At 71.7% G+C, this 112036-nt stretch carries 103 protein-coding genes; 39 read left to right on the forward strand and 64 right to left on the reverse strand.

The window, feature by feature from the left end; genetic code table 11:
- Positions 1–114 precede the first annotated feature (114 nt).
- The 4 genes from ACFUN8_RS06840 to ACFUN8_RS06855 form a co-directional block, all read right to left on the reverse strand.
- On the reverse strand, positions 115–1233 hold the full coding sequence (locus tag ACFUN8_RS06840) for an ADP-ribosylglycohydrolase family protein (protein ID WP_383632536.1): 1119 nt from the start codon (positions 1231–1233) through the stop codon (positions 115–117).
- 129 nt (positions 1234–1362) lie between these two features.
- On the reverse strand, positions 1363–3969 hold the full coding sequence (locus ACFUN8_RS06845; RefSeq protein WP_383632539.1) for a bifunctional FO biosynthesis protein CofGH: 2607 nt from the start codon (positions 3967–3969) through the stop codon (positions 1363–1365).
- Between the two features lie 263 nt (positions 3970–4232).
- Complete coding sequence (locus ACFUN8_RS06850; RefSeq protein WP_382562614.1) at positions 4233–5570, reverse strand: FtsX-like permease family protein; 1338 nt, start codon at positions 5568–5570, stop codon at positions 4233–4235.
- Between the two features lie 3 nt (positions 5571–5573).
- Positions 5574–6407 (reverse strand): ABC transporter ATP-binding protein, encoded by an 834-nt coding sequence (locus ACFUN8_RS06855; RefSeq protein ID WP_383632543.1) that lies wholly within the window; start codon positions 6405–6407, stop codon positions 5574–5576.
- A gap of 402 nt (positions 6408–6809) precedes the next feature.
- Between ACFUN8_RS06855 and ACFUN8_RS06860 the strand changes: the two genes are divergently transcribed.
- The 3 genes from ACFUN8_RS06860 (at position 6810) to ACFUN8_RS06870 (ending at position 9293) form a co-directional block, all read left to right on the forward strand.
- On the forward strand, positions 6810–7457 hold the full coding sequence (locus tag ACFUN8_RS06860; RefSeq protein WP_383632546.1) for a helix-turn-helix domain-containing protein: 648 nt from the start codon (positions 6810–6812) through the stop codon (positions 7455–7457).
- A complete protein-coding gene (locus tag ACFUN8_RS06865) occupies positions 7454–8713 on the forward strand; it encodes an MFS transporter (protein ID WP_383632549.1) in 1260 nt (419 codons plus the stop codon). The genes ACFUN8_RS06860 and ACFUN8_RS06865 overlap by 4 nt, the downstream gene beginning before the upstream one ends.
- A gap of 64 nt (positions 8714–8777) precedes the next feature.
- Entirely contained in the window at positions 8778–9293 is a 516-nt protein-coding gene (locus ACFUN8_RS06870) for a DinB family protein (protein ID WP_383632552.1), read from the forward strand.
- Between the two features lie 4 nt (positions 9294–9297).
- Here the strand turns inward: ACFUN8_RS06870 and ACFUN8_RS06875 are convergent, their stop codons facing one another.
- The 3 genes from ACFUN8_RS06875 to ACFUN8_RS06885 all read right to left on the reverse strand — a co-directional run bounded on the left by ACFUN8_RS06875 (position 9298) and on the right by ACFUN8_RS06885 (position 11100).
- On the reverse strand, positions 9298–9795 hold the full coding sequence (locus tag ACFUN8_RS06875) for a GNAT family N-acetyltransferase (protein WP_383632555.1): 498 nt from the start codon (positions 9793–9795) through the stop codon (positions 9298–9300).
- Between the two features lie 58 nt (positions 9796–9853).
- On the reverse strand, positions 9854–10087 hold the full coding sequence (locus tag ACFUN8_RS06880; RefSeq protein ID WP_383632558.1) for a hypothetical protein: 234 nt from the start codon (positions 10085–10087) through the stop codon (positions 9854–9856).
- A 185-nt stretch (positions 10088–10272) separates the two neighbouring features.
- Complete coding sequence (locus ACFUN8_RS06885; RefSeq protein ID WP_383632561.1) at positions 10273–11100, reverse strand: LLM class F420-dependent oxidoreductase; 828 nt, start codon at positions 11098–11100, stop codon at positions 10273–10275.
- Between the two features lie 264 nt (positions 11101–11364).
- Between ACFUN8_RS06885 and ACFUN8_RS06890 the strand changes: the two genes are divergently transcribed.
- From ACFUN8_RS06890 to ACFUN8_RS06905, 4 genes are all read left to right on the forward strand, one after another.
- Positions 11365–12903, forward strand: a complete 1539-nt coding sequence (locus tag ACFUN8_RS06890) for a CehA/McbA family metallohydrolase (protein WP_383632564.1) — start codon at positions 11365–11367, stop codon at positions 12901–12903.
- A gap of 127 nt (positions 12904–13030) precedes the next feature.
- A complete protein-coding gene (locus ACFUN8_RS06895) occupies positions 13031–14143 on the forward strand; it encodes a hypothetical protein (RefSeq protein WP_383632567.1) in 1113 nt (370 codons plus the stop codon).
- Between the two features lie 238 nt (positions 14144–14381).
- Entirely contained in the window at positions 14382–17495 is a 3114-nt protein-coding gene (locus ACFUN8_RS06900; protein WP_383632570.1) for a BTAD domain-containing putative transcriptional regulator, read from the forward strand.
- 309 nt (positions 17496–17804) lie between these two features.
- Positions 17805–17975, forward strand: coding sequence for a sigma-like protein (locus ACFUN8_RS06905; RefSeq protein WP_383632573.1), 171 nt, complete (start codon positions 17805–17807; stop codon positions 17973–17975).
- A gap of 198 nt (positions 17976–18173) precedes the next feature.
- On the opposite strand, the gene ACFUN8_RS06910 is transcribed toward ACFUN8_RS06905, so the two are convergent.
- The gene (locus tag ACFUN8_RS06910) at positions 18174–18683 is read right to left on the reverse strand and encodes a hypothetical protein (RefSeq protein ID WP_383632576.1); all 510 of its coding nucleotides are present in this window, start codon (positions 18681–18683) and stop codon (positions 18174–18176) included.
- A gap of 198 nt (positions 18684–18881) precedes the next feature.
- Between ACFUN8_RS06910 and ACFUN8_RS06915 the strand changes: the two genes are divergently transcribed.
- Complete coding sequence (locus tag ACFUN8_RS06915) at positions 18882–19583, forward strand: hypothetical protein (RefSeq protein WP_383632579.1); 702 nt, start codon at positions 18882–18884, stop codon at positions 19581–19583.
- Between the two features lie 33 nt (positions 19584–19616).
- On the opposite strand, the gene ACFUN8_RS06920 is transcribed toward ACFUN8_RS06915, so the two are convergent.
- Both ACFUN8_RS06920 and ACFUN8_RS06925 read right to left on the reverse strand, forming a co-directional pair.
- Entirely contained in the window at positions 19617–22076 is a 2460-nt protein-coding gene (locus ACFUN8_RS06920; RefSeq protein WP_383632582.1) for a PQQ-binding-like beta-propeller repeat protein, read from the reverse strand.
- Positions 22077–22298: 222 nt separating this feature from the next.
- Positions 22299–23084 (reverse strand): VOC family protein, encoded by a 786-nt coding sequence (locus ACFUN8_RS06925; protein ID WP_383632585.1) that lies wholly within the window; start codon positions 23082–23084, stop codon positions 22299–22301.
- Between the two features lie 338 nt (positions 23085–23422).
- On the opposite strand from ACFUN8_RS06925, the gene ACFUN8_RS06930 reads away from it, so the two are divergent.
- The gene (locus tag ACFUN8_RS06930; protein ID WP_078076684.1) at positions 23423–24070 is read left to right on the forward strand and encodes a TetR family transcriptional regulator; all 648 of its coding nucleotides are present in this window, start codon (positions 23423–23425) and stop codon (positions 24068–24070) included.
- A 99-nt stretch (positions 24071–24169) separates the two neighbouring features.
- Here ACFUN8_RS06930 and ACFUN8_RS06935 read toward each other — a convergent pair whose 3' ends face one another.
- Complete coding sequence (locus ACFUN8_RS06935) at positions 24170–24748, reverse strand: TetR/AcrR family transcriptional regulator (protein WP_383632589.1); 579 nt, start codon at positions 24746–24748, stop codon at positions 24170–24172.
- Between the two features lie 101 nt (positions 24749–24849).
- Here ACFUN8_RS06935 and ACFUN8_RS06940 point away from each other — a divergent pair, with 101 nt between their 5' ends.
- Entirely contained in the window at positions 24850–25527 is a 678-nt protein-coding gene (locus ACFUN8_RS06940; RefSeq protein ID WP_383632592.1) for a pyridoxal 5'-phosphate synthase, read from the forward strand.
- Positions 25528–25567: 40 nt separating this feature from the next.
- Here the strand turns inward: ACFUN8_RS06940 and ACFUN8_RS06945 are convergent, their stop codons facing one another.
- From ACFUN8_RS06945 to ACFUN8_RS06960, 4 genes are read right to left on the reverse strand one after another with little or no spacing between them, the layout of a single operon-like run.
- Complete coding sequence (locus tag ACFUN8_RS06945; protein ID WP_383632595.1) at positions 25568–26122, reverse strand: cysteine hydrolase family protein; 555 nt, start codon at positions 26120–26122, stop codon at positions 25568–25570.
- Positions 26119–27726, reverse strand: a complete 1608-nt coding sequence (locus ACFUN8_RS06950) for an MFS transporter (protein ID WP_383632814.1) — start codon at positions 27724–27726, stop codon at positions 26119–26121. Before ACFUN8_RS06950 ends, ACFUN8_RS06945 begins: the two co-directional genes overlap by 4 nt.
- An 8-nt stretch (positions 27727–27734) precedes the next feature.
- Positions 27735–28208: a MarR family winged helix-turn-helix transcriptional regulator gene (locus ACFUN8_RS06955; protein ID WP_383632598.1), complete on the reverse strand. Its 474-nt coding sequence runs from the start codon at positions 28206–28208 to the stop codon at positions 27735–27737.
- 51 nt (positions 28209–28259) lie between these two features.
- Positions 28260–28643 carry a winged helix-turn-helix transcriptional regulator gene (locus tag ACFUN8_RS06960; protein ID WP_383632601.1) on the reverse strand — a complete coding sequence of 128 codons (384 nt, stop codon included), beginning with the start codon at positions 28641–28643 and terminating at the stop codon, positions 28260–28262.
- A gap of 121 nt (positions 28644–28764) precedes the next feature.
- On the opposite strand from ACFUN8_RS06960, the gene ACFUN8_RS06965 reads away from it, so the two are divergent.
- Complete coding sequence (locus tag ACFUN8_RS06965; RefSeq protein ID WP_383632604.1) at positions 28765–29172, forward strand: RidA family protein; 408 nt, start codon at positions 28765–28767, stop codon at positions 29170–29172.
- Positions 29173–29294: 122 nt separating this feature from the next.
- A complete protein-coding gene (locus tag ACFUN8_RS06970; protein WP_383632607.1) occupies positions 29295–32648 on the forward strand; it encodes an ATP-binding protein in 3354 nt (1117 codons plus the stop codon).
- Here the strand turns inward: ACFUN8_RS06970 and ACFUN8_RS06975 are convergent.
- Both ACFUN8_RS06975 and ACFUN8_RS06980 read right to left on the reverse strand, forming a co-directional pair.
- Entirely contained in the window at positions 32621–33421 is an 801-nt protein-coding gene (locus ACFUN8_RS06975; RefSeq protein ID WP_383632610.1) for an ABC transporter permease, read from the reverse strand. The genes ACFUN8_RS06970 and ACFUN8_RS06975 overlap by 28 nt on opposite strands.
- The gene (locus ACFUN8_RS06980) at positions 33418–34440 is read right to left on the reverse strand and encodes an ATP-binding cassette domain-containing protein (protein ID WP_383632613.1); all 1023 of its coding nucleotides are present in this window, start codon (positions 34438–34440) and stop codon (positions 33418–33420) included. Before ACFUN8_RS06980 ends, ACFUN8_RS06975 begins: the two co-directional genes overlap by 4 nt.
- Positions 34441–34589: 149 nt before the next feature.
- Here ACFUN8_RS06980 and ACFUN8_RS06985 point away from each other — a divergent pair, with 149 nt between their 5' ends.
- Positions 34590–35831: a flavin-containing monooxygenase gene (locus tag ACFUN8_RS06985; RefSeq protein WP_383632616.1), complete on the forward strand. Its 1242-nt coding sequence runs from the start codon at positions 34590–34592 to the stop codon at positions 35829–35831.
- 19 nt (positions 35832–35850) lie between these two features.
- On the opposite strand, the gene ACFUN8_RS06990 is transcribed toward ACFUN8_RS06985, so the two are convergent.
- Together ACFUN8_RS06990 and ACFUN8_RS06995 are read right to left on the reverse strand one after the other, a co-directional pair.
- Positions 35851–37227, reverse strand: a complete 1377-nt coding sequence (locus ACFUN8_RS06990) for an MFS transporter (RefSeq protein WP_383632619.1) — start codon at positions 37225–37227, stop codon at positions 35851–35853.
- Positions 37228–37318: 91 nt separating this feature from the next.
- The gene (locus tag ACFUN8_RS06995; RefSeq protein ID WP_383632622.1) at positions 37319–38641 is read right to left on the reverse strand and encodes an MFS transporter; all 1323 of its coding nucleotides are present in this window, start codon (positions 38639–38641) and stop codon (positions 37319–37321) included.
- An 89-nt stretch (positions 38642–38730) separates the two neighbouring features.
- On the opposite strand from ACFUN8_RS06995, the gene ACFUN8_RS07000 reads away from it, so the two are divergent.
- Positions 38731–39840: a GlxA family transcriptional regulator gene (locus ACFUN8_RS07000; protein WP_383632625.1), complete on the forward strand. Its 1110-nt coding sequence runs from the start codon at positions 38731–38733 to the stop codon at positions 39838–39840.
- Here ACFUN8_RS07000 and ACFUN8_RS07005 read toward each other — a convergent pair.
- The 3 genes from ACFUN8_RS07005 to ACFUN8_RS07015 all read right to left on the reverse strand — a co-directional run bounded on the left by ACFUN8_RS07005 (position 39827) and on the right by ACFUN8_RS07015 (position 41894).
- Positions 39827–40399: an ATP-binding protein gene (locus tag ACFUN8_RS07005; RefSeq protein WP_383632628.1), complete on the reverse strand. Its 573-nt coding sequence runs from the start codon at positions 40397–40399 to the stop codon at positions 39827–39829. The genes ACFUN8_RS07000 and ACFUN8_RS07005 overlap by 14 nt on opposite strands.
- Before the next feature lie 463 nt (positions 40400–40862).
- Entirely contained in the window at positions 40863–41375 is a 513-nt protein-coding gene (locus ACFUN8_RS07010) for an EF-hand domain-containing protein (RefSeq protein WP_383632631.1), read from the reverse strand.
- 144 nt (positions 41376–41519) lie between these two features.
- The gene (locus tag ACFUN8_RS07015; protein ID WP_383632634.1) at positions 41520–41894 is read right to left on the reverse strand and encodes an STAS domain-containing protein; all 375 of its coding nucleotides are present in this window, start codon (positions 41892–41894) and stop codon (positions 41520–41522) included.
- A 291-nt stretch (positions 41895–42185) separates the two neighbouring features.
- Here ACFUN8_RS07015 and ACFUN8_RS07020 point away from each other — a divergent pair, with 291 nt between their 5' ends.
- Together ACFUN8_RS07020 and ACFUN8_RS07025 are read left to right on the forward strand one after the other, a co-directional pair.
- The gene (locus ACFUN8_RS07020; RefSeq protein WP_383632637.1) at positions 42186–42767 is read left to right on the forward strand and encodes a sigma-70 family RNA polymerase sigma factor; all 582 of its coding nucleotides are present in this window, start codon (positions 42186–42188) and stop codon (positions 42765–42767) included.
- Entirely contained in the window at positions 42764–44314 is a 1551-nt protein-coding gene (locus ACFUN8_RS07025) for a maleylpyruvate isomerase N-terminal domain-containing protein (protein WP_383632640.1), read from the forward strand. The genes ACFUN8_RS07020 and ACFUN8_RS07025 overlap by 4 nt, the downstream gene beginning before the upstream one ends.
- 59 nt (positions 44315–44373) lie before the next feature.
- Here ACFUN8_RS07025 and ACFUN8_RS07030 read toward each other — a convergent pair whose 3' ends face one another.
- From ACFUN8_RS07030 to ACFUN8_RS07040, 3 genes are all read right to left on the reverse strand, one after another.
- Entirely contained in the window at positions 44374–44637 is a 264-nt protein-coding gene (locus tag ACFUN8_RS07030) for a hypothetical protein (protein ID WP_383632643.1), read from the reverse strand.
- Positions 44638–44836: 199 nt separating this feature from the next.
- Positions 44837–45733 carry a formyltetrahydrofolate deformylase gene (purU, locus tag ACFUN8_RS07035; RefSeq protein WP_383632646.1) on the reverse strand — a complete coding sequence of 299 codons (897 nt, stop codon included), beginning with the start codon at positions 45731–45733 and terminating at the stop codon, positions 44837–44839.
- Positions 45734–45820: 87 nt separating this feature from the next.
- Positions 45821–46258, reverse strand: coding sequence for a hypothetical protein (locus ACFUN8_RS07040; protein WP_363242771.1), 438 nt, complete (start codon positions 46256–46258; stop codon positions 45821–45823).
- Between the two features lie 183 nt (positions 46259–46441).
- Between ACFUN8_RS07040 and ACFUN8_RS07045 the strand changes: the two genes are divergently transcribed.
- On the forward strand, positions 46442–47746 hold the full coding sequence (locus ACFUN8_RS07045) for an ABC transporter substrate-binding protein (protein ID WP_383632650.1): 1305 nt from the start codon (positions 46442–46444) through the stop codon (positions 47744–47746).
- A gap of 21 nt (positions 47747–47767) precedes the next feature.
- The gene (locus ACFUN8_RS07050) at positions 47768–48979 is read left to right on the forward strand and encodes a glycosyltransferase (RefSeq protein ID WP_383632653.1); all 1212 of its coding nucleotides are present in this window, start codon (positions 47768–47770) and stop codon (positions 48977–48979) included.
- 49 nt (positions 48980–49028) lie between these two features.
- Here the strand turns inward: ACFUN8_RS07050 and ACFUN8_RS07055 are convergent, their stop codons facing one another.
- The 4 genes from ACFUN8_RS07055 to ACFUN8_RS07070 all read right to left on the reverse strand — a co-directional run bounded on the left by ACFUN8_RS07055 (position 49029) and on the right by ACFUN8_RS07070 (position 54269).
- The gene (locus ACFUN8_RS07055; protein WP_383632655.1) at positions 49029–49763 is read right to left on the reverse strand and encodes an alpha/beta hydrolase; all 735 of its coding nucleotides are present in this window, start codon (positions 49761–49763) and stop codon (positions 49029–49031) included.
- Positions 49764–49906: 143 nt separating this feature from the next.
- Positions 49907–50893, reverse strand: coding sequence for a threonine/serine dehydratase (locus ACFUN8_RS07060; RefSeq protein ID WP_383632657.1), 987 nt, complete (start codon positions 50891–50893; stop codon positions 49907–49909).
- A gap of 12 nt (positions 50894–50905) precedes the next feature.
- Positions 50906–52609 (reverse strand): hypothetical protein, encoded by a 1704-nt coding sequence (locus tag ACFUN8_RS07065; protein ID WP_383632660.1) that lies wholly within the window; start codon positions 52607–52609, stop codon positions 50906–50908.
- 277 nt (positions 52610–52886) lie between these two features.
- A complete protein-coding gene (locus ACFUN8_RS07070; protein WP_383632663.1) occupies positions 52887–54269 on the reverse strand; it encodes a transcriptional regulator in 1383 nt (460 codons plus the stop codon).
- Positions 54270–54587: 318 nt separating this feature from the next.
- Here ACFUN8_RS07070 and ACFUN8_RS07075 point away from each other — a divergent pair, with 318 nt between their 5' ends.
- The 3 genes from ACFUN8_RS07075 (at position 54588) to ACFUN8_RS07085 (ending at position 58001) form a co-directional block, all read left to right on the forward strand.
- Positions 54588–55274 (forward strand): bifunctional DNA primase/polymerase, encoded by a 687-nt coding sequence (locus tag ACFUN8_RS07075; protein ID WP_383632666.1) that lies wholly within the window; start codon positions 54588–54590, stop codon positions 55272–55274.
- Positions 55275–55347: 73 nt separating this feature from the next.
- Entirely contained in the window at positions 55348–56292 is a 945-nt protein-coding gene (locus tag ACFUN8_RS07080; protein ID WP_383632669.1) for an ABC transporter ATP-binding protein, read from the forward strand.
- Positions 56289–58001, forward strand: coding sequence for a transporter (locus tag ACFUN8_RS07085; RefSeq protein WP_383632672.1), 1713 nt, complete (start codon positions 56289–56291; stop codon positions 57999–58001). Before ACFUN8_RS07080 ends, ACFUN8_RS07085 begins: the two co-directional genes overlap by 4 nt.
- Before the next feature lie 965 nt (positions 58002–58966).
- Here the strand turns inward: ACFUN8_RS07085 and ACFUN8_RS07090 are convergent.
- Genes ACFUN8_RS07090 through ACFUN8_RS07105 form a run of 4 tightly spaced genes read right to left on the reverse strand, consistent with a single transcriptional unit; the run spans position 58967 to position 62470 of the window.
- Entirely contained in the window at positions 58967–60184 is a 1218-nt protein-coding gene (locus tag ACFUN8_RS07090) for an ABC transporter permease (protein ID WP_383632675.1), read from the reverse strand.
- On the reverse strand, positions 60181–60915 hold the full coding sequence (locus ACFUN8_RS07095) for an ABC transporter ATP-binding protein (RefSeq protein ID WP_383632678.1): 735 nt from the start codon (positions 60913–60915) through the stop codon (positions 60181–60183). The genes ACFUN8_RS07090 and ACFUN8_RS07095 overlap by 4 nt, the downstream gene beginning before the upstream one ends.
- Positions 60912–61988 (reverse strand): efflux RND transporter periplasmic adaptor subunit, encoded by a 1077-nt coding sequence (locus ACFUN8_RS07100; protein WP_383632681.1) that lies wholly within the window; start codon positions 61986–61988, stop codon positions 60912–60914. Before ACFUN8_RS07100 ends, ACFUN8_RS07095 begins: the two co-directional genes overlap by 4 nt.
- Positions 61967–62470, reverse strand: a complete 504-nt coding sequence (locus tag ACFUN8_RS07105; protein WP_383632684.1) for a hypothetical protein — start codon at positions 62468–62470, stop codon at positions 61967–61969. Before ACFUN8_RS07105 ends, ACFUN8_RS07100 begins: the two co-directional genes overlap by 22 nt.
- Positions 62471–62666: 196 nt before the next feature.
- Here ACFUN8_RS07105 and ACFUN8_RS07110 point away from each other — a divergent pair, with 196 nt between their 5' ends.
- The gene (locus tag ACFUN8_RS07110) at positions 62667–63392 is read left to right on the forward strand and encodes a response regulator transcription factor (protein ID WP_383632687.1); all 726 of its coding nucleotides are present in this window, start codon (positions 62667–62669) and stop codon (positions 63390–63392) included.
- Positions 63389–64567, forward strand: coding sequence for a sensor histidine kinase (locus tag ACFUN8_RS07115; RefSeq protein WP_383632690.1), 1179 nt, complete (start codon positions 63389–63391; stop codon positions 64565–64567). Before ACFUN8_RS07110 ends, ACFUN8_RS07115 begins: the two co-directional genes overlap by 4 nt.
- 15 nt (positions 64568–64582) lie before the next feature.
- Here ACFUN8_RS07115 and ACFUN8_RS07120 read toward each other — a convergent pair whose 3' ends face one another.
- Positions 64583–65491: an aldo/keto reductase gene (locus ACFUN8_RS07120; protein ID WP_383632693.1), complete on the reverse strand. Its 909-nt coding sequence runs from the start codon at positions 65489–65491 to the stop codon at positions 64583–64585.
- An 82-nt stretch (positions 65492–65573) separates the two neighbouring features.
- Between ACFUN8_RS07120 and ACFUN8_RS07125 the strand changes: the two genes are divergently transcribed.
- Positions 65574–66563, forward strand: a complete 990-nt coding sequence (locus ACFUN8_RS07125; protein ID WP_383632817.1) for a DUF5937 family protein — start codon at positions 65574–65576, stop codon at positions 66561–66563.
- A gap of 77 nt (positions 66564–66640) precedes the next feature.
- The gene (locus ACFUN8_RS07130) at positions 66641–67051 is read left to right on the forward strand and encodes a PPOX class F420-dependent oxidoreductase (protein ID WP_383632696.1); all 411 of its coding nucleotides are present in this window, start codon (positions 66641–66643) and stop codon (positions 67049–67051) included.
- A gap of 96 nt (positions 67052–67147) precedes the next feature.
- Here ACFUN8_RS07130 and ACFUN8_RS07135 read toward each other — a convergent pair whose 3' ends face one another.
- Together ACFUN8_RS07135 and ACFUN8_RS07140 are read right to left on the reverse strand one after the other, a co-directional pair.
- Positions 67148–68011: an alpha/beta fold hydrolase gene (locus ACFUN8_RS07135; protein ID WP_383632699.1), complete on the reverse strand. Its 864-nt coding sequence runs from the start codon at positions 68009–68011 to the stop codon at positions 67148–67150.
- A 778-nt stretch (positions 68012–68789) separates the two neighbouring features.
- A complete protein-coding gene (locus tag ACFUN8_RS07140; protein WP_354608723.1) occupies positions 68790–69485 on the reverse strand; it encodes a metal-dependent transcriptional regulator in 696 nt (231 codons plus the stop codon).
- Positions 69486–69739: 254 nt separating this feature from the next.
- Between ACFUN8_RS07140 and ACFUN8_RS07145 the strand changes: the two genes are divergently transcribed.
- Positions 69740–70495, forward strand: a complete 756-nt coding sequence (locus ACFUN8_RS07145) for an SIS domain-containing protein (RefSeq protein ID WP_383632703.1) — start codon at positions 69740–69742, stop codon at positions 70493–70495.
- Positions 70496–70574: 79 nt separating this feature from the next.
- Here the strand turns inward: ACFUN8_RS07145 and ACFUN8_RS07150 are convergent, their stop codons facing one another.
- A complete protein-coding gene (locus ACFUN8_RS07150; protein WP_383632706.1) occupies positions 70575–72080 on the reverse strand; it encodes a PAS domain-containing protein in 1506 nt (501 codons plus the stop codon).
- Between the two features lie 380 nt (positions 72081–72460).
- Entirely contained in the window at positions 72461–73084 is a 624-nt protein-coding gene (gene pdxH, locus ACFUN8_RS07155) for a pyridoxamine 5'-phosphate oxidase (RefSeq protein WP_383632820.1), read from the reverse strand.
- Positions 73085–73356: 272 nt separating this feature from the next.
- Here pdxH and ACFUN8_RS07160 point away from each other — a divergent pair, with 272 nt between their 5' ends.
- A complete protein-coding gene (locus ACFUN8_RS07160; protein WP_383632709.1) occupies positions 73357–74457 on the forward strand; it encodes a citrate synthase 2 in 1101 nt (366 codons plus the stop codon).
- Between the two features lie 39 nt (positions 74458–74496).
- Here ACFUN8_RS07160 and ACFUN8_RS07165 read toward each other — a convergent pair whose 3' ends face one another.
- The 4 genes from ACFUN8_RS07165 to ACFUN8_RS07180 form a co-directional block, all read right to left on the reverse strand.
- Positions 74497–74874 (reverse strand): hypothetical protein, encoded by a 378-nt coding sequence (locus ACFUN8_RS07165; protein WP_383632712.1) that lies wholly within the window; start codon positions 74872–74874, stop codon positions 74497–74499.
- An 11-nt stretch (positions 74875–74885) separates the two neighbouring features.
- Positions 74886–75473: a TetR/AcrR family transcriptional regulator gene (locus ACFUN8_RS07170; RefSeq protein ID WP_383632714.1), complete on the reverse strand. Its 588-nt coding sequence runs from the start codon at positions 75471–75473 to the stop codon at positions 74886–74888.
- Entirely contained in the window at positions 75461–76195 is a 735-nt protein-coding gene (locus tag ACFUN8_RS07175) for an enoyl-CoA hydratase family protein (protein WP_383632717.1), read from the reverse strand. The genes ACFUN8_RS07170 and ACFUN8_RS07175 overlap by 13 nt, the downstream gene beginning before the upstream one ends.
- A gap of 178 nt (positions 76196–76373) precedes the next feature.
- Positions 76374–77471 carry a serine hydrolase domain-containing protein gene (locus tag ACFUN8_RS07180; protein WP_383632719.1) on the reverse strand — a complete coding sequence of 366 codons (1098 nt, stop codon included), beginning with the start codon at positions 77469–77471 and terminating at the stop codon, positions 76374–76376.
- A 344-nt stretch (positions 77472–77815) separates the two neighbouring features.
- On the opposite strand from ACFUN8_RS07180, the gene ACFUN8_RS07185 reads away from it, so the two are divergent.
- Entirely contained in the window at positions 77816–79024 is a 1209-nt protein-coding gene (locus ACFUN8_RS07185) for a methyltransferase domain-containing protein (protein WP_383632722.1), read from the forward strand.
- On the opposite strand, the gene ACFUN8_RS07190 is transcribed toward ACFUN8_RS07185, so the two are convergent.
- Positions 78991–80034 (reverse strand): aldo/keto reductase, encoded by a 1044-nt coding sequence (locus ACFUN8_RS07190; protein ID WP_383632725.1) that lies wholly within the window; start codon positions 80032–80034, stop codon positions 78991–78993. The genes ACFUN8_RS07185 and ACFUN8_RS07190 overlap by 34 nt on opposite strands.
- A gap of 115 nt (positions 80035–80149) precedes the next feature.
- Complete coding sequence (locus tag ACFUN8_RS07195) at positions 80150–80575, reverse strand: VOC family protein (protein ID WP_383632728.1); 426 nt, start codon at positions 80573–80575, stop codon at positions 80150–80152.
- Positions 80576–80705: 130 nt separating this feature from the next.
- Between ACFUN8_RS07195 and ACFUN8_RS07200 the strand changes: the two genes are divergently transcribed.
- A complete protein-coding gene (locus ACFUN8_RS07200; protein WP_383632731.1) occupies positions 80706–81710 on the forward strand; it encodes a helix-turn-helix transcriptional regulator in 1005 nt (334 codons plus the stop codon).
- 45 nt (positions 81711–81755) lie between these two features.
- On the opposite strand, the gene ACFUN8_RS07205 is transcribed toward ACFUN8_RS07200, so the two are convergent.
- From ACFUN8_RS07205 to ACFUN8_RS07225, 5 genes are all read right to left on the reverse strand, one after another.
- Positions 81756–82043, reverse strand: a complete 288-nt coding sequence (locus ACFUN8_RS07205; RefSeq protein WP_383632733.1) for a DUF397 domain-containing protein — start codon at positions 82041–82043, stop codon at positions 81756–81758.
- 22 nt (positions 82044–82065) lie between these two features.
- Positions 82066–82275, reverse strand: a complete 210-nt coding sequence (locus ACFUN8_RS07210; protein ID WP_383632736.1) for a DUF397 domain-containing protein — start codon at positions 82273–82275, stop codon at positions 82066–82068.
- A complete protein-coding gene (locus ACFUN8_RS07215; RefSeq protein ID WP_383632739.1) occupies positions 82257–83099 on the reverse strand; it encodes a helix-turn-helix domain-containing protein in 843 nt (280 codons plus the stop codon). Before ACFUN8_RS07215 ends, ACFUN8_RS07210 begins: the two co-directional genes overlap by 19 nt.
- Before the next feature lie 135 nt (positions 83100–83234).
- Positions 83235–84119, reverse strand: a complete 885-nt coding sequence (locus ACFUN8_RS07220) for a MerR family transcriptional regulator (RefSeq protein WP_383632742.1) — start codon at positions 84117–84119, stop codon at positions 83235–83237.
- Positions 84120–84206: 87 nt separating this feature from the next.
- On the reverse strand, positions 84207–85340 hold the full coding sequence (locus ACFUN8_RS07225; protein WP_383632745.1) for a glutathione-independent formaldehyde dehydrogenase: 1134 nt from the start codon (positions 85338–85340) through the stop codon (positions 84207–84209).
- Between the two features lie 147 nt (positions 85341–85487).
- Between ACFUN8_RS07225 and ACFUN8_RS07230 the strand changes: the two genes are divergently transcribed.
- Positions 85488–85682, forward strand: coding sequence for a hypothetical protein (locus ACFUN8_RS07230; protein ID WP_383632748.1), 195 nt, complete (start codon positions 85488–85490; stop codon positions 85680–85682).
- A gap of 84 nt (positions 85683–85766) precedes the next feature.
- Here ACFUN8_RS07230 and ACFUN8_RS07235 read toward each other — a convergent pair whose 3' ends face one another.
- On the reverse strand, positions 85767–86864 hold the full coding sequence (locus ACFUN8_RS07235; RefSeq protein ID WP_383632751.1) for a hypothetical protein: 1098 nt from the start codon (positions 86862–86864) through the stop codon (positions 85767–85769).
- A 238-nt stretch (positions 86865–87102) separates the two neighbouring features.
- On the opposite strand from ACFUN8_RS07235, the gene ACFUN8_RS07240 reads away from it, so the two are divergent.
- Entirely contained in the window at positions 87103–87384 is a 282-nt protein-coding gene (locus ACFUN8_RS07240; RefSeq protein WP_382562474.1) for a hypothetical protein, read from the forward strand.
- Positions 87385–87401: 17 nt separating this feature from the next.
- Positions 87402–87698 carry a hypothetical protein gene (locus tag ACFUN8_RS07245; protein ID WP_383632754.1) on the forward strand — a complete coding sequence of 99 codons (297 nt, stop codon included), beginning with the start codon at positions 87402–87404 and terminating at the stop codon, positions 87696–87698.
- A gap of 19 nt (positions 87699–87717) precedes the next feature.
- Here the strand turns inward: ACFUN8_RS07245 and ACFUN8_RS07250 are convergent, their stop codons facing one another.
- The 8 genes from ACFUN8_RS07250 to ACFUN8_RS07285 form a co-directional block, all read right to left on the reverse strand.
- Positions 87718–89328 carry a 4-coumarate--CoA ligase family protein gene (locus ACFUN8_RS07250; RefSeq protein WP_383632823.1) on the reverse strand — a complete coding sequence of 537 codons (1611 nt, stop codon included), beginning with the start codon at positions 89326–89328 and terminating at the stop codon, positions 87718–87720.
- 70 nt (positions 89329–89398) lie between these two features.
- Positions 89399–90541, reverse strand: a complete 1143-nt coding sequence (locus ACFUN8_RS07255; protein ID WP_383632757.1) for an acyl-CoA dehydrogenase family protein — start codon at positions 90539–90541, stop codon at positions 89399–89401.
- Positions 90538–92574 (reverse strand): acetyl/propionyl/methylcrotonyl-CoA carboxylase subunit alpha, encoded by a 2037-nt coding sequence (locus tag ACFUN8_RS07260; protein ID WP_383632760.1) that lies wholly within the window; start codon positions 92572–92574, stop codon positions 90538–90540. The genes ACFUN8_RS07255 and ACFUN8_RS07260 overlap by 4 nt, the downstream gene beginning before the upstream one ends.
- A gap of 8 nt (positions 92575–92582) precedes the next feature.
- Entirely contained in the window at positions 92583–94181 is a 1599-nt protein-coding gene (locus ACFUN8_RS07265; protein WP_383632763.1) for an acyl-CoA carboxylase subunit beta, read from the reverse strand.
- Positions 94178–95956 carry an acyclic terpene utilization AtuA family protein gene (locus tag ACFUN8_RS07270; RefSeq protein ID WP_383632766.1) on the reverse strand — a complete coding sequence of 593 codons (1779 nt, stop codon included), beginning with the start codon at positions 95954–95956 and terminating at the stop codon, positions 94178–94180. The genes ACFUN8_RS07265 and ACFUN8_RS07270 overlap by 4 nt, the downstream gene beginning before the upstream one ends.
- Positions 95953–96750, reverse strand: a complete 798-nt coding sequence (locus ACFUN8_RS07275; RefSeq protein WP_383632769.1) for a TIGR03084 family metal-binding protein — start codon at positions 96748–96750, stop codon at positions 95953–95955. The genes ACFUN8_RS07270 and ACFUN8_RS07275 overlap by 4 nt, the downstream gene beginning before the upstream one ends.
- 90 nt (positions 96751–96840) lie before the next feature.
- Positions 96841–97887, reverse strand: a complete 1047-nt coding sequence (locus tag ACFUN8_RS07280; RefSeq protein ID WP_383632772.1) for a DMT family transporter — start codon at positions 97885–97887, stop codon at positions 96841–96843.
- A 72-nt stretch (positions 97888–97959) separates the two neighbouring features.
- On the reverse strand, positions 97960–100812 hold the full coding sequence (locus ACFUN8_RS07285; RefSeq protein WP_383632775.1) for an FAD-binding and (Fe-S)-binding domain-containing protein: 2853 nt from the start codon (positions 100810–100812) through the stop codon (positions 97960–97962).
- Positions 100813–100937: 125 nt separating this feature from the next.
- On the opposite strand from ACFUN8_RS07285, the gene serC reads away from it, so the two are divergent.
- Together serC and ACFUN8_RS07295 are read left to right on the forward strand one after the other, a co-directional pair.
- Positions 100938–102056 (forward strand): phosphoserine transaminase, encoded by a 1119-nt coding sequence (gene serC / locus ACFUN8_RS07290; protein ID WP_383632777.1) that lies wholly within the window; start codon positions 100938–100940, stop codon positions 102054–102056.
- A gap of 303 nt (positions 102057–102359) precedes the next feature.
- Positions 102360–102977, forward strand: coding sequence for a Uma2 family endonuclease (locus ACFUN8_RS07295; protein ID WP_383632780.1), 618 nt, complete (start codon positions 102360–102362; stop codon positions 102975–102977).
- Positions 102978–102980: 3 nt separating this feature from the next.
- Here ACFUN8_RS07295 and ACFUN8_RS07300 read toward each other — a convergent pair whose 3' ends face one another.
- Together ACFUN8_RS07300 and ACFUN8_RS07305 are read right to left on the reverse strand one after the other, a co-directional pair.
- Positions 102981–103808 carry an ABC transporter permease gene (locus ACFUN8_RS07300; protein WP_383632784.1) on the reverse strand — a complete coding sequence of 276 codons (828 nt, stop codon included), beginning with the start codon at positions 103806–103808 and terminating at the stop codon, positions 102981–102983.
- A complete protein-coding gene (locus tag ACFUN8_RS07305; RefSeq protein WP_383632787.1) occupies positions 103805–104788 on the reverse strand; it encodes an ATP-binding cassette domain-containing protein in 984 nt (327 codons plus the stop codon). Before ACFUN8_RS07305 ends, ACFUN8_RS07300 begins: the two co-directional genes overlap by 4 nt.
- 82 nt (positions 104789–104870) lie before the next feature.
- Here ACFUN8_RS07305 and ACFUN8_RS07310 point away from each other — a divergent pair, with 82 nt between their 5' ends.
- Positions 104871–105629, forward strand: a complete 759-nt coding sequence (locus tag ACFUN8_RS07310; RefSeq protein ID WP_383632790.1) for a TetR/AcrR family transcriptional regulator — start codon at positions 104871–104873, stop codon at positions 105627–105629.
- Between the two features lie 121 nt (positions 105630–105750).
- Here ACFUN8_RS07310 and ACFUN8_RS07315 read toward each other — a convergent pair whose 3' ends face one another.
- Together ACFUN8_RS07315 and ACFUN8_RS07320 are read right to left on the reverse strand one after the other, a co-directional pair.
- Entirely contained in the window at positions 105751–106782 is a 1032-nt protein-coding gene (locus ACFUN8_RS07315) for a phosphotransferase (protein WP_383632793.1), read from the reverse strand.
- A 23-nt stretch (positions 106783–106805) separates the two neighbouring features.
- Positions 106806–107801, reverse strand: coding sequence for a WD40 repeat domain-containing protein (locus tag ACFUN8_RS07320; protein ID WP_383632796.1), 996 nt, complete (start codon positions 107799–107801; stop codon positions 106806–106808).
- 65 nt (positions 107802–107866) lie between these two features.
- On the opposite strand from ACFUN8_RS07320, the gene ACFUN8_RS07325 reads away from it, so the two are divergent.
- Positions 107867–108583, forward strand: coding sequence for a GDSL-type esterase/lipase family protein (locus ACFUN8_RS07325; protein ID WP_383632799.1), 717 nt, complete (start codon positions 107867–107869; stop codon positions 108581–108583).
- Here the strand turns inward: ACFUN8_RS07325 and ACFUN8_RS07330 are convergent.
- On the reverse strand, positions 108543–109022 hold the full coding sequence (locus tag ACFUN8_RS07330; protein WP_383632826.1) for a carboxymuconolactone decarboxylase family protein: 480 nt from the start codon (positions 109020–109022) through the stop codon (positions 108543–108545). The genes ACFUN8_RS07325 and ACFUN8_RS07330 overlap by 41 nt on opposite strands.
- 125 nt (positions 109023–109147) lie before the next feature.
- On the opposite strand from ACFUN8_RS07330, the gene ACFUN8_RS07335 reads away from it, so the two are divergent.
- Positions 109148–109669: a MarR family winged helix-turn-helix transcriptional regulator gene (locus ACFUN8_RS07335; protein WP_383632802.1), complete on the forward strand. Its 522-nt coding sequence runs from the start codon at positions 109148–109150 to the stop codon at positions 109667–109669.
- A gap of 71 nt (positions 109670–109740) precedes the next feature.
- Here ACFUN8_RS07335 and ACFUN8_RS07340 read toward each other — a convergent pair whose 3' ends face one another.
- Entirely contained in the window at positions 109741–109917 is a 177-nt protein-coding gene (locus ACFUN8_RS07340) for a hypothetical protein (RefSeq protein ID WP_383632805.1), read from the reverse strand.
- A gap of 51 nt (positions 109918–109968) precedes the next feature.
- Between ACFUN8_RS07340 and pip the strand changes: the two genes are divergently transcribed.
- Together pip and ACFUN8_RS07350 are read left to right on the forward strand one after the other, a co-directional pair.
- Positions 109969–110958 carry a prolyl aminopeptidase gene (gene pip / locus ACFUN8_RS07345; protein WP_383632808.1) on the forward strand — a complete coding sequence of 330 codons (990 nt, stop codon included), beginning with the start codon at positions 109969–109971 and terminating at the stop codon, positions 110956–110958.
- A 74-nt stretch (positions 110959–111032) separates the two neighbouring features.
- Positions 111033–112016 carry an aldo/keto reductase gene (locus ACFUN8_RS07350; protein ID WP_383632811.1) on the forward strand — a complete coding sequence of 328 codons (984 nt, stop codon included), beginning with the start codon at positions 111033–111035 and terminating at the stop codon, positions 112014–112016.
- Positions 112017–112036: the final 20 nt, after the last annotated feature.

Raw genomic sequence — 112036 nt, forward strand, 5'->3', positions numbered from 1 at the left:
GGTTTGCAGCCCGTCCGGCGTTTGAGGACAGATCACTCAGCCCGTCCGGCGCTTGAGGACAAGCGCGGCCCACGAGCCGCGCACCCCGGTCGACGGCGTCCGGCCGCCACCGCGCTACCCGCCCCGTGGGTACCGCGTCAGCCAGCCCGATGCCGTGATCGCCGGGCCGTGGAGCGCGGGACCCTGCGTCATCTCCATCGCGAAGTCGTCCGCGATCTCCAGGAGCGTCGCGCGGCCCTCCAGTTCCGCCAGCCACGCCGGCGGCAGCGCCGTCTCCCCGTGCATCGCGCCGAGGAGGGCCCCGCAGAGCGCCCCCGTCGCCGAGGACGGCCCGTCGTGGTTGACGGCCAGCCGCAGGCCGTGGCGTACGTCCTCGCCCACGAGCGCGCAGTACACGGCCACCGCCAGCGAGTCCTCCGCCGCCCGGCCGTCCGCGAGCGCGGCGACCCGCCCCGGGGTCGGGATTCCCTGCCGTACGGCTCCGAGTGCCTGCCCCAGCGCGTCCGTGACGGGCTGGTGGCCGGGGCGCTGGGTCAGCAGCGCCAGGGCCCGCTGGACGGCCGAGTCGACGCTGTCGCCGCGCGCGACGCCGTGCACGATCACCGCGAACGCGCCGGCCGACAGATACGCGGTGGGATGGCCGTGCGTCTGCGCCGCGCACTCCACGGCGAGCTGGCAGACCAACTGCGGTTCCCAGCCCACCAGCAGCCCGAACGGCGCCGAGCGCACGACGGCGCCCGCGTCGCGCGCGGTGGGGTTCTTGGGCTTCTCCAGCGTGCCCATCGACTCGTCGGCCAGCCCGGTCAGACAGGACCGGCTGGGGTCGCGGCGCGCGTACAGCCACTCCTCCTGGGCGAGCCAGCCGTTGTCCTTGCGGCGCTCGTCGGGCCCCCAGTCGCTCTGGGTGGCGGCCCAGCGCAGATACGCGCGGTGCACGTCGGTGGGCGGGTGCCAGGCGCCGGTGTCACGCCGGACCTGGGCGCGGATGAGGCCGTCGACGGTGAAGAGGGTCAGTTGCGTGGCGGCGGCGACCGCGCCGCGCCTGCCGAACGCGGGGGCGAAGTCGGTGACGCCGTCGGCGCCGTGCGCGGTCCGGGTCTCGTCGAGAGTGAGCGTGTCGACCCCCGCCCCCAGCGCGTCGCCGATGGCTCCCCCGAGAAGGCACCCACGGACGCGGCTGCGGAAGTCCTGCTGCTCCGCCCGGCCCCATATGGCGGTGGCTGGCCTGTTCACGCCTCCCTCCCTCCCGTGTCGTGGAACGCGCTCTGGCGCAGCACTGTAATCGAACGGGAACGGACGGTTGAGCACGGGCGGAACGAGTGGCCGGTTCGTCCCCGGCCACCCCCTTCCAACCCCCGAGGGCTACTCCGCGGGCAGCAGCGGCAGCAGCTCCGGCAGGTGCCCGTCGGACGCCGTCGCCGCCGCCACGCGCTCCTCGGGCACCTCGCCGTACAGCGTGGTCCGCGGCCTGGCCGGCCGCCCGGCGGCCTCGGCGATGGCGACGAGGTCCTTGACCGAGCGGTACGAGCCGTAACTGGAGCCCGCCATCCGGGAGATGGTCTCCTCCATCAGCGTCCCGCCGAGGTCGTTCGCGCCGGAGCGCAGCATCTCGGCGGCGCCTTCGGTGCCGAGCTTCACCCAACTGGTCTGGATGTTGGTGATGTACGGGTGGAGGAGGAGCCGGGCCATCGCCATGACCGCGCGGTTGTCGCGGGTCGTCGGGCCGGGGCGGGCGATGCCGGCGAGGTAGACGGGCGCGTTGGTGTGGATGAAGGGCAGCGTGACGAATTCGGTGAAGCCCTCGCGCCCCGCCTCAAGTGCCTTGCGCTGCATGCCGGCCAGTGTGCGGAAGTGCCCCAGCCAGTGGCGGGGCTGGTCGACGTGGCCGTACATCATCGTGGAGCTTGAGCGGATGCCCAGCGAGTGCGCGGTCTCGACGACCTCGATCCAGGTGGCCGTCGGCAGCTTGCCCTTGGTGAGGATCCAGCGCACCTCGTCGTCCAGGATCTCGGCGGCCGTGCCGGGGATCGAGTCGAGCCCGGCCTCCTTCGCGGCCGTGAGCCATTCGCGGATCGACATCCCGGTGCGGGACGCGCCGTTGACGACCTCCATGGGTGAGAAGGCGTGCACGTGCATGCCGGGGACGCGTTCCTTCACGGCGCGCGCGATGTCGAAGTACGCCGTGCCGGGCAGGTCCGGGTGGATGCCGCCCTGCATGCAGACCTCGACGGCGCCGACGTCCCACGCCTGCGCGGCGCGGTCGGCGACCTGGTCGAGCGAGAGGGTGTACGCGTCGGCGTCCGTACGGCGCTGGGCGAAGGCGCAGAAACGGCAGCCGGTGTAGCAGACGTTGGTGAAGTTGATGTTGCGCGTGACGATGTACGTGACGTCGTCGCCGACCACCTCACGGCGCAGTTCGTCGGCGATCCGGGTCAGCGCGTCGAGCGCGGGGCCGTCCGCGTGCAGCAGGGCGAGCGCCTCGTCGTCGGTGAGCTTCGTGGGGTCGGCGGCGGCCTGCGTCAGGGCCTGCTTGATGTCGGTGTCGATGCGCTGGGGCACCATGCCGGGCGCGGCGGCCTCGCGCAGGGCGTCCCAGTCGCCGTAGACGTGGTCGAAGTCGTTCCGCCGGTCGCCGGTGCGGCCCTCGGTGTCGATGGTGCGGTGCAGGTCGGTACGGCCGGTGGCGGTGAAGCCCTCGTCGGGTTCCTGCCACGGCAGTCCGGCCGGCGTGACGCCTTCGCGGGCGAGTCCGGTCGCCGGGTCGGCGAGCGCGCGCACGTGCGGCATCACCCGCGGGTCGAGCCAGGGTTCGCCACGCTGGATGAACTCCGGGTAGATCGTGAGCCGTTCGCGCAGCTCGAACCCGGCGGCGGCGGTGCGCTCGGCGAGCTGGTCGATGTGCGGCCAGGGGCGCTCGGGGTTGACGTGGTCGGGCGTGAGCGGCGAGACGCCGCCCCAGTCGTCGATGCCGGCGCCGATGAGGAGCGCGTACTCCTCGTCCACGAGGTTCGGCGGGGCCTGGATCCGGGCGGCCGGGCCGAGGAGATGCCGGGCGACGGCGATGGTCGCGGCCAGCTCCTCCAACTCGGCGTCGGGCATGGCGCGCATCGCGGTGTCGGGCTTGGCGCGGAAGTTCTGAACGATGACTTCCTGGATGCCGTGGTAGGCGCGGGCGGTGCGGCGCAGCTCGAAGAGGGAGTCGGCGCGCTCCTCGTAGTCCTCGCCGATGCCGATCAGGATGCCGGTGGTGAAGGGGACGTTGGACCGGCCGGCGTCTTCGAGGACCCGCAGCCGTACGGCGGGCTCCTTGTCCGGTGAGCCGTGGTGCGGGCCGCCGGGCTCGGACCAGAGGCGGGTGGCGGTGGTCTCCAGCATCATGCCCATGCTGGGCGCGACGGGCTTGAGCCGCTGGAAGTCGGTCCAGGTCAGCACGCCGGGGTTGAGGTGCGGGAGGAGTCCGGTCTCCTCCAGTACGCGGATGGCCATGGCCCGTACGTACGCGAGTGTGTCGTCGTACCCCTCGGCCTCCAGCCACTCCTTCGCCTCGGGCCAGCGGTCCTCGGGGCGGTCGCCGAGGGTGAACAGCGCTTCCTTGCAGCCCATTTCGGCGCCCTTACGGGCGATGTCGAGGACTTCGTCGGGCGACAGATACATGCCGTGCCCGGCGCGGCGGAGCTTGCCGGGGACGGTGACGAAGGTGCAGTAGTGGCACTTGTCGCGGCAGAGGCGGGTCAGCGGGATGAAGACCTTGCGGGAGTACGTGATGACTCCGGGCCGCCCGACTGCTTCGAGCCCGGCGTCGCGCACCCGCGCGGCGGAGGCGGCGAGGTCCAACAGGTCGTCGCCGCGCGCCTGCAGGAGGACGGCGGCCTCTCCGGCGTCGAGCGCGACACCGTCCCTCGCACGTTTGAGGGCGCGGCGCATGGCGTTGGCGGTCGGGGCGGAGGGGGCCGTGGCGCTCGTCGTCATATTCCGAGCATACGAGCGGGGCGGGACGATTCAGGCGGCGAGGCGAGTAGGTGAGCGGATACCCACATTCGGGTGTGCGGGAATAACTTCGGTCACTTCGACGGATCGGAGTGCGTCGGGGCAGCCGGCCAACCGGCCAACTGGGCGACCGGGCGACTGGCGCGCTGGAGAAGCCCGGAAGGGCAGTCGCTGTGCGCGACTGCCCTTCGGCGGCTTTTCCTGGTGTGCGGTCCCGTATGTGTGCGGCTTCGTGGTGTGACATGTCAGGCGGCCAGTGCCACCGCCTCGACGGCCGGGGTGCGCAGGCCGCGGTAGGCCGTACCCACGCTGGTGACGATGGTCGCCGCGGCGCCGATGCCCACGACGGTCAGCCAGATCCCGAGGCTCTGGTCCGGGATGGCGGTGTCGGTGCGGACGGCGCTGAAGGAGACGATCCCGGCGAAGGCCGACAGCGTCGCGAAGAACACGCCGAACACGGTGAGGATGAGGGATTCGAGGGTGATCATGCCCAGGACCTGGTTCGGCGTGGCGCCGGTGAGGCGCTGCTGCCCGAACTCCCTGGTGCGGTAAGTGGTCGCCGCATAGAGGCTGTTGATCAGCATGATGCAGGCGAAGACCACGATGATGCCGGAGATCACGTAGTTGAGGGTCTGGATGCTCTTGTCGTCGCTGGAGCGGGTGAGTCCGGACGCCTTGACCACGTCGTTCTCGATGGCCTGCATGTAGAGGATGGCCGAGGAGATGCTGATGAAGAGGATCAGCGGCATGAGCACGCTGGAGAGCTGGGCGGCACGCTGGCGCATGTTGTGGATGGTCAGATAGCCGCTCGCGCCGGTGAGCAGGGTCAGCGGCCCGGACAGGACACCGAGCAGCATCCGCAGCAGTGCGGGCGAGAGGATCGCGAAGCCGGCGGCGAGCAGGATGGCGCCGTAGCCGGGGGCGGCCATCAGTGCGACGTCCGTCTTGTCCATGGCGAAGGTGGTGCTGACGGTGCCGGCGCCCAGGAGGAGCGCGGCGACGCCGGCGATGTTCTTCGCCCGGCCGCGGGACTTCTTGCCGCCGGCCGCTTCCTTGGTCGCCCGGCGGACCGCGAGGAACGCGGCGCCGACGGAGGCCAGCACGGTGATGGCGGCGCCGAGGCTGAGCGCGATCGGACCGAAGACATGGTCGACCCCGTCGGCGACCTGGCCGCTGTCCTTGAAGACGTTGAGCAGCTGCTGACCGCCGATCATGGCGGGCACGATCGCCAGCAGCGTTCCGATGATCCCGACCGCGGCGGCCTCGAAGACCACCATCCGCTTGATCTGGGCGGGGGTCGCCCCGCTCCGGCGGAGCAGTGCGATCTCCTCGCCGCGCTGGCGGACGTTGACGGTGAGGGTGGAGGCGATGGCGAAGAAGACGAGAAGGGCGCCGTAGCCGCCGACCACGTTCGCGGCGGTGGTGATGGGCTCCTTGCTGACGCTGTCGATGCCCGGGGCTGCGGCGGTGTCGAGCATCGAGCTGAAGGTCATGATGACCACCGCGCCGAGGAAGGTCGACAGCAGGGTGGCGATGAAGCGCCCGGGGCGCCGGCGGATGGAGCTCATGGCGAGAGAGAACATGGGTCACACCCCCGCGTACACGTTGGTGGCGAACTGGTGGGGCTGCTCGGCCGAGGTGGCGCCCGACTGGCCGACCGCGTCGCCGAGGTGCGCGAGGCGTTCGGCGACGGCGTCGACGGTCGGGTTGTTGATCCGCCCGGCCAGTCGGCCGTCGGCGAGGAAGATGACGGAGTCGGCGTAGGAGGCGGCGACCGGGTCGTGGGTGACCATGACGACGGTGCGGCCGTGGACCCGTACGGTCTCCTGGAGCAGCCGCAGGACATCACGGGCGCTGCGGATGTCGAGAGCGCCGGTCGGTTCGTCGGCGAAGACGACGGCGGGCTCGGTGACCAGGGCGCGGGCGATGGCGACACGCTGCTGCTGGCCGCCGGAGAGCTGGTCGGGCCGGTGGCCGAGACGGTCGCCGAGGCCGACCTGGGTCAGGATCTCCCTGGCGCGGGCCCGGTCGATACGGCGGCCGGCGAGCTTCAGCGGCAGCACCGTGTTCTGGGCGACGGTGAGGGTGGGCAGCAGGTTGTACTTCTGGAAGACGAAGCCGATCCGGCGACGGCGGAACTTGGTCAGGGCCGCCTCGCTGCCGCCCGTCATCTCCTCGCCGTCGACCATGATCCGCCCGCTGTCGGGCCGGTCGAGCCCGGCGGCGCACTGCAGGAGGGTCGACTTGCCGGAGCCGGACGGGCCCATGATGGCGGTGAAGGACCCGGCGGGCAGACTCAGCGACACACTGTCCAGCGCGGTGACGGCGTTCTCGGCGCCCCCGTAGACCTTGCTCACATGGGCCAGACGAAGAGCTTCGGCGCTCCGGGTCGGGCGGCTCTTGTTCTTACGAAGCTTCATGATCGTTCCTTCCGTCGGACACCCTCTGTGCCACGAGTAAGACGCTACGGACGGCGGACTTCGACCACATTGGGCGTACAGCCCGAGTCTCAGGTGTCGCTGAATACACCTGCTGCCTGGGGCCCTCCCCCGGACCGGGGGGAGATGGGTGGCGGCGGCCGGGCCGGGCTGTGCGGCCTGAGTACGCGAAGAGCCTCCCGAGGCCCTCCACGACGAGGGAGCGCCCGCCCGAACTCGGGCCCGGCGCAACGGAGTTGTCCGCGTTTCGTGGACCGGGCGACCGGTGCGTCGGCGGTGGACGACGCCTTCCGGAGCCTTGTGGTCACGGGCGTCGTACTCACGAGCCGTTGATGTCGATTCACCGTCGGTTGACATCGAGCGACGCGTGAATACTATCGCAACATGTCTTTCGATAGCTCTCCGGACGTACCCCCTCGCCCCGACCGGGCCCCCGGCGCGCGTGAGGTCACCGACCCCAGGGCGATGCGGGCGCTGGCTCACCCGCTGCGCCTGGAGTTGCTCGAACAGCTCGCCCTGGCGGGCACTCTCACCGCGGCGCAGGCCGGCGAGCTGGTCGGTGAGACGCCGGCCAACTGCTCCTTCCATCTCCGCACCCTGGCCAAGTACGGCTTCGTCGAGGAGGCGGCCGGTGGGCGGGGGCGGGAGCGGCCGTGGCGGCGAGTGCCCGGTGGCATCGGGACTCCCGAGGTCCTGGACGGCACGGAGGCGTCGGCCGGCGGCCGGGCGCTCACCGACGTCATCATGAACCGGCACCTGGAGACCATCAGGAAGCACCGGGCCGTCACCCAGCCGGGCCTGCCGGCCGAATGGCAGCAACTGGGCGGGCACTCCAGCGCGGTCCTCCACCTGACCCTGGAGGAGATGGCCGAACTCCGTACGGACCTGCTCGCCCTCCTGGCACGCCACGCGGACCGCACCACGCGTCCCGCCGGGTCCCGCCCGGTCCAGATGTTCACCTACGCCATGCCCGGGCCGGCCGCCCCGCCCACCGACGAGGAACCGCGTTCCGACAGCGCCGGCCCCTCATGACGCTCGCCGGGCCAGCAGCCGCCGGCCGGCGGCCCTCCCGCCGACGGCTGCTCGCCGACCGCGACGCCTGCCTGTACCTGGGCGGCCAGATCACCTCCATGCTGGGCCACTCCTCGCTGTGGCTGGCGGCGGGAATCTGGATCAAGACGCTCACCGGAAGCAGCTCACAGGCGGCCCTCGTCTGGTTCGCCTTCCTCCTCGGCAACCTCACCGGCCCGCTGTCCGCCGTCCTCGTCGACCGATTACCCGTGCGCCCGCTGCTCATCGCGACCAACCTGGCGTGCGCGGCCAACGTGCTCCTGCTGCTCCTCGTCCACGGCGAGGACGACGCCTGGTTGATCTACCCGGTGATCTTCGTCTACGGGGCCGCCAGCGCACTCCTCAACGCCGGGGCCTCCGCACTGGTCAGGCCACTGTTCGGCGACGAACTCCTCCCGACCGCCAACGCCGTCCTGGCGACGGCCAAGCAAGGCATGAACCTGTTCGCGCCGATGCTGGGCGCCGGGCTCTTCGCGATGGTCGGCGCGACCCCGGTGATCATCGCGGACGCCGCCGGCTTCCTGGTCGCGGCCACGGCCATCTCACTGATCCGCACCCGGACCCCACGGGCCACCGACCCCTCGGCCGGACGCCCGGGAGTATGGGCGGAACTCAGCGCCGGCGTACGGCACCTGATGAGCACGGCGCCGCTTCGCCGCGTCGTCCTCGCCTTCTCCGTCGTGACCCTGGGACTGGGTCTCCTGGAACCCGCCGTGTTCTCCGTCAACAGTGAGGGCCTGCACCGCCCCCCGGCGTTCATGGGCGTGCTGTTCACCCTTCAGGGCGCCGGCGCCGTACTCGGCGGCATCTTCTCGGCGCGCGCCGTACGGGCCTTCGGCGAGGTGCGCACAGCCGCGCTGAGCCTCGCCGCCGTCTCGGTGGGCATAGCGCTCATGGCTCTCCCGGCTCTGCCGGCCGTACTGCTCGGGTTCGCGCTCTACGGCGCCGCGCTGCCCTGGCTGGTGGTCGCCCAGCAGACGCAGCTCCAGCGGCTGACACCGCCGGGCATGCAGGGCCGGGCGGCGGCCGCGGCCGGCATGCTCACCAGGACACCACAGGCGTTCGGCATCGCGGCCGGGTCGGCGCTGCTCGCCGTTCTGGGCCATCTCGCCCTCATCGGAATCATCGCCGGCCTGACCGCCTGCGCCTCCGCGTGGCTCTTCCTCACCGGCAGGGGCAAGCACGGCACCGACCGGCCGGCCTGCCTTGAGCAGTGAAGCGTGCGTTCATCCGCCGGGGATCGTGGACATGGGCGGAGTGGGTTCGGCTAGGTTCGGCACCATGACCACCGACGACCGCGTGGGTCCGCCCCATCTCGGCAGCGAGCGCGAGACCCTGCGGGCCTTCCTCGACTACCACCGCGCCACCCTCGCCATGAAGTGCGCCGGGCTGGGCGACGACGAGTTGCGGCGGCAGTCGATGGCGCCCTCGACGCTGTCCTTGCTGGGGCTCGTACGGCATCTGGCCGAGGTCGAACGTGCCTGGTTCCGGCGGGTGTTCGAGGACAACGGGGCGCCGATGCTGTGGTCGCCCCCGGGTGAGATCGATTTCCAGGCGGCGTACGACGCGAGCGCCTCGTCCCGGTCCGAGGCTTTCAGCGCCTGGGAGGCCGAGGTCGAGACGTCGCGGCGGATCGAGCGGGCGGCCGGGTCGCTGGAGCTGACGGGGCATCAGCCGCGGTGGGGCGAGGACGTCTCGCTGCGGATGGTGATGGTGCACGTACTGCTGGAGTACGGCCGCCACAACGGGCACGCCGATCTGTTGCGCGAGGGTGTGGACGGGACCGTGGGCGCGTAGCCGGTCACGCGGGGCGCGGCAGCGCGAGCCAGTCCTGCCAGCTGATGTCGCGGCCGAGGCAGCGGGGCTGCTGGAAGGGCCAGTCGGCGGCGATCCAGCGCGGCACCAGCGTGTCGAGCGCGCGCTCCACCTCGCCGCCGACGTGCTCGTCCACCACCCACCAGGCGACCTCGCCGTCGGAGCCGGTGCGCTCGGGCGGGTCGATGTAGACGCAGCCGAGGAGTGCCGTCTCCGCCTCGTCCAGCAGCGCGTAGTTGAACGACTGGTGCGCGGCGATCTCCTTCTCGTGCCGCAGCAGGTCGACGCGGTCCTCCTCGTAGGTCATCGTCTCGCTCGGCCAGGCCCAGGCCGGTCCGAAGATCTCCCACAGGCGCTCGCGGGAGCCCATCACGGCGGGGTAGTCGATGGCGGTGTCCGCCTCCCGGATCGGCCGCAGGTGCAGTTCGGTGCCGGGCACGGATACGTGGACGGGGTGGACGAAGTCGTCGGGCAGCCAGCTCATGGGGGTCGACGCTACAACCCGCCGCGCGCGAGGCGCCAAGGATAAACGGGGCCCCGCGTCAACGGCCCAGTCGCGTCCGCACCATGGCCGTCAGCGCCGTCAGTTCCGGGACACGCAGCAGGCGGGCCGCCGCGAGGAAGACGCACAGCAGGACCAGCCCGCCCGCCGTCAGGGAGAGCAGTGACGAGAGCGCGCCGCTGCCCAGGGCGCGGGTGAGCGCGTACGAGACCGCGCCCGCCGCGAGGGCCGCCGGGGCCGAGGCCGCGATCAGGCGGGCGTACGTGCGCAGCACGCGGGAGCCGTCCAGGTCGCCGGGTCCTGGTGCTGCTGCGGGACCCCGGGCGGCAGTCTCAGGGTGACGGTGTCGTGGTCGTGGGGCGCGCTCATGCGCACACTCTTTCACCGTGCGGGAAAGCGAGTTGACCATGGAATCGGGAGCGGGAGTGACGAGTGCGACAGGGCAGGGACGGGGAGCTGTCACACGTACTGCGCGTACTCGTCCAGCGCCCCCAGTACCGCCGCCTCGTCACCCGTCGGCAGTTGCACCACCACCTCACTCACGCCCAGGTCCGCGTAGCGCGTCAGCTTCTCCGGTGAAGGGTGGACCGCGTACGGGACGACATGGAGTGCCTCCGGTGAACGGCCCGCCGATTCCCACGCCTTGCGCAGGGCCGCGACCGACCCGTCCAGGCCCCGGCCGCCGATCGGCAGCCAGCCGTCCGCCTGCTCGGCGATGCGGGCGAAGAGTTTGGGGCCCGGCGCGCCGCCGACCAGGGTGCGGGGCGCGCCGTTCGCCGGCTTGGGGTGGGCCTCGCTCGGGCGGACGGAGACGAACTCGCCGTCGTACGGGGTGGGTTCGGGTGCCCACAGCGCGCGCATCAGCGCCAGCCGGTCCCAGCCGAGCGCGCGCCGTGACGTCCACTCCACTCCGTGGTCCGCCGCCTCCTCCTTGTTCCAGCCGAAGCCGAGTCCGAGGGTGAACCGGCCGCCCGAGAGATGGTCCAGCGTCGCGACCTGCTTGGCGAGGTCGATCGGGTCGTGCTGGGCGATGAGTGTGATGCCGGTGGCGAGCCCGAGGCGGTCGGTGACCGCCGCCGCCTGGGCGAGCGCGACGAAGGGGTCGAGCGTACGGCCGTACTCACGCGGCAGTTCGCCGCCCGCCGGGTACGGCGTGGTCCGCTCGACCGGGATGTGGGTGTGCTCGCCGAGATAGAGCCCGGCGAAGCCACGTTCCTCCAACTCCCGTGCGAGCCGCACCGGTGTGATCGTCTCGTCGGTGAGGAGGGTGGTGGTGGCGATCCGCATACGGGCGTTCTCTTCTCGGCAGGGCCACGGGCGGGTGGTGGTGGCGACGGGTGGTGCTGGCGGGCGGGTGTTGGTGGCGTTCACACCTATGCCCCGCCCGGGCGGGGTGATGCCGACCGGCCGCCGGACGTGGCGCTCAACACAGCCTCCGGCAATCTGCGCACCACCTGCCGACCCCCTTCCCTTGAGGTCCTGTTCACGGCTCAATACCAAGGTTCGAGTGCACCACTCCTGTCCCTCCAGACACCTCAGGGAGCCGTCGGCATGTGCAACGACCACACCGAACACGCGATGGGCAGACGCGGTCTGCTCGTGACCGGAGCCGCCGCGGCCCTTACGTTGGGCAGCGTGAGCTTCGCGAACGCCGCACCCGGCGACAACGGCAGCGGCGAACCGGGTACGGAGACCAGGACCGTACGCGGCACCCTGCCGCCCGGCTCCCCCGACTTCATCCATCTGCCCGTCGACGTCCCGCGTGGCGTGCGCGAGATCCGCGTCGCGTACAGCTACCAGCGGCCCACCGTCCCCGCCGGCACCCAGGGCAACGCCCTCGACATCGGCATCTTCGACGAGCGCGGCACCGACCTGGGCGGGGACGGTTTCCGGGGCTGGTCCGGCGGCGCCCGTTCGGAGTTCTTCATCCGCGCCGACGAGGCGACCCCCGGCTATCTGCCCGGCCCGGTGCGGTCCGGGACGTGGCACATCGCGCTGGGCCCGTACACCGTCGCGCCCGAGGGTCTGGCGTACGAGGTCACCATCACCCTCACGTACGGCTCCCCCGGCCGCACCCCGCGCCCGGTGCACCCGCCCGAGCGGGCCAAGGGGCGCGGGCGCGCCTGGTACCGGGGCGACTGCCATCTGCACTCCGTGCACTCGGACGGCAGGCGCACCCCCGCCGAGATCGCGGCGGGCGCGCGGGCGGCGGGGCTGGACTTCATCAACACCAGCGAGCACAACACCTCGTCCGCGCACGCCGCCTGGGAGGGGCTGTGGGGCGACGACCTGCTGATCCTCACGGGCGAGGAGATCACCACCCGTAACGGCCATGTCGTGGCCATCGGCATGGACGCGGGCACGTTCGTCGACTGGCGCTACCGCGCACGCGACAACCGTTTCGGGCACTACGCGCGCGAGGTGCGGCGCGCGGGCGGTCTGGTCGTACCGGCGCATCCGCACGCCACCTGCATCGGCTGCAACTGGAAGTTCGGCTTCGGGGACGCCGACGCGGTCGAGGTGTGGAACGGCCCCTTCACCCCCGAGGACGAGGTCGCCCTCGCCTCCTGGGACAACACCCTGGTGGCGTCGGCCCGTTCGGGGCGGCCGTGGACTCCCGCGATGGGCAGCAGCGACGCGCACCGCGATCCCGAACCGATCGGCACCCCGCAGACGGTCGTCCTCGCCGACGAGTTGTCCCGCGAGGCGATCCTGGCGGGCATCCGCGCGGGCCGCAGCTACGTCGCGGAGTCGGCGGCGGTGTCCCTGACCTTCGGCGCCTCGGGCGGTCGCGGCCTGCACGCGGGCATCGGCGAGCGGCTGCGGGTGGCCGACGACGACCCGGTGACGGTACGGCTGGAGGTCACCGGCGCCCCGGCGGGCAGTTCGGCGCGCATCGTCACCGACCAGGGGACGCTGCACACCGTCACGCTGCCGGAGTCGGGGACGGGGACGGTGGAGTGGCGTACGACGGCCGAGTACGCGACGTACGTACGCGCCGAGGTACGCCGGCCCGCGACGGCCCCGCCCCTGCCGGGCAACTTCGTCGCGCTGACGAATCCGGTGTTCCTGGGGCGTACGGGCGCGTAGGCCCTGTCCGGCCCGCCCCCGGCAAGCCCCCGACCCGCGCCCTCGGCCCGCCCCCGTCCCGCCGTAGTCTGAGTGATCCAACAGGGCAGGAACACGTCAATCCCGGAAGGAAGGCGCGAGGGCGGGCATGGCACGTACGGCGGGGGTCAACTGGCGGGCGTGGGCGGAGTGGACGGCCGGGGCGCTGGTCCTCGTGCTGCTCGCGGGCTGGATCTGGTGGGAGAAGAGCGGCACCCCCGAGCGGTGGCGTTACGAGGAGGCCGTGCGGACCTTCTGCGGGGGCCTGCCGGCTCACGAGAAGAGCGCACAGTTCGAGGGCCTGCGAACCGGCACGAATCTGTCGAGCGACATCACCTTGGGTCCGGACGCGTACTCCTGCCGTCTCGGCTCGGCGCCGGCGGAGGTGACCGTGGCCCGGCTCCGTGCCGGAAAGTACCGGAACCAGGACCTGGAGCGTGTCCTGCCGCACTTCAGCGGCAGCCTGCGGCCCGTGCCGCTGACCGGCGGCTGGCGCGGCACGATCGACGGCGGGTCGGTCCGGGTCCTGGTCGACTGCCGTGACAGCGGGGACCGCGTCGCGGTGACGGTCGGCTTCTACCTGAACGAGACCGGCCACGAAGAGACGGAGGCCCGTCGGGCGTCGGAGGACGGATGGCTCGACGGCGATCTGTTCTGGGCCCGGTTCGCCGCCGCGACGGCCGTCAAGGCCGCGGCGAAGTGGGACTGCGACGCCGAGGCGGGCGAACCCCTGCGGGCGCTGCCCCCCACGGTCGTCGGGCCCGAACCGGTCGCCGACGCCGACGGCACCTGCGCCGGCCTGCCCTTCTCCCGCGACAAGCGGCTGGAGGAGATGGAGGAGACCCCGGTCGGCGGCGCCTCGGTGTACGAGACCTGTCGTGTCATCGCCTCGCACTACTTCGACACGCCCTACCTCTTCACGGCCCGTTTCGGGCCGGACGTACTGCTCGGTCGGGACCTCGCCGACGTCAACACGGAGGCGGCGGCCGGAGTCGGCGAACACGGAGCCTGGGCGAGCGCCGAATGCCCCGGCGACGCCGAGCGCGCCCGGTTCACGGCGATCGTGCCGCCCGCGGCGGCCACCGTGTGGCTGCCGGGCGAGAAGGGCGAGGAGACCTTCGGGCTGCCCGCGTTCCGGGAGTTCGCGCAGCGGTCGGCCGAGCGGCACGGCTGCACGGATCTGCGTCTGCCGTCGGAGCGCCGTCTGCCGCCGGTGAAGTGAGGTCCGGTCACTGCCGTCACTCCCCGTTCGGGACGTTCAGGATTTACCCGGAGGGGCGTCGTCCTTTACCGTGTCGAGGGCTTGTGCAGACCCCCGCCCGAGGCTGACGCCGCCACTCCGGACAAGGCAGACTGTCGGGGGCGATACCGGCAGTTCGGGGGCAGGGGGAACTATGCACCGTGACAGCGGGCCGCGCGTACCGGAGCAGCGGGCTCCGGCCACACTGGACAGCACGTCGATGAGCACGTCAACGGGCCCGTCGGTGAGCGCGTCGACAGGCACGACGGACAGCGCGACGAACAGTACGACCATCAGCCCACCGAGCAGCGCGCCGAGCGGCGACGCCCCGGCACCCGCCGCGCCGACACCCACCCCGACCGTGTCGGCGCCCGGCCCTGCCACGTCGGCGCCAAGCCCTGCCCCCGCCACCCCGGCCGCGGCACCGGCCCCGGCACCCCCCGTCGGCGAGCTGCGCTTCAGCGTGCTCGGGCCCGTACGCGCCTGGCGTGGCGGCGAGTTGCTGCCGCCCGGTTCGCCCCAGCAGCGCGCGCTGCTCGCCGCGCTGCTCCTGCGTGACGGCCGTACCGCCACCGCCGGAGAGCTGATCGACGCGATCTGGGGCGAGTCGGCGCCCTCCCAGGCGCTCGCCGCCGTACGGACGTACGCCTCCCGGCTGCGCAAGGTCCTCACCCCCGGTGTCCTGGTCAGCGAGTCCGGCGGCTACGCCCTGCGCACCAGGCCCGACGCCCTCGACCTGAGCATGGCGCAGGAGTTGGCCGCCGCCGCCGAGAAGGAGCGGGCAGCGGGCAACCGCCAGCAGGCCCGGCTGCTGATCAACAAGGCCCTGGGGCTCTGGGACGGCGAGCCGCTGGCGTCCGTGCCCGGTCCGTACGCCGAGAACGAACGCCACCGGCTGGACGAGTGGCGCCTCCAACTCGTCGAGCACCGGCTGGACATAGACCTGGAGCTGGGCCGGCACGGGGAGGCCGTCTCCGAACTCACCGCGCTGACCGCCGCGCAGCCGCTGCGCGAGCGCCTGCGCGAACTGCTCATGCTGGCCCTCTACCGCAGCGGCCGGCAGGCCGAGGCGCTGGCCGTGTACGCGGACACGCGCCGCCTCCTCGCCGACGAACTGGGGGTGGACCCGCGCCCCGAACTCTCCAAGCTCCAGCACCGCATCCTCCAGGCGGACGCCGAGCTGGCCCGCCCGGTGGAGGAGACCGCGCCGGTCGCGACCTTCACCCGGCCCGCCCAACTGCCCGCCACGGTGCCGGACTTCACGGGCCGGGAGGTGTTCGTCCAGGAGCTGGGCAAGCGGCTCGCCAGCGCCGAGGGATCGGTGATGGCGGTCTCCGCGCTCGCCGGTATCGGCGGCGTGGGCAAGACGACGCTCGCCGTGCATGTCGCGCACGCGGCCCGGCCGCGCTTCCCCGACGGGCAGTTGTACGTCGACCTCCAGGGCGCCGACGCGCGCTACGCCGAACCGGAGGCGGTGCTCGGCTCGTTCCTGCGGGCGCTCGGCACGCCCGACTCGGCGATCCCGGTCTCGCTGGACGAGCGCTCCGCGCTGTACCGCTCGGCACTGGACGGCCGCCAGGTCCTGATCCTGCTCGACAACGCGCGCGACGCCGCGCAGGTGCGCCCGCTGCTGCCCGGTACGGAGGGCTGCGCGGCGCTCGTCACGAGCCGGGTCCGGATGGTCGACCTGGAGGGTGCCCACCTGGTCGACCTGGACGTGATGTCGCCGGAGGAGGCGCTCCAGCTGTTCACCCGGATAGTGGGTGAGGAGCGCGTCAGCTCCGAGCGCGAGGCGGCGCTGGACGTGGTCGCCGCCTGCGGTTTCCTGCCGCTCGCCATCCGTATCGCCGCCTCCCGGCTGGCCTCGCGCCGTACCTGGACGGTCTCGGTGCTGGCGGCGAAGCTCGCCGACGAGCGCCGGCGGCTGGACGAACTCCAGGCGGGCGACCTGGCGGTGAAGGCGACCTTCGAGCTGGGCTACGGCCAGTTGGAGCCCGCGCAGGCCCGCGCGTTCCGGCTGCTGGGGCTGGCCGACGGCCCGGACATCTCGCTGGCGGCGGCCGCCGCCGTACTGGATCTGCCGCTGCACGAGACCGAGGATCTGCTGGAGTCCCTGGTGGACACCTCCCTGGTCGAGTCGGCGGCGCCCGGCCGCTACCGCTACCACGATCTGGTCCGGCTGTACGCGCGCGCCTGCGCCGACCGCGACGAACAGCCGCCCACCGGGATCGACCTGGCGCTGTTCCGGCTGCTGGACTTCTATCTGGCGACGGCGTCGCGGGTGTACACGATCGAGCGGCCGGGCGACCGGCTCAAGGACCATCTGGAGCCGACGGAGTACGCGGGCCTGGTCTTCACCGACCGGCAGGAGGCGCAGGACTGGCTGTACGCGGAGGCCGACTGCCTGCTGGCGTGTGCCCGGCAGGCGGCGGGCGGGACCCGGTTGCGGGTCGCCGTGGACCTGCTGTGGGCCGCGAAGGACCTGGCGGAGTCGGGCGCCAACTCCAAGTCGTACGAGACGGCGGCCCGTTCGGCGCTGGCGGCGGCCCGCGCGGCGGGCGACGCCCGTACGGAGGGGCGGGCCCGGACCTCGATGACCAACGTCCATCTGGTGGCGGGCCGTTACCGGGAGGCGGACGAGGAGGCCCGGCAGGCGGCGGAGCTGGCGGAGTCGGTGCGGGACCCGGCGCCGGTCTACTGGTCGGACAACGACCGGGGCATCATCGCCTTCAACCAGGGCCGCTTCCAGGACGCCGAGGCCCATCTGTTCAAAGCGATGGAGGGCTCGCGGGCGGACGAAAACCGCCCCGGCAAGGCGAGCGCCCTGTGCAACCTGTCCCGTACCCAGCTCTCCCTGGGCCGTACGTCACAGGCCATCGCGCTGGCCGAGCAGGGCGTCGAGGTCTACGACAGCATCGGGCACACGCTGCGACTGGCCAACGCCCGGTACGCGCTGGGCGTCGCGCTCACCCACGCCGGCCGGCACAAGGAGGCGCTGGAACAACTGGGGCAGGCGCTGGAGGGGTTCGAGACGAACCGTCAGCGGCTGTGGGAGGGCACGACCCACTTCCGTATCGCCCAGGCCCATCTCGCGGCCCGCCGCGCCGCCGCGGCCGCGCAGCACGCCGAGCAGGCGCTCGCGATCGGCTGCATCGGCGGCGACCGGACACGGGCCAACGTCCTGATCACGCTGGGCAAGGCGCTGGAGAGCCTGGGGCAGGCGGACCGCGCGCGGGTGTGCTGGCGCGAGGCGCTGGCACTGCACGAGGAGTCGGGCTCGGCGGAGGCCGAGGATGTCCGGGTACTGCTCGACGCCCCGCTCAGCGCGGCGTAGATCGCGTCCGGTACGGGGCGAGCGCCCGCTTGTCCCGGCGTGAGCCCGCTCGGCGCGGCGTGAGTGGCGCGAGGGGAGTGCGATGTCCTACGGGGTGCCCGGCCTGGGCGTTCATCGAATGTTTATGCTCTTTCGGCATGCTCCAGTGCATATTCGATCCGTCGCCTCGGGGGGCAGACGGGTCGCTTGGGACCATCGCCTCTGCTGGGGTGAGCGGTCCACCAGGCCTTCTGCCCGGCGACCTCGGGGGAGTATCCGGGCGGAAGGCCGCCTTTCGTCAGACGTAGGGCAATCCCAAGGGGGACGAAGATGAGCAGCACCGAGAAGAGCGCGGAAGAGATCACGACGCAGGGCGACAACCACACCCCGGCGCCGCCGAAGGGCAACGCGACCACGCAGGGCGACAACCACACCCCCGCGCCGCCGAAGGGCAACGCGACCATCCAGGGCGACAACCACACTCCGGCACCGCCCAAGTAGTAGTCGCACGGGGGCACGACCGTGCCGCGGTCGCGGCGGCGGGGGAGGGGGGCTGCCGCGACCGCGCCCGGCAGGGGGGCGAAAGACAGAAGAACGACGGAAGTCGGGACCGTTCAGGGGGTCCCGCCGACCGTCGTTCTTCTGTCTTTTCCGGTGCTTCCGCCTTTTTCCGGTGCCTCAGGTGTCGCCCGGTGTCACTCAGGTGGCCAGGCGGACCACGTTGTCGACCTTGCAGTCACCGCCGGAGGCGCCGTTGTCGTCGGACAGGTCCACCGCGGTGACCTCGATGGTCTGCGTACCGCCCGCGGCGACGTTCGGGATGCTGCCGGCGGTGTTGCCGACCGTCGCGCCGGCCGCGTCGGTGAAGCCGACCGTGAACGAGTAGGAGTAGGCCACCGAGCCACTGTTGTTGGCGGTGATCTCCGCGACGAAACCCTGGGTCGTGGCGTCGTACTTGCACTCGACGATGGTCAGGTCACGGCCGGCGTCGGCCGAGCTGCCGCCCGTCACGGAGCCCCCGGTGGTGGAGGAGCCCGACGTGCTGTCGCTGTCGTAGTCGTCGTCGTAGTCGCTGTCCGAGTGGCTGCCGCCGCTGCTGCTTGAGCTGCTGGAGCTGGAGCAGCCGCCGCCGCCGGAGCCACGGGCGCCGGTCAGCGCGACGATGGCGATACCGAAGACGGCTATGGCGCGGACATGGCGAATTTTCACTTCAACCCCCGTTGAAAATGGTGCGGTTGGTCACTGTTGATGCCCTTTTGTCGAGCGCATGTCACCCTAGCAGGACGCAAGGGGTGCTCGACGCACGAGACCTCGGTGCACGGGACCAAATCTGGCGGCCCATGGTTCCCGGGCGTAGCGTCGAATTTCGGCAGCTGTGCTCCGCACGCTCACCGAAGGAGGCCGTCGATGGTCCGCAACATCATCGGGTCGGTCCTCGCCGTCATCGGAGCCGCCGGGGCGGTGGCGAGCCCCTTCCAGTCCTGGTACGACGGCCGGCACGGCCGGGACTACCGCGTCGAGGACCTGTTCAACGGCATCACCGGCACCAGCTCCGACCTGTGGGTGTCGCTCCTGCTGCCCTTCGTCTTCGCCGCGCTGGTCACCCTGCTCGGGCTGGTTCTGCGCTCGCGGCTGCTGGTGGCTCTGTCCGGGCTGATCGTGCTCGGCTTCACCGTCCTGTGGATGGTGCGCCAGGGACAGCGCGCCGACGGTCTCACGCTGACCAGCGACGGCACGGGGATCGGCCTCGGCGTCGCGGCCGCCTTCGGCGGTGGGGTGCTGCTGCTGATCGCGGCGGCGGTGATGAGCGGGCGCCGTACGCGGCGCAGGGGTGGGGGTGGGGGGCACCGGTACGTCGGGGGCGACCGGGACCGGGGCCGCGACCCGGAGCGCGAGCAGTACGGGGACACCGGGCAGGTCGGACACGTGGGACAGGTGGGCCAGGTCGGATACGGCCAGCAGGAGCCGTACCAGCCTCAGTGGTCGTACGACGCCGAACCGTCGGCGGGAAGTACGGAACAGCACGCCTGGGACGACACCCGGGAACAGCCCTGGACGCCGCCTCCACCGCCACCGCCGGACGACGACGACACCGGCCGCCGCCCGTGACGGATCGGCGGGCGGATCTGCGGGCGTAACGGATCAGCGGGCGCCGCGGCCCGTCGCCGTGCCCTTGATCGCGTCCAGCGCGTACACGCACCGGTCCTTGCTGCACGCGTACACGACTCCCCCGCGCGCCACCGGTGAGCCCGTGATCTCGCCGCCCGTCGCCAGCTTCCAGCGGAGCTGTCCCCCGCCGGCGTCCAGCGTGTAGAGGACATGGTCGGCCGAGCCGAAGTGCAGCCTGCCGTCGGCCACGACGGGTGCGCCGACGACCTCGCCGCCCGCCGCGAAGCGCCATTTGGGCGTACCGGCGACCGCGTCCAGCGTGTAGAGGGCACTGCCGCTGCCCACGTGCACGTTCCCCGCGGTGACCAGGACCGGTTCGAGGGACTGGCGGGCCTCGGTGGCGATGCGCCAGCGGTCCTTGCCGGTGGTCGCGTCCAGCGCGTACACCGTGCCGAGGTAGTCGGCGAGATACACGCCGCCGCCGGTCACGGCCGGGCCGGGGGCGAAGGCGGGCGGGGAGAGGAAGACGGCGGGCGCCTCGAAGCGCCAGCGCACGTGCCCGCTCGCGACGTCGATGGAGAGCACGCGGGTGCCGGCGGAGACGTACACGTATCCGTCCGGCGCGGGCACCAGGCGAATCGGTACGCCACCGCAGGCGGCGCCGTCGCCGACGGGGTACGACCAGCGCTCGCTGCCGGTGCGCGCGTCGAGCGCCCGGAGCCGGGCGTTCTGCCACACGTACACCGTGCCGTCGAAGATCGCGGGCCCGGCCTCCGGTGTCTCGAAGTCGGTCTGGGCGCCGGTGACTTCCCACAGCTTCTCGCCGTTGGACGCCTCCCACGCCTGGACACCGCCGCCGCGCGTGCCGGTGACGACGGTGCCCCGGTCGGTCTTGAGCGAGTACACCCACGCGTCGGTCTGGAGGCGCCAGCGCTCGGTGCCGTCCGCGCCGTCGAGCGCGTAGAGGGTGGGGCCGTCGGAGGCGTGGATACGGCCTCCGGCGACCGCCATCGCCCAGGCGACGTCGCGGGTCTTGAACTGCCGGCGCCCGCTGCCCACGTCCAGCGCGTGCACCTCGAACGACGTGACGTAGAGCAGATCGCCGTCGACGACGGGGGTGCCCCAGACGTCGTTCGACATCCGGAAGCGCCAGGGCCGCCAGCGGCCCGGTGCGGCGCCGCCGTCGGGGACGGGCGCCGGTGCGGGCATCGGCGGTGCGGCGGGGGCCTGGACGGCGCTGGTGGACAGCGGTGCGCCGGTCGGCCCGAGCGGCGGGCGGATCCAGCCGGTGGCGGGTCCGGCGTCGACTGCGGCGGCGCCACGGCCCTCCGCGACGCGGGGGCCGGGGCCGATCGGTACCGGGGAGCCGGAGAGGCGGACGGGGCCGCCGTGGGCCGGTCCGGCGGGCGCGGGCACGGCGGGGCCGCGGCCACCGCCCTGTTGTCCTTGACGGCCGCCACCTTGCCCGCCCCGGCCGTCGCCGTCGGGGCTCCACGCGGCGTCCCAGTCGGGCGCGCGCGGGGGCGGAGGCGGGTCGTGGGAGGGCGGCGGAGGCAGCGGGGGACGTGCGGCAGCGGCGGCGGCAGCCGCGTTGATGCGCCCGCCGCCACGGCGTTCCTCGATCATCTCGGTGGCGGACGCGGGCAGCCAGGCCGAAGCCGTACCGCTGTCGTCACTGCCCGAGGCGAACAGATGCGGGGCGAGCTGCGACTGGAGATCGGCGGGCGACGGGCGCTGGGTGGCGTCCATCTGCATGCACGACTCGATGAGCGGACGCAGCTCCTCCGACAGCCCCTCCAGATTCGGTCCCTCGCGCAGCAGCATGAAGACGGTCTCGACCGGGTTGGCCCCGTGGAAGGGCGCGTGGCCGGTGGCGGCGAAGACGAGGGTGGAGCCGAGCGAGAAGACGTCGCTCGCGCCCGTGACGCTGCGGGAGTCGCGCGCCTGCTCGGGCGACATGTACGCCGGGGTGCCGACGGCCACGTTGGTCATGGTCAGCCGGGTGTTGGAGACGCCGGAGGCGATACCGAAGTCGATGACGCGCGGCCCGTCCTCCACGACCAGCACGTTCGACGGCTTGAGGTCGCGGTGGACCAGGCCCTCGCCGTGGATGGACTCCAGCGCCTCGGCGATACCGGCGGCCAGCCAGCGCACGCCCTGTACCGGCAGCGGGCCGCACCGGTTGACCATCTCTTCGAGGGACGGCGCGGGCACGTAGGCGGTGGCCAGCCAGGGCACGGCGGCCCGGGGGTCGGCGTCCACCACGGCGGCCGTGTAGAAGCCGCTGACCGCGCGGGCGGCCTCCACCTCGCGGGTGAAACGGACGCGGAACAGCTGGTCCTCGGCGAGCTCGGTCCGCACCGTCTTGATCGCCACGCGCCGGCCCGAGGCCGAGCGCGCGAGATAGACGAGCCCCATACCGCCCGCTCCGAGGCGTCCGAGCACCTCGAAGGGCCCGATACGTCTCGGATCGTGCTGCGTCAGCTGCTCCACTTGCCTGCCACCTCCCCGTACGGGCCACAAAGGTACGGCCCCCTGCCCCCTGATTCTTCCTGTCTGGGCCGATGGTTGCGAACCCGGGGGCGGATCGGGGTGTCTCACCCTGTTTCGGACAGGAAATGAGCGAACGACCGCGTACGGAGTGACTATCACGTCCGTAACAGTCTTGACGCGTACGGACCAACGCGGGTTGCCCCACCCGTACACACGGGGGGCTCAGGCGGCCTCCGGCTCCGCGAGTACGGCGAAGACCGCGCCCTGGTTGTCCACCAGGCTCGCGATCCGGCCGTACGGGGTGTCGGCGGCGGACTCGCGGATCCGGCCGCCCAGCCGTACGGCCTCGGCGACCGTCTCGTCGCAGTCGGCCACGGAGAAGTAAACGAGGAAATGCCCCGGCATCTCCTTGGGAAATGCGTCGGTGATGACACTTCGCCCGCCGACGGCACTGTCACTGCCCGGCTCGGATCCCGCCGGGGACCAGGTGCGGAAGTCGACCGGTTCGCCCGGGAGGTCCTTGCCGACGAAGCCGAATACCGACTCGTAGAAGAGGTCGACGCTCTCCTTGTCCCTCGTATAGACCTCTGTCCAGCAGAAAGATCCGGGCTCACTCTGCTTTTCGAAGCCGGAGTGTGCCCCCGGCTGCCAGAGGCCGAAGACCGCGCCGCCGGGATCGACGCCCTGCGCCATCGTGCCGTACGGCCCCACGGCTGTCGGATCCATCACCATTCCGCCGCCGGCCTCCTTGATTCGCGCACTGAGCGCGGTGGCGTCCGATGTCGCGAAATAAACGCCCCAGGCGGTCGGCATACGTCCGTCCTGCTTCGCGGCGAGGGCGGCGACGCGCTTTCCGTCACTGAATGCATTCGTGTAGTACCCGTATGCCGCGCCGCCGTCCGCACCGAATGTCCAGCCGAACAGCTCGCCGTAGAAACGCTTGCCCGCCCGGACGTCGGGAAGCGACACATCCACCCAGCACGGTGCGCCTTCCGCGAATGCGGCCATGAGCCCGGATCCTTCCTCCGTGTGCGTACCGCCCGAGCGGTGCGCCTTCCGGCCACGCTAATGGCGCATTTCGCCCGGCGCAGGACGGGGCAAATCGAACAATTGACTAATTGTCTCCCGGTGAGGGCCTGTGCGCATTGGGTTATCCACCACAGTTGTCCACAGGCTGTTGATAACACTATTCCTGGTCACGGGCTCCGGACAGGCCTCTTCCACCCTCTTCCAGCCTCTTCCGCCCGCTCTTCCAGCCCCTCTTCCGACCCCCCGTGATCAGCGGGCGGTTCCCCATTTGCAGTCGGCCGAATCGCGCTCCGATCCCCCCTCGGTAAGCTGACGGCATGACAGGACAAGTACGTACCGTCGACGGCCGCGTGGCCGGTCGGCGCGGCCAGGCGACGCGGCAGAAGCTGCTCGACTGCCTCAGCGAGATGCTCAGCACCTCGCCATATCGGGACGTCAAAGTCATCGACGTTGCCCGGAAGGCAGGCACTTCACCCGCGACCTTCTATCAGTACTTCCCGGACGTCGAGGGCGCTGTCCTTGAGATCGCGGAGGAAATGGCCAAGGAGGGCGCCGGATTGACCGAACTGGTCTCGGGGCGCTCCTGGGCCGGTAAAGCGGGACGCCAGACGGCGGAAGAACTCGTAGAGGGATTCCTCGACTTCTGGCGCAAGAACGACGCGATCCTCAGGGTCATCGATCTCGGCGCGGCCGAGGGCGACAAGCGGTTCTACAAGATCCGCATGAAGATCCTGAGTTCGGTCACCAACTCCCTTACGGATTCCGTGAAGGAGCTCCAGTCCAAAGGCAGGGTCGACAAGGACGTCAACCCCGCCGCGATGGCCGGTTCGCTGGTCGTCATGCTCGCCGCGGTGGCCGGTCACCAGAAGGGCTTCCAGACCTGGGGCGTCAAGCAGGCCGAACTGAAGCCGAATCTGGCCCTGTTGGTCCACCTGGGCATCACGGGCAAGAAGCCGGCGAAGTAACGGTGCCCTTCCCTCCGTCCTGTCACGCCGGCGGCGGATCAGCGAACTGATCCCCGCCGGCGCTCCCTTCTCACGGGCGCCGGGTGTCTCGCGGGCGTCTCACGGGCCGGACGGCAGTACCCGCTCCACCAGGACGCCGATGAGCCGCGCGGTCTCCTCCTCCGAGAAGACACCGGGCAGCGTAAGCCGCTCCACCACGAGCCAATTGGTCGCCAGATAGATCACCTTGACCGCGTCGGCGTCACCGGGCAGCCCGGACGCCAGATGATGCGTGACATTCGCCTCCACGTCCTCCGCCACGCGCGCGGTCAGTACGGCGCGCAGTTCGGGACGCCGGGTGGCCTCCAGCCGCAGTTCGAGCAGCGCGAGAAAACCGGTCCGGAACGCGGTGACCCGCCCCACCACCAGCCGCACCAACTCCGCTGTCCGCTCCCGGGTGTTGGGCCCGGCGACCATGCCCGCGACGGTGGCCTCGTCGGGGATCAGCCGCTCGTAGATCCGGTGACCCACCTGATTCAGCAGCTCGTCACGGTTGGTGAAGTAGTTGGACGCCGTGCCGTTGGGCACCGCCGCCTCGACATCGACGGCCCGGAAGGTCAGCCCCCGGGCGCCGTCACGGGCGAGCACTTCGATGGCGGCATCGACGAGCGCGGAGCGGCGGGCCAGGTTCTGTCGCACGGGGTGGTCGCACCTTTCCTGTTGGCACCACTTCAAATGTAGTACTACATCCTAAGTGGTTCTGGGTCTTCGGGCGCGGCCCGGCGCGGTTGAATGAGCCCATGAGCGACGCGAGCGACGAGCAGCAGGCATTCCGTGCGGTACTGCGCGATCTGCGGACCTGGGACAACGGGCTGGCCACCTTCGACACCGATGATGTGCCCGACGTACCGCTGGTGTTGTTCCAGCGGTGGTTCGTCGAGGCCGTCAGGGCCGGGCAGGACGAGCCGCACGCCATGGCGCTCGCGACCGTCGACGGGGACGGGCGGCCCGACGTACGCACACTGCTACTGCACGACGCCGACGAGCGCGGCTGGCACTTCGCCTCGCACGCGACCAGCGCGAAGGGCCGCCAACTGGCCGCCCGGCCGTGGGCCGCGCTCGGGTTCTACTGGCCCGCGCAGGGGCGGCAGATCCGGGTGCGGGGTGCGGTGAGTGCCGCCGGGGGCGAGGAGAGCCGGGCCGATCTGGCCGTACGGTCCACCGGGGCACTGGCCTCCGCGCTCACCGGGCGGCAGAGCGAAGTGCTCGGTTCCGCCGAGGAGTTGGCGCGCGCGTCGCAGGCCGCGTGGGAGCGGGCGGAGGCCGAGCCGGACGCGCCCGCGCCGACGTGGAGGCGGTATGTGCTCGACGCCGACGAGGTCGAGTTCTTCCAGGGCGACGCCCGGCGGCGCCATGTCCGGCTGCGTTACCGCCGTACCGACGGCGGCGGCTGGGTGCGTGAGCTGCTCTGGCCGTAGTGCCCTCGTGTTCTGGTGTCCTCGTGCCCTCGTGTCCTCGTCAGCCGAGTTCGGAGATCCACGCGTCGACGGTGGTGACCTCCGCCTGGCGCGGGAAGACCTTCTCGGTCAGTACCCGGTGGACCTCCGCGTCGGCGTCGCCGCAGCCGTCGGACAGGACGGTCAGCCGGAAATCGAGATCGGCGGCCTGGCGGAGGGTGGACAGGACAACGCCGCTGGTGGCGAGGCCGGTCAGGACGAGGCGGTCGATACCGCCGCCGCGCAGGACGAGATCGAGGTCGCTGCCGGCGAAGGCACTGACGCGCTTCTTGGTGACGACGCTCTCGCCGGGGCGCGGCGCGACGTCGGGGTGGATGACGGCGCCGGGGTCGTCGTCGGTGAAGGCACCGTCGGGCAGGGCGCTGAAGACCTGGCTGGACCGGGTCTCGGGGTGGCCGCGGCGGAAGCCGATGACGACGTGCACCACCGGCACGCCCGCTGTCCGGGCGGCGGCGACGGCGCGGGCGAGGCGGGGCGTGTAGTCGGGGTCGAGGTCGGGAACCCGGTCGACGATGCCCTTCTGGACGTCCATCACGAGCAGGGCGGAGTTGGTCATGGCTGGTCCTTCGTCGTTGTGGTGGGTCGGGGGGTGGGGGCGTCGGGGATGGGGGCGTCGGGGATGGGGTTGTCGGGGGTGGGGTTGTCGGGGGTGGGGTTGTCGGGGGTGGGGTTGTCGGGGGTGGGGTTGTCGGGGGTGGGGTTGTCGGGGGTGGGGTTGTCGGGGGTGGGTTCGGTCTTCGCGGGGCCGATACGGCGCAGTGAGCGGTCGGCCACGGTCACCGCGAGGAACAGGACGCTGACGGCGAGCAGGAACCAGGCGAGGTGGTGCAGGCCGCCGGTGTCGACGTGCTCTCCGTAGAAGGCGCCGTTGGCGGCGGAGGCGATGATGGCGCCGAGGTAGCCGAAGGTGCGCAGGAGGCCGGCGGATGAGCCGATGCGGTCGGGGTCGGCCTGGTGGTAGACGGCGTTCTGCAGGGCGAGGCTGTTCAGTCCCTGGGGGACGCCGAGGACGAACACGACGGCCAGCAGCAGCGACACCGGGCTGTCGACGTGCAGGAGGAGCAGCAGGGCGCAGGCGGCGATCTGGCCGGCGGCGCCGACCAGGAGCTTGCCGCGTACGGCCTCGCGGCGTCCGGTGACGGTGGAGACGACGATCGCCGTGGCGAACAGGGGCAGTTGGACCAGACCGGCCTGGGAGGCGGAGAGCCCGTACCCCTCCTCCGTCCACTGCGTGTAGCCGTACAGGAAGCCGTAGGTGACGACGTAGCAGAGCAGGGCCCTGCCGTAGGTGGCGAGGAGCGGCAGATTGCCGCCGAGTACGCGTACGTCGATGAAGGGCTGCCGCGCCCGTAGTTCGCGCCAGGTGAAGCCGGCCGCCGCGGCGACGGCCAGGACCGCCAGGTACCGGTCGCCGCCGCCGGGGTTCATCAGGAACAGCAGCAGGCAGACGAGCGCCACGGAGAACAGGCCCATGCCGGGCAGGTCCAGGTCGCTCACGGGGTGGCGGCCGTCGCGGCGCGTGGGAGCGGCGGGGCTGGTGGCGGGAGTCGCCGGGATACGGCGGGCGCCGAGGTAGAAACCGGCGACGGCCAGCGGGATGTTGACGGCCAGGGTGGCGCGCCAGCCGCCGACGCCGATCAGCAGGCCGCCGAGGCTGGGGCCGATGACGGCGATGGTCTGGGTGGTGACGGCGAGCGCGGTGAGGACGCCGGCCGGGCTGTTCCGCCCGGTGCGCCGGGCCTCGCCACGGATGAGGTACATGGCGGCCGGATAGCCGGCGCAGGTGCCGAAGCCGAGGAGTACGCGGGCCGCGACGAGGACCCCGAGATTGGGGGCGAGCATGCCGACGATCCCGGCGAAGCCGGTCAGTACCGTCCCGATCAGGAACAGACGGCGCGGCCCGAAGAGGTCGATCAGCCGTCCCACGACGGGCTGCCCTATGGCGGTGGCCAGGTAGAGGGCCGAGATCAGCCACGCCGTTTGGGAGGGCGGCGCACCGAGGGCGACACCGATCGGTACCAACGACACGGAGATGATGGAGGAGTTGACCGGGTTGAGGGCCGCCCCCAGCATCATCGGGGCCAGCAGCCGCCGGTCGAAGCCGTCGCCCGGCGCCTTGGCCCCACCGCCGGGGCGCGGTCGGCGCAGCAGGCGGGACACGGCGCCGGTCACGACCGGGTGACTCGTTCCAGCAGGGCCGCCGCCTCGATGACGGTGCGGCGTTCGGCTTCAGTGCAGTTGTCCTCCAGGGCGCGGGTGAGCCAGCCCTCTCCGGCGCGGCGGCGGTCCTCCAGGAAGGCGTGGCCGCTCTCCGTGACGAAGATCAGTTGTCGCCGGCCGTCCTGGGGGTCCGGGCGCCGGGAGACGAGGCCGCGATCCTCCAGTACGCCGATGGTGGCGGCCACCGACTGGTGCCGTACGCGCTCGGCTGCCGCCAGGTCGCTGACCGATGCCTCGCCGTCCTTGTCCAGGCGGCTGAGGACGGAGGTCTGGGAGGGCGTGAGATCGCCGGGGTCGTAGCTCTCGCGCATCCGGCGCCGAAGGCGGCTGAAGACCACGCGCACCTCGCGCGCCGCGCGTACGGCCGATTCGGACACGTCGGTGATGTCGGTGATGTCGGTGACGTCAGCGATCTCTTCCATGTACGCAGGCTAACTTGCGCAGTCCAGACTGCGCAAACATCCCGCCCGCACTCAGCCGGCCTCGAAGCGGTCGCGGGACGACTCGATGTGGCCGATGTACTGGTGGGTCCAGTCGCACATCCGGTGGACCGTCTCCCGCAGGGCCAGGCCCGGTTCGGTGAGGGTGTACTCGACCTTCGGCGGCACGGTGGGGTGGACCTTCCGCTCCGCCAGGCCGTTGCGTTCCAGCATGCGGAGGTTCTGGGTGAGCATCTTGTGGCTGATGCCCTCGACCTCGTTCCGCACCTCGCCGAAGCGCAGCGTGCGCTCCCCCAGCGCGTCGATGATCAACAACGCCCATTTGTTGGCGACGTCCGAGAAGATCTCCCGTGCGAGCGAGTCGGCGCGCGTGAGGTCCGCGTTCTCGGGCGAGCCGCTGAGCTGCTTGGTCACCATGAGGTTCCCCAGTCACTGAAAAGTGCGTTCTTCCATGTCGGCGCACACTCTCCTACGGTTCCTGAGTAACCACAAGAGACCGTATGAGCCCAGACCAGACCGCGAGAGAGCAGGCAGCAGCATGGCCATCACCCTGGTGAACCCCACCGGACTGCCGGAGATCGACGTCTACCACCAGGTGTCGGTCGCGACCGGATCGAGGCTCGTCTTCATCGCCGGGCAGGTCGCCTGGGACGCCGACGGAGCCACGGTCGGCGAGGGGGATCTCGCCGCGCAGGTCGAGCGGTGCTATCTCAACGTCGCCACGGCGCTAGCCGGGGTCGGCGCGTCGTTCGGCGACGTGGCGAAACTGACCGTGTACGTCGTGGACTGGACCCCCGACAAGATGCCCCAGTTCCTGGACGGTGTCGCGCGGGCGTCCGCGAAGCTCGGGGTCACCCCCGTACCGCCGGGCACACTGATCGGCGTCGCGGCGCTGGACGTGCCCGAGCATCTGGTCGAGGTCGAGGCCACGGCGGTCATCGACTGAGCGACGGGCGGAGCGACCGGCTGGGCGACAGGCGGAGTGCCGCGCCCACCGGGCCCGCCCTCACAGCGACGGCCCTCACCGCGCCCACCCCCGCCGAGGACCCCGCTGGGTAACCTGAACGGGTGACCACCGAGCTCCGACTCCTGTCCGAGGTGTCCTACCGGGGCCGGGGGATCACCGGCCCCCGGCTGCACGGCCTCCTCGCGCTCCTCGCCGACGACCTGCGCGCGGGCCGCACCAGCGCGCGCCTGGCCGCCGACCTCTGGCCGGAGGCCGAGGAGCGGCCGGAGCACCCGAGGAAGGCCCTCCAGGTACTCGTCTCCCGCACCCGCGCGCAACTCGGCCCCGACCTCGTCGTCAGCACCCCCACCGGCTACCGGCTCGCGCTCGACGAGCACCAGGTCGACGCCTCCGCCGTACTGCTCAGCGCGGCCGAGAGCGCCCGCCACGCCCGCGCGGGCGACCACATCGCCGCCCTCCACCACGCCGAGGCGGGCCTCGCCCAGTGGGAAGGGCGGCGGGACGCCGGCGCCGTAACAGACCCCCACAGCCCCCTCGAAGACGAGACCGACACCGACGACGCCGAAGACCCCCTGACCGAACTGCGCCGCCGGCGGGCCTCCACCCACCGGTCCCTCCTACGTGCCCGCGCCCTCGCCCTGTCCCGGCTCGGCCGCCGTACCGACGCCGTCGACCCGCTCACCGCCGTCCTGCGCGAACGCCCGCGCGACGAGGAGGTCCTGCTGGAGCTGCTGCGCTGCGAGGCGGCGACCACGGGCCCGGCCCAGGCGCTGGCCACGTACGACACCTACCGCCGCGCCCTGCGCGCGGAGTTTGGCACCGATCCGGGCGCCCCGCTCCAGGCCGCGTACCAGGAACTCCTGCGGAGCCAGGCACCCGTTCAACGGCACGGAGTCGTCCACGACCCCAACGCCCTCATCGGCCGCGACGACGACATCGCCACCGTCACCGAACTGCTCCGCACCTCGCGCGTCACCTCGATCGTCGGCGCGGGCGGCCTGGGCAAGACCCGGCTCGCCCATGCGGTGAGCCGCGCCGCCGAGCAGCGTTCCGTGTACTTCGTCCCGCTCGCCGGAGTCGGCACCGACGGCGACGTCGCGAGTGAGGTCGCCTCCGCCCTCAGCGTCCGCGAGGCGCGCCGCACCACGCGCGCGGGGCTCATCGCACCGGCGGACGTACTCGGCCTGATCGTCGCCGCGCTGGGCCCCGGCCCGGTCCTGCTGGTCCTCGACAACTGCGAGCACGTCGTGCGCGGCACCGCCGAGATGGTGCGGGGTCTGGTGTCCATGACCCGCGATCTGCGCGTACTGACCACCACCCGGGCCCCGTTGGGCCTCTCGTCGGAGTCGGTGTACGGGCTGCCGCAGCTCGATCTCCCCACGTCCGTCGAGCTGTTCGAGCGACGTGCGCGCGCCGCGCGTCCGGACGTCGAGCTGGCACCGGACGCCGTGGCGGAGGTGTGCCGCCAACTCGACGGACTGCCCCTGGCCGTGGAACTCGCCGCCGCCCGCGTACGCGTCATGTCCGTCCCCGCCATCGCCCGCCGCCTGGGCGACCGCTTCACCCTGCTGCGCGGCGGCGCGCGTGACGCACCGGCCCGCCACCGCACCCTGCGGGCGGTCGTGGAGTGGAGCTGGAACCTGCTGGATCCGGCGGGCCAGGCCGCGTTGCGCGCCCTGTCCGTCTTCCCGGGCGGCTTCACCGAGGAGGCGGCGCAGGCACTGCTCGGCCGACGCCCGGACGCGGAGAGCACGGAGGTCACGGAGGTCACGGAGGTCACGGACGGCGACGACGCGGAGGACACGCTGCGGGTCCTGGAGGACCTGGTCGACCAGTCGCTGCTCAGAGTGGTCGACGCCCGGTCGGGCGCGCGCTTCCACATGCTGGAGACGGTGCGGGAGTTCGGTACGGCACGCCTGGAGACGGCAGGCGAGACCACGCGCGTGACGGCCGCCTTCCTCGCCTGGGCGCGCGACTTCGGTACGGCGCACCACGGCCCGCTCCTCGGCGCCGCACCCATCGCGTCCGGGGAGCTGATCAAGGCCGAGCAGGACAATCTCCTGCGGGCACTGCGGCTGGGGCTCGCCCGGGGGGACGGTGCGACCGTGGCGGCCACGACCGCCGTTCTCGGCGGCGTCTGGCTGGTCGAGTCCGCGTACGCGCGGATGGCGGCCCTCACCGACGAGACCGCCTGGACGCTGTCGCACCACCGGCCGGAACCCGAGGCCGTCGAGGTCACCAGGACGGCGCTCACGGTGTGTGTCGCGTATGCCGTCGTCACCCAGGGGCTGCACGCCTCGCGTGCCCTGGTCGCCCTGCGCCGGCTGCCGACTGCCCCTCCCGACACGCTGATACGGGCCACGTCCGTCGTCCTGGCCGCCGTACCGGGAACGCCGGGGACGGACGGCGGCGACAACCCACTGCTGACCGCCGTGACAAGCGCCTTCGACAGCTTCGCCCGCGAGTCCGAGGGAGATGTGGAGGGCGCGCTGGCCGCCTCCGTACGCATGCTCGAAGCGGCAGACGCCGTCACGGTCCCCTGGATCTGGATCATCGCCCACGCGCGCGTCGGTGAACTGTCCGCGCGCTCCGGGCGGATCGAACGGGAGCGGAGCCACTACGAGGCGATGCTGCCGGTGCTCGAAGGGCTCCGTGCCTGGCCGGACGTGGTGGGAGTCCACGCGGCGCTGGCGCTCATCGGTCTTCAGCTCGGTGCTGTCGACGACGCCGAGCGCCAGTTGGACCTCGCGACGAGCCGTCCGGCGGACGACGAGGCCGCGATGACGTTCGGTCTCGGGACGGACGCGGAGTCCGGCCACGCCTTCGATCATGCGGTACGGGGTGAGATCGCCCTCGCGCGTGGGCAGATCGAGACCGGGCTGGGCCTGTGGCGTACGGCCGTGGAACAGGTGACACAACCCAGCGACAGGAACCTGATCGCCGAACACAGCCTGGATCTCTGGGCCGTTGAGATCGGTACGGCCGCCGTGCTGGCGCACGCCCGGTACGGCCGGCTGGATCTCGTCGCGGACGCCACCGGTGAACTGCGGCACTCACTGACGAAGGCGCTCACCTCCCCGCTCGTCAGTTCACCGATGTCGATGCTGGAACTCCCCGCCTGCGGGGCCCTGTTGCTGGCGCTGGCCACGGTCGACCTCGCGGCTGTGGACGGCACCACCGACGGCGACGACGGAGGAACAGCCCTACGACGGTCGGCGGCCCGGCTGATCGCTCTCGCCGAGCGCTTCCGCCTCCTCCGGAACTTCCAGCCGACCATGTCCCCCGCCCGCGCCCGCCGCACCGCCGAACGGGCCGACGCGACGGAGTACGCGCGGGCGGCGGCTGAGTACGCCGCCCTGCCCCACGAAGACCTCCGCGCGGCGGCCCTTGGGGCGCTACGGCAGCGGGACGAGAGCGTGCGCCCCACTCAACGGGCGGCAGGGTCGCGGTTGTAGAGCTTTCGGGCCCAGAGGTAGGCGAGGAGGGCGATGCCGGTGCTCCAGGCGGCGGTGAGGGCGGCGTTGTTGCCGATGGCGGTTCCGGTGAGGAGTCCTCGGAGGGTTTCCATGACGGGGGTGAAGGGCTGGTACTCGGCGAACCAGCGCAGCCCGGTGGGCATGGAGTCGGTGGGGACGAACCCGCTGCCGAGGAACGGCAGCAGCGTCAGCGGCATGGGCAGGTTGCTGGCACTCTCGACGGTCTTGCTGACCAGGCCGAGAGCGACCGACAGCCAGATGACCGCGAAGGCGATCATCGCGATGATCCCGAGGGCGGCAAGCCACTCCACCGGCGTCGCGTCGGTCCTGAACCCGACAACAAGCGCCACGGCCACCACGATCACCGTCGCGATCATGGTCTGTATGAGACTCCCGACGACGTGTCCGGTCAGGACGGCGCCGCGGGAGATCGACATCGTACGGAAGCGGGAGATGATGCCCTCGGTCATGTCCATCGCGACGGAGATCGCCGTTCCCTGGGCGACGGCGGCCACCGTCATGAGCAGGATCCCGGGCATCACGTAGACGATGTACTCCCCGCGCCCACCCGACCCGCCGGTGGGGTCGAGTCCGGCGCCGATGGCGCCGCCGAAGACGTGCACGAACAGCAGCAGGAACACCACCGGCATCCCCGCCAGCAGCACCGTCATCGACGGATAGCGCAGCATGTGCCGCAGATTGCGCCGCAGCATCGTCGCCGAATCAGCCAGGGTGTGGTTGAGGGAACTCATCGGGTCACAGCCTTCCCGGTCACAGGAGCGGTACGGACGGACCTGGGCTGCCCGGTCAGCGCGAGGAACACATCGTCCAGATCCGGCGTGTGGACCGACAGTTCCTCCGCCTCGACACCGTGCGCGTCCAGCAGGTCCAGCAGGGCCCGCAGGGAACGCACCCGCCCGTCGCTCGGCACCTGCAGGGTCAGCGCCTCGTCGTCACGCGGAAGGCCGTCCAGCATGCCGGACAACGCCCGGGCCGCGGCCTCGTACGCGGTGGTGTCGGTGAACCGCAACTGGACGTGCCCGCCGGGGACCAGGCGTTTCAGCTCCCCCGGGGTGCCCTCCGCGACGAGGCGCCCGTGGTCGAGCACCGCGATCCGGTCCGCGAGCTGGTCCGCCTCCTCCAGGTACTGGGTCGTGAGGAAGATCGTCACCCCCTGGTCGGTGACCAGCCCCCGGATGATCTCCCACATCGTGCGCCGGCTCCGCGGATCCAGACCCGTCGTCGGCTCGTCCAGGAAGATCAGACGCGGGTCACCCACCAGCGTCATCGCCAGATCCAGCCGCCGCCGCATCCCGCCCGAATACGCCGACACCAGCGTGTCCCCGGCGTCGGCCAGATCGAACCGCTCCAGCAGCTCCTCCGTACGCGCCCGGCCCGCCACACGCCCCAGATGCCGCAGATCCCCCATCAGATTCAGATTCTCCCGGCCGCTCAACAACCCGTCCACCGCCGAGAACTGACCCGTCACCCCGATCACCGACCGCACACCCTCCGGATCCCGCCCCAGATCATGACCCCCCACCCGCACCCGCCCACCATCACAACCGATCAACGTCGACAGAACCTGCACCACCGTCGTCTTCCCCGCACCATTAGGACCCAGCAACGCAAACACCGAACCCTCCCCCACCTCCAGATCAACCCCATCAAGAACAACCTTCTCGCCATACGACTTACGAAGCCCGACGGCAGTGATGGCAGGCGTCGGCGCTGTGGCCGTTGTGAGTTTCTCTGTCAGTTCCTCTGTCATGGGAGCAGCGTGCGGGCCGTCGGATTCACGCCGCTTTCACCGCGGTTTCAGCCGCCGCGCGCAGAACTTACCCGGACGTAACCGATTCGCAATCGATTCCCATCTTGACCGAGACCCAACAAGTGCCCGCTCGATTACGCTCAGCTCTCATGCCCAGCGACATCGACCTCACCAACGACCGCCCCGTGTACGTCATCGGAGGCGGCCCAGGCGGTCTCGCCGTCGCCGCCGCGCTGCGCGCGCAGGGCGTGCGAGCCGTCGTACTGGAGAAGTCCGAGGCCGTCGGGGCTTCCTGGCGCGGCCACTACGACCGGCTCCATCTGCACACCACCCGCAAGCTGTCCGCGCTGCCGGGGCTGCCGATACCGCGGTCCTTCGGGCGCTGGGTCTCGCGTGCGCACATGGTCCGCTATCTGGAGAAGTACGCGGAGTTCCACGGCCTGGAGATCGTCACCCGCGTCGAGGTCACGGGCATCGAGCGTTCGGCGGACGGCGAGAGCTGGCTGCTGCACGGCACCGGTGGGCGGGAGTTGACGGGGAGCGCCGTCGTCGTCGCGACCGGCTACAACCACACGCCGAGGCTGCCGTCCTGGCCGGGCGCGGAGTCGTACGGCGGTGAACTGCTGCACGCGGGCGCGTACCGCAACCCCGGTCCGTACGAGGGCAAGGACGTCCTGGTCGTCGGCGCCGGCAACACGGGCGCCGAGATCGCGGTCGACCTGGTGGAGGGCGGCGCGGCGCGGGTGCGCCTCGCGATCCGTACCGTCCCGCACATCGTGCGCCGCTCCACCGCGGGCTGGTCGGCGCAGCGCACCGGCATTCTGGTCCGGCGGCTGCCGACGCGGCTGGTCGACCGGGCCGGCGACATCATGTGCAAGATCGCGATGCCCGACCTCACGGCCAAGGGCCTGCCGCGCCCCGACACCGGGATGTACTCGCGGGTGCGCGAGGGCGCGATCCCGGTGCAGGACGTGGGGTTGATCGCGGCGGTGCGCAAGGGCAAGGTCGAGCCGGTGGCGGCGGTCGAGTCGTTCGACGACAACAAGGTGGTGCTGGCGGACGGTTCGCGGATCTCGCCCGACGTGGTGATCGCCGCGACCGGCTACAGCCGGTCCCTGGAGGGCCTGTTGGGCCACCTCGACGTACTGGACGAGCGGGGGTGCCCGGTGGTGCGCGGCGGGCGGACGTCCGAGCGGGCGCCGGGGCTGTACTTCACGGGTTTCACGAATCCGATCAGCGGGATGCTGCGTGAGCTGGCGATGGACGCGGAGCGGATTGCGAAGGCGGTCAAGTCGCAGACGCTCAAGTCGCAAGCGGTCAAGGCGAAGGCACAGCAGGCCAAGGCGAAGACGCGGAAGGCCAAGCCGCACAAGACCAAGGCGCTCAAGTAGTCGCCGAAGTCGTCTTCTTTCAGGTCACGTTGATCGCATCCACCGCATCCGCCGGGCCGGCCTTGGTACGGCTCCGGATCAGCAGAGCCATCAGCGCCGCCGCGCACAGCGCGCCCGAGGCGTACCAGACCGCGTTGTACGAGCCGGTGAGGTCCCGCACCAGGCCGCCCGCGAACGCGACGACCCCGGCGCCGATCTGGTGCGAGGCGAGCACCCAGCCGAAGACGATGGCGCTGTCGGCGCCGTAGTACTCGCGGCACAGGGCGATCGTCGGCGGGACGGTCGCGACCCAGTCGAGGCCGTAGAAGACGATGAAGAACAGCATCGGCGGCCGGACGTCCGCACCGCCCTGCACGAGCAGCATCGGCAGGAAGAGCAGCGAGACGCCGCGCAGCGCGTAGTAGACGGCGAGCAGCCGGCGCGCGTCGAAGCGGTCGGTGAGCCAGCCCGAGGCGATCGTGCCGATGATGTCGAAGACACCGATCACGGCGAGGAGTGAGGCGGCGGCTGTGATCTGCATGCCGTGGTCGTGCGCGGCGGGGATGAAGTGGGTCTTGATCAGGCCGTTCGTGGAGGCGCCGCAGATCGCGAAGGTTCCGGCGAGCAGCCAGAAGGGGCCGGTGCGGGCGGCCTCGAACAGGACGGTGACCGCTCGCCGCGCGGCGCCGGTGACCGGCGGCGGCTTGGGCTTGAACTCCTCGGAGCCGTACGCGGGCAGCCCCACGTCCGCCGGGTGGTCGCGCAGCAGCAGCCAGACGAACGGGACGACGACGAGCGCGGACATCGCGACGGTGATGGAGGCGGGGCGCCAGCCGTGGTTCGCCACGAGCCAGGAGAGCAGCGGCAGGAACACCAACTGCCCCGACGCGCCCGCCGCGGTGAGGATGCCGGTGACGAGCCCGCGCCGGGCGACGAACCAGCGGTCGGTGACGGTGGCGGCGAAGGCCAGGGCCATCGAGCCGGTGCCGAGACCGACGAGGACGCCCCAGTAGAGGACCATCTGCCAGGCCGCGGTCATGACGACGGTGAGCGCGGAACCGGTGGCGATCACGGTCAGCGCGACGGCGACGACCCGGCGTATCCCGAACCGGTCCATGAGCGCGGCGGCGAACGGCGCGGTGAGCCCGTACAGCGCGAGATTGACCGAGACGGCGAACCCGATCTCGCCGCGTGACCAGTCGAACTCCTTGTTCAGCGGCTCGATGAGCAGTCCGGGCAGCGAGGCGAAGGCGGCGGCACCGATGATCGTCACGAAGGTGACGGCGGCGACGAACCAGGCCCGGTGGATACGGGGACGGCGGCGCGGGGTGGGAGCGGGGGCGGGGGCGGAGTCGGGGGTCGGGGCTTTCGCGGGACCGGCGGGAGTCTCGGCTGTCTGTGTCACGTCAAGAAGCATCGAGGGCGGGAGCACGGCGTACGAGTGGCCCGAAGGACAGCGGTCACTAGGATCGGGCCATCGGCGGCAGCCGGGGAGGCAGTGCGCCCACTCACCGGGTCTGCTCGGTGGCCGCTTCGCCCTCAGTCGCCGCACGGGCCGCCGTCCCACTCAACCCATCAGGCCCGTCCGGAGCTTGCGGACGGACCACCCGTCTCAACTCCCGTATCGGCCGCGCCGCGAACAGCGCCCCGCACACCAGCACGTTCACCACCGCCCCGCCCACCAGCACCTCGCGCATCCCGATCGCCTCCACCGCCGGACCCGCCAGCGCGCGGCCGACGGCGAGCATGATCAGGGAGCCGGCCACGTCGTACGCGTGCAGCCGGTTCAGCGCCTCCGGCGGGATCATCGTCTGGACCGTCGTGGACCACATGACCAGCCAGAACGCCAGGGCCACCCCGCCCGCGAAGAATCCGGCGGCGAGCACCGCCAGCGGGACGTCGTACGCCAGCACCAGCAGGTTCACCGCGACCGCGAACAGCGCGATCGTCCCCGCGAACAGGGGTCTGGCCGGGCGCAGTCGCAGCGCCAGCAGTCCGCCCGCCACGCTGCCCGCCCCCTGGACGGTCATCATCAGACCGAACATGGCCGAGCTGTGCCGCTCGGTGACCACGACCGCCTCCAGCGGGACCATCGGCCCGAGGACGGTGACGCCGTACACCGACCAGACCGCGATCACGCCCCACAGCCAGGACCGGGCCCGGAACTCGCGCCAGCCGCCGACCAGTTCGGTGAGCATCGAGTCGCCGCGCACCGGCCTCATGGTCGCCATCCGGACCAGGAACAGACAGATCCCGCTGATGCCGAACGTCGCCGCGTTGACCGCGAAGATCGTGCCGGGCCCGCCGAACCCGGCCAGCGCGCCCGCCGCCGCCGGACCCGCCATCGTCGCCAGGGACTCGGCGACCCGCAGCACCGCGTTGCCGCGCTGCACGTCGGGCGAGAGCACGGGCAGCATGCTGGCCACACCGGGCTGGAAGAGCGCGGCGCCGAGCCCGTTGAGGGCGCTCAGCGCGTACACGAGCCAGAGCGGCGGCGCTCCCCCGGCGAAAACGACCGCGAGGCCCACCGTGCCGAACAGCCGCATCACATCGGCGAGGACCATCATCCGGCGCGGGGTGAACCGGTCGGCCAGCACACCGCCGAAGAGCACGAACCCGGCGAAGCAGATCATCCACGCGCCGAGCGCGAAGCTGACGGACGAGGCGCCGTGTCCCGCGTCGAGCAGCCCGGCGGCGAGCGCGACGGGCACCATGCCGTCGCCGAAGCGGGCGACGGTCCTGGCAAGGAAGAAGAGGCGGAAGTTACGGTTCCAGAGAGGGGTCCCGGCCGGGGCGGGAATGTCGGGGTCCGTCGAACGCTTGGCAGTCACAGAGTCGACAGATATCAAGGACTGGTCTGGACCACCAGGGGTTTCCGTATGACGGACAGCACGGAACCCCCGCGACGGAGAGCGGGACGATGCCGGAGACACCGGGGACGAGGTCAGTGGGCAGCGCCGGACAGCCGCCGCGCCACCGCGTCGTGGTGCTCGCGCTCGACGGGGTCCTCCCGTTCGAACTGGGCATCCCCCAGCGGATCTTCGGCCGCGCCAAGAGCCCCGAGGGTGCCCCGCTGTACGACGTGATCACCTGCTCGATCCGCCCGCCGGGCCCGGTCCGTACGGACGCGGACTTCGACATCCTCGTGGAGAACGGCCCCGAAGCTCTCGCCACCGCCGACACGGTGCTGATCCCCGCCTCGTACGAACTCGGCCCGGTCTACGAGGAGGGCAGGCTCACCGACGAACTCGCCGCCGCCCTCGGCCGGCTGCGCCCCGGCGTCCGGCTGGTCTCCATCTGCACGGGCGGGTATGTGCTCGCCGCCGCCGGATTCCTCGACGGCCGGCCCGCCTCCACCCACTGGTCGTCGGCCGCGCACTTCCAGCGGACCTTCCCCCGGATCAAGGTCGACGCGGACGTGCTCTTCATCGACGACGGCGACGTCCTGACCTCGGCCGGGGTCGCCGCCGGGATCGATCTCTGTCTGCACATCGTGCGCCGCGACCACGGCACGGCGATCGCCAACGACGTCGCGCGGCGTACGGTCGTCCCGCCGCACCGGGACGGCGGCCAGGCCCAGTACATCCAACGTCCCGTCCCCGATGCCCAGTTGGCGACCACCACCACGGCCAGAGCCTGGGCGCTCGCCCGACTGCACGAGCCGATCCAGCTGCGGGACATGGCGGAACAGGAGTCGATGTCCGTACGGACGTTCACGCGCCGCTTCCGCGAGGAGGCCGGGATCAGCCCCGGACAGTGGCTGGTCCAGCAGCGGGTCGAGCGGGCCCGCCATCTGCTGGAGGCGACGGATCTCTCCGTCGACCAGATCGCGCACAACGCGGGGTTCGGTACGGCGCAGTCCATGCGCCAGCATCTTCAGGCGGCGCTCGGTGTCTCGCCGACGGTCTACCGGCGTACGTTCCGTCCGGTCCCCGGGCAGCGGACTCCCCCGGCCGAGCCGTCCGCCGACGTGGCGACGGCGACAGGCACCGCGCTCAGGGCTGCGGCCACCGCGCTCAGGACTGCGTGACGGCCTTCGACGGCTCCTCCGCCACCACCCCGGCACCGGCACCGGCCCCCGCCGCGGCGGGCCCCGCCGACCCCGACAGGTCGACCGCGTACCGTCCGAGCCCGCCGTACCGCACCGGCGCCGGTGTCGGCGGTACGTACTCCGCGCCCTCGCCCGGCTCGCTCCGGTCCACCTCGCACCAGATCCGCTTGCCCGAGCCCTCCGGCTGCCAGCCCCACCGGTCGGCGAGCCCGTCGACCAGCTCCAGGCCACGCCCGTTGGTGTCCTCGCCCTGCGCGTGACGCGGACAGGGCGGTCGCGCGCTGGTGTCGGCGACCTCGACCCGTACGGTCCCGGCCTCGGCGGCCCCCGAACCGAACAGCATCCGCAGCACGGCCGGACAGCCGGTGTGCACAACGGCGTTGGTGACGAGCTCCGAGATCAGCAGGATCAGCGTCTCCGCCAACGGCTCGTCGTCGTTCATTCCGGAGCCGATGAGCCGCGACCGCGCCCATCGCCGGGCCCGCCCGACCTCCGCCGGATCAGCCCCGACCTCCAACTGCATCTGAAGAACCTGCACCGCTCACACCATCCGAACCGGCGGGCACATCGCCTCGCGCCTCGACAAGGTCCACGACAAGGTCACAGAACGTGATTCCCTTGCGGGACAGCATGGTTGACGTACAGTCACCGCAACAAGCGCTTCGGGCATATTCCAACGCGAAGGAGTACGCGTGAGGGATACTGTGCGACGCGCTCTGCGGGGAGTCGAACAAGGACGCGTCCGGCGCCTTCGAACGGTGCTACTGGCAGGCATTCCCCGGTCCGGCGTCGCCGTACTGGCCACACCGGATCCGTCGCGCCTCACTACCACTCGCACCCGACGGAGCGTACCGGAGCCCGCCGCCGACTCCGGCCCGTGACGGGTCTCCCGTAGGACACAACCCGGTATCGACATGCGCGAGGGGCCTTTCCGTCACGCACGGTCACGCTCTCCGGACGGCTCCGGTACGGCACGCTCTCCGCCTCGTACCGCTCCCGGTTTACGGCTCCGGCGTCACGTAGTACGCGGCGAACGCCGTCAGGATCTCCTCCTCGGTGATCCGGCCGTCACCGTCCCCGTCCAGCCCCCGGGCCGCTTGCGTCGCCACGGCCGGCTCCGTGCCCAGCACGACCAGCACCCGCTCGGCCGCCGCGGGCGTCACGCCGTCGCCGTCCTCGTCCGCGATGGCGATCACCGCGTGCAGGAAGGGACGGGCGATCTCGGCGAAGCGCTTGGGGCTGTCGCGCAGCCTCTTCGCGGCGCCGGTGATGAATTCCTGGCGGGTGACCCGCTGGTCACCGTCGACGTCCGCGATGCCCGCCATGCCCTGCCAGAAGGCCTCGGCCCCGCTGTAGAGGGCCTGCCCCTTGTCGGATCGTGCGGTGACGCCGAACTCCGCGAGCAGTGCCGCTGCCGCTCCGCTGAAGTCCTCGCGGTCGATGTAGCCGTTGCCGTCCTGGTCGAAGGCGGCGAATCGGGAGGCGATCTTGCCCTCGTACTCTGCGCTGTCCATGACTGGGAGCGTACGACGCCGGGGCCCTGCCATGTGAAGGCTTCGGGTCTGTCCGACGGACACGGCCCGGCGGGACCGCCACGGTCCACCCCGGCGCGGCACGACCGGCGCATCCCGGCGCAGACCCGCACAACCCGGCGCGACTCAGGCCGAGAGGGGCTGCGCCTCCTCGTCGACGGCGTCGGAGACGTCCGAGTAGACCTCGAACAGACGGCGCACACCGAGAGCCGCGAGGACGCGGTTGACGTGCGAGCCCTCCTCCGCGCCGTGGGCGGGCAGGATGAGATGCAGTTGGCCCTGGCAGGAGCGCATCAACTTGCGGGAGGCGATCAGCACGCCGACACCGCTGGAGTCGCAGAAGAACACCTCGGACAGGTCGAGCACCAGCTCACGGCGGCCGGCGGCGACCGCGTCGTGCACATGCTGGCGGACCTCGGGCGACGTCATGAGATCCAGTTCTCCGGTGATGCGCAGCACGGTCCACAGACCGTGCTCGTCCTTGTCCACCTTGAGCGTCACGCCTGGACCTTCCCTCGAACCGACCCGGAGACCCGTTAGCGGAGTTCCGGATTCCGGACCTTCACCGGGGATCATCCTTCTTCCTCGGCGGCTGCCCTCCTGGTCTCTCATGAAACACAACGGTCATGAACCGGGGAAATTCCTTATCAGCTCGGACGGCCCCCGGGGGCGCACTTGACGCAAAGGGGCGCACTTCATTGACACTGGCCAGTACATTCGAAACGGCGGGGTCAGGCACGGAGCACCGGTAGCAGGGTCGGGTCACGGAGCAGTCACAGGGCTGGGGGTCTCATGGCAAAGGACACACCGCCCCGCTGGGACCGCAGGATGCAGCAGCGGCTCTCGCGGGGCGAGGCCGCGGCGCTCGGCGAGTTGTACGACCGCTTCGCCTCGCTCGTGCACAGCCTCGCGCACCGGGTGCTCGACGACAGCGAGGCCGCCGACCGGATAACCCGCGAGGTCTTCGGCTACGTGTGGGAGAACCCGGACGTCTTCGACCCCAAGCAGGGCTCGATGCGGTCCTGGATCGCCAAGCTCGCCCGTGTCCAGGCCGTGAACCGGCTGCGGCAGCTGGAGACGGCCGCCCGTCAGGCCAGCGGCGAGGGCAGCGCGGAGGAGCTGGAGCAGAAGATCCGCGAGGCGTCCGCCGCCGCACGCGCCGACTACATCGTCACCTCCATGCCCGCGCCCCTGCGCGCCGCGCTGGACCTGGCGTACTTCCAGCGCCGTGACTACCGGCAGACCGCCGCCGACCTCGGGGTCACCGAGGACGAGGCGCGGCGCCGGCTCCGGCTCGGCCTGCAGCTTCTCTCGTCGGCGAACACCCGGCCCCTGGAGGGCTCCTCGCCGCCCGGACACGGACGGTCGCTGTGACCGGGCCGTTCGACGGCGGCCGGAACGGCGGCCGTCGCGACCCGGACGAGCCTGACGGGGTGCGCGGTGTGCCGCGCATACCCGGCCAGCGCGCCCCCGCGGACGACCTTGAGCCGCCCGCGGCGGACGTACTGCGCCGGGCCCTCGAAGGTGCCGCGCGCGCCGCGCAGGCGGCGGAGGAGAGCCGCGAACGGGAAGTGCGGGATGAGCCGGATGACACAGATGAGCCGCACGACGCAGCTGGGCAGGACGGGGCCGACGAGGAAGCGGGACCGGGGGCGGGCAGCGTCACGGGGCGCGTCGCGGACGGAGCTGCCGCCGACGTTACCGAGGACACCACCGACAGCGTTACGGACGCGGCCCTCGCCGCGCCGCGCGAGCCGGCCCACCCGCCCGATCCGGCCGGGGAACAGCGCGTGACGCCACTCACCCCGGAGCCCGCCGGGCCGCCGCCCTCGCACTCCGTACTGAAGTCCCTGCTCGGTGCCTGGGCGCTGGCCGCGTGCTCGCCCGAGGAGACGACCCACGTCGAGAACCACCTCACCGAGTGCGCGCCGTGCGCCGACGAGGCCCTCAAACTGCGGGACGCCGTCGGCCTGTTGCAGGCCGACCGCAATCTGGATCTCCCGCCGCTGCTCCGCTCCCGCGTGCTGGAGAACTGCCTCGACCGCCGGGCCGCCCGTATCCCGGTGCCGGTGTGGGCCACCCCGTACGACGCCGAGACCGCCCGGCTCGACGCGCTGCTGCGCGACTTCGGCGACGCGGAGTGGCACGCGCCGCTCCAGCTCAAGTGGTTCGAGAAGGAGGAGCCCACCGCGCGCAGGGCAACGGTCGCGGCCGTCATCGGGCATCTCATGACCGTGGACGGACTGGTGGCCTCCGCCCTGGGGCTCGACGATCCGCTGGGCACGGCGGCGCCGCTGTCGCCGACCGACCGGACCGAGGCGTTCTGGCGTACGGCGCAGCCGCCGCCCACCCGCACGATCCACGAGCCGTGGCGCGACCAGAGCCACACGCTGATCAGAACGGTGTCGTTCGCGGGTCGTGGCGTGGCCGAACTCTCCGTCTCGTACGGCGAGTTCGCCCTGCCGTTGCGCGACGCGCTGATCGACCGGGCCTTCGAGTGCTGGATCCACGGCTGGGACATCGCGGAGGCGGTGGACTACCCGTATCCGGCGCCGAGCGGTCCGCATCTGCGCGTGATGATCGATCTGGCCGCGCAGTTGATCCCGTCCACCCTCGCGGCCCGCCGCCGCGCGGGCCTGGCCTCGCCCGCGCGTCATCTGGTCGTGCCCGGTTCGCCGGGCCGGTCGCTGCACCTGGAGGTCGAGGGCGCGGGCGGCGGCGACTGGTACATCGCGCTGGACTCACCGGCCGCGGTCGGCACGGCCGAGCGCTCGGTGGCCCAAGTGGCGCTGGACGACGTCGAGTTCTGCCAGTTGGTGGCGGGGCACATCTCACCGGAGGAGGCGGCCGCCGGTCAGGACGGCGACCGCGACGCGATCCGGGACGTGCTGTTCGCGGCGGCTTCGCTGAGCAGGCTGTAGCGGGCCGTCCGCACATGCCGTACGACGAGGTACGGCACGTGCGGACGGCCGATCGGCGGCTAGCTCACGAACAGCTCGTAGTAGCCCGTGCCGCCCGGAGCCGCGTCACAGCGGTACTTGCTGAAGCCCTCACGCACATACTGCTGACCGGCGTCGACGCAGTAGGCCCTGCTGGAGTACGAACCGATGTACACCCATGCCGCCTCGGACCGGGCACCGGCGCTGACGGACGTTCCCGGAGCCGCCGCCTGGGCGGGGGCGTTGATTCCGGTGATGGCCAGAACGGCGATTCCCACACTCACGAGTACTGCGCGCTTGCGCATCCTGATCTCCCCTGTGTTGGCAGTAAGCGGTTTCTGGTGCACGGAGATCGTGAATGACGCGACGCGCGCCCGCAAGGAGATCGCTGATACCTGTCATGCGGGGACCGCGCCGGGACCGGGCGGGGACCGACGGGGGTCCGGCGGGGGTCCGCCTGTGGTCGGCCTGTGGTCGGCCGGGTCCGGTGTCCGGCCCCGGCGGCTATCCGAAGATGACCGTGCGCCGGCCGTTGAGCAGGATGCGGTGCTCGGCGTGCCACTTCACCGCGCGCGCGAGGGCCTGGCACTCCACGTCGCGGCCGATCGCCACGAGCTGCTCCGGAGTGACCTCGTGGCCGACGCGCTCGACCTCCTGCTCGATGATCGGGCCCTCGTCGAGGGCGGCCGTCACATAGTGGGCGGTGGCGCCGATCAGCTTCACGCCCCGGGCGTGCGCCTGGTGGTAGGGCTTCGCGCCCTTGAAGCTCGGCAGGAAGGAGTGGTGGATGTTTATGATCCGGCCGTTCAGCTGCTTGCACAGGTCGTCGGAGATGACCTGCATGTAGCGGGCCAGCACGACCAGTTCGACGTCCTCGGCGCGTACCAGCTCCAGCAGCTCGGCCTCGGCCGCGTCCTTGGTGTCCTTGGTGACGGGGATGTGGTGGAAGGGGATGTCGTACGAGGCGACCAGCTCGGCGAAGTCCGTGTGGTTGGAGACGACGGCGGCGACGTCCACGGGGAGGGCGCCCGTACGCGACCGGAAAAGCAGGTCGTTCAGGCAGTGGCCGAACTTGCTGACCATCAGGACGACCCGCATCCGCTCCCCGGCCTGGTGGAGCTGCCAGTCCATCCGGAAGGAGTCCCCCACCGCGGCGAAGCTCGCGCGCAGCTTCTCCAGGTTCACCCGCTCCTCGGCGGAGAAGTGGACCCGCATGAAGAAGAGACCGGTGTCGCGGTCGCCGAACTGCTGGCTGTCCTCGATGTTGCACCCGGTCATGAAGAGAAAGCTGGACACGGCGTGCACGATGCCCTGTTTGTCCGGGCAGGACAGCGTCAGGACGTACTGGTCGGACAGGGCGGGCCGGTCGGCCTGGGCGGCGGGCTGCTGCGGGGCACTCATGACCCCAGAGGATCCCACACGGGGCTCGGGGCGGCACGGCGTACCGTCGAGAAGGACGGCACCCTCAGACGCGCCACGTAACGCACATCACGCCGACCGCGTCAGGATCCGCAGCACGTCCAGCGAGCGCGGCACCGTGTCCGGGTCCTCGCCGTCGTTGACGGCCAGCCTGACGTGCGCCTCGCGCGCCGCCCGTACCGCCTCCGGCCAGCCGTGATGCTCCAGATACACCGAGATCGGGGCGTCCGGCCCCACCTGGTGCATGATCCGCAGCACCCGCAGGACGGCGACGTCGACCAGCGCGGCCTCGCCGGAGTCGCGGAAGATCGTCCCGACGTATTTCTCGGCCGACCAGTTGTCCAGCCAGGTGTCCTCGACCAGCCGGTACACGGCGTCGGTGACGTCGCCGTACCCCTCGCGGCCGGCCAGCCAGTACTCCTGGTGGAAGACGGGATCGGAAAGCATGTGCAGCGCCGAGCGCACATTGCTGCGCCAGCGCCACCAGGGAATGTCATTGAGCGGCATGTCGCCCATGGTGGAGGAGCGACGGCCGCGACGGGAAGAGTTCTCCGAACCTTGCTGCACAGCAGTCGATCGTACGGTCCTCCGGAAGGCGATCACCTGGCCCCCCGTAATTCACCTCGTTGTCATGTCTGGTTGAACAAGCCCCACCTGGCAGTTACCCCCGGGCCGGAAGTGTGCGGACACATGACCGGTAGGCAGCAGCGCTCCTCCTCACCCCGCCCCTTCCGCCGGAATCAGGCGGTCCGCGTCTTGTGCACAGCGGCGGCCGGAGCGTCGCTGGTCACCGGGTGTGGCGTGCTCCCTGGCGACCCGGGGGGCTCCAGGGAGCCCGTCACGGTCATGACGTGGGCGCCCGAGGGCACCTCCGCGACGAACATGCCGGGGATGCCGGCCATGGCCAAGGCGTTCGCCCGGTGGGTCAACGCGGCGGGCGGTATCGACGGCCACGAGCTGCGTGTGCTGACCTGCAACGAGCGCAACACCTCGGCGGGCGCGGCCGACTGCGCGCGGCTGGCCGCCGAGAAGGACGTCACGGCCGTCGTCGGCTCGTACAGCCAGCACGGCAACGCCTTCATGGCGCCGCTGGAGGCGGCCGGGATCCCGTATCTCGGGGGCTACGGCATAACCGAGCGGGAGTTCTCCAGCTTCGTCTCGTACCCGGTCAACGGCGGCCAGGCGTCGCTCCTGGCCGGCAACGGCATGCAGCTGGGCGGGGAGTGCGGCCCGGTATCCATCGTGCGGCCCGACACGATCACCGGTGACGTGATGCCGGAACTGCTCAACTCCGGCCTCAACAAAGGCAAGAGCGAGGGCGACGACGGGAAGGCGACGGACATCCGCGCCGCCGAGGACGCCACCGACTACACCGACTCGGCGGAGAGGGCCCGCGAGAACGCGGCCACCGCCGACGACGGCTGCGTCACGGCGGTGCTCGGCGACCGTACGGAAACGTTCTTCGACTCCTACCGCCGACTCCCCGACACCAGCCGGCCCGTCCGCATCTCCTCGGTGCTCGGCAGCGTCGGCCAGCCCCTGGTGGACCGGACGGGCGGCTCGAAGGGCCTCTTCGAGGGCGCGTACGTCACCGGCTGGTACCCGCAGGCGAAGGATCCGGCGTGGCGGCCGATGCGGGACGTGATCCAGAAGCACGCGTTCGGCGACGACAGCATCGACGCGGCGGACCCCGGCGTGCAGACGACCTGGATCGCGTACACCGCGCTCAAGTCGGTCGTCGAGTCGATCGACCGGGACACGATCTCCTCGGCCACGTTCTCGCACGCGCTGGACAAGGGCGCGAAGGTCGAGACGGGCGGCCTCACCCCCACGCTCCGCTGGCGCTACGAGGACATGCTCGGCTCCCCCGGCTACCCGCGCATCGTGAACAGCGAGGTGACGTTCCAGGTGGTACGCGACGGCGAACTGGTCTCCCAGAAGGCCGGCTTCGTGGACGTACGCGGCACCCTGAGCGACGCGGGGCGCAGCGCGTAGCGGGCACGTTAGTCTCCGGGAATGGTTGATTCCCCCCTCGGCGCCGGCGCCGGTCCCATCGCGCCAACTGCCCCTTTCCGGCTGATCGTTACTGGTGGCGGCACCGGTGGGCACACGTATCCGGCGCTCACGGCGTTGCGGGCCCTGCGGGCTCGGCTCGCCCCGCTCGGCAGGTCGGTCGATGTGCTGTGGGTCGGGACGGCCACCGGGCTGGAGGCCCGGGTCGCGGCTTCGGAGGGCATCGCTTTCGCCGAGGTCGCGACGGGGAAGATCCGTCGCTCGAAGAACCCGCTGAAGCTGGTGTCACCGGCCAATGCGAAGGACATGACGAACGTGCCGCGCGGTGTCGGCCAGGCGCGGAGGATCGTCTCCGACTTCCGGCCGGACGTGGTGCTCGCCACGGGCGGTTACGTGGCCGTGCCCGTCGGGCTGGCCGCGAAGTTGTGCCGTCGGCCGCTCGTGGTGCATGAGCAGACCGTCCGGCTGGGGCTCGCGAACAAGGCTCTGGCGCGGGCCGCGGCGATCGTCGCGGTGTCGTCGGAGTCCACGCTCCCGCTGCTGCCGGAGGCCGCCCGCGCCCGCGCCGTGGTGACCGGCAATCCGGTACGCCCCGAGGTGCTGGCAGGGCAGCCGGACAAGGCCGTCCAGGCCCTGTCGCTGACGGGCTTCGACCGGTCGTTGCCGACGGTGTACGTGACCGGCGGCGCGCAGGGCTCCGCGCAGATCAACGGGACCGTCGGCGGAATCCTGCCGTGGCTGCTGGGGCACGCGAACGTCATCCACCAGTGCGGTGAGGCGAACGTGGCGACCATGCGGCAGACGGCGGCCACACTGCCCGCCGAACTGGCGGGCCGCTACCACCTGACCGGGTTCGTGGGCGGCGAACTGCCGGACGTGCTCGCCTTGGCCGATGTCGTGGTCTCCCGCAGCGGCGCCGGAACGATCGCCGAGCTGACCGCGCTGGGCAAGGCCGGGGTGTTCATCCCCCTGGCGTCGTCGGCGGGCAACGAACAGGCCCACAACGCACGCCACTTGCAGGACGCCGGCGCCGCCGTCGCCCTCCTGGGCGAGGTGTCGCCGACGGCCTTGCAGGCTGCCGTCGGTCCGCTGCTGCACGACCGTGCCCGCCGCGAGACGATCGCCGACCGGGCCCGCGCCCACGGCCGCCCGGACGCGGCGGACCGCCTGGTCGACGCGGTGCTGTCGGCGGCGGGTCAGCCGTCCGGTCGCTGAAGGCACCACCGGGCCGACCGGTGTTCGTCGTCGGCCCGGTGGGCACGGGTCACTTCAGGTGGTGGGTGAGGAATTGGGACGCGGCGGCGCCCGCGGACTGGGGGACGGCCGTGTGGCCGCCGAGGTGGGCGTGGAGGGACTTTTCCTTGGAGTTGAAGGCGTCGAACAGGTTGAGGGACGCTTGGCGGTCGTTGCCCTCGTCGTCCCACTGCAGCAGGACGTGCAGTGGGATGGTGACCTGGCGGGCCTCGTCGAACGTCGCGCGGGGGATGAGACTTCCGGCGAACAGGACCGCCGCCGAGATGCGGGGTTCGACCGCCGCCAGGCGGGTGCCGATGGCGATCACTCCGCCCGAGTAGCCGACCGGGCCGCCGATCCCGGGCAGGGCGAGGAGCGCGTCCAGGGCGGCCTGCCATTCCGGGACCGCCTGGTCGGCCAGGGGGAGGACGAGGGCGTCGACGGTCTCGTCGCTGACCGGCTCGCCCGCCTCCAGCGCCCGGCGCAGGTCGGCGCGGGCCCGGTCGACGGCGGGCAGGCGGGGGCGGTCGCCGCTTCCGGGGAGTTCGATGGTGGCCGCGGCGAAGCCCTCCGCCGCGGAGTGCCGGGCGCGGGCCGCCAGTCGGGGGTACATCTTGCGCAGGCCCAGGGGAGGGTGGCCGAGCAGGATCAGGGGTGCGGGTGCGGCGGCGGGTTCGGGCGTCCAGAGGATGCCGGGGATCTCGCCGAGGGTGAATTCGCGTTCGAGGACGCCGTCGTCGAGGCGCTGCTCGGAAGTGAAACGCATGGTCGTGCCTTTCGGGAGTGCGCTGGAACGGCGCTCCCGGACGACCTGTCTACCGTCCGACCGTGACCCCGGAGGGGAGCACCCATGTCGATACTGCGTTCACGGGTACCACCTCCTCGTTCTCTCGCACGGCCTCCGGGAAGTTAGCAGGGGGTGCCGTGGTCCGCCAACGGGTTTTCGCGGGTCCAGTGGTCGAAGTCCGTCGGGGTCACATTGCCGCCGCACAGAATGGTCGCGACGGTCCTGCCGTCGAACCGGCCGGCGGACTCCAGGATCGAGGCGACTCCCAGCGCCGCCGCCGGTTCCACCACCAGGCCCGCGTGGACGTGGATGAGGCGCATCGCCTCGATGATGCCGGCCTCGGTCACCAGGACCGCGTCGTCCGCGACCGACGAGAGGTCGTCCAGCACTTCCGGGAGGACGTACCGGCCCGCGACTCCGTCGGCGATGGTGTCCGGGGCGCCGACCTCGACCGGCCGGCCCGCTCGCAGGGCGAGCGTCATCGCCGGGGCGTTCTCGGGCTGGACGCAGATGGTCTCGGTGCCCCCGCGCAGGCTCCGCAGCGCGAAGCCCACTCCGGACGCCAGCGCGCCGGCGCCCAACGAGACCACCACCGCGTCGAGTTCACCCGGCAGTTCCGACAGCTCGACGCCGATCGTCGCCGCTCCCTCGCACGTGCCGATGTCCTTGCTGTCCTCGACCAGGAACGCGCCGGCCTCGGTGGCGATGCGTTCGGCCGTTTCGAGGGCCTCCTCGATCTCGCCGTCGACCAGGACCACGTCGGCGCCGAGCGTTCTCATACGCGCGATCTTCAGCGGGTTGGCCGCCGACGACGCGACGACCGTGACCCCGATCCCCCGCGACCGGCCGCCGAGGGCGAGCGCCTGGCCGAGGTTCCCCGCGCTCGCGCAGACGACGGCGTCCGCCGTCCCGCTCTCCTGAAGGCGGTCGAGTACGGTCTCGGTGCCACGGCCCTTGAACGAGCGGACGGGGTTCAGGGTCTCCACCTTCAGGACGAGGCGGCAGCCCAACGCCTCGCCCAGTGGCCCGCATTCGTACTGCGGTGTGTCCCGGAACACCGGGTCGAGCCGGCTGTGCGCGACAAGGATCCTCGCGAGGTCCAACCGCACCGCGAACCTCCCTCACAGCTCCGTCGGGGCGCGCTCCGTCAGGCCGTACTTGGACGCGATGCCGTTCCAGAGGTCCGACGCCTTCCGCTTGGCCGCCGTCGCCTCGCCGCTCGCGCGGTTGCCCTCCTGGGCCGCCTTCGTCGTACGGGCCTTGCCGTCCTTGCAGCCCTTCTTCGTCTTCGCCTCGCCCGCCCACGTCGCGTAGTGGTCGTCCGCCGACGCGGAAGCCTGCCACGCCTTGGTCAGCGAGGAGGAGAGCTGACCGTGCTGCGGCAGCTTGTCGAGGCTGAGTTCCTTGAGCCGGGAGACCAGGTCGCGTCGCTGGTCGGCCGCGCCCTGGAGGTCGCCGACCGCCTTGTCCAGGTTCTGGCAGGTCTTGATGGACTCGACCGCGCTGATCACGGCCGCCCGGCTGTCGTTGCTCTCGGCGAGGAGCTTGTCCAGCTCCTCGGCCTGGGGCTTGGCGGGGTCGGCCGCGTTCTCGTCGCCGCCCGGGCCCGAGGGTGAACTCTCCGACGACACCGTCTGGTTGTTGTCCTGCTTCTTGCTGTCGTCGCCGCTCATCAGCCAGCCCGCGCCGAGGCCGAGGACGGCGCAGCCGACCACGACGGCGGCGATCAGCGGGAGCGGTGAGGACTTGCGGCGCCCGGCGGCCCGGCCCTGCGGACCGGAGGGCTCCTGCGGGCCATGCGGTTGCGCGTACGGCGACGGGGACGGCTGCTGCTGTTGCTGCTGCGCGTACGGCGGCTGGGCGCCCCGGCCCCTGCCCCGCACCGGACCGGGACCCGGACCGGCGCCCGCGCCGGCGTCGAAGTGCGGCATCTGCTGTGTCTCGTCCGGCGCCGTCGGCCCGCCGGGGGCCTCCGTACGGAAGAGGCTGTCGAACTCGGCGGGCGGCTGGCGCTCTCCGGGGGCGCCGGGCCTGATGCCGTACGGAGCGCCGGGGGGCGCGGCCGGGATGTCGCCCGGTCCCGTCGCCGGGACGGGCGCGATGAACTGCGTGGCGTCCGCGTCCGAGGTGCCCTGCGCGGGCGCGGGCGGCTGGGCGGCGCCGAGGTACTGGGTGGAGTCGCCGGGGCGCTCGGGCGGCAGCCCGCCGGGGTTCTGGCCCTGCTGGTACTGCGGCGGCACCGGCGGTATGAACTGCGTGGCGTCGGCGGACCCGGCGGCGGGCACCGGCGGCAGATACTGCGTCGCGTCCGCGCTGCCGCCCGGAGGCGGAGTCGGCGCCTCGGCGGGCAGCGGCTGCGCGCCGTACGTGCCACCCTGCGGCGCCCCGTACTGCTGCTGGGGCCCCGGCTGGGCAGGCGGCAGCGGCTGCGGTTGTGGCTGCGGCGGCTGCTGCTGGTACGGCTGTTGGTACGGCTGCTGCTGAGGGTCCTGGTACTGCTGCTGGGGCTGCTGACCCTGCTGGGGCTGTTGCGGGTAGCCGTACCCGCCGCCACCCCCGCCGCCGTACGCTCCCGGCTGCTGGTACGTCCCGTACGCACCTGGGTCCTGCTGAGGCGGCTCCGGCTCGGCCTGCGGCTGTGGCGCCCCCGGACCCCAGGGCTGCCCCCACGGCTGTCCGCCCGCCGGGGCGGCCTGGTCGGCCGGGACCGGCGCCTGGGCGCCGGGCATCAAGGGGGGACCGCCGTCGGCGGGCAGCACGATGCCTTCGTGCGCGGGCCGAGCGGCAGGCGACTGCGGCTCGTCCCTTTGTCCGCTTTGCGTCACCGGGACTCCTAGTGTGGACCTACGGAATCGTCAGTTCACGCTACCGGGTGAATCGGCGGGCCTGCTACGCGCCTGGAACCAGTCACCACCGGCCTGTTCAAGACACCCGCCGAAGGCGCCCGCCACCCGGACCGGCCGCACCGCGCCGTAACGGCCCCCTACCGGCCGCCCCACCAGCCGCCGCGTCACCGTCGTGCGGTGGCCGTCCGACCACCGCACAACGCCGCCACCCCCGCCGTACTGCCCTGCTCCCGGCGGAAGTTGTAGCAAAGCCGTGTCACGCCGCCTGGATCTCCAGCCGGGCGCTGAACTCCCGCACGGCGGGCTCCGTGCCGTACGGCTCCAACCGCTGCTGGAGATCGTCCAGATACTCCGCCCCCCTGCTGGAGCGCAGCGAGCCGAGCAGCTCCGCCGCCCGCGTGCCCGTACGGCACGCCTCTTCCACCTCACGTAGCTGGAGCTGCGACGTGGCCAGCAGGACCAGGCCGATCGCCCGCCGTCTCGCCCGGGTCTCCGGGTGGGCCGCCAGCGAGTCGGACGCGTGGCGCGCGGCCGCCTCGGGCTGCCCCAGATCGCGGTAGCAGTGGGCCAACTCGTCGGACAGATAGCCGTGGTCGAAGTGCGCGATCCACACCGGGTCGTCGTCGGTCTCCGGATCCGCGTGCTCCAGCGCGGTGAGCGCCCGACCCGCGACCGCGTGGCACTCGCTCGCGTCCCCCAGCAGCGCGTGCCCCCGCGCCTCGGCGGCCAGGAACATGGCCTGCGCCCTCGGAGTGACGTGCCCGCGCGCGCCTTCCTGGGCGGCCCGCGCCAACTGGGCGATCTCGCGCGGATTCCCGAGCTGGGCCGCGAGATGGCTCATGGAGGCGGCCAGCACATAGCCGCCGTATCCCCGGTCCCCCGCGGCCTGGGCGAGCCGCAGCGCCTGGATGTAATACCGCTGGGCGAGGCCCGGCTGGCCGGTGTCCACCGCCATGTACCCGGCCAGCTCGGTGAGTCGGGCGACGGCGGCGAAGAGTCTGCGGCCGACCGCTTCCCTGTACGACCCCGAGAGCAGGCCCGACACCACGCTGTTCAGATAGTGCACGACGACCGGCCGGACATGGCCGCTGCCGAAGCGGTGGTCCAGATCCACCAGCGCGGCCGTCATGGCGGCGACCGCCGCGACGTCCGAATCGCCCACGCGCGCGCCGGTGTTGCGTGCCACCGACGCGTCGGCGCCCGTGATCAGCCAGTCCCTGCTCGGCTCGACGAGCGCCGACGACGCCACCGCCGATCCGGACAGGAAGTCACGCCGGCCCACATCGCTGCGCCACAACTCGCAGACCTGCTCGATCGCGCCGATGACCGTCGGCGAGAACTGGAGGCCGATGCCCGAGGCCAGATTCTTGCCGTTGGCCATTCCCAGCTCGTCGATGGTGACCGTACGCCCCAGCTTGCGGCCCAGCGCCTCGGCGATGATCCCCGGGGCCCGGCCGCGCGGTTGCTGTCCGCGCAGCCAACGCGCCACGGATGTCTTGTCGTAACGGAGGTCGAGACCGCGCTCGGTCCCCACCATGTTGACCCGGCGGGCGAGGCCGGCGTTGGAACAGCCGGCCTCCTGGATGAGTGTCTGCAGCCGTTCGTTCGGCTGACGGGCGACGAGAGGCCTGGCTGCCAATTGGATAACCCCCTGTGCCGCAGTGATCGATGGAGTGATCACTGCCCGGCGGAAACGCAGTAAATGCGTGCGATGGTCGAAATCAGCAATCTTCGGTAACTTTCGGGAAACGCCGTCCGCTTGGCATCGAGGTGTGTGACTCGCCTCACGCTCCCTGTTGGCAACCCCCGGTCACCGGTTGTGGTTACCCATCCACGCGCCGCAACTTCGCACGCGCCCCCGCCCATGCATCCGTGCGCCCCATGTGCGGGACCGGCGCTCCGTCGCAACGGTGCGTGACGCCCGTAACCCAAGGTGCGGGCGGGAGTTGTGTTCTTCGTGGACAAGACCATCGGAGTGACGGGCGTCACGGACGCCGCGCAGATCCCCAAGCAGCGGGGCGACCTGCTGCTGGACAGCGCCGTGCGGTACGCGGAGGAGCGGCACTGGGACGTGTTCCCCGGCACCTGGCTGGAGGTGGTGGACGGCAAGGAGCGGTGCTCGTGCGACCGCGCCGACTGCCCGGCCCCCGGAGCGCATCCCACCCGGCCGGACTGGGCGTCGCAGGCGACGGGCAGCGGGGTCGCCGCCCGCAGGCTGTGGTCGAAGCAGCCCCGCGCGTCGATCCTGCTGCCGACGGGGCGCACGTTCGACGCCCTGGACGTGCCGGAGTCGGCCGGGTTCCTGGCGCTCGCGCGCATGGAGCGGATGCAGATGACGCTCGGCCCCGTCACCTGCGCCCCCGACCGCCGGATGATCTTCTTCGTCCTGGCGGGCGGCTCGCTGAAGGTGGAGGACCTCGTAAGGAAGTTGGGCTGGTCCGCGTCGGCGATCGACCTGCTGGTGCATGGCGAGGCGCACTACGTGGCGGCCCCGCCCACGCGTGTCGGCGGCTTCGGCGCCGTGCAGTGGGCCCGGCGGCCGACTCCGGCCAACCGCTGGCTGCCGGACGTCGAGGAGCTGATCAGCCCGCTGGCGTACGCGTGCGGGCGTGACGCGGCGGCGGCGCGGGCACAGCGACCCTGAGGACCTCGCGGACGGCGGTCTTATGGTGGGTCCTCTCGACACCTCGAAAAGGATCACCGAAGGGCAGTGCGGCATGCCGGATGACGTACCGGAGCGAGCGGCGGAGCAGACGGAACAGGCGGAGCACCGGACGGTGCCTGACACGACGGGCGCGGCGGGCGGGCCAGGCGCGGCGGACGCGGCGGGCGGGCCAGGCGCGGCGGACGCGGCGGGCGCGGCGGGCGGGGCGAGAGATGCGCGTACGGCCGCTGCGCCGCCCGCCGTCCGCGTGGAGGGGCTGTGGAAGCGCTTCGGCGACCAGGTCGCCGTCGCCGGGATCGATCTCGATCTGCCCGCGGGCCAGTTCGTCGGTCTCGTCGGCCCCAACGGCGCGGGCAAGACCACCACGCTCTCCATGGTGACCGGCCTGCTGCGGCCGGACATGGGCCGCGTCAAGGTCGCCGGGCACGACGTCTGGGGCGACCCGGTCGCGGTCAAGGCCAGGATCGGCGTACTGCCCGAGGGACTGCGCCTCTTCGAGCGGCTGTCCGGACGCGAACTCCTCGGATACACCGGCCGGCTGCGGGGGCTGCCCGGCGCCGAGGTCGACAAGCGCGCCACGCAGCTCCTCGACGTACTGGACCTGGCGGGCGCGCAGCACAAGCTCGTCGTGGACTACTCGACCGGTATGCGCAAGAAGATCGGCCTGGCGGCGGCGCTGCTGCACAACCCCGAAGTCCTCTTCCTGGACGAGCCGTTCGAGGGCGTCGACCCGGTGTCGGCGCAGACGATCCGCGGCGTCCTGGAGCGCTACACCGAGTCCGGCGCGACCGTCGTCTTCTCCAGCCATGTGATGGAGCTGGTCGAGTCGTTGTGCGACTGGGTCGCGGTGATGGCCGCGGGCCGGATCCGCGCGCAGGGGACGCTCGCGGAGGTACGGGGCGACGCGCCGTCGCTCCAGAGCGCGTTCCTCGAACTGGTCGGCGCGCAGGGCCGCGACACCGGTGAGTCCCTGGACTGGCTGGGCGGCGCCCGATGAGCGCGACGGCCGGCAGCGTGGGCCTCTCCGAAACCGCGACGGGCTCCGCGGGTCCCGCCGGTCCCGCCGGGCCCGTCGGTTCGGGCACGACGCCCGTCGTCACCCTCGGCACCCGCGACCTCGCGCCCGTCTTCGTACGGCTGAAGCTGTCGCTGCTGCGCAACGGACTGCGGCAGTCGTCGGGCCGTACGGTCGTGTACGTCGTCTCCGTCGTCCTCGCCCTGCTGATCGCGGCCGGCCAGCTCCTGGGCCTGATCCTGCTGCGCGGGAACGACGGCGCGACCACCCTCGTCGTCGTGCTGACCGCGCTCGTGGCCCTCGGCTGGGCGATGCTGCCGCTGTTCTTCGCCAGCGGCGACGAGACGCTCGACCCGAGCCGGCTCGTGATGCTGCCGCTGCGGCCCCAGGCGCTGATCGGCGCGCTGCTCGCCGCGTCCGTGGTCGGTATCGGGCCGCTGTTCACACTCTGCCTGGTGCTGGGCTCCGCGATCGCCGTCGCGCACGGCGCCGCGGCGGTCGTGGTGTCGGTGGTCGTCGTACCGCTGGCCCTGCTGGTGTGCGTGGCGCTGTCGCGCGCCGTCGCCGCCGCGAACATCCGGCTGCTGACCTCGCGCAAGGGCCGGGACCTGGCCGTGCTGAGCGGTCTGGTGATCGCCGTCGGCATCCAGTTCATCAACTTCGGTATCCAGCGGCTCAACGAGGCGGGCGGGCTCTCGGCGCTCGACCCGGTGGCGGACGTCGTACGGTGGCTGCCGCCCGCGTCGGCGATCGGCGCGGTGGACTCGGTGAGCGACGGCGCGTACGGGCCGGCGGCCGGGCAACTGCTGCTGTCGCTGGCCGCGTTGGCCGGGCTCCTGTACTGGTGGCAGCGGTCGCTCGTGAAGCTGATGACCGCCCCGGACGGCTCGACGATCGACGCGTCGGCGGGTCCGTCCGGTCCGGAGCGCAAGGAGTCGGCGTCCGGGCTCGGCAGGCTGCTGCCCGAGGGGCGCACGGGCGCGGCGATGGAGCGCAGCCTGCGGTACGTGTGGCGCGACCCCAAGACGAAGGCGGCGTGGGTCACCTCGCTGGCGATCGGACTGATCGTGCCGCTGGTGAACGCCCTTCAGGGCAACGGCTCGATCTATCTCGCGTGCTTCGCGGCGGGGATGCTCGGGATCCAGATGTACAACCAGTTCGGGCAGGACACCTCCGCGTTCTGGATGGTGGCCCTGACGATCTCCTCCACGCGTGACGCGTATCTGGAACTGCGCGCGCGGGCCTTCGCCCTGCTGGTGATCACGCTGCCGTACTCGGCACTGGTGACGATCCTGACGGCCGCGCTGCTGGGCGACTGGCGGGCGCTGCCGGAAGCGCTCGGGCTGTCGTTCGCGCTGCTCGGCGCGATGATGGCGACGGGCGCGGTGGCCTCGGCCCGCTTCCCGTACTCGATCCCGCAGGACAGCGCGTACAAGAACGTCGCTCCCGGCCAGGCCGGGCTCGCCTGGATCTCCATCCTCGGCGGCATGCTCGGCGGCGCCCTGCTGTGCGCGCCGGTGATCGGCCTGACGATCGGCCTGCACGTATCGGGCGCGGACGGCTGGACGTGGCTCCTGCTGCCGGCGGGCACGGCGTACGGCGCGCTGATCGCGTGGGCGGGGGTCCGGCTGGCGGCGCCGCAGACGGCGTCCAGGCTGCCGGAGATCCTGACGGCGGTGAGCAAGGGCTGAGGCGGGGCGGCCGGGTGGTCAGTTGAGCGAGGGGGCCGAGGTCGGGCCGCCGGGCGGTCGGTTGAGCAAGGACCGAAGCCGCACCGCTGGCCGGTCAGTTGAGCAAAGACCGAAGCCAGGCCGCCGGGCGGTCAGTTGAGCACGCGCAGCACGAGCCGCCGGCCGGTCAGTTGAGCACGCGCAGCACGAGCCGGGTCACTGCGGCGAACCCCCGCGCGATCCATCCGAACACGCCCAGCTCGGCTGCCAGTTCGCCGGCGTCGGTCGCGGTTTCGGCCCGGTCGGCGGCCCCGCTACGGCACCGCTGACACCTCCGTGGCCACCGCCGCCGCTGCCTCCCGCACTTCCTGCACGTCCTCATGAGCCCCATTCTCACATCGCCCTTCCCGCGTCCCCCTCCCCCGGAGGTCCATGAACCGGCGACGGCTCGCGGGGCCGCCAGGCGGTCCTGCGCGGGGAGTTGCCGCCGTTCGCGAACGGTAGGGACCGCGTCACCGGCCGCCGGAGTCCCACGCGCCGGGCGTGACTTCGCGGGCACGACTCGGGTCGTGCCCGCGAAGTCGCGTCGTCCGCCCGCGGGGCGGGGCATCGGCATCGCGACGCGGAGGGTCGGCCCGTACCGCACCTACTCGGCTGGCTCCGGCAACGGGGGCATCTCCCCCACCCGAAGAGCTACGGGTGGACAGGTGCCGTTCAGCGGGGCTTTCCGGACACGGCCTGGCGGGTGCCTGGCGGGTGTCTTGTCGATCAGGCCGGATCGGGGAGCGCCCGCCGCGGCAGCGGCTGATGTCACGTTGGTGCGTGCGATCGCAAGGCGGAGGGGAGAGGCATGGTGGGAGCCGTGCCTCCCCGACTCCACCGACAACGCAGGGGGCACCTCCCGTGCCCCCTCGGGGGCACGGGAGAGAGCGCGCGTGCCAGGGACCACGAGCCCGGCAAGACACCCCCAGGCCCGCCCGCCCCCCTCACGCCGCGTGCAGCGCCAGCGTCGGGGAGAGGCGGGAGGCGCGGACCGCCGGGTAGAGGCCCGCGATCGTGCCGATCGCCAGCGTCGCGGCGAAGCCGCCCGCCATCGCCCACGGCGGTACCACCCAGGGCAGCCCGCCGGACCGGGCGTACACGCCCGTCGCCGCCGCGCCCAGTGCGACGCCGGACAGCCCGCCCAGGCCGGACAGCATCAGGGACTCCGTGACGAACTGGATCCGGATCTGGCCCCGGGTGGCGCCGAGTGAGCGGCGGAGGCCGATCTCGTAGCGCCGTTCCAGCACTGAGATGATCATGGTGTTGGCGACCCCGACCCCGCCGACGAGCAGTGCGATGCCGCCGAGCCCGAGCAGCAGGCTGCTGAACGCCCCCTCGGTCGCCGCCTTCGCCCGGAGCGCCGACGACGGGTCGGTGACCTTGACGTTCTGCGGGTTCCGGGGGTCGACGGTCGCCGCCATGACCTTGCGTACGGCGGAGACGGACGCGTCCGTCGAGCGCTCGTACACCGACGTCGGGTGTCCGTCGAAGTCCAGCAGCCGCTTGGCGCCCTCCCAGCCGATCAGCGCGGACCGCTCGATCTCCGGGGCCAGCCGCAGGGGGGCGAGGATGCCGACGACCGTGAAGTACCGGTCGCCGATCCACACCTGCCGGCCGGGCTCCGTGATGCCGAGGCGCCGGGCGGAGACGTTGCCGAGGACGACCGACGGGTAGCGGCCGGTCGCGTTGTTGAGCCAGCTGCCGCTGCCGACCTCGCCGCGCAGTACCTTCAGCAGGTCCTCGGTGGTGGCCTTGACCGCGATCCCGGCGGTGTCGCCCTCGTCGATCTTCTCGTTACGGCGTACGGAGGCGTCCAGGTCCCCGGTCGCGCCCACGTCCTGTACGCCGTCGATCCGGCCGACCATCCCGACCGACTCCTCGGGCAGCTTCACGTCCTCGCCCGTGAACATCGACTCACCGGGCGAGGCCACCAGCAGGTTGGTGCCCAACTTGTCCAGTTCGCGCAGTAGTTGGGCCTGGCTGGAGGCGGAGATGCCGACCACCGCGACCATGGTGGCGATGCCGATCGCGATGCCCAGCGCGGACAGCACGACCCGCATCGGGCGGCTGCGCAGCCCCGCGGAGCCGACGTGCAGTACGTCCCGAGGACCGAGCCGGGCCGCCGTCAGCCGCCGAGCACGGGCCCGCGTCGGCGCCGTCACAGGCCCGCCGCCGAAGCCGAACCGGCAACCGCACCCGCACCCGCGCCCGCGCCCGCGCCGTTGCGGATGTCCGCCACCACCCCGCCGTCCCGCATACGCACCTCCCGCGGCAGCCGCCCCGCGATCTCCGTGTCGTGCGTGATGACCGCGATGGTGGCGCCCTCCTGGTTGAGACCGTGCAGCAGTTCCATGACCGCCGCGCCGGACGCCGAGTCCAGCGCGCCGGTCGGTTCGTCGGCCAGCAGCAGGGCCGGCTCGCCGACCACCGCCCGTGCGATGGCGACCCGTTGTTTCTGCCCGCCGGAGAGTTCGTGCGGCCGGTGGTCGAGCCGGTCGGCGAGCCCGACCCGCTCCAGCGCGGCCGCGGCCCGGCGGCGGCGTACGGGGCGCGGCAGGCCGGAGTAGAGCAGGCCCTCCGCGACGTTGTCCCGGGCGCTGACGCCCGGCACCAGGTGGAACGCCTGGAAGACGAAGCCGACGTGCTGCGCGCGCAGGGCGGAGAGTCGGCGGTCGGTGAGCGCCGCCACGTCGTGCCCCGCGATACGCACCGAACCGGCGGTCGGCCGGTCCAGCGTGCCGATGATGTGCAGCAGGGTGGACTTGCCGGAGCCGGACGGGCCGACGATGCCGAGGAGTTCGCCCTCCTCGACCGTGAGGTCCACCCCGCGCAGGGCGGTCACCCCGCCCGGATACTCCTTGGTGACCCCGGTGAGAGCGACGACCGTACTCACAGCGACGGCACCCCGACCTTCATGCCCTCGCGGAGCCCGCCGCCGGAGACCTCGACCCGGCCTTCGGCGAACATGCCCAGTTCCACCTTCACGTCGCGCGCGGTCCCCTTCTCCACGACCTGGAGACCGAAGCCGCCGCCGGGCAGGGCGAGCAGCGCGTTCACCGGGACGGTGAGGACGTTCTTACGTGTCTCGCCGGTCAGATTGACGGTGACCGGGGACTGGTCGAAGCCGCCGACCTGTTCGGGTTTGTCGAAGGAGACGCTCAGCGTGACCTTGGGCTCGGTGTCCTGCGGGTCGTCGCCGGGCTTGGCCGTCCGGCCGACCGACAAGACGGTGCCGGGCGCGCTCGTACCGTCCGGCAGGTCGACCGTGACCTTCGTCCCCGCCTTGGCCAGGCCGCTCTCCGCGACAGGCAGGGCGAACGTCACGACGCGCTCGGAACCGGTGGTCGTGAGGACCGGCGCGCCGGGCTGGGCCAGGTCGCCGACGGGCGTCCCGATGCTCTTGATCCGTACCTCGCCCGGCGCGAACGCGATGTCCCCCGGCCCCAACGTGCCGGTCTGTGCCCGGTCGTGGGCCTTCTGCCAGCGCTTGACGGCGGCGGCGGTGAGTTCGGTGTACTCGTCGTCGGGGGTGAAGCCGGTGTAGCCGAGTACGGCGAGGTTACGTTCCAACTGCTCGACGTCCCGGCCCCGGTCACCCGCCTTCACCGTCCGGTACATCGGCCCGGAGCCGTACATGAGCCGTACCGCCTGCCCGTCGATCTCGTACAGCCGCTCGTCGCGCCCGACGGTCGAGCCGGTCGGCGGCGTCCAGGTCATGGTCCCGGCCGCGCCCGCGTTGACCTTGCGCTGCTTGTCGTAGCCGAGCTTTCCGTCGGCCTGGGCGCTGTCGCGCAGGTCGCCGCGGACCACGGCGGCGGTGTCGGGCGGGAGTCCGGTGTTCCGGCGGGCGTCCGCCCGGTCGGGGCCGCCGAGTTGGGTGAGGGCGAGGGAGCCGGCGGCGACGGCGAGCACCGCCACCCCGGCGGCCAGGACCCGGCCGCGCTTCATCGGCCGGCGCTTTCGCATGCCTTGTTCGCCTTCTCGAACTTCTTCATGTCCTTGGTTTCCAGCGCGGGCATCCCCGCCACCCCCGCCGTGTCGAACTTCGGGTCGGGCATGTCCACGCCGTTCTCCCGCATACACCGGGCGTAGGCGACCATCTTGTCCTTCTCGGCCTGGGTCATTTCCTCTTCACCGCCGCCGACGGCCTTGTCCTTGCACGCCTTGAACGCCTTCTCCACCTCCCCGCCCTTGCCACCGAGTTCGATGGTGGTGCCGACCTCGCCCGGCTTCGGCTCGGGGATGTCCACACCGTGCTCCCGCAGGCACTCGCGGTGCTCCAGCTCCTGGTCGGCCTGGGTCTTCACCTCGTCCTTGCCGGAGCCCGCGTCCTTGGCACCGCCGCCCGAGTCGCCGGAGCAGGCGACCAGCCCCAGGGCGAGCGAGGCGAAGAGAGCGGCTGCGGCAGCAGCGTTCCGGCTCGCGTTGAACTGGTTCATGAAAGTCATGACGGACTCCTCGTCCACGGGCCGACAGCCCGGAAAAAGACCGGATACGGACCGAATACAGACCGGATACAGACCGGATACAGACCGGATACAGACCGGATTACGAACGGTCCGAGCGTGCGCGGAGCCCCGGTTTCGTTTCTCTCAAGCCGAACGCTTACACCGGCGAAACATCGCTCTCGGATATAGAGATCCCATGCGAGTGCTGCTGGTGGAGGACGAGGAATTCCTGGCCGAGATGGTCGCCGAGGGGCTGCGGCGCGACGCGATCGCCGTCGACGTGGCACTCGACGGCCACGCCGCCCTGGAACGGCTCCGGTTCGGCGCGTACGACGTGATGGTGCTCGACCGCGACCTGCCGGGCCTGCACGGCGACGAGGTGTGCCGGCAGGTGGTCCGCTCCCGGCTGCTCACCCGCGTACTGATGCTCACGGCGTCCGGCACCGTACGGGACCGGGTGGCCGGTCTCGGACTCGGCGCCGACGACTATCTGACCAAGCCGTTCGCGTACGACGAACTCCTCGCCCGGGTCCTGGCGCTCGGCCGGCGGGCCAGACCCGCACTGCCGCCGGTGCTGGAGCGGGCCGGGCTGACGCTGGACACCGCACGCCGCCAGGTCTGCCGCGACGGCCGCTATCTGTCCCTGTCCCGCAAGGAGTTCGCCGTGCTGGAGACCCTGCTGCGCGCCGAGGGCGCGGTCGTCAGCGGTGACGATCTCATCGAGGAGGTGTGGGAGGAGGACACCAGCTACCGCACCAACGCGGTCCGGGTCACGCTCTCCAAGCTACGCGCCAAACTGGGCGCTCCGGCGGTGATCGAGACCGTGCCCGGGGCGGGCTACCGCATCAGCGAAGGCCCTTCGGCCGGTCCTTCGAGCCGCGCTCCGGCCGGGCCTTCGACCGGCGTGGAGGACACCCGGTGAAGAGCGAGCGGGCTCGGCTGACCGGGCTGTACGGCGGACTGCTGGTGCTGGCGGGCGTCCTGCTGATGGGGCTGGTCTATCTGCTGGTCAGTGAGACCCTCTACGCCAATCTGATGTCGGCGGTGGTCCCGACCGTCCCCGCCTCGGAGTTGAACATCGACCCCGTTCCCGCCTACCGGGCGGACGGACTGACGGCGGGCACCCTCGCCGAAACCCAGCAGTACACGGTGGCGCAGAAGGTCACCACCGCGGCCGGGGACGCCGCGCTCAACCAGTTGCTCACGGTCTCCGGGGTCTCCCTCGGCGCGTACTCGGCGCTGTCCGTCGCCCTCGCCTGGTGGATGGCCGGCCGGGTACTGCGGCCGGTCGGTGTGATCACGGCCCGCGCCCGGCGGCTCTCCGGCAGCAATCTGCACGAACGCCTCGCGCTGGACGCGCCGCCCGGCGAACTCAAGGAGCTGGCCGACACGTTCGACGGGATGCTGGACCGGATCGAGGAGCTGGTCTCCTCCCGGCAGCGCTTCGCCGCCAACGCCGCCCACGAGCTGCGCACCCCGCTCGCCGTGCAGCGCGCGGCGGCCGAGATCGGGCTCGCCGACGACCCGACGCCGGAAAAGGTGGCCCGGATCCGGGCCAAGCTCATCGACACGGCCGTCGGCAGTGAGCAGTTGATCGAGGGCCTGTTGCTGCTCGCGGTCTCCGACGAGGGGCTGCGCCGCAGGGAGCGGGTCGCCCTGGACGAGACCGGCGCGGCGGTGATCGACGCGCTGGCGGCCGACGCGGAGGCCCGGTCGATCACGGTGGGGTTGACGACGCGGCCGGTGACGGTCGAGGGCGACGCCGTCCTGCTCGACCACCTCGTCCACAACCTGGTCGCCAACGCCCTGCGCCACAACCACCCCGGCGGCACGGTCCGGGTCGATGTGCGGCCGGACGGGCCGGGGGTCGTCCTGGAGGTCGCCAATACGGGGCCGGTGGTGGCGCCGGAGACCGTACCGCTGCTTTTCGAGCCGTTCCGCCGTGCCCGGGCCCGGCAGCACGCGCCGGGCGAGGGCGCGGGTCTGGGGCTGTCCATCGTGGCGTCGATCGCACGGGCGCACGGCGGCGAGGCGGGCGCGAAGGCGAACCCCGGGGGCGGTCTGACGGCCCGGGTCGTGCTGCCGAGGTGCCCCTAGGAGGTGTCGTGTCGATCAGGCCGGATCAGGAAGCGGGCCGAGGGCCGTGAGTTCGTCGTCGGTCAGCCGCAGCGAGCCCGCGGCGACGTTCTGGGCGAGGTGGTCGAGGTCGCCGGTGCCGGGGATGGCCAGGACGTGGGAGCCCTGGTGCAGGGTCCAGGCCAGCCGGATCTGGGCCGCGCTCACACCGTGGGCGCGGGCGGCGGTCCGCACGGCCCGGCTGTCGTCGGTGGTCGCGCCCGCGTCGCGTCCGGTGCCGGCGATGGAGTAGAAGGGCACGAAGGCGATGCCTTGCTCGCCGCAGAGGTCCACGAGCTGCTTCTGCTCGGCCGACGCACCGACGCCGTACATGTTCTGGACGCAGACCACCGGCGCGATCGTCCGGGCCTCGGCGAGGTGGTGGGGGTGGATGTTGGACAGGCCCAGGTGCCGGACGAGTCCGGCCGCGCGCAGATCGGCCAGCGCTCCGAAGCGTTCCGCGATGGAGTCGGTGCCGACGACGCGCAGGTTCACCACGTCGAGGTGGTCGCGGCCGAGCTGGCGCAGGTTCTCCTCGACCTGGCCGCGCAGTTGGCCGGGGCTGGCGTGCGGCAGCCACTGGCCGGCGAGGTCGCGGCCGGGGCCGACCTTGGTGGCGATGACGAGGTCGTCCGGGTAGGGGGCCAGCGCCCGGTTGATCAGTTCGTTGGCCGACCGCAGCCGTGAGAAGTAGAACGCGGCGGTGTCGAGGTGGTTCACCCCCAGCTCGACCGCGCGGCGCAGCACGTCGATCGCCTGGTCCCGGTCGCGCGGGACGGCGTCGGCGGCGAAGGCCGCGCCGCTCTGGGGCAGGCGCATCGTGCCGAAGCCGATCCGGTGGACCGTACGGTCGCCGAGCGTCCAGGTGCCGGATGCCGCCGCTGAGGGGGTCGTCGGTGTGGTCATGGCGTGATGATGTTCGCCCGGCGGACCGGCCTGCCACTGATTAAGGTATGGCTGAATCGAACGCAGCCCCTGGGGAGTGGTGATCTTGGCGGAGCTGGCGTTCTCGGTGGGGGATCTGGCGCGGGTGCGGTTCGCCGTCTCTCCGATGTGGGAGGTCGCGCCCAGCTTGCGGTTGCTGCGGTCCGGCTCCGTGCATCCGGTCCACCGTCCGTGGGTCGACCAGGTACGGCCGCGCCTGCTGGCCGCCGGGCTGGACCGGGGCTGGCTGTCCGAGCTGGTGCCGCCCGCCCGCTATGTCCCCGACTTCCTCAACCCCGCCCCCCTCGTGCCGACTCCCGCGCCGCAGGACGAGTGGGACGCGATCCTGGCCACGCCCGCCGACCGGGTACGCCGGGATCTGGAGCACCTGGCCCGCCACGAGGGCGGTCTCGGCCCCCGGCTGCGGACCTTGCACTCCGACCCGCCGGGGCGCCTGGCCAGGCTCGTCGAAGAGATCGAAACGTACTGGGAGCTGGCACTCGCCCCCTACTGGGCGCGCGTCCGGGCCGTACTGGACGCGGACATCCTCCACCGGGCCCGCATGGTCGCCGAACACGGCGCGGGTCATCTCCTCAATGACCTGCACGCCTCGCTGAGCTGGGACGACGACGTGCTGCGGATCAACGGTCGAAAGCAGCCGATGACGCGTACGAGCGCGGGCGCGGGCCTGCTGCTGATCCCCTCCGCCTTCACCGGGCCGGGCGTGCGCACCCGGACGACGCCGCCCGATCCGCCGCAAGTCGCCTATCCGGCGCGCGGCGTCGGTTCGCTGTGGTCAACCCGGCCCGCCACCCGGACCGGTGCGCTCGCCGCCGTACTCGGCCGCTCGCGGGCCCTGCTGCTCTCCGAGCTGCAAACCCCCGCCTCCACCACGCAGTTGGCCCACCGCACGGGGCTGTCCGCCGCCGGAGTGTCCCAGAATCTCACCGCGCTGAAGGACGCGGGGCTGGTCAGTGCGCACCGCGCCGGCCGCTCCGTTCTCTACGCCCGCACGGCTGCGGGCGAGACTCTGCTCCAGGCCGCCTCCACCTGAGATCCGGTCCCCCGGAAGCGTCTTCGCAGCCGACCGCCGGACCGCCGGACCGTCGGACACGACCTAGACTCCGCGATATGACGATCCCCCTCAGCGACGCCGCCCGGAAGGTCCTCGACGGCCGCAACTTCGCCGTCCTGTGCACGATCAACCCGGACGGCAGCCCGCAGTCCTCGGTGGTGTGGGTCGGGACCGACGGGGACGACCTGGTCGTCTCCTCGGAGGCGGGCCGGCGCAAGGTGACGAACGCGGCGGCCGAGCCGCGCGTCAGCCTCAGCGTGTTCGACCTGGCGGACCCGCAGCGGTACGTGGAGGTACGCGGCACGGCCACCGTCTCCGAGGACATCGGCCGGCGGACGGCCGTCGCGCTCGCGGAGAAGTACGTGGGCCCGGGCGCCGGGGACGAGTACCTGCGGCTGCCGCCCGAGGTCGTACGCGTCACGGTCCGCATCACCCCGGACCGGCTGACGGGCAACTCGGCCGCCTGATCCGGGAGTTCGGGCCGCCGGTACGTCTCCCACGCGCGACGCGACCCGGCCCCGGCCCCGGTCGACGTCCCGCTACGGCCCCGGCTACGGCTACCGCTACGGGGTCAACGCGCCGTCCAGGAACGGCTCTATCGCGGCGCGCCAGGCGTCCGGCTTCGCGTAGTGCACGAGATGGCCGGCGTCGTCCACCTCCGCGTACTGCCCGCGCGGCAGGACCCGCACCATCTCCTGCGCCTCCGCACGGCCCAACTCGCCGTCCAGGCCCCGCACGACCAGCGTGGGGCACCGGACCTGCGCCAGCTCCTCCCAGTGCGCGTCGTGCACCCAGGTCGCGCGGGACGTGAGCATCTGGCGGCGGGAGAAGATCGGCCACCAGCCGTCGGCGCGCTCGGTCATCACCTCGGCGAAGAACTCGCCCCGGCCCGGATTCGGCCGCTCCAGCCACGGGTCGTCCTCGGCGAACCACTTCCGTACGTCGGCGAGCGAGGCGAACGGCAGCGGCCAGGTGCCGAACCAGTCGTCCCACTCGCGCTGCGACGCCGCCCCCAGGGCGGACGCCCGCATGTCGCAGATGATCAGCGCTCCGACCAGGTCGGGGCGCTTCGCCGCGAGCTGCCAGGCGGTGAGCGCGCCCATGGCGTGGCCGACGAGGGTGACGGGCGCGAGGCCCAGTTGCTCGATCGCGGCCTCGGCGTCCGCCACATACGCCTCGCGGGTGTACGGCGCTTCGGGCGGCTTGTCGCTACGGCCGTGGCCCCGCTGGTCGAGCGCCACCGCCCGATGGCGCCCGGCCAGCCAGCGCGCGGTGGACTCCCAGTGCGAGGCGCGGCCCATCAGGCCGTGGAGCAGCAGCACGCCGGGGGTGGGCCCGGCGTCGGTCCGCTCCTTGGGCTGATCCGCGAACTCCCAGGCCGCAAGCCGCAGCCCGTCGAATCCGGTCACATCGATGCGCTGCACCATGTGTCCTGGCACCCCCTTCGGTCCTGAGTGGTCGAGTCCGATGGCACCGGCCCGATTCCGTGCCGTTCGGTCGTGCGGTCGGCCTGTGTTGCTCGTGCGACTCCCTCAGACTATCGAACTCCCGTTCGAAAACTCGCTTCCCGCGCGCAACACCGCTCGTTCGAGTGACCGTGGTCAAGGGTTGGCCGAAGTGCCTGAGGGGAGATCTTCTGCGGGAGGCGGATCACTCGGGGATGAGGGTCCGTGGGGACCGACCCTGGGAGCTCGGGGCTCCGGGTCGGAACAGGGGAGGACAGGCCCCGGCGCCGCACAGCGCCGGGGCCCTTACCGTGCGGGACGGACGGCGCGGCGGGCGGCGAGACGTGCCGGACATCGGACGCGACAGGCGCCCCGGACATCACAGACATCACATGCCTCACAGGCACAGCGACAAGCATCAGGCGCACAGCCCCGCTCCCTCCTCGGCCGCGGGACGAGGTCCGCGACCGCTGCCCTCAGGTCATATGCCCCCGAGCCAGCCTGGCACGCGAATCGCCCGCGCGCTGCCAATCCGCCGGGAATTCGTATTCTCCGTTGTCGAAGGAATACTCTCCGCAGCCACCGGTGGCCATGCCTGAGCGGCCCGAAAGGCCGGATCGGACCGGCTCCCCGGGTCCCGGAACCGCTGTCCGGGACCCCGGGGGGACGTCGGAGAGACGTCGCAGGGACGTCGCAGGGACGTCGGCGCAAGAAGGGCGGCGCGAGGTCGGCGCCTGCTCAGCGCCTGGTCAGCGCGCGGTCAGCGCTTGGCTACGAAGACGTGCGAGGCGACCTCCGAGTCCAGCTCCGCCGCCTCCCCGCTGCTGCCCACGAGCACCCCGCCGACCGGCGACTCCGTCACGCTCACCACCGAGCCGGGCTGCACGCCCGCCCGTCGCAGCGTGTACATCAGCTGGGCGTCGGTCTGGATCGGCTCACCGATCCGCCGCACCACGACGGTCTTGCCCTCGGTGCCCGGGTCCAGATCGGCCAGGCTGACCATGCTCCCGTCGAGGAACGGGTCCGCGATGCTCGTCTCGCCCAGCTCCTCCAGCCCCGGGATCGGATTCCCGTACGGCGACTCCGTCGGGTGCCGCAGCAGCTCCAGGACCCGTCGCTCCACCGCCTCGCTCATCACGTGCTCCCAGCGGCAGGCCTCCGCGTGCACCTGCTCCCACTCCAGGCCGATGACGTCGACCAGCAGACACTCGGCGAGGCGGTGCTTGCGCATCACGCGCGTCGCCAGTCTGCGTCCCTCCTCCGTCAGCTCCAGATGCCGGTCGCCCGCGACCTGCACGAGGCCGTCCCGCTCCATGCGGGCCACGGTCTGGCTGACCGTGGGCCCGCTCTGATCCAGCCGCTCCGCGATCCGGGCGCGCATGGGGACCACACCTTCCTCTTCGAGTTCGAGGATGGTGCGGAGATACATCTCCGTGGTGTCAATCAGTCCGGACATACGTGCCCCTCGATGCTGTGACATGAAAAAACCGTGCGCTGGCCCCTGCTCAATTCTGACGCATCGCACTGACAACCGTGCCGTGCGGGAAGCCGCCGAAGACGAAGCCGTATTGACACGGTAAAGGTCCAGACCGCAACGTGATCCGCGGCACAGGCATTCCCACCCTGTTCCATCCTCGTTCCATCCTCCGTCATACCCTCTGCAACCCCCTGTTCCGCCCTCTTTTCCGCCCCCTACGGAAGGGTCTCTCGATGAGCGAGAGCACACTGGCCGGTCAGTTCTTCGGCGCCGCGATCGGTCTGCTGGAGCGCGTACGCGACGAGGAGGCCGCGAACATCGAAGCGGCCGGTAAGGCGATCGCCGAGGCCGTGGCCTCCGGCGGCCGTGTCTTCGCCTTCGGCGCCGGCCACTCCTCGCTCGCCGCGCAGGACGTCGTCTACCGGGCCGGGGGCCTCGCCCTCATGAACCTTCTCAACGTGCCGGGGGTGACGGGCGTCGACGTGATGCCCGCGACGCTCGGCTCCGCGCTGGAGCGGGTCGACGGTCTCGCGAGCGCCGTGCTGGACTCCAGCCCGGCGAAGTCCGGCGACGTTCTGGTGATCATCTCGCTCTCCGGGCGCAACGCGCTCCCCGTGGAGATGGCGCTGAACGCGCGGGCGCTGGGCCTGAAGGTGATCGGGGTGACATCGGTGGCGTACGCGACGGAGACCAAGTCCCGCCATGTGTCCGGGACTTACCTCAAGGACCACTGCGACATCGTCCTCGACAGCAAGATCGCGGTGGGCGACGCGGAGCTGTCGGCGGACGGCATCGAGGCGCCGTTCGCGCCCGCGTCGACCGTCGTGACGAGCGCGCTGATGCAGGCGATGGTGGCGACGGCGGCGGGCGGCCTGGTGGAGCGCGGCATCGAACCGCCGATGCTGCGGTCGGGGAACGTCGACGGCGGGCACGAGTGGAACGGGCGCCTGATGACGGAGTACGGGGACCGGATCTTCTACCGATTCTGAGCAGGCGCTGAGCCGGCACGGAGCCGACGTCGAGCGGGCACGGAGCGCTTCGCCCGGGGCGTGATCCGAAAAGCGGGCGCTACGCCTCCGGCCCGGGCTCCGACCGAAGCAGGTCCAGTGAGGCCGCCATCCGGGCCGTGACGTCCTCCGCGTACACCGCGTCCGGGCGTTCGAACGACGGACGGCTGGCGCCTCGCAGGAAAGTGACCACGCCCAGGGTCCTGCCCCGGCTCCGCAGCACCGTGCAGAGCGCGTGCACGGAGTCGGGCGGCCACTGGCGGGAGACCGACCAGGTCGGGGTGGTCGAGGCGCCCGAAGGGGCGCTCGCGCGCACCGAGCCCGTGCGGGCCACCGCCTGGAGGGCCGGGTGACCCTCCCGGTACCGCACGGGTATCCCGCCGGCCGACACCGGCAGGCAGGGCCCGACGGAACCGCCGGGCGTCGCCGCCACCCGTACGAGCCGGGTCGGCGGCATGTCGCCGCTCGACGCACCCCCGTGAGAAGCCCCGTACGAAGCCCCGTAAGCCCCGTGGGAATTCACCGCGGCCGGCTCGCCCAGGACCAGATCGATCAGCGCGTGGTCGGCGAAGCCCACGAGCGCGAAGTCCAGACAGACCGTCGCCGCCTCCATCGGGCTCTCGCACTCGGCCGCGGCCCGCCCCGCGCGGTGCAGCTGGCTGGAGCGGAAGCGCAGCTTGTCCGCCTCCTGCGCCGTGAGTTTCGCCTCCGTGACGTCCTGGAACAGCCAGCCGACACCGAGCGGAACCGGTTCCTCCGCGAGCGGGGACGCCAGCCGCAGAAAGCCGCTGCGCCAGCAGCGCCGCCGCTCGCCCCCGTCCGGCGTGCGCAGCGTCACCCACAGCTCGGCGAGCGCCCGCGGCGCGCCCTCGGCCAGTACGTGCTGGAGGGCGCCTTCCAGTTCCTCCACGCCCTGGACGACGGTCTCGCCCAGGGGGCGCCCGAGCAGAGCCGTACGGCCCGAGCCGAGCGCACGCGCGGCGTGCCCGTTCACGACGGTCGGCCGCAGATCCACGTCGACCAGGACCACGCCCCACACCGCGTCGTCGAACAGCGCCTCGCTGAGCGCGATGGACCGCTCCAGATCGATCTGCGCGTGCACCTCGCTGAACGCGCAGTACACCCCGGCGGGCCGGCCGTCCGCACCGCGCACCCCGGCCGACTGGGTCCGTACGAGCACCCGGCTGCCGTCCTTGCGCAGCAGCGCGAACTCGTGCACCAGCCGTCCCGGCACGCCCATCGCCGACATCAGCCGCCCGTGCACCTCGTCGGCGTCGGCGCTGCGCACGGCCCAGCCGGCGAATCCGCGCCGGCCGACGGCCTCGTCGGCGGACCAGCCGAGTATCCGCTCGGCCTCGCGGTTCCAGTGCGTGATGACGCCGTCGGCGTCGAAGGCGCAGAGCGCCGCGTCCATGCCGTCGAGCAGCGCGGCGAGCAGATCGGCTCCGGGGCCGCCCGCCGGGCCGCCCTCGGGGCCCGCCGCCTCGGCCGCACCGGATTCCGGCCCGTCTGATTCCGGCCCGTCGGGGCCGGGCGGGCGAGTGGTCTCACTACGGGAAGCACTCATCCTTGGCACCCCCTGCCGGCTGCTCGGTCACACCTACGAACATTCAACTCGAACGTGACCCAGCACACACCTGGTTCCCGGAAATCGTTGCGCGGAGGAGATCCAAAAATAATCACTTGTGGGCCGCGGAACGGGTTCCTAGGGTGGTGAGCACACTAGAAGGGAGGTGGTTCGGAAGTGATTTCAATCCGGACAAGTGAGGTGGCTGCGGGCTGACGCCCGTCGTCGCACACGTGCGGTGCCGGTGAACCACCGGCCCAATCCAAGCAGTCACCCGACCCGCGTGCTCGCCGGTAAGTCCGGCCGGCTCCTCCTCGGAGGAACCTGAGCACGCGGGTCGTCTGCGTTCCCGCCCGGCGGTGTTACGGATGTGAGCGGCGTTACGGGCAGAGCCTCTCCACCCGCCAGCCCGCGGCCTCCCTCACGTACCGCAGCCGGTCGTGCAGCCGGTTCTCGTGCCCCTGCCAGAACTCGACCGTCTCCGGGACCACCCGGATCCCGCCCCAGTGCGGCGGCACCGGCACCGGCTCGTCGTCCGGGTAGCGGGCGGCCAGTTCCTCGTACCGCCCGAGCAGTTCCGCCCGCGAGCCGACCGGCGCGGACTGGTCGCTCGCCCAGGCGCCGAGCTGGGAGCCGTGCGGGCGGGTGCGGAAGTACGCCGCCGTCTCCGCGCGGCCGACGCGGGACGCCGTACCGGTGACGACGACCTGGAGGCCCAGCGCGTGCCAGGGGAAGAGGAGCCCGACGTACGGGTTGGCCTCGATCTCGCGGCCCTTGCGGGATCCGTAGTTGGTGAAGAAGACGAAGCCCCGCTCGTCGTACCCCTTGAGCAGCACGGTGCGCGACGACGGGCGGCCCTCGGGGGTCGCGGTGGAGACCACCATCGCGTTCGGCTCGTGCAGACCGCCGGCCACCGCGTCCTTGAACCAGCTCGCGAACTGGTCCATGGGCGTGGCGGCGAGATCGGTCTCCAGGAACGCGGCCGCGCGGTACTGCGCGCGCATGACGGACGGATCGGGGTTCTCAGGAGGCGGAGTGTGAGGCACGCGACCATCCTCGCGCACATGCCGGGGCCGCGGCATGGTTGATTCGATGTCCGGGCTGGGCAGGACGGAAAGTAACGGATGACCGATCCGGACCGCGAGTCGTACGAGAACGACCGTGGATCCGGGCCGGCGCCGACAACTTCTGACATCGGACCACGGGCCGTAGGCCGTCAGCCGTCGTCCGGTTCAGCCGTACGCTTCCGCGTCCGTCACACCAGAGGAGCCGCCTGATGTCCGATTTCGTACCCGGACTCGAAGGAGTCGTCGCTTTCGAGACGGAGATCGCCGAACCGGACAAGGAGGGCGGTGCCCTCCGCTACCGGGGCGTCGACATCGAGGATCTCGTCGGCCGCGTGTCCTACGGGAACGTGTGGGGCCTGCTGGTCGACGGCGCGTTCAATCCCGGCCTGCCGGCCGCCGAGCCCTTCCCCATCCCCGTCCACTCCGGCGACATCCGTGTCGACGTGCAGTCGGCGCTCGCGATGCTCGCCCCCGTCTGGGGCCTCAAACCGCTCCTCGACACGGACGAGGCGACGGCGCGCGACGAGCTGGCGCGGGCCGCCGTCATGGCCCTGTCGTACGTGGCGCAGTCGGCGCGCGGCCAGGGCGTGCCGATGGTGCCGCAGAGCGAGATCGACAAGGCGGACTCCGTCGTCGAGCGCTTCATGATCCGCTGGCGCGGTGAGCCCGACCCGCGGCATGTGAAGGCGGTCGACGCGTACTGGACGTCGGCGGCCGAGCACGGCATGAACGCGTCGACGTTCACGGCGCGGGTCATCGCCTCCACCGGCGCGGACGTCGCCGCGGCCCTCTCCGGGGCCGTCGGCGCCATGTCCGGGCCGCTGCACGGCGGCGCCCCGTCGCGTGTCCTCGGCATGATCGAGGAGATCGAGCGGATGGGCGACGCGACGGCGTATGTGAAGCAGGCGCTCGACAAGGGCGAGCGCCTGATGGGCTTCGGCCACCGCGTGTACCGGGCGGAGGACCCGCGCGCCCGCGTGCTGCGGCGTACGGCGAAGGAGCTGGACGCGCCGCGTTACGAGGTCGCCGAGGCGCTGGAGAAGGCGGCGCTGGAGGAGTTGCACGCGCGCCGTCCGGACCGGGTGCTGGCGACGAACGTGGAGTTCTGGGCGGCGATCATGCTGGACTTCGCCGAGGTGCCCGCGAACATGTTCACGTCGATGTTCACGTGCGCGCGTACGGCGGGCTGGTCGGCGCACATCCTGGAGCAGAAGCGGACGGGGCGGCTGGTGCGGCCCTCCGCGCGGTATGTGGGGCCGGGGACGCGGGACCCGCGCGAGATCGAGGGGTACGACGACATCGCGTCCTGACCGCCGTCCGAACGGTGCCGACCAGGTCGCCGGACGGGCTCAGCCCGGGCCCGTCCGGCCCTCGTTCTCGTACGCGTCCGTCACGCAGTCCACGTAGCAGCGGTTGCGCTCGAAGCGCTCGCGCAGCGCGCCCGCCGCCGATTCGCGGGAGACGGCGCCGTGCCCGAAGTGCTCGGCGGCCACGGTCAGTACGTCGTCCACCCGGATGATCGCCGGTTCGTCGTCCGCCGCCGCGTGGCGGGCCGACGCTATCGCCATGTCGGCGGACCGGCGCAGATCACGGGGCAGCCGCCGGTACTTGACGTCCTGCGCGCGCACCCGCAGATACGGCTTGCGCACCTGCCCCTTCCAGATCATCCCGGCGGCCATCAGCACCACACCGACCGCGACGACCACGACCACACCCTCCACCGCCACCACCGCCCTCGTCAGCCCAGCACCGTGTCCAGGATCCTCGCCCACTGCGCCACCACCCTGTCGCGACGCTGGGTGTCGTCCGTCAGCAGCGTGGCCAGGCCGAGGCCGCGCGCCATGTCCAACAGGCCCTGGACCGTCTCGCGTACGCCGGGCACCGACTCGTCCGCGCCCAGGAGTTCGACGGTCATCCGGTGCGCCTCGCGGCCGACGCGGGCTTCGAGTTCGGTGACGCGGGGCCGTAGCTGCTCCTCGTCGGACGCGGCGACCCACAGATGCAGCGCGGCCCGGAACAGCGGCCCGGTGTAGAGCGCGACGACGGCCCCGACCACCTCGCGGCGGCGGGCGGGGCCGGTGGGGGCGAGTTCCCGCAGGGCGGAGGAGCGTTCCTCGGCGACGTACTCGACGGCCGCCGTGAACAGGTCCTCGCGGGTGGGGAAGTGGTGCTGCGCGGCGCCGCGCGACACCCCGGCGCGTTCGGCGACGACGGCGACGGTGGAGCCCGCCCAGCCGTGTTCGGCGAGACAGGCGACGGCCGCCTCCAGGAGACGCCGGCGGGTGGCGCGGCTGCGGTCCTGCTTGGGCGCGGCTAGCGCACCCATGCCGCGTCCCGCCGTTCGAGGAACGCGGACATGCCCTCGCGGGCCTCGGCCGTGGCGAAGAGGGACGCCGAGCGCTGTACGAGATCCTCCGCGTACTGGTCGAAGGTCTCCAACACCGCTGCGCTGAGCAGCTTCTTGGACTCGGCCAGGCCCTGCGGTGAGCCCCGGCGCAGCGCGTCGAGCAGCGGCGCGAGCGCGGTGTCCACGTCGTCGGCGGCCTCGGTGACGAGCCCGTCGGTCACGGCCTCGGCCGCGCCGAAGGTCTCGCCGGTGAGGTAGTGACGGGCGGCGGCGCGCGGTGCCATCCGGGGCAGGAGGGGCATCGAGATGACGGCGGGCGCGACCCCGATCCGTACCTCGGTGAAGGCGAAGTCCGAGTCGCTGGACGCGATCACCATGTCGCACGCCCCGAGCAGCCCCAGCCCCCCGGCCCGGACATGCCCGGTGACCCGGGCCACGACGGGCTTGGGGTGCTCCACGATCTGCCGCAGGAGCGCGACGAAGGTGTACGGATTCGGCGGCTCCTTCAGGTCGGCGCCCGCGCAGAAGGTGGAGCCGGTGTGGCTGAGGACGACGGCCCGTACGGACGGATCCTTGGCGCACCCGGTGAGCGCGTCGGCCAACTCCCGGACGAGCCCGGCCGACAGGGCGTTGCGCTTGGCCGGCACGTCCATGGTCAAGGTGGTGATGCCGCGCTCGTGCGCGGTCGCGACGAGCGTCACGTGGTCTCCGTCTTCCCGGCTTCCTTGCGCGGTCCGGTGTGGCGCGCGAGGGTACAGAGAGTGGCAGCGTGCGCCGAATCAATCAAGCGAGCATGCATGATTCCGGTGGTCGGTCCCGTTGTGCAGCCTGCTCGGCTCGGTCTGCTCGGCTCGGTCTGCTCAGCTCAGTCTGCTCGGCTCAGTCGCAGAAGGCTTCGTCCAGGAGCGCGTGGACGGCGTCGGCCGGGTCGGCGGGGCGGTCGGACGTGAGCCCGACCGTGGCCTGTCGGCGCCCGTCCTCCGTGGAGTACGACCACGCCTGGTACGCCAGGGCGTCACCGTCGTTGCCGTACACACGGACCCCGCAGGTGGTGTCGTACCAGTCCAGCCCGAGCCCGTACGTCGCACCCTCGGCGCCGGGCTTCTTCATCTCCGCCAGCAGGTGGTCCGACACAAGACTCCCGTCGAGCAGCGCGGCGACGAAGCGGTTGAGGTCGCGGGTCGTGGAGATCATCTCGCCGGCCGCGCCGAACAGGGACGGGTTCATCTCCGTGTAGTCCGTGGGGTGCGCCGTACCGCCGGGCTCGACGGGCAGATAGGCGCGGGGACGCGGCAGGGGAACGTGCGGGGACGTCCCCGGCACGGACGTCCCGCGCAACCGCAGCGGCTCGATGACCCGTTGCTCGATCTCCTCGGCGTACGACCGGCCGGTCGCCTTCTCGATGATCCGGCCGAGGAGGAGGTAGCCGGTGTTGGAGTACGAGTAGCGCGACCCCGGCGGGTCGACGGACGGCGGGTTGGCCACCGCGCGCCGCACCAGCTCGTCGGGGGTCCAGGTCCGCCACCGGTTCGCCACGAACTCCTGGCCCGGCGGCATCGGCAGCGTGCTGACGTAGTCGTACACCCCACTGGTGTGGTTGAGCAGTTGCCGCACGGTCATGCCTTCGCCGCCCGGTACGACTCCGGGCAGCCATGACTCGACGGTGTCGTCCAGCCCCAACTCGCCCTCGTCGACGAGCTGCAGAACGACGGTGGCGACGAACGTCTTGCTGATGCTGCCGACCCGGAAGTGGCCTCGGGCGGGCACGGCACGCTCCGTCCCCAGCTCGGCGACCCCGCCGGTCCCGCGCCAGACCCCACGCTCGTCCCGCACCTCCGCCAGCGCCCCGACGGCGCCGACGTCCACGACGTGGTCCAGCCACTCCTGCAACTTGCCGCGGTCCGCGCCGTGTTGGGCAGGCGCGGCGGAGGCGGCGGTGCCCGCCACGATCACCGCGACGGCGGCTGCCGCGCTCACCCACGTCCGTTGCGCACGCTTCATCCCGGCCCCCGTGATCGTTTCGTCCGGCGCGGTCCACGCCGTACGACGAGCCTGCCGGAGGTGCGGGGCGGCCACGAGGGGGCGCGTTGCCGTATCCGGCCGGGGGTTATCCCCACCCCCGGCCGCCAATGCGCCCTGCACGAACCGGGCACGATTCCCTACGGTGGGAAAGCGAACCAATTCATTCTGGAGGCGAGCATGGAAGCGGTAACAACAGCCAAACACCGTAGCCCCATTACCGACGACGGCAACCAGCCCGGCCGACCCATCCCACCGGCGCAGCCAACACCGCCGCCACCTCCCCCGAAGAAGTAGGTGAAGTGGACACACCAGCACGGTCGACGGCTGACCTCACCGAGCAACTCCTTGCCGAGGTAGCCCAATTCATCGGCCCCCTGCCGTCCGCCTTCGACCGCGCGATCCGCGCGGTCCCGAGGCATCTCTTCCTCCCGGCTCTCATCTGGCTGCGCGACGGGAATGGCGGTCACCGACCGTGCGATCGAGGCACGGCCCCGGACGAGTGGCTGAGCGCGACCTATAGCGACGCGCCGTTGGTCACCCAGTTCACGGACGGACTGCCTACGTCGTCCGCGTCCATGCCTTCCATGGTGCTCCGCATGCTCGCTCTGGCGGACCTGGACCGGGAGTCCGCAGGGCGTCGCGTTCTCGAACTGGGCGCGGGCACCGGGTTCAACGCGGCCCTGCTGTGTCACCTCTGCGGCGATCAGGCCGTCACCACCGTCGAGTTGGACCCCACACTCGCGGCGGAGGCGGAGCGGAATCTGAAGGCTGTCGGCCACGCCCCGAAGGTGGTACGCGGCGACGCCGGGGCCGGCTGGTCCGCCGGGGCTCCGTACGAGCGGATCATCGCCACGTTCTCGGTCGATCGGATCCCGTCGGCCTGGCTGGAACAGACAGAACCAGGCGGCCGCATCGTCACCCCGTGGAACTCCGCCTGGTGCGGATACGGCACGCTGGTGCTGACGACGACACCGGACGGCGGCGGCGAAGGCCGGTTCCACGCCTTCGCCTCGTTCATGCCGATGCGGGAGCTTGTCCCGTCGGCTGCCGCGCCCGCCGACGGCGGCGGCCCGCCCGAACCCCGGCAGGTGACGTCCTCGGCCCTGTCGCCGTGGGCCGTCGCCGGAGGGGATCTGAACGCGGAGTTCCACGTCGGCCTCACCGTTCCCGGAGCCTGTTTCGCCTGGGACGCGAGCGGCGAGCACGCTCCCGCACGGCTCGATGTGGCCGACGGCACCGGGCCGTCCTGGGCCACGGTCGACTACGACGGACAGCACGCCGACCGGTTCACCGTCACCCAGGCCGGTCCCCGGCGGCTCTGGGACGAGATCACGGCGGCCCACTCCCGGTGGGAGAGCCTCGGCCGCCCGGGGGTCGACCAGTACGGCCTCACGGTGCATGCGGCAGGGGCCCGGACGGTGTGGGTGGAGGGGGCCGACGGCATCCGCGAACCGGCTTCACCGGAGCGGGACGGTTATTCGCCCGCCGCCGCCCGCTCCCCCGCCTGACGCCGCCGCAGAGCGGGCTCGGTGAGGGCCGGCGGCACGTACGCGACATCGAGCGGGCCGACATCCGCGCCCGGCGGGACGATCGCGTCGATCCGGTCGAGGAGATCGTCGTCGAGTACGGTCGTGGCGCCCGCGAGCAGGTCGTCGAGGTGGGCCATGGTGCGGGGGCCGATGACGGCCGCGGTGACACCGGGGTGGGTGATGGCGAACGCCAGCGCCATGTGGGTCAGCGACAGACCGGCCTGCTCGGCGAGCGGGAGGAGTTGCTCGACGGCGTCCAGTTTGCGCTCGTCGGTCATGTGCCGGGGCACCCAGTGCATGCGTGCGGCGTGTGCGTCGGACGGCCGTCCTTTACGGTGGCGGCCGGTGAGCAGGCCCATGGCCAGCGGGCTCCAGACCAGGGTGCCCATGCCGTAGCGCTCGCAGACCGGCAGCACCTCGCGCTCGATGCCACGGTTGAGGATCGAGTACGGCGGCTGCTCGGTACGGAACCGCTCCAGCCCGCGCCGCTCCGCCGCCCAGTGCGCCTCGACGATCTGCGAGGGCGGCAGGTTGGAACAGCCGATGGAACGGATCTTGCCGCTGCGGACGAGGTCGGTGAGGGCGGAGAGGGTCTCCTCGATGTCCGTCGCCGGGTCGGGGTGGTGGACCTGGTAGAGGTCGATGTGGTCGGTGCCCAGGCGGCGCAGCGAGTGCTCGACCTCCGTGACGATCCAACGCCGCGAGCTGCCCCGGCGGTTGGGGTCCTCGCCCATCGCGCCGTTGACCTTGGTGGCCAGCACGACATCGTCGCGCCGCCCCTTGATGGCCTTGCCCACGATCTCCTCGGACTCGCCGCCGGGCCCGTACACGTCGGCGGTGTCGATGAAGTTGATCCCCGCGTCCAGGGCACGGTGGACCATCCTCACGCATTCACCGTGGTCGGGGTTGCCCGTCGGGCCGAACATCATGGTGCCCAGGCAGTAGGGGCTGACCTGGATTCCGGTCCGCCCCAGCGCGCGCGTCTTCATGAGGGTGTCCTCGTTCTCGCTGTTCTCGCTGTTTTCGATGTCTTCGACCGAGTCGCACTCAGGCGTGCTGAAACCGGGCGGCGGCGGGTGACCGCCGCCGCCCGCGGCGGGGTGGTCAGCCCGCGTTGTACTCGACAGCGACGTCCACGACCCAGGTCACGCCGAAGCGGTCCTTGAGCATGCCGTAGAGGGGCGCCCACTGGGCGGGGCTCAGCGGCTGCAGGACTGTCGCGCCCTCGGTGAGCTTCTCCCAGTACCCGGTGACCTCCTCGGCCGTCTCGCCGCGCAGCGAGAGGAAGAACGCGTTCTCGCCCTGGTCCCACGGCTGGCTCGACGGAACGTCGTACGCCATCACCTTGAACCCGTTCTCGGCGGCGACCTGGCCCCACATCACCTGGTCCGCCTCCGCCGGATCCTGCACGTTCCCGGCGTCCTTGTACGTGACGACGGCCAGGTGCCCGGAAAAGACGGACTGGTAGAAGGTCAGCGCCGCGTGGGCGTCGCCCCGGAAGTTCAGGTGGGTCACTGCGTTGACGGTCATGGTGGCTCCTCGCCTCTGGTGATCACGGTCGGATCTGGCTAGTCACGTGTCCCGGTCCGGCCCGGTTCGATGACCACAGTCGCAACAGAAGCGGTCAGGTTGTGGCCGCTTCTCGGTGCACCATGGAGATATGCAGAAGACTTCCGCGCGGCTCCTGTCGCTGCTCTCCCTGCTCCAGACCCGCCGGGACTGGCCAGGGGCGCAGTTGGCCGAGCGGCTGGACATCAGCCCGCGCACCGTGCGCCGCGACGTCGACCGCCTGCGCGAGCTGGGCTACCCCATCGTGACCAGCAAGGGCCCGGACGGCGGCTACCGGCTCGGCGCCGGCACCCAACTGCCCCCGTTGCTGTTCGACGACGAGCAGGCCGTCGCCCTGGCCATCGCACTCCAGATCGCCACCACGACCGGCGCGGGCATCGAGGAAGCCGCCGCCCGCGCGCTGAACACCGTCCGGCAGGTCATGCCCGCCCGGCTGCGCCACCGGATCGACACCTTCCATGTCACCGCCGTCGAACGGCCCACGACCCGTCCGGCCCCGCAGGTCGACAGCACGGTGCTCATGGCACTCAGCGCCGCCGTCCACGCCCGCGAGACGCTGCGCTTCGACTACTCCTCGGCGGCGGGCGCCCGCGACGACAGCACCGACACGCCGCCTCCACCCCGCCGGGCGGAACCCCACCACCTCGTCACCTGGGGCGGACGCTGGTACCTCGTCGCCTGGGACCTCGACCGCGAGGACTGGCGCACCTTCCGCGCCGACCGGATCACCCCGCGCACCCCCACCGGCCCGCGCTTCTCCCCGCGCGAACTGCCCGGCGGCGACGTGGCCGCCTTCGTCGCCGGCAGGTTCCAGGGGTCGGACGGCACCGGCGACTGGCCCTGCCGCGGTGAGGTGATCCTCGACCTGCCCGCCTCCGAGGTGGCGCCGTACGTCCACGACGGAGTCGTGGAGGAGTTCGGGCCGCACCGCTGCCGACTCGTCCTGGGCTCGTGGTCATGGCCCGCCCTGGCCGCCGCCCTCGGCAGGTTCGACGCCGACATCGAGGTCGTCGGCCCCGCAGAACTCAAAGCCGCCTTCGCCCGCCTGGCCCGCCGCTACACCGAGACCGCGACCGCGCCTTCCCCACCCCGATGAACCGGGCACGGATCGGCGGGGCCGCCGCCTCGTACATCTGACGCGTCAGGCGCCCAACGCGCCATGTTTTACGGCCGAGATGAAGGATGCCCAGCCGGACGCGTCGAACGCGAGGACCGGGCCGTGCGGGGTCTTGCTGTCGCGTACGGGGACGACGGGCGCGAAGTCGTCAGAAACCTCGACGCACGCGCCACCGTCCTGGTTGCTGTAACTGCTCTTACGCCACTGGGCCGCGCTGGCGAAGTCGTCAGAGACTTCGACGCACTCGCCGCCATCCTGATTGCTGTAGCTGCTCTTGCGCCAAGTCACAGCGCTCAGGTCGAGGGATCGCAACGGTGCAACCTCCAACTGGGCGTCAGGCGCCCAAGGCCCCAGCCTTCACGGCCGAGACGAACGAAGCCCAGCCGGACGCGTCGAACGCCAGCACCGGGCCGTGTGGGGTCTTGCTGTCACGCACGGGGATGACGGCGGCGAAGTCGTCGGAGACCTCGACGCACTCGCCACCGTCCGAGTTGCTGTAACTGCTCTTACGCCAGGTTACGGCGGTCAGATCAAGGGATCGCACGGCACTTCCTCCAACATGCGTAGGACGAACTTTCGCGACTTCGTAGGGGACAGAGCCAAGTCGCGCACCTCATCGTAGGCACGTTGCAACCGATCCACCGGCTGGTTCTCCTCGATGAGTTCGCCCCTGTACGCGTTCTCGGTGTACCCGACCGTATGGCCGTCGGGAAGTCTCAGGAACATGAGAGCCGTACTGTCCAGGCCATAGAGCCCCGCGCTGAACGGAAGCACGTGAAGCGTCACGTTCCCCCGCTCGGCCAGCTCGCTCAAGTACTCCAATTGCGTCCGCCACCTACCCACGTCCCGCAAGGCTGTCCGCAACACCGCCTCCGAGAGGATCGATCGGAACGGCGGCGCGTGGTCCCCCTCCAGCAACTCCCGTCGCCCCATCCGCGCCTCAACCTGCTGCTCAAGCGCTTCCCCCTTGAGTCCGCTCGCTCCCAGCACCTCGCGTGCGTACGCCTCCGTCTGCAACAACCCCGGCAGCACGCTCACCGCAAAGTGCCACAGACTCGTCGCCTCAGCCTCCAAAGACATGTACCGCCGGTACTGCTCCTTGAACTGCGACTTGTCACTCACCGCCAGCTCCCACAGCGCCAGCAACAACCCCGGCGTCCCGTAATACGTGTCGAGTGCCTGGACGACCTCCGGGCCGCCCAGCGTCTCGCCCTTCTCCATCTTGCCGAACAACGACCAGTCCCAGCCCAGCCGTTCGCCGAGTTGTCGCAGGCTGTCGCCGCGTGCGGCGCGCAGTGAGCGCAGTTCCTGGGCGAACCGCGCGCGGGGCTCCCTGCTACGACCGGTGACCACTCGTCTCGTCGGCATGGTGCTGCCCTCCGCGCGTTCGTAACAGGTCTGTCACGCACGGTAATTCACGACGCGTCTCCACGTCGGGGAAACGGGCAACAACCAGCCGGACGAGCTGCCACAGATCGAGGCTTCAGCCGATCACGCCGTATTTCAGGTACTGGGTGAGTCCTGGGCGGGGAGTTCTTCGGCCAGCTCCATGCAGCGCAGGCGCGCCGGGGAGAAGTCGTAGGGCATCTTGCCGATGGCTTCGAGCACGCTCATGGAGTCGGCCTCGTCCTCGCCGTCATCGTCGGTGGCGGGGTGCAAAGTGTCCCAGACGTCGAAGAGGGCCTCGTCGTCCTTCTCCAGGCCGGACTCCTCGATGACGGCGTGCAGGGCGCTTTCGAAGGCGTGCCGCTCGGCGGCCACCTGAGCCACCCGCGGATCATCGACGGCGACGCCGTCATCGAGTGCTTCCTCGGCCTCATCGATGCGGTCGGAGTCCTCCCGCAGGGTGGGATGCGTGGCCAGGACGATGAAGCGGGTGGCCTGGACCGCCGCGCCGAGCGGGCCGAAGATCCGCTCGGTGACCAGCAGAGTGTCCAGGTCCGCCTGGCGCAGGGAGCCCTCGGGCAGGTTCTTGAGGCGGTCGGTGATGAAGTCGGAGAGCAGTCCCATCCGGCTGCCCTCGGTGCGCATGCGCTGCACGGCGGTCCGCTGCCGCCGTGCTTCCGCCTCCTGCTCGGCGAGGGTTTCCTCCAGCCGCTCCAGGATGCCCGCGATACCGTCTCCGCTCTCCGCACCGGCGGCGGCCGTGGCGGTGGTGAAGGCGTCACGGATGTCGTCCAGGGCGATCCCGGCGTCGGCCATCTTGCGGATCCAGAGCAGGCGGATCATGTCCTCGTACCCGTAGCGGCGGCGGCCGTCGCCGCCCCGCTCGGGCTCGGGGAGCAGCCCGATCTCGTGGTAGTGGCGAATCGCCCGCGGCGTGCTGCCGGCGAAGGCCGCCGCGTCACCGATCTTGACCTGGCGGGGTGGCACGAAGGACGAATGCACGAGCGGGGACCTTTCCTCACGGGACCGGGACGTACGTCCACGGGACCACATGCCGTTACGGAAGGTGCAACCCCATCCCGCCGTGGCCTACGGGTGCAGCATCACCTTCGTGTAGCCCTCGATCCGCTTGTCGAACTTGTCGTACGCCGACGCCGCCTGGTCCAGGGGCAGTTCGTGGGAGACCACGAAGCTCGGCGTCGCCCTGCCGTCGATGATCATGTCCCGCAGGAAGCGGTTGTAGCTCTTGACGTTGCACTGGCCCGTGCCCATCCGCAGGCCCTTCTCGAAGAGCTTGCCGATGGCGACGAGCAGCATGCCCTGCTTGGCCTGCTCGTCCGGGCCGCCGGGGTCGGCCGGGACATAGAGGCCCGGGATGCCGAGTGCTCCGGTGGCGCGGACCGTTCCGACGAGGGAGTTCAGGACGCTCGCCGGCTCCTCGTGGCCCGCGCTCTGCGTCTTCGCCTGGTATCCGACGGCGTCGATGCCCTTGTCCGTGCCGATGCCCTCGGTCTGTTCCTTGATCTGCTCGACCGGGTCGCCCTCACCGAAGTTGATCGGGATCGCGCCTATCTCCTCGGCCTTCTGGAGCCGCTCGGCGACCCGGTCCACGACGAAGACCTTCCTCGCGCCGCGCAGCAGGGCCGAGTAGGCGGCCATCAGGCCGACCGGCCCGGCACCGTACACCGCGACGCTCTCGCCGGGGCGGACGTCGGCGAGTTCGCAGCCGTGATAGCCGGTGGGGAAGATGTCGGCGAGCAATATGAAATCACGCTCGTGCTCCTGCCCCGGCGGCAGCTTCAGGCAGTTGAAGTCGGCGTAGGGGACGCGCAGATATTCGGCCTGGCCGCCCTTCCAGGGGCCCATGGCGACGTAGCCGTAAGCACCGCCCGCGAAACCGGGATTGACGGTCGTACAGAATGCGGTGAATCCGTCGACGCAGTTGGTGCAGAACCCGCAGGCGACGTTGAAGGGCATGACCACACGGTCGCCCTTCTTGAGGCCGGTGACGCCCTGGCCGATTTCGTCGATGATTCCCATGTTCTCGTGGCCGAAGACGATGCCGGGCTCGGCAGCCGTACGGCCCTCGTACATGTGCAGGTCCGAGCCGCAGATCGCGGTGGTGGTGATCCGCACGATCACATCGTTCGGATGCTGGATGCTGGGCTTTTCAACATCTTCGACAGCGACGTCGAAAGGTCCCTTGTATACGACGGCCTTCATGGCTGCCACCTTTCGTTCGGCTATGCGTGTGTGATTTCCCCGCGTGACCCATATCTCATGGTTCTCCGCCCTGCCCGATGAGGCAAGTCGGTACTCTCCGGTGAATACACCCGGCGCCGTACCATGAAATGGAGAGGTCGGCGAAACATGTCTGCTCAGCGACTGGGAACTTTGCTTGTCTCCGCACCGGGACTGTCCGGCACCGTCTACCCGCCCGGAACGACCGTGACCGTCCAGGGCCGCGGCTCGGCTGTCGACGCCTTCGTCAACGGGGACTGGCTCGCTCTGTCGTGGTGGGAGTTCTCCGACGGTCTTCGCGAGGACATCTCGGACCGGGACTGACCAAGGCTGACCAGGTCGCGGCAGCACTCGCCGTCGCACCAACTCCCGCCCTGCGCGCGGCAGTCGCACGGATGTATCGGATCCTCACCACCGCCGGGTTGCGATCTCCCGTAGCCATGGCTCCTCCCGGACGGCCGGGAGCCGGACCAGGGTGTCCCGGAAGACATACTCATCGACTCGGAACCGGTGCCGGGCACGCGGCAGGGGCGGGTCGTCGCGGAGGATTTCGGCCGGCATGACGCCGGACGCGGGGATCGGCAGGTGCGGTCGGGGGAAGGCCAGCCACAGCCACACCCCGAAGGGCAACGGGACCGAGTACGCGGAGGTGGCCAGGCCGCCGCCCGGGGTCCAGAACTCCGCCGTCCCCGGGTGGGTCGGCACCAGGAGGATGTCGGCGTGCGGGGCGGGAACGGGCAGTCCAGGTCCGGCCAGTACCGCGCGGCGCGGTGTCGCGCCCGTGGGGAGCAGGGCGTCGAGGGCGGGTTGGAACACCTCCTCGATCAGGCCGCCGTGCGGGACGGTCACGGGCTCGCCTCGTGAGGCCACCAGCAGGTGCGCGAGCGCGTGGCCGGCCGCCGCCTCCCATCGCGGGCTCCATGACCAGAAGTGGTACGTCCCCGACCGGCCTCCCCAGCGGGGGATCGACTCGAACGGGGGCGTGCGCCTGCCCGCCGCCAGCAACTCGGCCCAGGAGTGGGGTGCGGTGTCGGTGCCTTCGACCGGGCAGGGGCGTACCGCGTTCGGGGCGAGCCACACCACCTGCCATTGCGAGCAGTCGTCGACGCGGGTCGCCACGGGCAGGCCGCATGCCTCGCAGAGCATGTTGGGCCCGCTGCCCCCGCCGAGGCCGCAGCAGGCGGCGCTTCCGTCCTCCGGGATCAGCAGGGTGCCCCGGGTGTCTCCGGGCGCGATGGCGATCGCGCCGGTCACGCCGTCGGACAGTGCCCGGACCGGCGCGTAAATTCCACGGGCCGCCGCCTCGTCCGGATCGACGTCCTCCCACATCCGCCACGGCGGCCCCCAGGGCTCCGGGTCGACGGCGAAGGTGCCCGGCTCCATGAGCACCGGGAGCTGCGCACCATTCCCGTAGGTCTGATGGGCGTGGACCGGCAGGGCGACCTGGGACAGCGGTGCGGTCAGCGCGGCGCCGCACCCGGCGCACTCGAACTCGAAGACGGACACGTCCCTCCCCAGGAATCAGGGGGATCGTCGCAGCTCATCCACGCCCGGCCAACACGTTTTCCGTCCGGTTGCGTGGCAGATGTGGAACGTGCGTCGCGCGCCAGGGAACCACCCTCGTCCTCGGTGCCGGGCGCTCCTCCACGGGCGCATTCTCGTAGTGTGCCCGTCACGCACGGTAGTTCAGACCGTTCGGCCGGGCCGGCGACATCACGTGCCAACGAGCCGAAGGAGACCCCCCATGACGTCCGCGACTCCCAAGCCGCCGCTCCCCCGCCGTACCCCGCAGCGCATCGCCCCCGACAAGATCCAGGAGGCCGTCGAGGCGCGCGACGCGCTGGCGGCGGCGCTGACCAGCGCCGGTATCCAGTTGCCCGCGATGGATGTCCGCACCCCGTGGCCCGTCACCGACGACAGCGACGCCGGACGCGCCACCCGCTACGCCCTCGTCCATCTCGGCGTCTGCTCCGCGCCGGTGGCGCTGGCGCTGGCCGCGGTGATCGTGGACGGGGCGGGGCGGTGACAGACGGTACGCGGCCGGTGAGGGAGACTCCCGCGCCCGCATCGGCCCTACCGCCCGCGCCCGCCGTACCGCCCGCGTCACCCGTCGGGATCCGCGTCGGGGACACCGTCCACGACCCGGCGCGCGACCGGGTCGGCGTCGTCATGGCCCGGCAGGGCCCGTACTACCAGCTCCGCCCGCTCGGCGGCGGCCGCGAGTGGGACGCAGACCCGGCCCGCGTCCGGCCACTGACCCCGGCCGAACTGCTCAGCGCCCGCGTCGCGGACGCCAACACGCGCAGCCGTACCGCCCTCGGCGACGTGCCGGGGAGGTGAGCGGGGCCGGGCGGCGGCGTCATGTCGTCTCCGGCTCCGACTCCCTTTCGCGGTCGCGCAGTTCACGTCTGAGAATCTTCCCGGACGCCGCACGGGGGACGCCCCCGATGAACTCGACCTGGCGGACCTTCTTGTGCGGCGCGACGTGTTCGGCGACGTAGGCCATGACGTCCGCCTCGGTCAGTCCGGGCGCCGTGGGCTGGCGGACGACGTACGCCTTCGGGATCTCGTTCCCGTCCTCGTCGTACACGCCGATCACCGCCGCGTCGGCTATCGACTCGTGCGTCAGCAGCAGTGCTTCGAGGTCGGCGGGGGCGACCTGGAAGCCCTTGTACTTGATCAGCTCCTTCACCCGGTCGACCACGAACAGCCAGCCGTCGGCGTCGACACGGCCGATGTCACCGGTGTGCACCCAGCCGTCGGTGTCGATCATGTGGGCCGTCTCCTCGGGCTGGCCGAGGTAGCCCTTCATGACCTGCGGGCCGCGGATGAGGACTTCACCGGCGGCGCCCGCGGGGGCGTCCGTGCCGGGGTCGTCGAGCGAGACGATGCGCATCTCGGTGCTGGGCAGGAGCTTCCCCACCGCCCCGGCGGGCGGGTTGTCGGCGTCCAGCGGGACCACGTGCGTGCCCGGTGACAGCTCGGTCATGCCGTACGCCTGGCGGACGGGCGGCAGGCCCAGGCGGGCCGAACAGGCTTCGGCGAGGCGGGAGTCGAGGGGTGCGGCGGAGCAGACGATGTAGTCGAGCGAGGACAGGTCGTAGCGGGCGACGGCCGGGTGCTTGGCGAGGGCGAGGACGATCGGCGGGGCGACGTACAGGCCGTTGATGCGGTGCCTCTCGATCGCGCCGAGGAACTGGTCGAGGTCGAAGCGCGGCAGTACGACGACGGTGGCGCCGGTGCGCAGCGGTGCGTTCATCAGGGCAGTGAGGCCGTAGATGTGAAAGAAGGGAAGCACGGCGAGGATGCGGTCGCCGGGGCGCATCGGGATGACGGGGTCGAGCTGCGCGAGATTGGTGGCGATGGAGCGGTGCGTCAGCATGACGCCCTTGGGGGTGCCGGTGGTGCCGGAGGAGTAGGGCAGCGCCGCGATGTCCTCGGCGGGGTCGATCTCGACATCGGTCTCGGTGCCGGGGGTCGCGGTCGGCTCCGTGGCGATCATGTCGAGGACCGAGCGGTGGCCCGGCGCCCGGTCGCAGACGAAGATCTCCTCGATGCCGCCCACCAACTCGGCCGATCTGCGGGCGACTTCGAGCAGCGGCGACACGGTGACGATCCAGCGGGCCGAGGAGTCACGGAGCTGCTTCGCGAACTCCTCGGCGGTGGACAGCGGATGGACGGTGGTGACGGAGGCGCCCGCGCGGGTGGCGCCGTAGAACGCGACCGGATACGCGACGGTGTTGGGGCTGTGCAGGGCCAGTACGTCGCCCTTGCGCAGACCGGCCTCGGTGAGAGCAGCGGCGATACGGCGGTGGAAGACGTCCAGTTGGGCGTAGGTGACGGTGGTGCCGGCGTCCGTACCGTCCACGAGGGCGACGGTGTCGCCGAACTCGGCCGCGCGGCCGAGGACCGCCTCGTGGATGGGTCGGTCGACCGCTTCGATGTTCGCGTACTCGCTGTGAAAGATCACCATGACGAGAGCCCCTTCGACGCGTGGACGTACGAACGCGAGAACGCGTGGACGCACAGAATGGCGTGCCTCAGTACGATTTGGGGAGACCCAGGGACTGGTGGGATACGTAGTTCAGGATCATTTCGCGGCTGACGGGCGCGATACGGGCCACGCGTGACGCCGTGATCAGGGACGCCAGGCCGTACTCGCGGGTGAGCCCGTTGCCGCCGAGCGTGTGCACCGCTTGGTCGACGGCGCGTACGCACGCCTCCCCCGCCGCGTACTTGGCCATGTTCGCCGCCTCGCCCGCGCCCGCGTCGTCGCCCGCGTCGTACAGGTGCGCGGCCTTGCGCATCATCAGCCGGGCGAGTTCGATCTCGATGTGCGCCTGGGCGAGCGGGTGCGCGATGGCCTGGTGCGCGCCGATCGGCTGCTGCCAGACCTGGCGGGTCTTGGCGTAGTCGACGGCCTTGTCGAGCGCGTACCGGCCCATGCCGAGGGCGAAGGCGGCGGTCATGACGCGTTCGGGATTGAGTCCGGCGAAGAGCTGGAGCAGCCCGGCGTCCTCGTCGCCGACGAGGGCGTCGGCGGGAAGCCGTACATCGTCCAGCACCAGCTCGAACTGCTTCTCCACCGCCTGGAGTTCCATGTCGATCTGGGAGCGGTGGAAGCCCTGCGCGTCGCGCGGGACGATGAAGAGGCAGGGCTTGAGTGAGCCGGTCCTGGCGTCCTCGGTGCGGCCCACGACGAGGGTGGCGTCGGTGATGTCGACGCCGGAGACGAAGACCTTGCGGCCGTTGAGTATCCAGCCGCCGCCGTCGCTCTCGGCGGCTCTGCGGGCGGTGGTGGTGATGCGGTGCGAGTTGGATCCGGCGTCGGGCTCGGTGATGCCGAAGGCCATCGTGCGGGAGCCGTCGGCGAGGCCGGGGAGCCATGCGCGCTTCTGTGCCTCGGTGCCGAAGCGGGCGATGACGGTGCCGCAGATGGCGGGCGACACGACCATGAGAAGCAGGGGGCAGCCGGCGGCACCCAACTCTTCCAGGACGATGGAGAGTTCGGCGAGGCCGCTGCCTCCGCCGCCGTACTCCTCGGGCAGGTTGACGCCGAGATAGCCGAGCTTGCCCGCCTCGCTCCACAGCGTCTCGCGGTCGAAGGCGCGCCCGTGACGGCGGCCGAGGGCGGCGACGGCGGCGCGGAGGTCCTGGTGTTCCTGCGTTTCGACGATGCTCATGAGTCCCCCTGTGAGGTGTCGGGCTGTGGGGTGCCTGGCTGCGCGGTGTCGGGCTGCGCGCCGGTCTGCGCGCCGGTCTGCGCGGTGTCGGTGACTACGGCGAGGAGCGCGCCGACCTCGACCTGGCTGCCGGGGGCGGCGTGGAGCGCGGTGAGCGTGCCGGAGGCGGGAGAGACGATGCGGTGCTCCATCTTCATGGCCTCCAGCCAGATGAGCGGCTGCCCGGCGGTGACGGCGCTGCCCTCGCCGATCCCGTCGGCGATCCGTACGACGGTGCCGGGCATGGGCGCGAGCAGCGAACCGGGCGCGGTGGCGGTGCGGGGGTCGGTGAAGCGGGGGTGGACGCGGAGGCGGTACGAGGCGGTGGGGCCGTCCACGTAGACGTGGCCGCCCCCGTACTCCCCGTACTCCTCGCACTCCTCGTACTCCGCCACGTCGAAGTGCCGCAGCACTCCGTCGACTTCGAGGCTGACGCGGTCGGGCGCGACGGCGACGGCGCGCACCGCGTCGTCCTCGACGTGGAACCCGTCGCGGGTGCGGTGGTAGCGCACCTCGTACCCGCCGTACGTCTTGGTCTGCGGCTGCGACGCGAGGTTCCGCCACCCGCCGACGCGGTGCCCGCGCCGGACGGCGTCGGCGAGCGCGGCGGCGAGGGCGGCGCGGCGCGCGTTGTCGTCGCCGCCCGGCTCCGGCCCGGTGAGCGTCGTCAGGTGCCGGTCGTAGAACCCCGTGTCGGCCTGCCCGCCGGTGAACTCCGGGTGACGCAGGGACCGTACGAGCAGTTCGCGGTTGGTGACCGGCCCGTGGACCCTGGCCCGCCGCAGCGCGTCGGCCAGCACCCGCACGGCCTCGGCGCGGGTGGGCGCCCAGGCGACGACCTTGGCGAGCATGGAGTCGTAGTGCACCCCCACCCGGTCACCGGGCCCGTACCCGGCGTCGACGCGGAGACGGGGCTGCTCCCCTCGTACGGCGAGGGCGGGTCCCCGCACCGTCAGCGCGTGCACCCGCCCTGGCTGCGGCGCCCACCCCTGGGCCGGGTCCTCCGCGTACAGGCGGGCCTCCACCGCGTGGCCGTGGGCGGCGGGCGGCTCCGGGGACAGCTTCGCGCCTTCCGACAGGGCGAGTTGGAGCGCCACCAGGTCGAGGCCGAACACCTCCTCCGTCACCGGGTGTTCGACCTGGAGGCGGGTGTTCATCTCCAGGAAGTACGCGCGGCCCGCCGGCGAGATCAGGAACTCGACCGTGCCCGCGCCCCGGTACTCCACCGCGCGCGCCGCCGCGACCGCCGCGTCCGTCAGCGTCGCGTGCAGCTCCGCCGGCAGACCGGGCGCCGGGGACTCCTCGATCACCTTCTGGTGGCGTCGCTGCAAGGAGCAGTCGCGCGTGCCCAGCGCCCACACCGTGCCGTGCGCGTCGGCGAGGATCTGGACCTCGACGTGCCGGCCCCGCTCCACGTACGGCTCCGCGAAGACCTCGCCGTCGCCGAACGCCGACCGGGCCTCGGCCGACGCCGCCGCCAACTCGTCCGCGAAATGGCCCAGTTCACGGACCACCCGCATACCCCGGCCGCCACCGCCCGCCGCCGCCTTCAGGAGCAGCGGCAGGTCCGCCTCCGTCACCGACGCGACATCGAGAGCGGCCAGCAGCGGGACGCCCGCCGACGCCATCAGCTCCTTCGCCCGCGTCTTGGACGCCATCGCCTCGATCGCCTCCGGCGGCGGCCCCACCCACACCAGCCCGGCGTCCAGCACCGCCCGTGCGAACTCCGCGTTCTCCGACAGGAATCCGTAGCCGGGATGCACCGCGTCAGCGCCCGCCGCGAGGGCCGCCTTCACGATCAGGTCGCCGCGCAGATACGTGTCGGCGGGCGCCGACCCCGGCAGCCGTACCGCCGTGTCCGCCTCCCGTACGTGCAGCGCGTCGGCGTCCGCGTCCGAGAAGACCGCGACCGTGCCGATGCCCCGCTCCCGGCAGGTGCGGAAGACCCGGCACGCGATCTCGCCCCGATTCGCGACAAGAAGAGTGGTGATCAACGTAAGCCTCACATTCGGAAGACGCCGAAGCCCGCCCGTACGCCCTCGACCGGCGCCGTGTGGACCGCCGACAGGCACAGGCCGAGCACCGTGCGGGTGTCACGCGGGTCGATGACCCCGTCGTCGTAGAGCCGCCCGGACAGGAACGCCGGCAGGGACTCCGACTCGATCTGCGCCTCCACCATCGCGCGCAGCGCCGCGTCGCCGTCCTCGTCGTACGGCAGCCCCTTCGCCGCCGCCGACGCGCGCGCCACGATCGAGAGCACACCGGCCAGTTGCTGCGGCCCCATCACCGCGGACTTGGCGCTCGGCCAGGCGAAGAGGAAGCGCGGGTCGTAGGCCCGGCCGCACATGCCGTAGTGCCCGGCGCCGTACGACGCGCCCATCAGGACCGACAGATGCGGCACCGTCGAGTTGGCGACCGCGTTGATCATCATCGCGCCGTGCTTGATGATGCCGCCCTGCTCGTACTCCTTGCCGACCATGTAGCCGGTGGTGTTGTGCAGGAAGATCAGCGGGATGTCGCGCTGGTTGGCGAGCTGGATGAACTGCGCGGCCTTCTGCGACTCGGCGCTGAACAGCACGCCCTGCGCGTTGGCCAGCACCCCCACCGGATAGCCGTGCAGCCGCGCCCAGCCCGTCACCAGGCTCGGCCCGTACAGCGGCTTGAACTCGTCGAAGTCCGACCCGTCCACGATCCGCGCCACCACCTCGCGCGGGTCGAAGGGGATCTTCAGATCGCCGGGGACGATGCCCAGCAGCTCGTCCTCGTCGTACTTCGGCGGCTCGGCGAGGCCCGGATCGGGCCGCGCCTTGCGGTGGTTGAGGCGGGCGACGATCCGCCGCGCCTGGCGGATCGCGTCCGGCTCGTCCACCGCGAAGTGGTCGGCGAGCCCCGAGTGGCGGGCGTGCATCTCGGCGCCGCCGAGCGATTCGTCGTCGCTCTCCTCGCCCGTCGCCATCTTCACGAGCGGCGGTCCGCCGAGGAAGACCTTCGACCGTTCCTTGATCATCACGGTGTGGTCGGACATGCCGGGGACGTACGCGCCGCCCGCCGTCGAGTTGCCGAAGACGACCGCCACGGTGGGAATCCCGGCGGCGGAGAGCCGCGTCAGATCGCGGAACAGCGCGCCGCCGGGGATGAAGATCTCCTTCTGGGAGGGGAGATCGGCGCCGCCGGACTCGACGAGGCTGATGAGCGGGAGCCGGTTCTCGTACGCGATCTGGTTGGCGCGCAGCGCCTTCTTCAGCGTCCAGGGGTTGGAGGCGCCGCCGCGCACGGTCGGGTCGTTGGCGGTGATGACGCATTCGACACCCTCCACGACGCCGATGCCGGTGACCATGGACGCGCCGACGGGATAGTCACTGCCCCAGGCGGCGAGCGGGGAGAGTTCGAGGAACGGGGTGTCGGGGTCGAGCAGCAGCTCGACCCGTTCGCGGGCGAGAAGCTTTCCGCGTTTACGGTGCCGGGCCACGTACTTCTCGCCGCCACCGGCCAGCGCCTTGGCGTGCTCCGTGCCGAGGTCGGCGAGCTTGGTGAGCATCTCGGCGCGGTGCGCGGCGTATTCGGGGGACGTGACGTCCAGCGCCGAGTGGAACACGGTCACAGGAGTACCTCCGGGATGTCGGCGTGGCGGGAGCGCAGCCACTCGCCGAGCGCCTTGGCCTGCGGGTCGAAGCGGGCCTGGGCGGCGACGCCCTCGCCGAGGAGGCCCTGGACGGTGAAGTTGAGCGCCCTGAGGTTCGGCAGGACATGTCGGGTGACCGTCAAGTCGGCAGTCTCCGGGAGGAGTTGGCGGAACCGGTCGACGGTCAGCTCGTGCGCGAGCCAGCGCCAGGCGTCGTCCGTGCGCACCCAGACGCCGACGTTGGCGTCCCCGCCCTTGTCGCCGCTGCGGGCGCCCGTGACCAGACCGAGGGGGGCGCGGCGGGTCGGCCCGGCGGGCAGCGGGGCGGGGAGTTTGGGCTCGGGGACGGGCTCAAGTGGCTTCGTGTGTACGGGGGTTGGCACCCGGACCTGTGCGCCGTCGGGCAGCACGGCCGTGTGCGGTACGTCGGCCGCGGCCACGTAGGCCGCCTCGAAGACGCCGTAGGGCGCGCCCTTGCCGGGCGGCGCGGTGACATGGAAACCGGGGTAACTGCCCAGCGCCAGTTCGACGGCGGCGCCGCTGACCGCGCGGCCGACGGCGTCGGGGTCGCTGTCGCGAACGACCAGCCGCAGCAGGGCACTTGCCGTCTCCTCGGTGTCCGCGTCCGCGCGATCGGTGCGGGCCAGCTCCCAACGGACGTGCTTCGGGGCCCGGTCGGCGCGCGCGAACGCGTCCGCGACCTGCTCGCGCACCAGCCGCGCCTTCGCGTCGATGTCGAGGCCGGTGAGGACGAACACGATCTCGTTGCGCCAGCCGCCGAGCCGGTTCAGCCCGACCTTGAGCGTGGGGGGCGGCGCCTCGCCGCGTACGCCTGCGAGCCTGACCCGGTCGGGGCCGTCCTGGGTGAGCCGTACGGTGTCGAGCCTGGCCGTCACGTCGGGCCCCGCGTACCGGGCGCCTCCGGTCTCGTACAGCAACTGCGCGGTGACGGTGCCGATGTCGACGATGCCGCCGGTGCCGGGGTGCTTGGTGATGACGGCGGAGCCGTCGGCGTGGAGTTCGGCGAGCGGGAAGCCGGGGCGGCGGAAGGTGCGTGTGGCGCGGTCGGCTTGGGCGTCGTGGTCGGCGTGCGCGTCGTGGTCGGTGAAGAAGGCGTAGTTGCCGCCCGTGGCCTGGGTGCCGCACTCCAGGACGTGCCCGGCGACGACGGCTCCGGCGAGTTCGTCCAGGTGAGTGGCGTCCCACCCGAAGTGGGCGGCGGCGGGTCCGGTGACCAGGGCCGCGTCCGTGACACGGCCGGTCACCACCACATCGGCGCCCGCCCGCAGGCACTCCGCGATACCGGCGCCGCCGAGATAGGCGTTGGCGGTGAGCACGCCCTCGCCCCAGGCGCGGCCGGCGCCGGTGCCGGTGCCGGCCGTCAGCAGGTCGTCGCCCTCGACGTGTGCCACGCGCACGGGGACGCCGACGCGTTCGGCGAGTTCGCGTACGGCGGTGGCGAGCGCGGCCGGGTTCAGTCCGCCCGCGTTGGCGACGATCTTCACGCCGTGCTCGTGCGCGAGTCCGAGCCCTTCCTCCAACTGCCGCAGGAACGTCTTGGCATAGCCGGACCCGGGGTTCTTCAGCCGGTCGCGGCCGAGGATGAGCATGGTCAGCTCGGCGAGGTAGTCGCCGGTGACGACGTCGAGGGGGCCGCCGGTGAGCATCTCGCGCAGCGCGTCGAAGCGGTCGCCGTAGAAGCCGGAGGCGTTGCCGATCCGCAGGACTTCGGAGGTACGCGGGCGGGCGCTCACCGTCCGGTCCCCTTCGCCGGGCGGCCGGGACCGGCGGGGCCCGCGAAAGCCTGCGCGATGTCCAGCCACCGGTCGGCGTCCGCGCCCTCGGCCCGTACGGCGAGGTCGGCGCGGTGCGCGCGCTGCGTGACGAGCAGACAGAAGTCGAGGGCGGGGCCGGTGACGCGCTGGCCGGCGTCCTCGGGGCCGTACGTCCACAACTCCCCGTCCGGAGAGGTGAGTTCGACCCGGAAGGGCGCGGCGGGCGGCTGCTCGCCACGGACGAAGTAGGCGTAGTCACGGGCCCGTACGCCGATCCACGCCACATGCCGCAGCCGCGCGGTGGGCTCGCGCCGTACACCGAGGGCGTCCGCGATGTCCTGACCGTGCGCCCAGGTCTCCATCAGCCGCGCGGTCGCCATCGACGGCGCGCTCATCGGCGGCCCGTACCAGGGGAAACGCGCACCGGCGGGTACGGAGCGCAGCGCCCGTTGAAGCTGTTCGCGGCCCTCGCGCCAGTGGGCGAGGAGTTGGCGGGGCGGCAGTACGGCGCCGGCCTCGGCGCCCTCGTCCACGAAGGAGTCCGGAGCGGCGAGCGCCTTCGCGGCCTCGTCGGCGAAGGCGGCCTCGTCGGTCACGGCGAGGAGGGACGCGCTGTCGGTCCAGGCGAGATGGGCGATCTGGTGGGCGACGGTCCAGCCGGACGCCGGGGTCGGGAGCGCCCAGCTCCTGTCGTCCAACTCGGCTACGAGCCGGTCGACTTCCTCGCTCTCGCTGCGCAGATCGTCGAGGAGGGGCGCGGCAGGGTCGGACACGGAATGCGCTCCGATCGGGCTCTCGGGACACGGCGTCGTACGTGTCCCGGAGCATGGCAGCGCCCGTAGAAACAAGCAAGCGTGCTTGCTTTACTCCTTGAGGCCCTTGCTCAGGTCCTTGCTCAGGTCCCTGTCCCGGTCCTTCAGCTCCGCGAGGCGCCGCTCCTCCTTGCGCCTCCTGCCCGCCTGCGTCCGGACCGCGCCCATGCTCGCCGCGATGACCAGCGCGATCGCCAGCGCGTCGGTGAAGGAGAGCCCCTGGCTCAGGAGGAAGAAGCCGGCCATGGCGGCGACGGCCGGTTCGATGCTCATCAGGATCGCGAACGTCGGCGCGGGCAGCCGCCGCAGGGCGAGCAGTTCCAGGGTGTACGGCAGGACCGACGACAGCAGCGCGACCGCGAGGGCCAGCCCGACCGTGGACGGCACGATCAGCTTCGAGCCCGCCTCCATGATGCCCAGCGGCAGGGTCAGTACGGCACCGAAGGCCATGGCGAGCGCGAGCCCGTCGGCCTGCGGGAAGCGCTGCCCGGTCCGGGCGCTGAAGACGATGTACGTGGCCCACATCGCACCGGCCCCGACGGCGAACGCCGCGCCCACCGGATCGAGCCGGTCGAACCCGCCCCCGCTGAGCAGCACCACACCGGCGAGCGCGAGCCCGGCCCACAGGAGATTGCCGAGCCTGCGGGAGGCGATCACGGAGAGGGTGAGGGGGCCGAGGACCTCCAGGGTCACAGCGGCGCCCAGCGGGATGCGATCGGCGGCCTGGTAGAAGAGGAGGTTCATCGTCGCCAGGACGGCGCCGAAGACGAGCACGGTGCCCCAGTCGGCGCGCGAGTGGCCACGGACCTTGGGCCGGCAGACCACGAGCAGCACGACGGCGGCGAGCACGAGCCGCAGTGTCACCACACCGACGGCGCCGGCGCGCGGCATCAGCAGTACGGCGATGGCGGCACCGAACTGCACGGAGACAACGCCCCCGAGGACGAGCGCGACGGGCCCGAGCGCCCGCCGCCCGTTCTCCGCCGGGGCCCCGGCGGCTGCCCCCGCGGCCTCGGGTACGGAGACGGCGACACCGACGGCTGCGGTACGCGGCTCGTCCACGGGAACCTCCTCCGGATCAATTGGGGTCGAGATCATTTAGGGCAGCACAATGGACTGCGGGATCTAACATACTGCACTCCGAAACGCACCGTTCACCGCGTCCGCTCCCTACGGTAGGCGGCGCCCCGGCGGCTCCAGCGCCTCCGCCAGGACCTCCGCCAGGTGCCGCGCGCCGCCCGCCGCCAGTTGGTCGAGTTGGGTACGGCACGAGTAGCCATCCGCCAGGAGTTCCGTACCCTCCGCCGCCGCCCGGACCGCCGGGAGCAGTTGGTCCTCCGCGCACGCCACCGAGACGTCGTAGTGACCCTTCTCGAAGCCGAAGTTGCCCGCCAGGCCGCAGCAGCCGCCGCTCAACTCGCCTGTCAGGCCCGCCCGTTCGCGCAGCCGGCGCTCCGCCGCGTCGCCGAGGACCGCGTGCTGGTGGCAGTGGGTCTGGCCCGCGACCGGGCGGTTGACCTCGGGCGGCTGCCAGTTGGGGGCGCACTCCTCCAGGGTCTGGGCGAACGTCCGCACGGACGCGGCGAGTCGGGCCGCGCGGGGGTCGTCCGCGAGGAGTTCCGGCAGGTCGGTCTTGAGCGCGGCGGCGCAGCTCGGTTCCAGGACGACCACCGGCAGGGCCCGGTCGAGCAGCGGTTCCATCCGATCCAGGGTGCGGCGCATGACGGCGCGGGCCTGGTCGAGCTGGCCGGTGGAGACGTACGTGAGGCCGCAGCACACCCCGCCCGGCGGCAGCGTGTGCGGGACGCCGGCCGCGTCCAGGACTCGTACGGCCGCCTTCCCCACGGACGGCGACAGGTGCTCCGTAAAGGTGTCCGGCCACAGCACCACCGCCGGATCGCTCGGGCGCTCGCGCCGCTGCCGCCGCAGCCACCGGGTGAACGTCTGCGGCGCCAGGCGCGGGATCGAGCGCTCCGGGGCGATCCCGCCCAGCCGCTTGGCCAGCGCGGCGGCTCCCGGCAGCCGTACCGCCGTGTTCAGCGCGCCCGCGAAGGGAGCGGCGGCCCGGAGCCAGCGCGGCAGCCGGCCCATCGCGTAGTGCGCGGCGGGCCGCCGCCGGCCCTCGTAGTGGTGGTGCAGGAACTCGGCCTTGTACGTGGCCATGTCGACGCCCACCGGGCAGTCGCTGCGGCAGCCCTTGCAGGACAGGCAGAGGTCGAGCGCGTCCTTGACCTCCGTCGAGCGCCAGCCGTCCGTCACGACCTCTCCGGCGAGCATCTCGTGCAGCAGCCGGGCGCGCCCGCGCGTGGAGTGCTGTTCGTCGCCCGTCGCGCGGAACGAGGGGCACATCACCCCGGCGCCCGAACTGGGCCCCTCCACACGGCACTTGGCGACGCCGACGCAGCGCCGTACGGCCGCCGAGAAGTCCCCGCCCACGACACCGTCCACCTCGCCGTCGTGCGGGTAGGCGAAGGCGACGTCGACCCGTTCACGCGGCAGGACCTCGAAGCGCAGGTTCTCGTCCAGCCGGGCCGGCCGGGCGATCGAGCCGGGGTTCATCCCGCCCGCCGGGTCCCACACGTCCTTGAACCGCCCGAAGAGAGCGGTCAGTTCGTCCCCGTACATCTTCGGCAGCAGCTCCGAGCGCGCCAGCCCGTCGCCGTGCTCGCCGGAGAGCGAGCCGCCGTGGGCGACGACGAGCCCGGCGACGTCCTCGGAGAACCGGCGGAAGCGCCGTACGCCTTCGGTGCTCAACAGGTCGAAGTCGATGCGGACATGGATGCAGCCGTCGCCGAAGTGCCCGTACGGCGTGCCGCGCAGCCCGTGCTCGGCGAGCAGCGCGCGGAAGTCCCGCAGATACGCGCCGAGTTGGGCCGGCGGTACGGCGCAGTCCTCCCAGCCCGGCCACGCCTCGCCGCCGTCGGCGTTGCGGGTGGCGGTGCCCGACGCGTCCTCCCGTACCCGCCACAACGCCCGGATCCCGGCCGGGTCGGCCACGACCGTGCCGTCCAGGGCGTCGGCGGCGCGCACGATCCGCTCGGCGTGCGCGCGGGCCTCGGCGGCGGTGGCGCCGCCGGTCTCCACGAAGAGCCAGGCGCCGCCGCGCGGCAGGTCGTGCGGTCCGGGGACGAGGTCGTCGGCCATGCCCTCGACGGTGAGCGGGTGGTACGGCAGCAGCCCGGCGGCCGCCTCGGCCGCCGCGCTCTCGTCGGGGTAGCCGAGGACCGCGAGCGCCCGCGCGGGCGGCGAGTCGACCAGCCGTACGACGGCTTCCGTGACGACGCCGAGCGTGCCCTCGCTGCCGCAGAACGCGCGGGCGAGGTCGGTGCCGTTCTCGGGGAGCAGCGCGTCGATCGCGTAGCCGGAGATGAGACGCGGCAGGCCGGTGGGGTAACCGGTGCGCAGGAGCGCGAGGTTGCCCTCGACGAGGGGCCGCAGGCCGGCGGGGGCGCCGTCCCAGCCCTGGGCGAGCCGTACGGACGTGCCGTCGTACGTCGTGACCGACAGCTCGTGGACGTTGTCGGCGGTCGTCCCCCACGCGACCGAGTGCGACCCGCACGAGTTGTTGCCGATCATGCCGCCGAGTGTGCAGCGGCTGTGCGTGGAGGGGTCGGGCCCGAAGGTCAGGCCGTGCGGTGCGACGGTGTCGCGCAGCCGGTCGAGGACGACGCCGGGCTGTACCACGGCGGTACGCGCCTCGGGGTCGACCGACACGATCGAGCGAAGATGCCGGGTGAGATCGAGGACGACGCCGACGCCGATCGCGTTCCCGGCGATCGAGGTGCCGCCGCCGCGCGGGACGACGGGCACGCCGTGCGTACGGCAGACGTCGAGGGCCGCCGCGATGTCGGCAGCGTCGCGCGGGGCGACGACGCCGACGGGAACGCGGCGGTAGTTGGAGGCGTCCATGGTGACCAGGGCGCGGGCGGCGGCGCGGAAGTCCACGTCGCCGCGGACGGCTCGCGCCAGGTCTCTGGCCAAGGCGGTGGCGTCCGCGGCTGCCTTCGCGGGTGCCGTGCGCATCGCTGTTTCCCGGTTCCTCTGACGCTCCCTGTGCTCAGCCATTCCCCCAGGATGCCCCGCCTCCCGTATCTCACGACGTGAACCGCTCCCGTGACGGCCGACGGAAAACGTCTAGGCTGCCGCCCGTGGCCGATATTCAGATTCCCGCTGACATCAAGCCCGCCGACGGTCGTTTCGGCGCTGGCCCCTCCAAGGTGCGTACGGAGGCGGTGGACGCCCTGGCCGCCACCGGTACGTCTCTCCTCGGCACGTCCCACCGCCAGGCCCCGGTGAAGAACCTGGTCGGCGCGGTGCGCGACGGTGTGCGCGAGCTGTTCCAGCTCCCCGAGGGCTACGAGGTGATCCTGGGCAACGGCGGCTCCACCGCCTTCTGGGACATCGCGACGCACGGTCTGATCGAGAACAAGTCGCAGCACCTGACCTTCGGTGAGTTCTCGTCGAAGTTCGCGAAGGCGTCGAAGCTCGCGCCGTGGCTGGCCGAGCCGACCGTCATCTCCTCCTCGCCGGGCACCCACCCGGACCCGGAGGCCGAGGCGGGCGTGGACGTCTACGCGCTCACGCACAACGAGACCTCCACCGGTGTCGCCGCCCCGGTCAAGCGGGTCGCGGGCGCCGACGAGGGCGCGCTCGTGCTGGTCGACGCGACGTCCGGCGCGGGCGGCCTGCCGGTCGACATCGCCGAGACCGACGTCTACTACTTCGCCCCGCAGAAGTCCTTCGCCTCCGACGGCGGCCTGTGGATCGGCGTCTTCTCGCCGGCCGCGCTGGAGCGCGCCGCGCGCGTCCACGGCTCGGGCCGGCACGTGCCGGAGTTCTTCTCGCTGCCGACGGCGATCGACAACTCGCTGAAGAACCAGACGTACAACACCCCGGCGCTCGCGACGCTCTTCCTGCTGAACGAGCAGCTGACCTGGCTGAACACCCAGGGCGGCCTGGCCTGGTCGACCGCCCGCACGGCGACGTCGGCGCGGGCGCTGTACGGCTGGGCGGAGTCGTCCAAGTACGCGACCCCGTTCGTGCTCGACCCGGCGCACCGCTCGCAGGTCATCGGCACGATCGACTTCTCGGACGAGATCGACGCGTCGGCGATCGCGAAGGTCCTGCGCGCGAACGGCATCGTGGACACGGAGCCGTACCGCAAGCTGGGCCGCAACCAGCTGCGGGTGGCGATGTTCCCGGCGATCGACCCGGCGGACGTCGAGGCGCTGACGGCGTGTGTCGACTACGTGATCGACAAGCTCTGACGCAGCAGGCGGCCACTGGCGCACGGCGCGTTCCGAACGCCGTGCGCCAGTAGCTGATCGCGTTCCCCGCCTACGTACAAGGCGAGTGCCCTGGTCGTCACGGTGCCGCAGGCGATCCACACGTGCGACCCGGCCTGGTCGCCGCCGACCAGGCCGGGCAGCGCCCCCTTGCCGACTGCGACCAGCCCCGCCCCGCCGCCGCTCCTCGGCACGCCGTGACCCAGGCGGACTCTCCGCGTTGAAGTCAGGTCAGCCTGACTTCGAGTGGGGTTCGGTCACCCGCGTATCCGTCAAGGGAGCCCCATGTCCACAAGTTCGGCCCCGCAGGCGCCAAGTGGCTCTCCGGAGACCCTGCTCAGGGTGGCCGACCGCCTCATGGATCAGCATCCCGGCTACCGGGTCGAGATCATCGGCGGCGCCATCAGGATCGCCCCGCTCCCCGACGCCGGTCACGCCAGGACCCTGACCGACCTCATGCACGCGTTCATCGCGGTCGATCTGCACGGCGGGGAGTCGGAGGTGCTTCAGGCGATCGGTCTCTGGCTGCCCACCGGTCCGGAAGACTTCGCCATCCCGGACCTGTCGGTGGTCGACAGTGATCTCGACAACCGTATGGTCCAGTTCAACTGCTACGACCCGGCCGCGTTCCGGCTCGTCGTGGAAGTCACCTACCTCAACTTCCAGCAGGACCTGCGCGACAAAGTCACCGCTTATGCAGAGGCCAAGATCCCCGTCTACGTGATCGTCGACCGCAAGCACAATCGTCTGCATGTCTTGACCGAGCCCATCGAGGGTGGCTACGCCAGCCACCGCATCCACGCGCCCGGTGAGCAGGTCGTCCTCCCGGACTCCATCGGCGCCGAGGTGAAGCTCGACGTCTCCGCCCTGCTCAAGGCCGGGGAGCCCAGGAAAGCAACCTGACCCTCACCGGCTCAGCCGCTGGAACCTCCGCACCGCCAGCGGTACGAACACCAGCGTGATCGCCACCGGCCAGGCCACCGACAGCAGCAGCGCGTGTTCCTCCGGCCAGCTGCCGCCGCTCGCCACCGGGTTGCCGAAGAGTTCGCGGGTCGCCGTCACCGTCGCGGACACCGGGTTCCACGCCGCGACCGTGCCCAGCCAGTCCGGCATCAGCGACGGGGCCACGAAGACGCTGGAGATCATCGTCACCGGGAAGGCGACGGCGAAGAGGCTGCCCGCCTGTTCGGGGCCGGGGAGTACGAGGCCGAGCCAGACTCCCACCCAGATCAGTGAGAAGCGCAGCAGCAGGAGCAGGCCGAAGGCCGCCAGGGCGGCGGGCAGGCCGCCGTCCGCGCGCCAGCCGATCGCCAGGGCCGTGAGCGCGAGGATCGCCAGTTCAGCGCCCGCCGTGATCAGGTCCACCGCGCCCCGGCCCGTGACCACCGCCGACGGCGCCATCGGCATCGAACGGAACCGGTCGTGGACGCCCTTGCCCGCGTCGGTGACGAAGGCCGTCGCCGTGTTCATGAAGCCGAAGGCCATCGTCATGGTGAACATGCCCGGCATCAGGAACTCCCGGTAGTCCCCGCCGCCCGGCACCTTCATGGCGCTGCCGAAGACATAGCCGTACAGCAGCACGGAGACGAGCGGGAAGCCCAACGTCCAGAGGATGAAGGAGGGTTGGCGCTGGTAGTGGGTCAGGCTGCGGCGTACGAGATTCCAGCAGTCGACCACCGCCCAGTACGCGCGGCCGTGCGTGCCCTCCGGTGCGAGGCCGACCTGAGTCGTCATGCCGCCACCTCGGTCTTCGTTGCTGTCGCGGGAGCCGGTTCCGTACGGTGGCCCGTCAGCCGCAGGAACACGTCGTCCAGGCTCGGCCTGCGCAGACCGAGGTCCTCCACCGCGATCCCCCGGTCCCGCAACTCCCGCGCCACCTCCGTCAGCGCCGCCACCCGGTCGCTGACCGGCGCGTGCACCCGGCGTGCCTCGGTGTCCGTGCCGGGCGTCGAACCCGCGACGCGGGCGACCAGTTCGGCCACCTCGGTGAGTGCGTACGCCTCGCGCACGACGACCTCGATCAGATCGCCGCCCACGGTGTTCTTCAGCTCCGCCGGGGTGTCGTCCGCGATGGCCCGCCCCCGGTCCATGACCGTGATGTGCGAGGCGAGTTTGTCGGCCTCGTCCAGATACTGCGTGGTGAGCAGCACCGTCGTACCGCCCGCCACCAGCGCCCGCACCGCGTCCCAGACCTCGCCGCGCCCGCGCGGGTCGAGCCCGGTCGTCGGCTCGTCGAGGAACAGGACCCGGGGGGCGAGGATCATCGACGCGGCGAGGTCGAGCCGGCGCCGCATGCCGCCGCTGTAGCCGCTCACGCCCTTGCCCGCCGCCTCCACCAGATCGAATCGCTCCAGCAGTTCCCCGGCGCGCAGGGCGGCCCGCCGCCCGCCGAGGTGGAAGAGCCGGCCGAACATCTCCAGGTTCTGCCGGCCGGTGAGCATCTCGTCCACCGCCGCGTACTGCCCGGTGAGCCCGATCAGGCTCCGGACGGTGCGCGGGTCGCGGCCCACGTCGACACCGGCGACGGTCGCGCGCCCGCCGTCGAGCGTGAGCAGGGTGGCGAGCGCGCGCACCGCTGTGGTCTTGCCGGCGCCGTTCGGGCCGAGGAGCCCGTGGACGGTTCCGGTGCGCACGGCGAGGTCGAAGCCGTCGAGGGCGTACGTGTCCCCGTACCGCTTGCGGATCGCTTCGGCATGTACGGCGTATTCGGTCATTGCCCCTCCAAGGAACTGAGTACGGTGTACCCGCGAAGCGTACACGGTACCCAATTACTCTCCGGCCCACTACGCTGAGGCCATGACGACGACGGAAAGCAGCGGCAGCGGCGACGTTTCACGCAGCATGGAGCTCCTCTGGGGCACCGGCGAGCGGGCCACCCGCGGCCCGAAACCGGGGCTGACGCTCGACCGGATCGTCACGGCCGCCGTCGAGATCGCGGACGCCGAAGGGCTCGCGGCGGTCTCGATGCGCAGGCTCTCCACCGAGCTGGGCGCGGGCACGATGTCGCTCTACCGCCATGTCCCCGGCCGGGCCGAACTGGTGGACCTGATGCTGGACCGCGTCCAGGGCGAGAACGGCCGTCCCCCGGAGACGGCGGGCTCAACCGGCTGGCGGAAGACCGTCGAAACGGCGGCCCGCGAGGAACTCGCCCTCTACCAGGCCCACCCCTGGCTGCTCTCCGTCAACCAGACCAGGCCCGTCCTCGGCCCCGGCGCGGTCGGCGGCATGGAGTCGATGCTCGCCGGGACCCGGGACATGGGGCTCACCGACCCTGAGCTGGTCTCCGTGATCATCATGATCAGCGGTTACGTCTCCGGGGTCGCCCGCACCCAGGTGCACTCCGTCGAGGCACAACAGACGACCGGCATCAGCGACGACGAGTTCTGGCGGGCCCAGGAGCCGATCCTGTCGTCGGTGATGACCAGCGGCCGCTACCCCCACATGGCCGCGCTCGGCGAGGACGCGTTCGGCCCCGACTTCGACCACTTCGAGTTCGGCCTCCAGCGCCTGCTCGACGGCCTGGAGGTCCTGGTCGAACAGCGCACGAAGCGCTAGCGATCCGAGTCGCACGGCCCTTTGAACTGCGGTTGTCGTTACCGCCGTGCCAATGACTGACGGTGGGACGACTGCGGAGCCGCGTCCGCCCCATACTGCCGGAGCTCGAAGCGCTCGGCATCTACCCTGCGGCGAACGCGTCCTCGACCTGATCGAGGCGTTCCGTCCACCAGTGCAGCAACGCCTCGTCCGCCGTGAAGAGTTCGTCGAACGAGAAGTCACCTCGGTCGTAGTGGAACTCCAGTTGCCAGAAGTCCGTCATTCGCTTCCACCACAACCGCCGGGCGCCATCCAGCAACGCCGACGTCTCCAGCGGAACCACGGAACGGTAGCCGCGCACGAAGGCCGTCACGCGAGGAAGATCGAACACCCCGTCCACACCGAACTGCACCTGCGCGGTCCGGGCGACCTCTTCCGCGTACGGGCGAACAGCCACACGATCCCAGTCGAGTACGGCGGCAAGGTCCCCGTCCTTCCAGAGCAGGTTCCGGTACTGGACATCACCGTGCGTCCACCCGTGCGGGCCCTCCGGGACAGCGTTCTGTGGGCGGATCCCGGCGTGCTTGGTGATCAGTGCCCGACGTCGATCGAGAGCATCCACAGCCGCCGCGTCGAACCCAACGCCGTTTCCCTTGCCGTGCACGAGGCCGGCGAGCCGGTCAGCCTTCTCGGTGGCCCGCTCGGGCGGCGTGGCCTCCGCGGTGAGGACATCAGGACCTGCGGGCAACAGACCCCGCCCGCAGACGACCTTCAGGCCCATGTGCAGCCGCCCCAAGTGAGCCCCGAGCGAGGCTACCTGGGGGACGCCGAGGTCAACTCCTCGGACGTGGGCACCGTCCACCCAGGGGAAGGAACACCAGATGCCTTGATCGATCTCAGCAACCAGCGAACCCGAACTCGTGGCCACCGGCACACTCACCGGGACGCCGCCGGAGGCAAGCGCCGACAACACGGAAAGGTTGCGCACCAGCCGATCGAGCGGCACGTCGGTGACGCGTTTGAGGGCGAACACCCCGGCTGAGGTGTCCACTCTCCAGTTCGCGTTCATGAGCCCCTCAGCGAGGTACCTGTGCTCCCGCACCTCTCCATAGCGGAAAGCGCCGGCCAAGTCGGCGACGACTCCGCTCGGGATGGCAGCAGTGGCATCAGTCACACCCGGGACGATACGGCAGCGCGTCAGGCGCTGCCCTTCTTGCGTCGGAACAGCAGGAACAGCGCCGCCGCGCCCACCAGTGCCACCGCGCCGATCGTGACGTTGCCGCCGTCGGCGCCGGTGTCGTCGCCCGTGCTGCCGTCGGCCGCGCTGCCGCCGCCCGACGAGGAGCCGCCGTCCTTCTCGATGTCGACGCGGTTGACCTCGCTGCGCGTGCCCTCCGTGCCGAACATCAGGGCCGAGCCGTCCAAGGTGTACGTCACCGACTCCGCCTGCCCCTGGATCGGGGCCCGGACCCGGTGGTCCGCGCCCGGGCGGCCGTTCTGCCACGCGTAGCCGCGCGCGCTGAAGTACGAGCGCAGCACCAGTTCCTTGCCGTCCGGCGAGAACGCGCCGTCGGTCACCCAGGGCACCTCGGCGACGCGCGTGAAGGTGTTCGTGCCGCCGGTGGTCAGCTTCGCCGGGCCCTCGTAGAGGCCGCCGCCGTCCTCGTTCTTCGAGGCGATGTAGACGCGGCCGGTGGTGGGGTGGACCATCAGCGCCTCGGCGTCGCGTGGGCCGTCCGCGTACTTCACGGTGAACTGCGTCGCGTCGACCGTCGTGTCCGCGAGCCGCTCCGGCTCCGGGAAGCGGTAGATCCAGACGTGGTCCCAGCCGCCGTTGAGGTTGTCGCCGATGTCACCGACGTAGACGTCGCCGTCCGCGCCGACGGAGATCGCCTCCATGTCGCGGGGCTCCCCGACGCCGCGCATGGTGATCGTCGCGACGGTCTCGCCGGTGCGTGAGTCGACGCCGTAGATGAGGGGCTTGTCCTGGTCGTTGTGCGTCCAGTAGATACCGGGGTGCGCGCGGCTGGCGGCCAGGCCGCTGGACTCGGTGATCCGCGGGTCCGTGATCCGGAAGCTCCGGTCGGGGTCGGCGGCGGGGGCGGCCGTCGCCACCGGGGCGGCCAGGGCGAGCGTCGCCGCCGCTGCCAGGGCGGCGGCGAGACGCGAGGACGGGCGGAAGACCTTGACCATGACCCAAGACTGCCACCTCACGGGCCGGGCTCGGCCGCCCGCCCACGATCGGGGATGATGATCCGATGCGTTTCATGTTCGTCGGCGACTCGATGACCATCGGCCGCGCCGGCGACTTCACCTGGCGCTACCGGATGTGGCAGCACCTGAACGCGTCGTACGGTGGCCCGTACGCGATCGTCGGCCCGCGCACCGGGCTGTACGACGCCCGGTCCGACGCCCCCGTCTCGTACGCGTACGGCGCCCCCGACTTCCCCGCGGAGGCGTGGCCGCATCTCGCGGGCTGGGGCGAGGGGTGGCAGCACATGGCGCCGGTGATCCGCGGGGCGGTCGCCGCGCACCGCGCGGACACCCTGCTCGTCTCGCTGGGCCTCATCGACCTCGGCTTCTACACGAACAGCGACCAAACAGCCCTGTACGCACGGGAGTTCATCGCCGAGGCGCGGGCGGCGAACCCGCGTGTACGGATCGTGCTGCTGCCCGTCATACCCAACATCCGCGCCGACACCGACCCGGCGTTCGCCGCCGAGGTCGAGCACTTCAACAACCTGCTGGCCAAGGCGGTCGCCGACCTGGACGAACCGTCCTCCCCTCTGCTGACGGCCTCCCGCCCCACGTCGTACGACATCCACCGCGACACCTACGACGGGACCCACCCCGGCCCCTCGGGGGAGTTGCTGCTCGCCGGGGCGTTCGCCGACGCGATGCGGCAGGCGTGGGGGCTGGGCGCGCCGTACGCCGTCACAGCGCGGCGAGTTGGGGATCGAGCGGGGCGCGGGTGAGACGGTTGGCGAGGGTGGAGAGGGTGTACGTGCCGATGCCGAGGACGACTTCGAGGGCGTTGCGCGCGGTGTAGCCGTGCGCGAGGAACGCGTCGAGTTCGGCGTCGGCCACGTCCCCGGCGGTTGCCAGGACGGCGAGGGTGAACTGCCTTACGGCTTCGAGCTGTTGGTCCGCCAGGGCCCGCTGCTCGGTCAGAGCGGCGATCAACTCGCCCGCCGCGCCCAGCTTCCGCAGCTTGCCGCTGTGCATGGCCACGCAGATGTGGCACTCGTTGCGGGTGACGACGGTCATGACGACGACCTCGCGCGCCACCGGATCGAGCGTCGCGCCGTCGAAGAGGGCGGTGAGCTTCTGGAACCCGTCGAGCAGCTGGGGCGAGGTGGCGAGACGGGCGGTGGCGGACGGCAGAAACCCCAGATGGCGGGTGGTGGCCTCCATGGCGCGACGGGAGCCGGGGGGTGCGGTGTCGGGGGTGTGGTCGACGAAGGTGGTACTGGCTCGCACGGAGCCCTCCTCGGAGATGGACAGCCCGGGGAAAGCCGGACGGCCCTAGAATGGACAACATGGTTGACGAAAAAAAGGTAAACCAGGTTGTCGATTCTGGCAACCGGACAACCGGCTCCGACGCGCCCGGGTACGAGCTGCCGCTCCTCCTCTTCGCCGGATTCCGGTCCCTGATCGACCAGTTGCACGCGGAACTCGCCCGCCAGGGCCACCCGGAGGCCCGCCCCGCGCACGGCTTCGCCATGCAGGCGATCGGCATCGACGGCGCCACCGCCGCCACCGTCGGCCGCCGACTGGGCGTCTCGAAACAGGCCGCGGGCAAGACCGTCGACCGCCTGGTGGCCCTCGGCTACGCGGCACGCACCGACGACCCCACGGACGCCCGCCGCAAACTGGTCCGCCTCACCCCGCACGGCCTCGACGCGCTCGCCCGCTCGGCCCGCATCTTCGACGACCTGCGCGCCCGGTGGGCCGCGACCCTCGGCCCCGACCGGCTGCGCGCCCTGGAGGCGGACCTACGCGCGGTCACCCCGCCGGACGCGTTCGGACTGGACGCGGAGGGCTGGCTCGGCGGGCCGTGAGCGGGTGGGCCGTGAGCGGGTGGGCCGTGAGCGGGTGGGCCGTGAGCGGGTGGGCGCGTACGCGTCCGGCGTCACTCGCGCCCGAACGTCCACCCGGGCGCCCGCCCGACGGCCGGCCCGAGCGCCCGCCCGCATCCACCGCAGGCCACCGACTCCGGGTCGTCGTTCAGCCGCCCGCACTCCTCGCAGACCAACTCCAGCATGCACGGCGGCTCGCCACCCTCGACGTCGTCGTCCCGCTGGGCCATCGGCGCACCTCCACCACCAGCGTACGCAGCCCACCCCGAAGGAGACCTCCCATGGACCGGCGCCCCGGCGAGCTGTACCCGCCGATCGAGCCCTACGACCACGGCATGCTCGACGTCGGCGACGGCAACCTCGTTTACTGGGAGGTCTGCGGCAACCCCGCCGGCAAGCCCGCGCTCGTCGTGCACGGCGGCCCCGGCTCCGGCTGCAAGCCGCGCACCCGGCAGTACTTCGACCCCGCCCGCTACCGCGTCGTCCTCTTCGACCAGCGCAACTGCGGACGCAGCACCCCGCACGCGAGCGACCCCGCCGTCGGCCTGCGGCACAACACCACCGACCGTCTCATCGCCGACATGGAGCAGTTGAGGGTGCGGCTCGGCATCGACAACTGGCTGCTGTACGGCGGCTCCTGGGGCTCGACGCTGATCCTGGCGTACGCCGAACGCCACCCGGAACGCGTCTCGGAGATCGTCATCCCGAGCGTCACCACGACCCGCCGCACCGAGATCGACTGGCTCTACCGGGGCGCCGGACAGATCTTCCCCGAGGCGTGGGACCGCTTCCGCGCCGGTGCGGCGGCCGACGGCGAAGGTGCCGACACGTCGAGCGTGGACACCCCCGCGCTCCTCGCCGCGTACACCCGCCTCACCGAAAGCCCCGACCCCGCCGTACGCGCCAGAGCCACCGCCGACTGGTGCGCCTGGGAGGACGCCGTCCTCTCGCAGGAACCGCACGGCTCCGCCGACCCGTACAGCGGCCGGCCCCCGGCCGCCCGCCAGGCCCTCGTACGGATCTGCGCCCACTACTTCTCCCACGGCGCCTGGCTGGAGGAGGGCGCGCTGCTGCGCGACGCGGGACGGCTGGCAGGGATCCCGGGGGTGCTGATCCACGGCAGATACGACCTCGCCGGCCCTCTCGGCACCGCCTGGGAACTGGCCGCCGCCTGGCCCGGCGCCCGGCTGGTCGTCGTGGAGGACGCCGGGCACAAGGGCAGCGCCACGATGCGCCGCGAGGAACTGGCGGCGCTCGACGGGTTCGTGTGACACGCGGTGTTCATGTCGCACCCGGCGAAGTGACTCTTGCTTCGAGGGCGCTCGAAGGCGTTGGCTGTGGAGTCATGAAGTACACGCAGCTCGGACGCACCGGACTCAAAGTCAGCCGACTCGTCCTCGGCACCATGAACTTCGGACCTTTCACGAACGAGGCCGACAGCCACGCCATCATGGATGACGCGCTCGGCGCCGGCATCAACTTCTTCGACACCGCGAACGTCTACGGCTGGGGCGAGAACAAGGGCCGTACGGAGGAAATCCTCGGCACCTGGTTCGCCCAGGGCGGCGGCCGTCGCGACAAGGTCGTGCTCGCCACCAAGGTGTACGGGAACATGGCGGCGGACGGCGACGCGTGGCCCAACCACGACAAGCTGTCGGCACTCAACATCCGCCGCGCGGTGGACGCCAGCCTCAAGCGGCTGCAGACCGACCACATCGACCTGTACCAGTTCCACCACATCGACCGCGACACCCCGGTCGAGGAGATCTGGCAGGCGATAGACACCCTGATCCAGCAGGGCAAGATCCTCTACGCCGGTTCGTCGAACTTCCCCGGCTGGAAGATCGCCCAGACCAACGAGACGGCCCGCCGCCTCGGCTCGTACGGCCTGGTCAGTGAGCAGTGCCTGTACAACCTCGCAGAGCGCCGCGCCGAGATGGAGATCATCCCGGCCGCGCGGGAGTACGGCCTCGGGGTCATCCCCTGGTCGCCGCTCCAGGGCGGGCTGCTCGGTGGCGCGATCCGCAAGGAGCGCGAGGGCGGCTCCGGAAAGCGCTCGGGCGACCGGCTCGCGGACACGAAGATCCGTGAGCAGATCCAGGCGTACGAGGACCTGCTCGACAAGCACGGCATCGAGCCGGGCGAGGCGGCGCTGGCCTGGCTCCTCACGCGCCCCGGCGTGACGGGCCCGATCGTCGGCCCGCGCACGGCCGAGCAGTTGGAGTCCGCGCTGCGCGGGGTCGAACTGGAGCTGTCGGACGAGGTACTGACCTCGCTGGAGGAGATCTTCCCGGGTCCGGGGCCGTCGCCGGAGGCGTTCGCCTGGTAGTTCACCGGGGTGTACGGGCG

This window comes from Streptomyces sp. NPDC057307, assembly GCF_042667665.1.
Lineage (GTDB): Bacteria > Actinomycetota > Actinomycetes > Streptomycetales > Streptomycetaceae > Streptomyces.

Bases quoted from the DNA above. Each gene is read 5' to 3' on its own strand.
- ACFUN8_RS06845 (WP_383632539.1), bottom strand. From the start codon at position 3,969: ATGACGACGAGCGCCACGGCCCCCTCCGCCCCGACCGCCAACGCCATG.
- ACFUN8_RS06850 (WP_382562614.1), bottom strand. From the start codon at position 5,570: ATGTTCTCTCTCGCCATGAGCTCCATCCGCCGGCGCCCCGGGCGCTTC.
- ACFUN8_RS06855 (WP_383632543.1), bottom strand. From the start codon at position 6,407: ATGAAGCTTCGTAAGAACAAGAGCCGCCCGACCCGGAGCGCCGAAGCT.
- ACFUN8_RS06860 (WP_383632546.1), top strand. From the start codon at position 6,810: ATGTCTTTCGATAGCTCTCCGGACGTACCCCCTCGCCCCGACCGGGCC.
- ACFUN8_RS06865 (WP_383632549.1), top strand. From the start codon at position 7,454: ATGACGCTCGCCGGGCCAGCAGCCGCCGGCCGGCGGCCCTCCCGCCGA.
- ACFUN8_RS06870 (WP_383632552.1), top strand. From the start codon at position 8,778: ATGACCACCGACGACCGCGTGGGTCCGCCCCATCTCGGCAGCGAGCGC.
- ACFUN8_RS06875 (WP_383632555.1), bottom strand. From the start codon at position 9,795: ATGAGCTGGCTGCCCGACGACTTCGTCCACCCCGTCCACGTATCCGTG.
- ACFUN8_RS06885 (WP_383632561.1), bottom strand. From the start codon at position 11,100: ATGCGGATCGCCACCACCACCCTCCTCACCGACGAGACGATCACACCG.
- ACFUN8_RS06890 (WP_383632564.1), top strand. From the start codon at position 11,365: ATGTGCAACGACCACACCGAACACGCGATGGGCAGACGCGGTCTGCTC.
- ACFUN8_RS06895 (WP_383632567.1), top strand. From the start codon at position 13,031: ATGGCACGTACGGCGGGGGTCAACTGGCGGGCGTGGGCGGAGTGGACG.
- ACFUN8_RS06900 (WP_383632570.1), top strand. From the start codon at position 14,382: ATGAGCACGTCAACGGGCCCGTCGGTGAGCGCGTCGACAGGCACGACG.
- ACFUN8_RS06905 (WP_383632573.1), top strand. From the start codon at position 17,805: ATGAGCAGCACCGAGAAGAGCGCGGAAGAGATCACGACGCAGGGCGAC.
- ACFUN8_RS06915 (WP_383632579.1), top strand. From the start codon at position 18,882: ATGGTCCGCAACATCATCGGGTCGGTCCTCGCCGTCATCGGAGCCGCC.
- ACFUN8_RS06925 (WP_383632585.1), bottom strand. From the start codon at position 23,084: ATGGCCGCATTCGCGGAAGGCGCACCGTGCTGGGTGGATGTGTCGCTT.
- ACFUN8_RS06930 (WP_078076684.1), top strand. From the start codon at position 23,423: ATGACAGGACAAGTACGTACCGTCGACGGCCGCGTGGCCGGTCGGCGC.
- ACFUN8_RS06940 (WP_383632592.1), top strand. From the start codon at position 24,850: ATGAGCGACGCGAGCGACGAGCAGCAGGCATTCCGTGCGGTACTGCGC.
- ACFUN8_RS06945 (WP_383632595.1), bottom strand. From the start codon at position 26,122: ATGACCAACTCCGCCCTGCTCGTGATGGACGTCCAGAAGGGCATCGTC.
- ACFUN8_RS06955 (WP_383632598.1), bottom strand. From the start codon at position 28,208: ATGGAAGAGATCGCTGACGTCACCGACATCACCGACATCACCGACGTG.
- ACFUN8_RS06960 (WP_383632601.1), bottom strand. From the start codon at position 28,643: ATGGTGACCAAGCAGCTCAGCGGCTCGCCCGAGAACGCGGACCTCACG.
- ACFUN8_RS06965 (WP_383632604.1), top strand. From the start codon at position 28,765: ATGGCCATCACCCTGGTGAACCCCACCGGACTGCCGGAGATCGACGTC.
- ACFUN8_RS06975 (WP_383632610.1), bottom strand. From the start codon at position 33,421: ATGAGTTCCCTCAACCACACCCTGGCTGATTCGGCGACGATGCTGCGG.
- ACFUN8_RS06980 (WP_383632613.1), bottom strand. From the start codon at position 34,440: ATGACAGAGGAACTGACAGAGAAACTCACAACGGCCACAGCGCCGACG.
- ACFUN8_RS06985 (WP_383632616.1), top strand. From the start codon at position 34,590: ATGCCCAGCGACATCGACCTCACCAACGACCGCCCCGTGTACGTCATC.
- ACFUN8_RS06990 (WP_383632619.1), bottom strand. From the start codon at position 37,227: ATGCTTCTTGACGTGACACAGACAGCCGAGACTCCCGCCGGTCCCGCG.
- ACFUN8_RS07000 (WP_383632625.1), top strand. From the start codon at position 38,731: ATGCCGGAGACACCGGGGACGAGGTCAGTGGGCAGCGCCGGACAGCCG.
- ACFUN8_RS07010 (WP_383632631.1), bottom strand. From the start codon at position 41,375: ATGGACAGCGCAGAGTACGAGGGCAAGATCGCCTCCCGATTCGCCGCC.
- ACFUN8_RS07020 (WP_383632637.1), top strand. From the start codon at position 42,186: ATGGCAAAGGACACACCGCCCCGCTGGGACCGCAGGATGCAGCAGCGG.
- ACFUN8_RS07030 (WP_383632643.1), bottom strand. From the start codon at position 44,637: ATGCGCAAGCGCGCAGTACTCGTGAGTGTGGGAATCGCCGTTCTGGCC.
- purU (WP_383632646.1), bottom strand. From the start codon at position 45,733: ATGAGTGCCCCGCAGCAGCCCGCCGCCCAGGCCGACCGGCCCGCCCTG.
- ACFUN8_RS07040 (WP_363242771.1), bottom strand. From the start codon at position 46,258: ATGCCGCTCAATGACATTCCCTGGTGGCGCTGGCGCAGCAATGTGCGC.
- ACFUN8_RS07045 (WP_383632650.1), top strand. From the start codon at position 46,442: ATGACCGGTAGGCAGCAGCGCTCCTCCTCACCCCGCCCCTTCCGCCGG.
- ACFUN8_RS07050 (WP_383632653.1), top strand. From the start codon at position 47,768: ATGGTTGATTCCCCCCTCGGCGCCGGCGCCGGTCCCATCGCGCCAACT.
- ACFUN8_RS07055 (WP_383632655.1), bottom strand. From the start codon at position 49,763: ATGCGTTTCACTTCCGAGCAGCGCCTCGACGACGGCGTCCTCGAACGC.
- ACFUN8_RS07080 (WP_383632669.1), top strand. From the start codon at position 55,348: ATGCCGGATGACGTACCGGAGCGAGCGGCGGAGCAGACGGAACAGGCG.
- ACFUN8_RS07085 (WP_383632672.1), top strand. From the start codon at position 56,289: ATGAGCGCGACGGCCGGCAGCGTGGGCCTCTCCGAAACCGCGACGGGC.
- ACFUN8_RS07100 (WP_383632681.1), bottom strand. From the start codon at position 61,988: ATGCGAAAGCGCCGGCCGATGAAGCGCGGCCGGGTCCTGGCCGCCGGG.
- ACFUN8_RS07105 (WP_383632684.1), bottom strand. From the start codon at position 62,470: ATGACTTTCATGAACCAGTTCAACGCGAGCCGGAACGCTGCTGCCGCA.
- ACFUN8_RS07110 (WP_383632687.1), top strand. From the start codon at position 62,667: ATGCGAGTGCTGCTGGTGGAGGACGAGGAATTCCTGGCCGAGATGGTC.
- ACFUN8_RS07120 (WP_383632693.1), bottom strand. From the start codon at position 65,491: ATGACCACACCGACGACCCCCTCAGCGGCGGCATCCGGCACCTGGACG.
- ACFUN8_RS07130 (WP_383632696.1), top strand. From the start codon at position 66,641: ATGACGATCCCCCTCAGCGACGCCGCCCGGAAGGTCCTCGACGGCCGC.
- ACFUN8_RS07135 (WP_383632699.1), bottom strand. From the start codon at position 68,011: ATGGTGCAGCGCATCGATGTGACCGGATTCGACGGGCTGCGGCTTGCG.
- ACFUN8_RS07140 (WP_354608723.1), bottom strand. From the start codon at position 69,485: ATGTCCGGACTGATTGACACCACGGAGATGTATCTCCGCACCATCCTC.
- ACFUN8_RS07145 (WP_383632703.1), top strand. From the start codon at position 69,740: ATGAGCGAGAGCACACTGGCCGGTCAGTTCTTCGGCGCCGCGATCGGT.
- ACFUN8_RS07150 (WP_383632706.1), bottom strand. From the start codon at position 72,080: ATGAGTGCTTCCCGTAGTGAGACCACTCGCCCGCCCGGCCCCGACGGG.
- pdxH (WP_383632820.1), bottom strand. From the start codon at position 73,084: ATGCGCGCGCAGTACCGCGCGGCCGCGTTCCTGGAGACCGATCTCGCC.
- ACFUN8_RS07160 (WP_383632709.1), top strand. From the start codon at position 73,357: ATGTCCGATTTCGTACCCGGACTCGAAGGAGTCGTCGCTTTCGAGACG.
- ACFUN8_RS07170 (WP_383632714.1), bottom strand. From the start codon at position 75,473: ATGGGTGCGCTAGCCGCGCCCAAGCAGGACCGCAGCCGCGCCACCCGC.
- ACFUN8_RS07190 (WP_383632725.1), bottom strand. From the start codon at position 80,034: ATGAAGACGCGCGCGCTGGGGCGGACCGGAATCCAGGTCAGCCCCTAC.
- ACFUN8_RS07195 (WP_383632728.1), bottom strand. From the start codon at position 80,575: ATGACCGTCAACGCAGTGACCCACCTGAACTTCCGGGGCGACGCCCAC.
- ACFUN8_RS07200 (WP_383632731.1), top strand. From the start codon at position 80,706: ATGCAGAAGACTTCCGCGCGGCTCCTGTCGCTGCTCTCCCTGCTCCAG.
- ACFUN8_RS07215 (WP_383632739.1), bottom strand. From the start codon at position 83,099: ATGCCGACGAGACGAGTGGTCACCGGTCGTAGCAGGGAGCCCCGCGCG.
- ACFUN8_RS07225 (WP_383632745.1), bottom strand. From the start codon at position 85,340: ATGAAGGCCGTCGTATACAAGGGACCTTTCGACGTCGCTGTCGAAGAT.
- ACFUN8_RS07230 (WP_383632748.1), top strand. From the start codon at position 85,488: ATGTCTGCTCAGCGACTGGGAACTTTGCTTGTCTCCGCACCGGGACTG.
- ACFUN8_RS07240 (WP_382562474.1), top strand. From the start codon at position 87,103: ATGACGTCCGCGACTCCCAAGCCGCCGCTCCCCCGCCGTACCCCGCAG.
- ACFUN8_RS07255 (WP_383632757.1), bottom strand. From the start codon at position 90,541: ATGAGCATCGTCGAAACGCAGGAACACCAGGACCTCCGCGCCGCCGTC.
- ACFUN8_RS07280 (WP_383632772.1), bottom strand. From the start codon at position 97,887: ATGATCTCGACCCCAATTGATCCGGAGGAGGTTCCCGTGGACGAGCCG.
- ACFUN8_RS07285 (WP_383632775.1), bottom strand. From the start codon at position 100,812: ATGCGCACGGCACCCGCGAAGGCAGCCGCGGACGCCACCGCCTTGGCC.
- ACFUN8_RS07295 (WP_383632780.1), top strand. From the start codon at position 102,360: ATGTCCACAAGTTCGGCCCCGCAGGCGCCAAGTGGCTCTCCGGAGACC.
- ACFUN8_RS07300 (WP_383632784.1), bottom strand. From the start codon at position 103,808: ATGACGACTCAGGTCGGCCTCGCACCGGAGGGCACGCACGGCCGCGCG.
- ACFUN8_RS07305 (WP_383632787.1), bottom strand. From the start codon at position 104,788: ATGACCGAATACGCCGTACATGCCGAAGCGATCCGCAAGCGGTACGGG.
- ACFUN8_RS07310 (WP_383632790.1), top strand. From the start codon at position 104,871: ATGACGACGACGGAAAGCAGCGGCAGCGGCGACGTTTCACGCAGCATG.
- ACFUN8_RS07320 (WP_383632796.1), bottom strand. From the start codon at position 107,801: ATGGTCAAGGTCTTCCGCCCGTCCTCGCGTCTCGCCGCCGCCCTGGCA.
- ACFUN8_RS07325 (WP_383632799.1), top strand. From the start codon at position 107,867: ATGCGTTTCATGTTCGTCGGCGACTCGATGACCATCGGCCGCGCCGGC.
- ACFUN8_RS07330 (WP_383632826.1), bottom strand. From the start codon at position 109,022: ATGGAGGCCACCACCCGCCATCTGGGGTTTCTGCCGTCCGCCACCGCC.
- ACFUN8_RS07335 (WP_383632802.1), top strand. From the start codon at position 109,148: ATGGTTGACGAAAAAAAGGTAAACCAGGTTGTCGATTCTGGCAACCGG.
- ACFUN8_RS07340 (WP_383632805.1), bottom strand. From the start codon at position 109,917: ATGGCCCAGCGGGACGACGACGTCGAGGGTGGCGAGCCGCCGTGCATG.
- pip (WP_383632808.1), top strand. From the start codon at position 109,969: ATGGACCGGCGCCCCGGCGAGCTGTACCCGCCGATCGAGCCCTACGAC.
- ACFUN8_RS07350 (WP_383632811.1), top strand. From the start codon at position 111,033: ATGAAGTACACGCAGCTCGGACGCACCGGACTCAAAGTCAGCCGACTC.